117 protein-coding genes (1 of these 117 cut by a window edge) are annotated in these 111,217 nt (G+C 56.4%); 42 read left to right on the top strand and 75 right to left on the bottom strand.

Annotation, left to right across the window (positions count from 1 at the left end; translation table 11 throughout):
- The 8 genes from ACR0IU_RS10475 to ACR0IU_RS10440 all read right to left on the bottom strand — a co-directional run.
- On the bottom strand, positions 1-2,187 hold the 5' portion of the coding sequence (locus ACR0IU_RS10475) for a GcvT family protein (protein WP_480716203.1). It extends 267 nt beyond the left edge of the window; the window shows 2,187 of its 2,454 coding nt (coding positions 1-2,187); it begins with the start codon at positions 2,185-2,187; its stop codon lies off the left edge, out of view.
- Positions 2,188-2,276: 89 nt separating this feature from the next.
- On the bottom strand, positions 2,277-3,257 hold the full coding sequence (locus tag ACR0IU_RS10470; protein WP_480716202.1) for a GlxA family transcriptional regulator: 981 nt from the start codon (positions 3,255-3,257) through the stop codon (positions 2,277-2,279).
- Positions 3,258-3,266: 9 nt separating this feature from the next.
- Positions 3,267-4,160: a homocysteine S-methyltransferase family protein gene (locus ACR0IU_RS10465; protein ID WP_480716201.1), complete on the bottom strand. Its 894-nt coding sequence runs from the start codon at positions 4,158-4,160 to the stop codon at positions 3,267-3,269.
- Positions 4,161-4,172: 12 nt separating this feature from the next.
- Positions 4,173-5,219, bottom strand: coding sequence for an alcohol dehydrogenase family protein (locus ACR0IU_RS10460; protein WP_480716200.1), 1,047 nt, complete (start codon positions 5,217-5,219; stop codon positions 4,173-4,175).
- 24 nt (positions 5,220-5,243) lie between these two features.
- Entirely contained in the window at positions 5,244-7,691 is a 2,448-nt protein-coding gene (locus ACR0IU_RS10455; protein ID WP_480716199.1) for a GcvT family protein, read from the bottom strand.
- Positions 7,692-7,706: 15 nt separating this feature from the next.
- Entirely contained in the window at positions 7,707-8,087 is a 381-nt protein-coding gene (locus ACR0IU_RS10450; protein ID WP_480716198.1) for a GFA family protein, read from the bottom strand.
- Positions 8,088-8,091: 4 nt separating this feature from the next.
- Positions 8,092-8,715, bottom strand: a complete 624-nt coding sequence (locus tag ACR0IU_RS10445; protein ID WP_170545202.1) for a LysE family translocator — start codon at positions 8,713-8,715, stop codon at positions 8,092-8,094.
- Entirely contained in the window at positions 8,715-9,284 is a 570-nt protein-coding gene (locus ACR0IU_RS10440; protein ID WP_010440848.1) for a helix-turn-helix domain-containing protein, read from the bottom strand. The genes ACR0IU_RS10445 and ACR0IU_RS10440 overlap by 1 nt, the downstream gene beginning before the upstream one ends.
- Before the next feature lie 117 nt (positions 9,285-9,401).
- Here ACR0IU_RS10440 and ACR0IU_RS10435 point away from each other — a divergent pair, with 117 nt between their 5' ends.
- Positions 9,402-9,686, top strand: coding sequence for a DUF1294 domain-containing protein (locus ACR0IU_RS10435; RefSeq protein ID WP_480716197.1), 285 nt, complete (start codon positions 9,402-9,404; stop codon positions 9,684-9,686).
- An 11-nt stretch (positions 9,687-9,697) separates the two neighbouring features.
- On the opposite strand, the gene ACR0IU_RS10430 is transcribed toward ACR0IU_RS10435, so the two are convergent.
- A complete protein-coding gene (locus ACR0IU_RS10430) occupies positions 9,698-10,150 on the bottom strand; it encodes a GAF domain-containing protein (protein WP_480716196.1) in 453 nt (150 codons plus the stop codon).
- Positions 10,151-10,225: 75 nt separating this feature from the next.
- Positions 10,226-11,398, bottom strand: a complete 1,173-nt coding sequence (locus ACR0IU_RS10425; protein ID WP_170545206.1) for a thiolase family protein — start codon at positions 11,396-11,398, stop codon at positions 10,226-10,228.
- Between the two features lie 102 nt (positions 11,399-11,500).
- Between ACR0IU_RS10425 and ACR0IU_RS10420 the strand changes: the two genes are divergently transcribed.
- The 3 genes from ACR0IU_RS10420 to ACR0IU_RS10410 all read left to right on the top strand — a co-directional run bounded on the left by ACR0IU_RS10420 (position 11,501) and on the right by ACR0IU_RS10410 (position 14,100).
- Positions 11,501-11,839 carry an STAS domain-containing protein gene (locus tag ACR0IU_RS10420; RefSeq protein ID WP_170771531.1) on the top strand — a complete coding sequence of 113 codons (339 nt, stop codon included), beginning with the start codon at positions 11,501-11,503 and terminating at the stop codon, positions 11,837-11,839.
- Positions 11,840-11,861: 22 nt separating this feature from the next.
- The gene (locus ACR0IU_RS10415) at positions 11,862-12,311 is read left to right on the top strand and encodes an ATP-binding protein (protein ID WP_480716195.1); all 450 of its coding nucleotides are present in this window, start codon (positions 11,862-11,864) and stop codon (positions 12,309-12,311) included.
- Between the two features lie 211 nt (positions 12,312-12,522).
- Positions 12,523-14,100, top strand: coding sequence for a gamma-glutamyltransferase family protein (locus ACR0IU_RS10410; protein ID WP_480716194.1), 1,578 nt, complete (start codon positions 12,523-12,525; stop codon positions 14,098-14,100).
- Between the two features lie 24 nt (positions 14,101-14,124).
- On the opposite strand, the gene hspQ is transcribed toward ACR0IU_RS10410, so the two are convergent.
- Positions 14,125-14,451, bottom strand: a complete 327-nt coding sequence (hspQ, locus tag ACR0IU_RS10405) for a heat shock protein HspQ (RefSeq protein ID WP_010440833.1) — start codon at positions 14,449-14,451, stop codon at positions 14,125-14,127.
- Positions 14,452-14,531: 80 nt separating this feature from the next.
- Between hspQ and ACR0IU_RS10400 the strand changes: the two genes are divergently transcribed.
- Together ACR0IU_RS10400 and ACR0IU_RS10395 are read left to right on the top strand one after the other, a co-directional pair.
- Positions 14,532-15,413 (top strand): AEC family transporter, encoded by an 882-nt coding sequence (locus ACR0IU_RS10400; RefSeq protein WP_480716193.1) that lies wholly within the window; start codon positions 14,532-14,534, stop codon positions 15,411-15,413.
- A 60-nt stretch (positions 15,414-15,473) separates the two neighbouring features.
- Positions 15,474-16,055 carry a transglycosylase SLT domain-containing protein gene (locus ACR0IU_RS10395; protein ID WP_010440829.1) on the top strand — a complete coding sequence of 194 codons (582 nt, stop codon included), beginning with the start codon at positions 15,474-15,476 and terminating at the stop codon, positions 16,053-16,055.
- 10 nt (positions 16,056-16,065) lie between these two features.
- Here ACR0IU_RS10395 and ACR0IU_RS10390 read toward each other — a convergent pair whose 3' ends face one another.
- The 4 genes from ACR0IU_RS10390 to ACR0IU_RS10375 all read right to left on the bottom strand — a co-directional run bounded on the left by ACR0IU_RS10390 (position 16,066) and on the right by ACR0IU_RS10375 (position 22,226).
- Positions 16,066-16,662 (bottom strand): LolA family protein, encoded by a 597-nt coding sequence (locus ACR0IU_RS10390; protein ID WP_480716192.1) that lies wholly within the window; start codon positions 16,660-16,662, stop codon positions 16,066-16,068.
- Between the two features lie 39 nt (positions 16,663-16,701).
- Positions 16,702-19,593 (bottom strand): DNA translocase FtsK, encoded by a 2,892-nt coding sequence (locus tag ACR0IU_RS10385; RefSeq protein WP_480716191.1) that lies wholly within the window; start codon positions 19,591-19,593, stop codon positions 16,702-16,704.
- 14 nt (positions 19,594-19,607) lie between these two features.
- A complete protein-coding gene (locus ACR0IU_RS10380) occupies positions 19,608-20,789 on the bottom strand; it encodes an aminotransferase class I/II-fold pyridoxal phosphate-dependent enzyme (RefSeq protein WP_480716345.1) in 1,182 nt (393 codons plus the stop codon).
- A gap of 108 nt (positions 20,790-20,897) precedes the next feature.
- Positions 20,898-22,226, bottom strand: coding sequence for an amidase (locus tag ACR0IU_RS10375; RefSeq protein ID WP_480716190.1), 1,329 nt, complete (start codon positions 22,224-22,226; stop codon positions 20,898-20,900).
- 52 nt (positions 22,227-22,278) lie between these two features.
- Here ACR0IU_RS10375 and ACR0IU_RS10370 point away from each other — a divergent pair, with 52 nt between their 5' ends.
- The gene (locus ACR0IU_RS10370; RefSeq protein ID WP_480716189.1) at positions 22,279-23,541 is read left to right on the top strand and encodes an FAD-dependent monooxygenase; all 1,263 of its coding nucleotides are present in this window, start codon (positions 22,279-22,281) and stop codon (positions 23,539-23,541) included.
- On the opposite strand, the gene ACR0IU_RS10365 is transcribed toward ACR0IU_RS10370, so the two are convergent.
- The 6 genes from ACR0IU_RS10365 to ACR0IU_RS10340 all read right to left on the bottom strand — a co-directional run bounded on the left by ACR0IU_RS10365 (position 23,538) and on the right by ACR0IU_RS10340 (position 27,639).
- A complete protein-coding gene (locus ACR0IU_RS10365; protein WP_010440817.1) occupies positions 23,538-23,723 on the bottom strand; it encodes a Trm112 family protein in 186 nt (61 codons plus the stop codon). The two genes, ACR0IU_RS10370 and ACR0IU_RS10365, sit on opposite strands and share 4 nt — an antisense overlap.
- Complete coding sequence (locus tag ACR0IU_RS10360) at positions 23,720-24,361, bottom strand: LON peptidase substrate-binding domain-containing protein (RefSeq protein ID WP_480716188.1); 642 nt, start codon at positions 24,359-24,361, stop codon at positions 23,720-23,722. Before ACR0IU_RS10360 ends, ACR0IU_RS10365 begins: the two co-directional genes overlap by 4 nt.
- A gap of 27 nt (positions 24,362-24,388) precedes the next feature.
- The gene (locus ACR0IU_RS10355; RefSeq protein WP_480456600.1) at positions 24,389-25,306 is read right to left on the bottom strand and encodes a tetratricopeptide repeat protein; all 918 of its coding nucleotides are present in this window, start codon (positions 25,304-25,306) and stop codon (positions 24,389-24,391) included.
- Positions 25,307-25,393: 87 nt separating this feature from the next.
- The gene (locus ACR0IU_RS10350) at positions 25,394-26,182 is read right to left on the bottom strand and encodes an exodeoxyribonuclease III (protein ID WP_480716187.1); all 789 of its coding nucleotides are present in this window, start codon (positions 26,180-26,182) and stop codon (positions 25,394-25,396) included.
- Positions 26,183-26,296: 114 nt separating this feature from the next.
- Positions 26,297-26,764: a GNAT family N-acetyltransferase gene (locus ACR0IU_RS10345; RefSeq protein WP_480716186.1), complete on the bottom strand. Its 468-nt coding sequence runs from the start codon at positions 26,762-26,764 to the stop codon at positions 26,297-26,299.
- Between the two features lie 188 nt (positions 26,765-26,952).
- Positions 26,953-27,639, bottom strand: a complete 687-nt coding sequence (locus ACR0IU_RS10340) for a response regulator transcription factor (RefSeq protein ID WP_008756096.1) — start codon at positions 27,637-27,639, stop codon at positions 26,953-26,955.
- A gap of 161 nt (positions 27,640-27,800) precedes the next feature.
- Here ACR0IU_RS10340 and ribA point away from each other — a divergent pair, with 161 nt between their 5' ends.
- Together ribA and ACR0IU_RS10330 are read left to right on the top strand one after the other, a co-directional pair.
- A complete protein-coding gene (ribA, locus tag ACR0IU_RS10335) occupies positions 27,801-28,895 on the top strand; it encodes a GTP cyclohydrolase II (protein ID WP_260023277.1) in 1,095 nt (364 codons plus the stop codon).
- The gene (locus ACR0IU_RS10330; RefSeq protein WP_480716185.1) at positions 28,892-29,392 is read left to right on the top strand and encodes a L,D-transpeptidase family protein; all 501 of its coding nucleotides are present in this window, start codon (positions 28,892-28,894) and stop codon (positions 29,390-29,392) included. Before ribA ends, ACR0IU_RS10330 begins: the two co-directional genes overlap by 4 nt.
- Here the strand turns inward: ACR0IU_RS10330 and ACR0IU_RS10325 are convergent.
- The gene (locus ACR0IU_RS10325) at positions 29,376-30,035 is read right to left on the bottom strand and encodes a YggS family pyridoxal phosphate-dependent enzyme (RefSeq protein WP_480716184.1); all 660 of its coding nucleotides are present in this window, start codon (positions 30,033-30,035) and stop codon (positions 29,376-29,378) included. The genes ACR0IU_RS10330 and ACR0IU_RS10325 overlap by 17 nt on opposite strands.
- Before the next feature lie 102 nt (positions 30,036-30,137).
- Positions 30,138-31,145, bottom strand: a complete 1,008-nt coding sequence (locus ACR0IU_RS10320; protein ID WP_010440800.1) for a porin — start codon at positions 31,143-31,145, stop codon at positions 30,138-30,140.
- Between the two features lie 282 nt (positions 31,146-31,427).
- Here ACR0IU_RS10320 and ACR0IU_RS10315 point away from each other — a divergent pair, with 282 nt between their 5' ends.
- From ACR0IU_RS10315 to holA, 4 genes are all read left to right on the top strand, one after another.
- Entirely contained in the window at positions 31,428-31,916 is a 489-nt protein-coding gene (locus ACR0IU_RS10315) for a DUF3576 domain-containing protein (protein WP_010440798.1), read from the top strand.
- A 72-nt stretch (positions 31,917-31,988) separates the two neighbouring features.
- Positions 31,989-34,541: a leucine--tRNA ligase gene (leuS, locus tag ACR0IU_RS10310; RefSeq protein ID WP_480716183.1), complete on the top strand. Its 2,553-nt coding sequence runs from the start codon at positions 31,989-31,991 to the stop codon at positions 34,539-34,541.
- Positions 34,528-35,019: an LPS assembly lipoprotein LptE gene (gene lptE / locus ACR0IU_RS10305; protein ID WP_170545248.1), complete on the top strand. Its 492-nt coding sequence runs from the start codon at positions 34,528-34,530 to the stop codon at positions 35,017-35,019. The genes leuS and lptE overlap by 14 nt, the downstream gene beginning before the upstream one ends.
- Positions 35,016-36,044 (top strand): DNA polymerase III subunit delta, encoded by a 1,029-nt coding sequence (gene holA / locus ACR0IU_RS10300; RefSeq protein WP_170476285.1) that lies wholly within the window; start codon positions 35,016-35,018, stop codon positions 36,042-36,044. The genes lptE and holA overlap by 4 nt, the downstream gene beginning before the upstream one ends.
- Before the next feature lie 3 nt (positions 36,045-36,047).
- On the opposite strand, the gene ACR0IU_RS10295 is transcribed toward holA, so the two are convergent.
- Complete coding sequence (locus tag ACR0IU_RS10295; protein WP_480716182.1) at positions 36,048-37,226, bottom strand: TIGR03862 family flavoprotein; 1,179 nt, start codon at positions 37,224-37,226, stop codon at positions 36,048-36,050.
- A 44-nt stretch (positions 37,227-37,270) separates the two neighbouring features.
- Here ACR0IU_RS10295 and ACR0IU_RS10290 point away from each other — a divergent pair, with 44 nt between their 5' ends.
- Positions 37,271-37,567 (top strand): HNH endonuclease, encoded by a 297-nt coding sequence (locus ACR0IU_RS10290; protein WP_480608397.1) that lies wholly within the window; start codon positions 37,271-37,273, stop codon positions 37,565-37,567.
- Here ACR0IU_RS10290 and ACR0IU_RS10285 read toward each other — a convergent pair.
- Genes ACR0IU_RS10285 through ACR0IU_RS10275 form a run of 3 tightly spaced genes read right to left on the bottom strand, consistent with a single transcriptional unit; the run spans position 37,564 to position 39,655 of the window.
- The gene (locus ACR0IU_RS10285; protein WP_480716181.1) at positions 37,564-38,304 is read right to left on the bottom strand and encodes a VOC family protein; all 741 of its coding nucleotides are present in this window, start codon (positions 38,302-38,304) and stop codon (positions 37,564-37,566) included. The genes ACR0IU_RS10290 and ACR0IU_RS10285 overlap by 4 nt on opposite strands.
- Positions 38,301-38,909, bottom strand: a complete 609-nt coding sequence (locus ACR0IU_RS10280; protein ID WP_170545257.1) for an enoyl-CoA hydratase/isomerase family protein — start codon at positions 38,907-38,909, stop codon at positions 38,301-38,303. The genes ACR0IU_RS10285 and ACR0IU_RS10280 overlap by 4 nt, the downstream gene beginning before the upstream one ends.
- Positions 38,906-39,655 carry an SDR family oxidoreductase gene (locus ACR0IU_RS10275; protein ID WP_480716180.1) on the bottom strand — a complete coding sequence of 250 codons (750 nt, stop codon included), beginning with the start codon at positions 39,653-39,655 and terminating at the stop codon, positions 38,906-38,908. Before ACR0IU_RS10275 ends, ACR0IU_RS10280 begins: the two co-directional genes overlap by 4 nt.
- A gap of 132 nt (positions 39,656-39,787) precedes the next feature.
- Here ACR0IU_RS10275 and ACR0IU_RS10270 point away from each other — a divergent pair, with 132 nt between their 5' ends.
- From ACR0IU_RS10270 to lpxK, 5 genes are all read left to right on the top strand, one after another.
- A complete protein-coding gene (locus ACR0IU_RS10270; RefSeq protein WP_480716179.1) occupies positions 39,788-41,311 on the top strand; it encodes a DUF2125 domain-containing protein in 1,524 nt (507 codons plus the stop codon).
- 125 nt (positions 41,312-41,436) lie between these two features.
- Positions 41,437-42,783 carry a TldD/PmbA family protein gene (locus tag ACR0IU_RS10265; protein WP_480716178.1) on the top strand — a complete coding sequence of 449 codons (1,347 nt, stop codon included), beginning with the start codon at positions 41,437-41,439 and terminating at the stop codon, positions 42,781-42,783.
- Entirely contained in the window at positions 42,770-43,570 is an 801-nt protein-coding gene (locus tag ACR0IU_RS10260) for an inositol monophosphatase family protein (protein WP_010440776.1), read from the top strand. The genes ACR0IU_RS10265 and ACR0IU_RS10260 overlap by 14 nt, the downstream gene beginning before the upstream one ends.
- Positions 43,567-44,802: a 3-deoxy-D-manno-octulosonic acid transferase gene (locus tag ACR0IU_RS10255; protein ID WP_480716177.1), complete on the top strand. Its 1,236-nt coding sequence runs from the start codon at positions 43,567-43,569 to the stop codon at positions 44,800-44,802. Before ACR0IU_RS10260 ends, ACR0IU_RS10255 begins: the two co-directional genes overlap by 4 nt.
- Positions 44,789-45,787, top strand: coding sequence for a tetraacyldisaccharide 4'-kinase (gene lpxK, locus ACR0IU_RS10250; protein WP_480716176.1), 999 nt, complete (start codon positions 44,789-44,791; stop codon positions 45,785-45,787). The genes ACR0IU_RS10255 and lpxK overlap by 14 nt, the downstream gene beginning before the upstream one ends.
- Before the next feature lie 38 nt (positions 45,788-45,825).
- On the opposite strand, the gene ACR0IU_RS10245 is transcribed toward lpxK, so the two are convergent.
- Together ACR0IU_RS10245 and ACR0IU_RS10240 are read right to left on the bottom strand one after the other, a co-directional pair.
- Positions 45,826-46,491 carry a DsbA family protein gene (locus ACR0IU_RS10245; RefSeq protein WP_319545439.1) on the bottom strand — a complete coding sequence of 222 codons (666 nt, stop codon included), beginning with the start codon at positions 46,489-46,491 and terminating at the stop codon, positions 45,826-45,828.
- Positions 46,492-46,505: 14 nt separating this feature from the next.
- Positions 46,506-47,012 carry a DUF721 domain-containing protein gene (locus ACR0IU_RS10240; RefSeq protein ID WP_480716175.1) on the bottom strand — a complete coding sequence of 169 codons (507 nt, stop codon included), beginning with the start codon at positions 47,010-47,012 and terminating at the stop codon, positions 46,506-46,508.
- 150 nt (positions 47,013-47,162) lie between these two features.
- Here ACR0IU_RS10240 and ACR0IU_RS10235 point away from each other — a divergent pair, with 150 nt between their 5' ends.
- Together ACR0IU_RS10235 and ACR0IU_RS10230 are read left to right on the top strand one after the other, a co-directional pair.
- On the top strand, positions 47,163-48,149 hold the full coding sequence (locus ACR0IU_RS10235) for an A/G-specific adenine glycosylase (protein WP_480716344.1): 987 nt from the start codon (positions 47,163-47,165) through the stop codon (positions 48,147-48,149).
- Positions 48,150-48,208: 59 nt separating this feature from the next.
- On the top strand, positions 48,209-49,345 hold the full coding sequence (locus tag ACR0IU_RS10230) for an alkane 1-monooxygenase (RefSeq protein ID WP_480716174.1): 1,137 nt from the start codon (positions 48,209-48,211) through the stop codon (positions 49,343-49,345).
- A 78-nt stretch (positions 49,346-49,423) separates the two neighbouring features.
- Here ACR0IU_RS10230 and ACR0IU_RS10225 read toward each other — a convergent pair whose 3' ends face one another.
- The 4 genes from ACR0IU_RS10225 to ACR0IU_RS10210 all read right to left on the bottom strand — a co-directional run bounded on the left by ACR0IU_RS10225 (position 49,424) and on the right by ACR0IU_RS10210 (position 53,368).
- On the bottom strand, positions 49,424-50,812 hold the full coding sequence (locus ACR0IU_RS10225; protein WP_480716173.1) for an adenylate/guanylate cyclase domain-containing protein: 1,389 nt from the start codon (positions 50,810-50,812) through the stop codon (positions 49,424-49,426).
- Between the two features lie 139 nt (positions 50,813-50,951).
- Entirely contained in the window at positions 50,952-52,055 is a 1,104-nt protein-coding gene (locus tag ACR0IU_RS10220) for a site-specific DNA-methyltransferase (protein WP_170476318.1), read from the bottom strand.
- A 105-nt stretch (positions 52,056-52,160) separates the two neighbouring features.
- Complete coding sequence (locus ACR0IU_RS10215; protein WP_480716343.1) at positions 52,161-52,778, bottom strand: ribonuclease HII; 618 nt, start codon at positions 52,776-52,778, stop codon at positions 52,161-52,163.
- A 110-nt stretch (positions 52,779-52,888) separates the two neighbouring features.
- Entirely contained in the window at positions 52,889-53,368 is a 480-nt protein-coding gene (locus ACR0IU_RS10210) for a hypothetical protein (RefSeq protein ID WP_480716172.1), read from the bottom strand.
- A 176-nt stretch (positions 53,369-53,544) separates the two neighbouring features.
- Between ACR0IU_RS10210 and ACR0IU_RS10205 the strand changes: the two genes are divergently transcribed.
- The 3 genes from ACR0IU_RS10205 to ACR0IU_RS10195 all read left to right on the top strand — a co-directional run bounded on the left by ACR0IU_RS10205 (position 53,545) and on the right by ACR0IU_RS10195 (position 56,155).
- On the top strand, positions 53,545-53,832 hold the full coding sequence (locus ACR0IU_RS10205; RefSeq protein ID WP_170476327.1) for a hypothetical protein: 288 nt from the start codon (positions 53,545-53,547) through the stop codon (positions 53,830-53,832).
- Positions 53,804-54,505: a winged helix-turn-helix domain-containing protein gene (locus tag ACR0IU_RS10200; protein WP_480716171.1), complete on the top strand. Its 702-nt coding sequence runs from the start codon at positions 53,804-53,806 to the stop codon at positions 54,503-54,505. Before ACR0IU_RS10205 ends, ACR0IU_RS10200 begins: the two co-directional genes overlap by 29 nt.
- A 90-nt stretch (positions 54,506-54,595) precedes the next feature.
- On the top strand, positions 54,596-56,155 hold the full coding sequence (locus ACR0IU_RS10195) for a DUF427 domain-containing protein (RefSeq protein ID WP_480716170.1): 1,560 nt from the start codon (positions 54,596-54,598) through the stop codon (positions 56,153-56,155).
- A 152-nt stretch (positions 56,156-56,307) separates the two neighbouring features.
- On the opposite strand, the gene ACR0IU_RS10190 is transcribed toward ACR0IU_RS10195, so the two are convergent.
- From ACR0IU_RS10190 to ACR0IU_RS10165, 6 genes are all read right to left on the bottom strand, one after another.
- On the bottom strand, positions 56,308-57,105 hold the full coding sequence (locus ACR0IU_RS10190) for a DUF1217 domain-containing protein (protein WP_480716169.1): 798 nt from the start codon (positions 57,103-57,105) through the stop codon (positions 56,308-56,310).
- Entirely contained in the window at positions 57,102-57,503 is a 402-nt protein-coding gene (flbT, locus tag ACR0IU_RS10185; protein ID WP_170780864.1) for a flagellar biosynthesis repressor FlbT, read from the bottom strand. Before flbT ends, ACR0IU_RS10190 begins: the two co-directional genes overlap by 4 nt.
- Positions 57,503-57,877 (bottom strand): flagellar biosynthesis regulator FlaF, encoded by a 375-nt coding sequence (gene flaF / locus ACR0IU_RS10180; protein ID WP_170780865.1) that lies wholly within the window; start codon positions 57,875-57,877, stop codon positions 57,503-57,505. Before flaF ends, flbT begins: the two co-directional genes overlap by 1 nt.
- A 75-nt stretch (positions 57,878-57,952) precedes the next feature.
- Complete coding sequence (locus ACR0IU_RS10175) at positions 57,953-59,200, bottom strand: flagellin (RefSeq protein ID WP_170545302.1); 1,248 nt, start codon at positions 59,198-59,200, stop codon at positions 57,953-57,955.
- A 210-nt stretch (positions 59,201-59,410) separates the two neighbouring features.
- Complete coding sequence (locus ACR0IU_RS10170) at positions 59,411-59,758, bottom strand: flagellar biosynthesis protein FlgN (protein ID WP_480716168.1); 348 nt, start codon at positions 59,756-59,758, stop codon at positions 59,411-59,413.
- Positions 59,751-60,023 carry a rod-binding protein gene (locus tag ACR0IU_RS10165; RefSeq protein WP_480716167.1) on the bottom strand — a complete coding sequence of 91 codons (273 nt, stop codon included), beginning with the start codon at positions 60,021-60,023 and terminating at the stop codon, positions 59,751-59,753. The genes ACR0IU_RS10170 and ACR0IU_RS10165 overlap by 8 nt, the downstream gene beginning before the upstream one ends.
- Positions 60,024-60,136: 113 nt before the next feature.
- On the opposite strand from ACR0IU_RS10165, the gene ACR0IU_RS10160 reads away from it, so the two are divergent.
- The 3 genes from ACR0IU_RS10160 to ACR0IU_RS10150 all read left to right on the top strand — a co-directional run bounded on the left by ACR0IU_RS10160 (position 60,137) and on the right by ACR0IU_RS10150 (position 62,947).
- Complete coding sequence (locus ACR0IU_RS10160) at positions 60,137-61,357, top strand: flagellar hook-length control protein FliK (protein WP_480716166.1); 1,221 nt, start codon at positions 60,137-60,139, stop codon at positions 61,355-61,357.
- A 3-nt stretch (positions 61,358-61,360) separates the two neighbouring features.
- Complete coding sequence (locus ACR0IU_RS10155) at positions 61,361-62,026, top strand: flagellar hook capping FlgD N-terminal domain-containing protein (protein WP_480716165.1); 666 nt, start codon at positions 61,361-61,363, stop codon at positions 62,024-62,026.
- Positions 62,027-62,173: 147 nt separating this feature from the next.
- Positions 62,174-62,947: a phosphotransferase gene (locus tag ACR0IU_RS10150; protein WP_480716164.1), complete on the top strand. Its 774-nt coding sequence runs from the start codon at positions 62,174-62,176 to the stop codon at positions 62,945-62,947.
- Here the strand turns inward: ACR0IU_RS10150 and ACR0IU_RS10145 are convergent.
- From ACR0IU_RS10145 to ACR0IU_RS10125, 5 genes are all read right to left on the bottom strand, one after another.
- Complete coding sequence (locus tag ACR0IU_RS10145; RefSeq protein ID WP_480716163.1) at positions 62,942-64,243, bottom strand: NAD(P)/FAD-dependent oxidoreductase; 1,302 nt, start codon at positions 64,241-64,243, stop codon at positions 62,942-62,944. The two genes, ACR0IU_RS10150 and ACR0IU_RS10145, sit on opposite strands and share 6 nt — an antisense overlap.
- Positions 64,240-65,058, bottom strand: a complete 819-nt coding sequence (locus ACR0IU_RS10140) for an ABC transporter permease (RefSeq protein ID WP_480716162.1) — start codon at positions 65,056-65,058, stop codon at positions 64,240-64,242. The genes ACR0IU_RS10145 and ACR0IU_RS10140 overlap by 4 nt, the downstream gene beginning before the upstream one ends.
- Positions 65,055-65,945, bottom strand: a complete 891-nt coding sequence (locus ACR0IU_RS10135; RefSeq protein ID WP_170780873.1) for an ABC transporter permease subunit — start codon at positions 65,943-65,945, stop codon at positions 65,055-65,057. The genes ACR0IU_RS10140 and ACR0IU_RS10135 overlap by 4 nt, the downstream gene beginning before the upstream one ends.
- Complete coding sequence (locus ACR0IU_RS10130) at positions 65,945-67,072, bottom strand: ABC transporter ATP-binding protein (protein ID WP_170476362.1); 1,128 nt, start codon at positions 67,070-67,072, stop codon at positions 65,945-65,947. Before ACR0IU_RS10130 ends, ACR0IU_RS10135 begins: the two co-directional genes overlap by 1 nt.
- Positions 67,073-67,142: 70 nt before the next feature.
- Positions 67,143-68,228: a polyamine ABC transporter substrate-binding protein gene (locus ACR0IU_RS10125; protein WP_010440724.1), complete on the bottom strand. Its 1,086-nt coding sequence runs from the start codon at positions 68,226-68,228 to the stop codon at positions 67,143-67,145.
- Between the two features lie 140 nt (positions 68,229-68,368).
- On the opposite strand from ACR0IU_RS10125, the gene ACR0IU_RS10120 reads away from it, so the two are divergent.
- Entirely contained in the window at positions 68,369-69,052 is a 684-nt protein-coding gene (locus ACR0IU_RS10120) for a GntR family transcriptional regulator (protein ID WP_260023307.1), read from the top strand.
- 75 nt (positions 69,053-69,127) lie between these two features.
- Positions 69,128-70,525: an aspartate aminotransferase family protein gene (locus ACR0IU_RS10115; RefSeq protein ID WP_480716161.1), complete on the top strand. Its 1,398-nt coding sequence runs from the start codon at positions 69,128-69,130 to the stop codon at positions 70,523-70,525.
- Positions 70,526-70,564: 39 nt separating this feature from the next.
- Here ACR0IU_RS10115 and ACR0IU_RS10110 read toward each other — a convergent pair whose 3' ends face one another.
- Both ACR0IU_RS10110 and ACR0IU_RS10105 read right to left on the bottom strand, forming a co-directional pair.
- Positions 70,565-71,881, bottom strand: coding sequence for a lytic murein transglycosylase (locus ACR0IU_RS10110; protein WP_480716160.1), 1,317 nt, complete (start codon positions 71,879-71,881; stop codon positions 70,565-70,567).
- 70 nt (positions 71,882-71,951) lie between these two features.
- The gene (locus ACR0IU_RS10105; RefSeq protein WP_480716159.1) at positions 71,952-72,659 is read right to left on the bottom strand and encodes a helix-turn-helix transcriptional regulator; all 708 of its coding nucleotides are present in this window, start codon (positions 72,657-72,659) and stop codon (positions 71,952-71,954) included.
- An 82-nt stretch (positions 72,660-72,741) separates the two neighbouring features.
- Here ACR0IU_RS10105 and ACR0IU_RS10100 point away from each other — a divergent pair, with 82 nt between their 5' ends.
- Positions 72,742-73,440 (top strand): glutathione S-transferase family protein, encoded by a 699-nt coding sequence (locus ACR0IU_RS10100; protein ID WP_480716158.1) that lies wholly within the window; start codon positions 72,742-72,744, stop codon positions 73,438-73,440.
- Entirely contained in the window at positions 73,437-73,823 is a 387-nt protein-coding gene (locus ACR0IU_RS10095) for a DUF1801 domain-containing protein (RefSeq protein ID WP_480716157.1), read from the top strand. Before ACR0IU_RS10100 ends, ACR0IU_RS10095 begins: the two co-directional genes overlap by 4 nt.
- Here the strand turns inward: ACR0IU_RS10095 and rnr are convergent.
- Genes rnr through dapE form a run of 3 tightly spaced genes read right to left on the bottom strand, consistent with a single transcriptional unit; the run spans position 73,814 to position 77,848 of the window.
- The gene (gene rnr, locus ACR0IU_RS10090; RefSeq protein WP_480716156.1) at positions 73,814-76,072 is read right to left on the bottom strand and encodes a ribonuclease R; all 2,259 of its coding nucleotides are present in this window, start codon (positions 76,070-76,072) and stop codon (positions 73,814-73,816) included. The two genes, ACR0IU_RS10095 and rnr, sit on opposite strands and share 10 nt — an antisense overlap.
- A 57-nt stretch (positions 76,073-76,129) precedes the next feature.
- Positions 76,130-76,705, bottom strand: a complete 576-nt coding sequence (locus ACR0IU_RS10085; RefSeq protein ID WP_480716155.1) for a TIGR04282 family arsenosugar biosynthesis glycosyltransferase — start codon at positions 76,703-76,705, stop codon at positions 76,130-76,132.
- Positions 76,706-76,708: 3 nt separating this feature from the next.
- Positions 76,709-77,848 (bottom strand): succinyl-diaminopimelate desuccinylase, encoded by a 1,140-nt coding sequence (dapE, locus tag ACR0IU_RS10080; RefSeq protein ID WP_480716154.1) that lies wholly within the window; start codon positions 77,846-77,848, stop codon positions 76,709-76,711.
- 207 nt (positions 77,849-78,055) lie between these two features.
- Between dapE and ACR0IU_RS10075 the strand changes: the two genes are divergently transcribed.
- Positions 78,056-79,114 carry a transporter substrate-binding domain-containing protein gene (locus ACR0IU_RS10075; RefSeq protein WP_319545465.1) on the top strand — a complete coding sequence of 353 codons (1,059 nt, stop codon included), beginning with the start codon at positions 78,056-78,058 and terminating at the stop codon, positions 79,112-79,114.
- On the opposite strand, the gene ACR0IU_RS10070 is transcribed toward ACR0IU_RS10075, so the two are convergent.
- From ACR0IU_RS10070 to ACR0IU_RS10060, 3 genes are read right to left on the bottom strand one after another with little or no spacing between them, the layout of a single operon-like run.
- Entirely contained in the window at positions 79,111-79,455 is a 345-nt protein-coding gene (locus tag ACR0IU_RS10070) for a hypothetical protein (protein ID WP_010440705.1), read from the bottom strand. The two genes, ACR0IU_RS10075 and ACR0IU_RS10070, sit on opposite strands and share 4 nt — an antisense overlap.
- A gap of 37 nt (positions 79,456-79,492) precedes the next feature.
- Entirely contained in the window at positions 79,493-80,086 is a 594-nt protein-coding gene (locus ACR0IU_RS10065) for a TetR/AcrR family transcriptional regulator (RefSeq protein ID WP_480716153.1), read from the bottom strand.
- A gap of 11 nt (positions 80,087-80,097) precedes the next feature.
- Positions 80,098-80,370: a hypothetical protein gene (locus tag ACR0IU_RS10060; RefSeq protein WP_480716152.1), complete on the bottom strand. Its 273-nt coding sequence runs from the start codon at positions 80,368-80,370 to the stop codon at positions 80,098-80,100.
- Positions 80,371-80,474: 104 nt separating this feature from the next.
- Between ACR0IU_RS10060 and ACR0IU_RS10055 the strand changes: the two genes are divergently transcribed.
- Positions 80,475-81,665, top strand: coding sequence for an aromatic ring-hydroxylating oxygenase subunit alpha (locus tag ACR0IU_RS10055; protein ID WP_480716151.1), 1,191 nt, complete (start codon positions 80,475-80,477; stop codon positions 81,663-81,665).
- Positions 81,666-81,716: 51 nt separating this feature from the next.
- Here ACR0IU_RS10055 and dapD read toward each other — a convergent pair whose 3' ends face one another.
- The 5 genes from dapD to ACR0IU_RS10030 form a co-directional block, all read right to left on the bottom strand.
- The gene (gene dapD / locus ACR0IU_RS10050; RefSeq protein WP_480716150.1) at positions 81,717-82,544 is read right to left on the bottom strand and encodes a 2,3,4,5-tetrahydropyridine-2,6-dicarboxylate N-succinyltransferase; all 828 of its coding nucleotides are present in this window, start codon (positions 82,542-82,544) and stop codon (positions 81,717-81,719) included.
- A 91-nt stretch (positions 82,545-82,635) separates the two neighbouring features.
- Positions 82,636-83,601 carry a biotin synthase BioB gene (gene bioB, locus ACR0IU_RS10045; protein ID WP_480716149.1) on the bottom strand — a complete coding sequence of 322 codons (966 nt, stop codon included), beginning with the start codon at positions 83,599-83,601 and terminating at the stop codon, positions 82,636-82,638.
- Complete coding sequence (locus tag ACR0IU_RS10040; RefSeq protein WP_319545469.1) at positions 83,594-84,181, bottom strand: biotin transporter BioY; 588 nt, start codon at positions 84,179-84,181, stop codon at positions 83,594-83,596. The genes bioB and ACR0IU_RS10040 overlap by 8 nt, the downstream gene beginning before the upstream one ends.
- A 117-nt stretch (positions 84,182-84,298) precedes the next feature.
- Positions 84,299-84,898: a GntR family transcriptional regulator gene (locus ACR0IU_RS10035; protein ID WP_010440692.1), complete on the bottom strand. Its 600-nt coding sequence runs from the start codon at positions 84,896-84,898 to the stop codon at positions 84,299-84,301.
- 44 nt (positions 84,899-84,942) lie between these two features.
- Complete coding sequence (locus tag ACR0IU_RS10030) at positions 84,943-85,854, bottom strand: threonine/serine dehydratase (RefSeq protein ID WP_480716148.1); 912 nt, start codon at positions 85,852-85,854, stop codon at positions 84,943-84,945.
- A 78-nt stretch (positions 85,855-85,932) separates the two neighbouring features.
- On the opposite strand from ACR0IU_RS10030, the gene ACR0IU_RS10025 reads away from it, so the two are divergent.
- Both ACR0IU_RS10025 and ACR0IU_RS10020 read left to right on the top strand, forming a co-directional pair.
- The gene (locus ACR0IU_RS10025) at positions 85,933-86,775 is read left to right on the top strand and encodes an LOG family protein (protein ID WP_480716147.1); all 843 of its coding nucleotides are present in this window, start codon (positions 85,933-85,935) and stop codon (positions 86,773-86,775) included.
- Positions 86,776-86,778: 3 nt separating this feature from the next.
- Entirely contained in the window at positions 86,779-87,879 is a 1,101-nt protein-coding gene (locus ACR0IU_RS10020) for a cystathionine gamma-lyase (protein WP_480716146.1), read from the top strand.
- Here ACR0IU_RS10020 and ACR0IU_RS10015 read toward each other — a convergent pair.
- On the bottom strand, positions 87,874-88,263 hold the full coding sequence (locus ACR0IU_RS10015) for a hypothetical protein (protein WP_010440684.1): 390 nt from the start codon (positions 88,261-88,263) through the stop codon (positions 87,874-87,876). The two genes, ACR0IU_RS10020 and ACR0IU_RS10015, sit on opposite strands and share 6 nt — an antisense overlap.
- Before the next feature lie 161 nt (positions 88,264-88,424).
- On the opposite strand from ACR0IU_RS10015, the gene ACR0IU_RS10010 reads away from it, so the two are divergent.
- The 3 genes from ACR0IU_RS10010 to ACR0IU_RS10000 all read left to right on the top strand — a co-directional run bounded on the left by ACR0IU_RS10010 (position 88,425) and on the right by ACR0IU_RS10000 (position 91,399).
- Positions 88,425-89,342 (top strand): DnaJ C-terminal domain-containing protein, encoded by a 918-nt coding sequence (locus ACR0IU_RS10010; protein ID WP_480716145.1) that lies wholly within the window; start codon positions 88,425-88,427, stop codon positions 89,340-89,342.
- A complete protein-coding gene (locus ACR0IU_RS10005; protein ID WP_010440680.1) occupies positions 89,339-89,683 on the top strand; it encodes a hypothetical protein in 345 nt (114 codons plus the stop codon). Before ACR0IU_RS10010 ends, ACR0IU_RS10005 begins: the two co-directional genes overlap by 4 nt.
- 63 nt (positions 89,684-89,746) lie before the next feature.
- On the top strand, positions 89,747-91,399 hold the full coding sequence (locus ACR0IU_RS10000; protein ID WP_480716144.1) for a U32 family peptidase: 1,653 nt from the start codon (positions 89,747-89,749) through the stop codon (positions 91,397-91,399).
- 3 nt (positions 91,400-91,402) lie between these two features.
- Here the strand turns inward: ACR0IU_RS10000 and ACR0IU_RS09995 are convergent, their stop codons facing one another.
- From ACR0IU_RS09995 to ACR0IU_RS09975, 5 genes are all read right to left on the bottom strand, one after another.
- Entirely contained in the window at positions 91,403-92,026 is a 624-nt protein-coding gene (locus tag ACR0IU_RS09995; protein ID WP_480716143.1) for a cytochrome P460 family protein, read from the bottom strand.
- 225 nt (positions 92,027-92,251) lie between these two features.
- Entirely contained in the window at positions 92,252-93,439 is a 1,188-nt protein-coding gene (rlmN, locus tag ACR0IU_RS09990) for a dual-specificity RNA methyltransferase RlmN (protein WP_480608476.1), read from the bottom strand.
- A 77-nt stretch (positions 93,440-93,516) separates the two neighbouring features.
- Positions 93,517-93,894, bottom strand: a complete 378-nt coding sequence (locus ACR0IU_RS09985; protein ID WP_480716142.1) for a lysozyme inhibitor LprI family protein — start codon at positions 93,892-93,894, stop codon at positions 93,517-93,519.
- 100 nt (positions 93,895-93,994) lie between these two features.
- Positions 93,995-94,165: a hypothetical protein gene (locus tag ACR0IU_RS09980; RefSeq protein WP_170545394.1), complete on the bottom strand. Its 171-nt coding sequence runs from the start codon at positions 94,163-94,165 to the stop codon at positions 93,995-93,997.
- Positions 94,166-94,341: 176 nt separating this feature from the next.
- Complete coding sequence (locus tag ACR0IU_RS09975) at positions 94,342-94,875, bottom strand: invasion associated locus B family protein (RefSeq protein ID WP_010440673.1); 534 nt, start codon at positions 94,873-94,875, stop codon at positions 94,342-94,344.
- A 179-nt stretch (positions 94,876-95,054) separates the two neighbouring features.
- Between ACR0IU_RS09975 and ACR0IU_RS09970 the strand changes: the two genes are divergently transcribed.
- The gene (locus ACR0IU_RS09970) at positions 95,055-96,053 is read left to right on the top strand and encodes an asparaginase (protein WP_480716141.1); all 999 of its coding nucleotides are present in this window, start codon (positions 95,055-95,057) and stop codon (positions 96,051-96,053) included.
- A 3-nt stretch (positions 96,054-96,056) separates the two neighbouring features.
- Here the strand turns inward: ACR0IU_RS09970 and ACR0IU_RS09965 are convergent, their stop codons facing one another.
- The 8 genes from ACR0IU_RS09965 to hutI form a co-directional block, all read right to left on the bottom strand.
- Positions 96,057-96,377 carry a YciI family protein gene (locus tag ACR0IU_RS09965; RefSeq protein ID WP_170590088.1) on the bottom strand — a complete coding sequence of 107 codons (321 nt, stop codon included), beginning with the start codon at positions 96,375-96,377 and terminating at the stop codon, positions 96,057-96,059.
- 22 nt (positions 96,378-96,399) lie between these two features.
- Positions 96,400-96,828 carry an SRPBCC family protein gene (locus ACR0IU_RS09960; protein WP_480716140.1) on the bottom strand — a complete coding sequence of 143 codons (429 nt, stop codon included), beginning with the start codon at positions 96,826-96,828 and terminating at the stop codon, positions 96,400-96,402.
- Positions 96,816-97,145, bottom strand: coding sequence for an ArsR/SmtB family transcription factor (locus ACR0IU_RS09955; RefSeq protein WP_480456543.1), 330 nt, complete (start codon positions 97,143-97,145; stop codon positions 96,816-96,818). Before ACR0IU_RS09955 ends, ACR0IU_RS09960 begins: the two co-directional genes overlap by 13 nt.
- 39 nt (positions 97,146-97,184) lie before the next feature.
- Complete coding sequence (serB, locus tag ACR0IU_RS09950) at positions 97,185-98,063, bottom strand: phosphoserine phosphatase SerB (RefSeq protein WP_480716139.1); 879 nt, start codon at positions 98,061-98,063, stop codon at positions 97,185-97,187.
- Positions 98,064-98,131: 68 nt separating this feature from the next.
- Positions 98,132-99,814, bottom strand: a complete 1,683-nt coding sequence (hutU, locus tag ACR0IU_RS09945; RefSeq protein WP_170780896.1) for a urocanate hydratase — start codon at positions 99,812-99,814, stop codon at positions 98,132-98,134.
- A gap of 2 nt (positions 99,815-99,816) precedes the next feature.
- Positions 99,817-100,608: an N-formylglutamate deformylase gene (hutG, locus tag ACR0IU_RS09940; protein WP_480716138.1), complete on the bottom strand. Its 792-nt coding sequence runs from the start codon at positions 100,606-100,608 to the stop codon at positions 99,817-99,819.
- Positions 100,608-102,143 (bottom strand): histidine ammonia-lyase, encoded by a 1,536-nt coding sequence (hutH, locus tag ACR0IU_RS09935; RefSeq protein WP_480716137.1) that lies wholly within the window; start codon positions 102,141-102,143, stop codon positions 100,608-100,610. The genes hutG and hutH overlap by 1 nt, the downstream gene beginning before the upstream one ends.
- On the bottom strand, positions 102,140-103,345 hold the full coding sequence (hutI, locus tag ACR0IU_RS09930; RefSeq protein ID WP_480716136.1) for an imidazolonepropionase: 1,206 nt from the start codon (positions 103,343-103,345) through the stop codon (positions 102,140-102,142). The genes hutH and hutI overlap by 4 nt, the downstream gene beginning before the upstream one ends.
- Before the next feature lie 81 nt (positions 103,346-103,426).
- Here hutI and ACR0IU_RS09925 point away from each other — a divergent pair, with 81 nt between their 5' ends.
- From ACR0IU_RS09925 to ACR0IU_RS09915, 3 genes are all read left to right on the top strand, one after another.
- Positions 103,427-104,782 (top strand): formimidoylglutamate deiminase, encoded by a 1,356-nt coding sequence (locus ACR0IU_RS09925; RefSeq protein ID WP_480716135.1) that lies wholly within the window; start codon positions 103,427-103,429, stop codon positions 104,780-104,782.
- 3 nt (positions 104,783-104,785) lie between these two features.
- The gene (locus ACR0IU_RS09920) at positions 104,786-105,490 is read left to right on the top strand and encodes a GntR family transcriptional regulator (protein WP_170780901.1); all 705 of its coding nucleotides are present in this window, start codon (positions 104,786-104,788) and stop codon (positions 105,488-105,490) included.
- A 67-nt stretch (positions 105,491-105,557) separates the two neighbouring features.
- Entirely contained in the window at positions 105,558-107,075 is a 1,518-nt protein-coding gene (locus ACR0IU_RS09915; RefSeq protein WP_480716134.1) for a malonate--CoA ligase, read from the top strand.
- Between the two features lie 3 nt (positions 107,076-107,078).
- Here ACR0IU_RS09915 and ACR0IU_RS09910 read toward each other — a convergent pair whose 3' ends face one another.
- From ACR0IU_RS09910 to ACR0IU_RS09895, 4 genes are all read right to left on the bottom strand, one after another.
- On the bottom strand, positions 107,079-107,807 hold the full coding sequence (locus tag ACR0IU_RS09910; RefSeq protein ID WP_480716133.1) for a metallophosphoesterase family protein: 729 nt from the start codon (positions 107,805-107,807) through the stop codon (positions 107,079-107,081).
- Between the two features lie 124 nt (positions 107,808-107,931).
- Positions 107,932-109,527, bottom strand: a complete 1,596-nt coding sequence (gene serA / locus ACR0IU_RS09905) for a phosphoglycerate dehydrogenase (RefSeq protein ID WP_480716132.1) — start codon at positions 109,525-109,527, stop codon at positions 107,932-107,934.
- A 57-nt stretch (positions 109,528-109,584) separates the two neighbouring features.
- A complete protein-coding gene (locus ACR0IU_RS09900; protein WP_480716131.1) occupies positions 109,585-110,739 on the bottom strand; it encodes a phosphoserine transaminase in 1,155 nt (384 codons plus the stop codon).
- Between the two features lie 198 nt (positions 110,740-110,937).
- Positions 110,938-111,217, bottom strand: a 280-nt coding sequence (locus tag ACR0IU_RS09895; protein ID WP_480716130.1) for a hypothetical protein, incomplete at its 5' end; no start/stop codon positions are given.

The raw sequence follows: 111,217 nt of genomic DNA, 5'->3' as shown, positions 1-111,217 counted from the left end.
GACCAAACGGTTTTGAGGCCCGCATTCTTTGCGGGCTATAACCGCCTCACGCCCAATGAAATCACCGCCCTTATCCACTTTGACGGCAAAGCCCAATCCTGCATCGACCACGTGATCTTCACAGGTGATGTCATGGCCAAAATGGCGGAAGCCCTTCTCGATACGGCAGCTGTCCATCATGTGCATACCACAAAGCTTCAGGCCCATATCCCGGCCGGCGTCATGCAGTGTTTCGAACACGTGAGCCGCCATGTCGGATGAAATATAGATCTCCCACCCAAGCTCGCCCACATATGTCACGCGGTGGGCACGGGCGAGGCCCATACCGATCTCAATCTCCTGCGCGGTGCCAAAGGGGTTGGTCGCGTTCGAGAAATCCGCTGGTGAAACCTTTTCCAGAAGTGCGCGGGCATTTGGCCCCATGACAGCCAGAACGCCTTCGCCTGAGGTAACGTCCGTGACGACGACATTGAAATTGCCGGCATGGCGTATCATCCAGGTCTGATCCGCCAGACGGGTCGCCGCTGGGGTGACGACCAGATAGGCGGTCTCGGTCAGGCGCGTGACGGTCACGTCAGCTTCGATGCCACCAGCACGGTTCAGGAACTGGGTATAGACGATCTTACCATTGGGCACCGAATAATCGCCGCCACCAATATAGTTCATGAATTTCTCGGCATCCGGCCCTTCGACACGGATTTTACCGAAGGACGACATGTCGTACATGCCTACATTTTCGCGCACTGCACGGTGTTCTGCGGCCGCGTTTTCAAACCAGTTCTGGCGCTTCCAACTATATTGGTATTCACGTTCCTGTCCGTCATTGGCAAACCAGTTGGCGCGCTCCCACCCGGCAATTTCGCCCATGACCGCACCCTGTTCCAGCAGATGATGGTGAAATGGTGTCCGACGGACGCCCCGTGCGGTAGCCTTTTGGCGGTAGGGGTAATGGTCAGCGTAAAGCAGGCCAAGCGTTTCTTTCGAACGCTCAAAGAGGTATTGTTTATTGCCCTGAAAGGGCTGCATGCGGCTGATGTCCACATCGCCCAGATCAAATGGCTTTTCACCCGAATCCATCCATTCGGCCAGTGCCATGCCAGCCCCGCCCGCCGACTGAATACCGATTGAGTTGAACCCGGCCGCGACCCAGACATTGTCCATCTCGGGTGCGAGGCCCAGATGATAGGCGTCGTCCGGTGTAAAGGATTCAGGACCATTGAAGAAGGTGTGAATCCCGGCCTCGGCCAGCATTGGCATCCGATTGCAGGCTGCTTCAAGGATGGGTTCGAAATGGTCGAAATCTTCAGGCAATTGGTCAAATTCGAAACTGTCAGGGATGCCGTTCATTGCCCAGGGCTTGGCATTCGGCTCAAACGCGCCCAGCAGGATTTTCCCTGCATCCTCTTTGTAGTAGGCGCATTCGTCTGGCACGCGCAGCACGGGCAATTGGGTCAGACCGTCGATCCCCTCGGTGACGATATAGAAATGCTCGCAAGCGTGAAGCGGTACGTTCACACCTGCCATCTTGCCAACCTCGTGGCCCCACATCCCTGCGCAGTTCACCACCATGTCGCACTCGATATGGCCCGAAGCGCTGCCATCATCTGCGACCCAATCAACGCCCGTCACCTGACGGCCTTGCTTGACGATGTCGGTGACTTTCACACGTTCCTTGACGATACCACCGCGCTGACGCGCGCCTTTGGCCAAAGCCAGAGCGATATTTGCCGGATCACCTTGCCCGTCCAATGGCAGGTAAACTGCCCCTTTAACCCCTTCCAGGTTCAGATGGGGATACAGCTCTTGCACACGGTCATTGCCGATCTCTTCAACCTCCACCCCGAAAGCGCGGGCCATAGCGGCCTGACGATAGATCTCTTCCTTACGCTCGTCGGTCAAAGCGACCGTGATCGATCCGCAGCGCTTGAACCCAGTGGCAACACCGGTCTCTTCTTCAAGCGCGCCGTATAGTTCCTGGCTGTACTTGGCCAGTTTGGTCATGTTCGCCGTCGCGCGCAGCTGCGCGATCAGTCCCGCCGCGTGCCATGTCGTACCGCTGGTCAGTTGCTTGCGCTCCAACAGAACGACATCGCCCCAACCTTTCTTGGTCAGATGATACGCAACCGAACATCCAATGACGCCGCCGCCGATGATGACCACTCGGGCCTTGGTGGGAAGATCAACCATCCTGACGTCTCCGCTGATTCAGGTTTTCTGCAAAATGCCACGAAGGATCGACAATAAAAGCATCAAAAGCGTCAGCTTAAATACAAAAATCACCGATATTCCGGGCGTCTTTTCTGGCGTCTCAGAACAAACGGCGTGATGCCGAAAAAACTTTTGTAGACGGATGAAAATCCGTTTGGAAAACCGCAAACCAGCCCGATTTCCCGCACGCTCATCGTCGTATTCAGAAGCAGGTTGTTAGCTTTGGCCAGTCGCATTTCCCGGTAGAACCCGTTCGGCGTAGTTCCGAAAATTGCTTTGAATTTTCGCTCAAGAGAGCGGTTCGATACGTGCAGCATGTCAACGATCTGTTTGATCGGCAGAGGTTCCTCGATGTTTGCCTGCATCAGCTTGATACACTGGTCCAGTTTCTCATCACCAGTGACCGTTGTCCGGGTGCCGGAAAAAGGTTGCATGGATGAAAAGTCACGGATGTTTTCATGCAGCATGATGTCGGCAACAGTCATCTTGGCCGCACCCGAGATATGCCGCCCGATCACCGCCAGCGCGATATCTGTGGTTGCCTCCATGCCAGCGCAAGTGACAACCGAACCTTGCTCAGTGGCGATAGATAGCTTGGCCTCAAACCGAGCACCACGTTCGCGCAGGAAAGAGGCATTTTCCCAATGGGTTGCCATATGATCAGCGCTATTTTCGTCGATGTACCGGCTTGCAGCTTCAGCCAACAAAAATACCTGGGCGCCCCGAAACGTATAATCGCGCACGACACGTCCCAGAGAAAGTTCGGGCTGATCCGGGTCTGAGTTTCCGATCACAAACAGATAATTCGCATTCGGTTGCGCCGGAACTGTGTCGGTCGATACTGTCGCTCCGCTGCTGCTTTCCACCGGCCCTCCTTGACGCGATCGATAAGTGAACGTGAACGGCGGGTGGGCACACACACGGTTCGCCAAGCGCAAAACCTCAACCAGCGAGGCCAGTTCGAGCAATACGAAACCCGACGCAACCAGAATGTCAAAATGGTACTGGACGCGATCCCGCTGTTGGTCAGATTTGGTCCGGACAGGCATCGAGGTCCCTCAGACGATTTTGTGTCCGGCCGCACGTAAATTCTCGGCGAGGGTTTTGATGTGTTCCGGCCCGACTTCGCAGCAACCACCAACTATCGTAGCGCCCTGCGCCACCCAACCCATCGCGTGCCGTGCATAGGCATCAGGGTCCAGGTCATGGCGGGTCTCCAAGGCATCAACGGTTGGGGCATCTTCCAGAAAGCCTTCTTTGATGCCTGTAAAGCCGTTGGCATAGGCCCCGTACGGGCGATCCAACATTGCGATGACATCCAAAGCCGCCGGAATCGCTTCGGGGCGTGAACAGTTGATCAGCACCGCCTCGGGTGCATAGCGCGTAACAAGAGGGGCAATGTCCGCCAGTGGTTCACCTGAACGCAGGCGGGTTCCGTCCTCGTCCATAACCGACAGGGCAAGCCAGACGGGTTTCCCACAGTTCTCGATTCCACGCAGCGCACCTTCGGCTTCCTGCACCGAGCATACTGTTTCGATCAGAAAAAAATCGACCCGGTCCGACATCATTGCAGCCAGCTCGGCGAATTTCGCGGCGGCATCTGCGGGGTCGGGGTTCAGATCGGGCCGATAGCTGGCCAATAACGGGCCAAGCGCGCCTGCGATTCGCCCGCTGGTGCCACAGCGCGCCAGTTCGGCCTGTGACAAGGCAGCGTCAATGAGATTGGGCATCTGATCTTCGATCCCCTCACGAACCAAACGTGAGCGGTGTATTGCGTAGGTGTTTGTCGTAGCGATCGTTGCACCGCTGCGGAAATAGGCGGCGTGAACCTCCGCCACAAGTTCGGGTTTGTCGATCATCACGCGTGTTGACCAAAGTGGCGTCGGCTTGTCACCGCTCAACTTCACCAACTCCTGCCCGATCGAACCATCCAAAAGCGTAATATCAGCCATTTATTCCCTCTTTCACGGCACCAGAACCAGCTTTCCGGGCAAAGTCTTGGACAGGAAATCCTCTTGCGCCTGAACAATGTCGCGCAACGAATAGGTCTTTGAGACCAAGGGCTTGATCTGACCTGCATTCATCAATGCAACAAGGCGGTCAAAAACGTCCGGTGGCTGATAGGTGCACCCATGGATCGTGATGTCGCGCAGATAGATATCCCGCAAATCCGCGCTGACAATGGGACCTGCGATCGCGCCAGCTACGGCATAGTGGCCGCCGGGTTTCAACGCAAGTATCAGATCTGGCCAAGCCGGACCTCCGACCACATCTATAACGACATCGAACATGTCTTCCGGCAAAGCCGCGTCGCGTTCAAAAGTCCCGATTGCGCCCTGTGACTTGACCACCTCAGATTTGGCGGCATTGCTAACGCCCCAGACCGTCGCCCCGCGCAGCGCTGCAAGCTGGACGGCGGCAAGGCCCACACCGCCCGACGCCCCTGTGATCAGCACTTTTTGACCTGCGATGACACCGGCACGAGTCAGCAGGCCTTCGGCCGTTCCAAAAGCACAGGGAATCGCGGCAATTTCAACGTCAGACAAAGGCGATTCAGTCACGTCGTACAGGTCATCACTTTCCATCAGACAATACTGAGAAAAGGCCCCGTCAATTTCTGAACCAAGCACGATAAAACCCTGTGGTCGGCCAGGAACCGGGCGCGGTAAATTGATCGGGCAAGTCACCCGCTGACCAGGCTTGAACGCCGCACCCGATCCAACCGCTTCGACAATTCCACAAAGATCGCCACCCTGGATCCGGGGAAAGTGCAGCGCACCTCCCCAACCGCCTGCTTCGACCTGCTGATCGACCGCATCCGTTGCACCCGTGACGTCCGAGGAATACCAGCCGATCCGCGTATTAATGTCAGTGTTGTTCACCCCGGCAGCGGCAACGCGGACCAGGACCTGCCCCGGATCAGGGTTTGGAACTGGGATATCGTCCCGCCATTCCAACACCTCGGGTCCACCGTGGCCATTCAGATATACGCCTTGCATCTGCCGGGTCATTTGCGTTCCTTTCTATATAGGTCGTCAGGCCCTCAACCGTTCATTCGAAGGATCCCAAAGCGGTTGGTCTTCCTGCACAACAGCACGGCATTTTTGACCGTAGATTTCAACCTCCAGCTCAGTTCCTGGCACGGCCTGATCTGCACGCACCATGCCCAGCGCGACGGAAGCACCAATGCGGTACCCCCACGCACCTGAGGTCGTTTCACCCACGATCTCATCGCCGCTCCAGATGCAGGACATGTAAGGCGCATCGACCTCGCCTGCGTCCACGATCAGAGTGACAAAGGATTTCTTGACGCCTTGCTGCTTTTCGTTCTGAATGGCCGCTTTGCCAACAAAATCCTGCGGCTTGTCGAGTTTGACAAAACGACCCAAACCACCTTCAAGCAAAGAGTAATCCGTGCTTAGGTCGCCCTTCCACGCGCGATAACCTTTCTCGATCCGCAAAGAGTTCAGCGCATACATGCCAAAGGGTTTGGCCCCGGCAGCCAGCACGGCTTCGTAGATGGCTGGCATCGCATCGTTTTCAGCGTGGATTTCCCAGCCCAACTCGCCTGCGAAAGAGACGCGGATCAGGAAGGCCTCCTGCCCGGCAACTTTGGCAAACTGATGGGTCAGCCAGCCTTGCTGCAGATCCGCATCCGTGATGCCGGACAACACATTCCGCGACATTGGCCCCGATACGATCAGCGTATCGCGCTCGGTAGTGGTTTCGCGAACAGTCACACCTTCGGGCACCGAATTCCGGATCAAATCCCCATCATGCCACTGCGCCGTCGCGGCGGTGATCAGGACGAAGTTGTTCTCAGCCAGACGGATACAGGACAATTCGGTCAGGATGCGCCCTCTTTCATCCGAGACATAGATCAGGTTCATGCGCCCGGCTTTGGGTATACCTCCGGTGCAGAAGCCACGCAGCCAGTCATCCGCGCCATCCCCTTGTATCCAAAACCGTGAGAACCCGGGCAGATCCAGCACGCCGCAGTGATCGCGCACGGCTTCGCATTCTTCTTTGACCCGCTTTTCCCATGGGCCTGAACGTCCCCAAGTATGAGTAGCCTCCAGAGAGGTGTCGTCGCCGGGTTGCGCGAACCAGTTGGCGCGTTCCCAGCCGTTATAGGCCCCCATGACGCCGCCCAGTTCCTTGACCTTGGCGTGCACGGGTGAAACCTTCTTGTCGCGCGCAGCGGGCCATTCGTGATGAGGGAAGTGCATGGCGTATTCGTTGCCATAGACTTCCATGCCTTTCTGGTTGCAGTAATCCTGATCGGTGTAGTCGGTGTAACGACGTGGATCGACGGCCCACATGTCCCATTCGGTGTGACCATCGACGATCCATTCGGCCAGCACCTTGCCAGCGCCGCCACCTTGGGCGATGCCAAAGGTGAAGGTATGAGCCTCGAACGCGTTTGTCACACCCGGCATCGGGCCGATCAGCGGCAAGCCATCCGGCGCATAGGGGATCGGGCCATTGATGACACGACCAACGCCCGAAGTGGCCATCAGCGGCACCCGCTCCATCGCATCTGTGACGATATCTTCGATGCGGTCCAGATCGTCGTTCCACAATTGGAAGCTGAAATCCTCGGGCATCGGATCATCCTCGGTCATCCAGTGACCCTTACAGTTGGGTTCGTAAGGTCCGAGGTTAAAGCCGTTCTTTTCCTGCCGCAGATAGTAGGAAATATCCACATCGCGCAGCAGCGGCAGCTTGCCGCCACTTTCTTTCGACCACGCCTCAATCTCGGGGATTTCGTCGGTCAACAGGTACTGGTGGCTCATTACCATTGCCGGGACGGTGCGGCCGCCAAAGGGTTTGAACCATTCCCCTACGCGCTGGGCATAGTAACCGGCAGCGTTCACCACATAGTCACAGACAATGTCACCTTTTTCGGTGTGCACGGTCCAAGTTCCGTCATCATGCTGGGTCACGCCGGTGGCGGGGCAGAAGCGGATGATCTTCTGCCCCATATCGCGTGCGCCTTTGGCCAGCGCCTGGGTCAGCTGTGCCGGATCGATGTCGCCATCGGTCGGGTCATAGAGCACGCCTTCAAGATCATGAGTCTCAAGGAAGGGATAGCGTTCCTTGGCCTCCTCCGGCGTCCACATCTCCATCGGGATACCCTGATAGCGGCCCATGGACATGGCGCGCTCGAATTCCTGCATCCGTTCCTTGCTGTGCGCCAGTCGGATCGACCCAGAAACGTGGTAGTTCATCGGATAGTCGACCTCGTCCGCAAGGCGCGAATACAGCTCGGTCGAGTAGCGCTGCATGTTCATGATCGCCCACGAAGTGGAAAACGTCGGCACGTTGCCTGCAGCGTGCCATGTAGAGCCTGCGGTCAGTTCATTCTTTTCCAGCAGCACACAATCCGTCCAGCCCTTCTTGGCCAGATGATACAGCGATGAGCAGCCGACAACGCCACCGCCGATGATGACCACTCGGGCCTTGGTTGGAAAATCACTCATGTGTTTGGTTCCCTATTAGTGAGCCCGCTGGGGCAGGTCGTCTTTGATGTCATAGTAATCGCCCTTGTCCGCCACGAAGATGTGCTGGGCGAGTTTCAACCCGGTCGGCTCATCCAAAGAGCCCACGGAAATTGCGATCGTGTCCTCGTAATTGTGCTGCCAGAAGAGGAACGAGCCACAAGCGCGGCAGAAACCGCGCTTGGCAATGTCAGAGGCGCGATACCAGCCCAGCGTTTCGCTGGCGGTAAAGCTGAGATTGTCCTGATGCGTGACGGTCGAGGCCCACAAATGCCCCGACTGTTTGCGGCACTGCCCGCAATGGCAGGCATTTGGTGGCGTGAGGTCTCCGTCAACAGCAAAAGCGACCGCGCCGCAAAGGCAGGAACCGGTATGCATGTCTTTATCCCCTCGCTGTCGGCGTAGAGCTGGCCCCCAGCAAAACGCCATAGATGATGAAACAGGTCGCCATCACGCGGCGTACCCAGATATTGAACACCGCCCCCAGTGCGGCCTTGCCCATCAGTGCCCCCAGCAAGGTGAACCCGGTATAGCTGAGTGTCGTGATGACCAGTGCCGTCGGCATGATCACAGCCATCTGCTGCCAGATGGGTACATCCGGCTGCACAAACTGCGAAAACGCCGCAAGGTATCCGGCGATGCTTTTGGGGTTGATCGTGGCGACGGCCAACGCGTGAAAGTAAACATGCCGCGCCGGACGCTCAGAAGCTGGAGCAGGCTTCGCAGCGTTCATCCAACCGCGAACGCCCATCCAGATCAGAAACCCGGCCCCGATCAACTTGGCGATAAAGAACCCCATTGGCGATGCGGCAATCAACGCAGTAATCCCCACTGCCGAGAGGATCAGGAACGCGCTTGCCTGTGTCAGAATGGCGAGTACGCCCAGCATAGCTTTGGTTAATGGCAGGCTCATACCATTTGAGATGCAGTTGACCGCATTCGGCCCCGGAGTGGTCACAAACACCACCCAGAACAGAGCGAATATGGTCCAGGCTTCAAAACTCATCAGTACACCGGAGGCGCTATGACCCAGATGGCCACCGCGGGTTCGTCAAAGGGGTTGGACCATGTGTAGGGTTCGTGCTTGATCCGGAAGCTGTCACCAGGACCAACCTGAAAACTGCGCGTACCAATCGTCAGTTCCAGACGGCCTGACACCATATAGCCGACTTCCTGTGTCGGCCGGTTTGCTGGCGTCTGCATCTGCGAATGCGGCTCGAATGTTGAATGCACCATCTCGAAATCGTCGGTCAGGTCAGGCGAAAGCAATTCTTCAATCAGACCTTCTTCACCCGAGCCCATCGGACGACGTGATCCGGCCCGCACGACATATCCTTGCTCATCCGCTGGGGCTGCAGAATGAGCAAACAGCATCGACATCGGCACGCCTAAACACTCGGCAATCTGTCGTAGATCCGAGATTGAAGGCTCGGACATGTCTCTTTCGACCTGGCTGAGCCAGCCTACGGACCGATCCAATCGATTAGCGATTTCAGTCAGCGTCAACCCGCGCGCCTTACGCAGCGCGCGCAGGTCGGCACCGAGTGTTGCGCTGTGGGGGGCCTGAGAGTTCAATTTGCGCTCCGAGTTAGCGTGAAATTTTTTCTTACTTTTTCACGGTGCCTCGAATCGGTGAAATTTCCAAGCATTTTTTCACTTGGGTCCGCAAAAATAGTTGGCTATGCACGGTCCATGTGGATTGCCGTAATCTATCTTTGGGCCATTAACGCCCTAACCATATTGATCTTTGGTTGGGACAAGTTGCGTGCACGCCGCAGAAAGCGGCGCATTCCTGAGCGGCGCTTGTTGTGGTTGGCAGCTTTGGGCGGCAGTTTCGCCGCGCTATTGGGGCGCTGGATCTTCGGGCACAAGACTCGCAAGCGCGGATTCTCGACGTGGCTTTATGCCATTGCCGCGTGTCAGGTCGGGCTTTGTTACCAGATCATTTCCCGCGATCTCGGGGCATTTTTGCGATAGGACGGAACCCTCTAACGCGCGAAGACATCCGCCAGGATAGCGCCAAGTGCGGTCGCATCATCTTCGGTAAACGCATCGGGCTGGTCGCTATCGATATCGAAAACTGCGATCACTTTTCCATTCGCGTCCCGCACGGGCAGAACCAACTCGGACCTTGTGGATGACGCACAGGCGATATGGCCTGGAAACGCGTCGACATCCGCGACCAGTTGCACCTGTCCCGTTCGGGCAGCCGCACCACAAACGCCGCGCTCAAACGGAATCACAAGGCAGCCGTGCCCACCTTGATAGGGTCCGATTTTCAACACCTCGGGCTCGGTCACGCGATAAAACCCTGTCCAGTCGAAACGGTCGTCAGAGTGATGCACTTCGCATGCCACCGTGGCCATCAGCGCAACCTCGTCGGTTTCACCCTCGGTCAAGGCGGCAATGGTATTGGCGAGTGTTTCGTAGTCGGCTTTCATGTTGATAGACCTTGCATGCGGGAAACTGCGGGCGCTGCCGCCAATTCCCCGGAGTATTTGCAAAAAGTCAAAGCGTCAAACGCGTTCTATTGCTATGGCCGTCCCTTCTCCGCCACCGATGCAGATTGCCGCGACACCGCGCTTGAGGTCCCGTTTTTCCAACGCGTTGAGCAGCGTGACCATGATCCGGGCCCCGGAGGCGCCAATCGGATGACCAAGCGCACATGCGCCGCCATTCACGTTTACGATCTCACGGGACAAGCCCATTTCGTGCATGAAGGCCATGGGCACAACAGCGAAGGCTTCGTTGACTTCCCACAGATCGACATCCTCTTTCTTCCAACCGATACGATCCAACAATTTCTGCGCGGCAGGGACCGGAGCAGTTGTGAACAACCCCGGCGCTTGAGCATGGCTGGCGTGACCAAGGATTCGCGCACGCACGGTCAGGTTCTGCTTTTCCGCCGCCTCAGCCGAAGCAAGCACAAGGGCGGCTGCACCATCCGAGATCGAAGAAGAATTGGCCGCCGTTACCGTTCCATCCTTGCGAAAGGCTGGTTTCAGCGTGGGTATCTTCTCGGGCCGCGCCGACTGTGGTTGCTCATCTGCATCCAGCACGACCTCTCCCTTGCGGGTTTGAATCGAGACCGAGGTAATCTCTTGATCAAAGGCATTATTTTCCTGCGCTGACAGAGCGTTCGAAAGCGATCGCAGAGCATATTCGTCCTGCGCCTCGCGCGTGAACTGGTAGGATTCGGCGCAGTCTTCGGCGAAAGTGCCCATGAGGCGGCCTTTGTCATAGGCGTCCTCAAGCCCGTCCAGAAACATGTGATCAACCACCTGCCCGTGCCCGATCCGTGCCCCGCCGCGCATCTTGGGCAGAAGGTAGGGTGCATTAGTCATGCTCTCCATCCCGCCAGCGACCATTGTCTGAGTATGGCCCAAAGCGATCTGGTCAAACGCAATCATTGCGGCCTTCATGCCGGAGCCACACATTTTGTTAAGCGTTGTGGCGGGCACCTCTTCACCCAACCCTGCCGCAAATCCCGCTTGGCGCGCAGGGGCTTGGCCCTGACCCGCTGGAAGGACGCAGCCCATAAGCACTTCGTCAACGGTCTCAGCCCCTGCACCTTTCAACGCGGAACGGATTGCAGCACCACCCAAATCCGCAGCAGTGACGCCGTCAAACATTCCCTGAAATCCACCCATTGGCGTGCGTGCGGCCCCCGCGATCACAACTTCGTTCATCCGGAATCTCCTTCGTGCTTTCCCGACCATGGATACCGAATGGTAAGAATTACCGTCTAGCGTATTTCTACGATCAAATTGCAATACGAAGGGCGGTTGACCATGGGGCTCAGCAGCGACACGACCGGCGAGACACAAGTAATATCCGTTCACTGCGACCGCATAGATGCCGCAATGGCGATTCAATTCAAAGAAGACATGCGGGCAGAAACACAAACCGGTGCGAAACGAATTGTCCTGGATTTGTCATCGGTAGAATTCATAGACTCCAGTGGCCTGGGGGCCATTGTCGCCTCAATGAAACAACTGGGCGACGGACGACGCCTGGACTTGGCAGAACCGCGCCCGATTGTTCAAAAAGTGTTTCGTCTTACGCGTATGGACACCGTTTTCAGGTTGTTCGCTTCGCTGGATGAAGCGATATGCGCAGAGGCGGATTGACGACCGGCAGGAGTAAATCGCCGTGGGCGCCAATTGCAAACAAGATTGTCTCAATTTGAGCTTTCCTGCAACTCAGGTTCAGGCCTCCGAAGGGATAGCTATTTTAAGTGCTCGACTGACAAAACACGGCTTGCCAGAAAGTAAAGCTGACGATGTTAGAATTGCGCTCACCGAAGCCATAAACAATGTGGTTGAACACGCCTATGCCGAGATCTCCCCGACTGACATTAGAATTGATTGCTCTTTGTGCGCAAAAGAACTGATAGTCCAAATTTTTGACTCCGGCGATCCAATGCCCGGTTTGCGTGTGCCAAGCAGCCAACCGGCATCCGTCGACACAGATTTGGAAAACCTTCCTGAAGGCGGCTTTGGCTGGTACCTGATTCACCGACTTAGCAGCGACATTCAGTATGAGCGCAAAGACGGAGTTAATCTGCTCTACCTTCGCTTCAACTTTGACACGCCACACTGATCGGCACCAAATGGCCACAATAACGCCCAGATCGAACCATTGTCGCGCCGCAAACAAAGATCATAAACAAGGGGTAGCTCAGATAGCTTCCCTCGGCGCCTAGCGTCACAGCCCCCACCCAGTGAACGGCGCCGAGGAACCTCCTTCCTGAAATTGTTGGACAATTTTATCCCAAGCCCTAACCTCGGCCTGATTACGGAAGAGGTACGCTATGCGCGATTTGCACAAGCCCGGACGGTCTGAAGTTCTGGCAACCGAAGGAATGTGTGCCACATCACATCCACTGGCCGCAAAAACAGCTTTGGACATTCTTGAACAAGGTGGCAATGCGATGGATGCCGCCATTGCGGGTGCTGTGCTTTTGGGCATTTGCGAGCCACAGATGACCGGCTTGGGTGGCGATTGTTTTGTTCTGTATAACCGCGCAGGTGAGAACACCGTGCGCGCACTAAACGGCTCAGGTCGTGCCGCAGCGGATGCTGATGCAGGGGCATTGCGTGATCGCGGACTAAACTCCGTCCCTCTGACCAGCCCAGATGCGGTGACTATTCCTGGCGCTGTTGAGGCCTTTTGCCGATTGGCACAATCGGAGGGGCGATTGGGGCTGGAAGCGATTCTGCGACCGGCCATCCACTATGCTGAAATTGGCGTACCAGTTGCGCCGCGCGTAGCGTTTGATTGGCAAAACAGCGCCGCGACCCTGCAAGGTGCCGCACGGGATCACTATCTGAAGGATGGCAAACCCCTGCAAACCGGTCAGATTTTTCGGGCACCGGGCCAGGCAGAGGTACTGCGCCGTGTGGCACGACACGGGCATGACGCGTTTTATAACGGTGAGATTGCCGAAGACATGCTGGCGGTCTTGTCCGAACTTGGAGGCACACACACAGCACAAGATTTCGCAGCGGTTCAGAGTGACGAAGCGTCGACTGTTCGTGGAGATTACGCAGGTGTCGATCTGTACGAACATCCTCCAAACGGTCAGGGCGCCACCGCAATCCTTTTGCTAAACATCCTGAAACATTTTGATTTGGCAGCACTCGACCCATTGGGGGCCGAGCGGTTGCATATTGAGGCCGAGGCCACCAAGTTGGCCTATGACGCCCGCAACCGGTTCATTGCCGACCCCGATCATAGCAGCCGGATGGCGCATTTCCTTGCCCCAGAAACCGCTGCAAGCCTGGCTGCCCTCATAGACCCGAAACACGCTATGCCCGCAGCCGCCCCTCTGACTGAATCCGTGCATAAGGACACCGTCTATATCACGGTTGTAGATCGGGATCGCATGGCGGTTTCGCTGATCTATTCGATCTACCATGGGTTCGGCTCGGGCATTGCTTCCGAGAAGTTCGGAATATTGCTGCAGAACAGGGGGGCCGGGTTTAATCTTGAACCTGGACATCCGAATGAGTTGGCAGGTGGGAAGCGTCCTATGCACACCATCATTCCCGGTCTTTTGCGTGAAAATGGCCGGATAACGATGCCCTTTGGCGTCATGGGTGGTGCCTATCAACCGACCGGCCATGCCCGGCTTGTATCAAACTTGACGGATTTCAAGATGGAGATGCAGCAGGCCATAGACACCCCCCGCGCGTTTGCGGATGGAGGTGTATTAAAAATGGAACGCGGCTATTCTGACCCAATCAAACAACAATTATCCGATATGGGGCACATCATTGAAGTTTTGGAAACACCCCTTGGGGGCGCGCAAGCCATTCGAATCTGTGACACAGGCATCTTGATAGGGGCAAGTGACCCGCGTAAAGACGGCTGCGCTCTTGGATACTAAGCACTTACAATACAGCTACGGAATTCAGTTCAACTGAAAATGTAACGGGTATGATCCGTCCTGAAACGGGCCGAACATATTGGGGATGTCGGGGTGATCAACGGGCTCACCAGATTGGTCTTCGATCAGATTTTGTTCTGAAACATAAGCCACATAGAAGGATTGGTCGTTTTCAGCTAGCAGGTGATAGAACGGCTGATCTTTCAGAGGGCGGCTATCTTCGGGGATGGCCTGATACCATTCTTCTGAATTCGAAAATTCCGGATCGACATCAAAAATTACCCCTCGAAAAGGGTGTCTTTTATGTCGAACCACCTGTCCCAGGCGGTACTTGGCTTGTGTCTTTAACATTGTTTCGGCCCCCAAAGAGGTTACTACCTCTTTTCGGGCGGAAAAGCCAATCATTGAGTGGAAATTCGGGGAAACAGTCTGTGCACCTACTACTGAGAGTGTTCGAAATCGTGGCCCCTGTGTTCCTTTTGGCTGGGATCGGGTTCGCATGGGTTAGGCTTGGATTTGAGTATCGGCTACAGTTTGTAACGCGTCTTGCGGTCACACTTGCGGTGCCCAGTCTGATTTTTGTCGCCCTGATGCAGACCAATATTCCCGGTGGGGATCTGACCCGGTTCACCATTGCGGCAATTGCGGCCCATATCGCGCTGGCAGCAGTGTTTTGGGCCTTTGTGCGATTGACCAGAATGGAGCAACGCACTTATCTGGCACCGCTTATCTTTGGAAATACCGGCAATCTTGGGCTACCGCTTTGCATATTTGCATTTGGTCAGGCAGGATTGGGTTATGCGGTGATCTTTTTGGCAGTGACCGCTCTGTTCTCATTCACCTACGGTATCTATCTGGTTGCCGGGTGCGGAGCATTTGGGAAGGTTCTGCGCGAACCCATGGTTTGGGCCACGTTGCTGGGGGCCTTATTTCTTTGGCGCGGGTGGCAAACACCTCTGTTTCTGACCAACACGCTGGAATTGCTGGGCCAGATGGCAATTCCGATGATGCTGATTACACTTGGCGTAGCGATTGCCCGACTGACAACCCAAAAACTGCAACAGGCGATTTGGCTTTCTTTGCTCAAGCTTTCTGTGTGCTTCGGGCTTGGTTGGGCTTTTGCCGCCGGTTTTGGGTTGGGGCCTGTGGCCTTTGGAGTGTTGGTCCTGCAGATGTGCACACCAGTCGCCGTGACATCATACCTGCTGGCGGAAAGGTTCGAGGCTGATTCCGACGCCGTTGCCGGCATGGTTATGGTCTCGACGATGTTGTCTGTTGCAGCACTACCTCTAATTCTCGCTATTATTCTGTAACGATTGTGATTTCCAAAATGCTCAATCTGCGCTAGAATAAAGAAAAAAGGCACGAGGCACATGAGCAGATTTCTTTTCGTACTCTTCGGGGTGCTGCTTTTGGCATCCTGTGGTGGCGGGTCGAAGCAGCCGCCAAGCAGATTGAATGACGCGTGCAGCATTGCGCGCGAAAAGCCCGACTATATAAAGGCCTTCAAAAGCACCGAGCGCAAATGGGGCGTTCCGGTCCACGTTCAGATGGCAACGATTTACCAGGAAAGTCGGTATAGGCACGACGCACGCACGCCGCACAAATATGTGCTGGGTGTTATTCCGATGGGTCGTCAAAGCAGCGCCTACGGTTATGGCCAGGCGCTTGATGGCACGTGGGAGCAGTATCAGCGTGAAACCGGTAAACGCCGCGCCAAGCGGGATCGTATTCGCGATGCGTCAGATTTCATCGGCTGGTACATGAACAAAAGTTATGAGCGGAACGGCATCCACCCCAGCGACACACGCAACCAGTATCTGGCCTATCATGAAGGTCATACGGGTTACGCGCGCGGCAGCTACAACAGCAAGTCATGGCTGTTGAATGTGGCGAGTGATGTGGATGCCCGCGCAGAGCTGTATCAGGCCCAGTTGGCGAATTGCCGATATTGAACCTGTCGGGTCAGCGATCGCTTGACCCGATTCTGGCCTGGTTAGAAAACACATTTGAATCGAGGGTCCCACCCTCGGTCAGAGGCCCAAGCAGAACGGTCGTCTGACTGCCTGCGTTGTCGTGTATCACCCATTTGCGCAGCTCAACCGGATCGGAAGTAAACATCAGTTCGATCCGGCCGCTTTCAGGGTTCTTGGGGTCCTGAGCCGTGACAATCGTAGCTGTTCCGTCAAAGTCGTGACCCACGACCATGTTGGCTTGTGCAAGATTGACATTGCGCGCCAAGACCAGAGACAGCGGGGTACGTTTCAAAGGGTACTGCTCGGGCGGTTGGTTCGATTTGGGGTCGAATATCTGCACCGTTCCGGCCCGTGCTAAAACCACCGCGTCATTTGGCGGATCATATTCAAACCGCATCTTGCCCGGGCGCTGCAACCACAGCTTTCCGGCGCTCAACGAGCCATCATCATTTACTTGCGTGAAGGTGGTCTGAACCGTTTTCAACTGATTCAGATAGTTAGAGATCTGCGACAGCGGCAGCTTGTCCGCCGCCCATGCGGCAGGTGCGGCCAGTGTCAGAGCAAGGGCAAAAGCAATCTGTTTCATACGCCCCAGATAAGCGTTCTGCCCTTGTTATTAAATATCCTATTGCTCGGGGACGAGGATTTCACGTTTGCCCACGTGATTTGCCCCGGAAACAACGCCTTCGTCTTCCATCTGCTCAACAAGCCGCGCCGCTTTGTTATAGCCAATGGCGAGTTTCCGCTGAATGTACGAGGTTGAACATTTGCGATCCTTGATCACAATCGCCACCGCCTGATCATAAAGGGCGTCTTCTCCGTTGGTGTTACCACCGGTATTCAAGCCCAGAACGGCGTCGATATTGTCAGCCTTTTCCTCGGCCGGGCCATCGACTACGCCGCTCATGTAATCCGGCGGACCGAACTGTTTCAGGTGATTGACGATCTCCTCGACCTCTTCATCTGAGACAAACGGACCGTGGCAACGGGTAATCTTGGCGCCGCCCGCCATATACAACATATCGCCCTGCCCCAGCAGCTGTTCGGCCCCCATCTCGCCCAGAATGGTGCGACTGTCGACCTTCGAAGTTACCTGGAATGAAATCCGTGTCGGGAAGTTCGCTTTGATCGTGCCGGTGATCACATCGACCGAGGGGCGTTGCGTAGCCATGATCAAGTGAATACCTGAGGCACGCGCCATCTGTGCCAGACGTTGGATGCAGGCCTCAATCTCTTTACCTGCGACCATCATCAGGTCGGCCATCTCGTCAACGATGACGACAATATAGGGCATCGCTTCGGGCGCGAATTCCTCGGTCTCGAACATCGGCTCACCGGTTTCATCGTCGAACCCGGTCTGAACCGTACGGCTGAACATCTCTCCCTTGGCCAGCGCGTCCTTCACGCGGCCATTGTAGCCCGCGATGTTGCGAACGCCCATCTTGGACATCTTGCGATAGCGATCCTCCATCTCGCCCACGACCCATTTCAGGGCCACGACGGCCTTTTTCGGGTCGGTCACAACGGGTGAGAGCAGATGCGGGATGCCGTCATAAACGGACAGTTCCAACATCTTGGGGTCGATCATGATCAGGCGGCATTCATCCGGCGTCAGCTTATAGAGCAGCGACAGGATCATCGTGTTGATCGCCACCGACTTACCGGAACCGGTTGTACCAGCAATCAGTAGATGAGGCATCTTTGCGAGGTTCGCTACGACGGACTCACCGCCGATATCCTTACCTAACGCCAGTGGCAGGGCGTGATTGCCATCACCGAAATCACGGCTGGCGAGAATTTCGCGCAGCACCACCATCTCACGGTTTTCATTCGGCAATTCGATCCCGATCACCGAACGCCCCGGCAGAGTCGACACCCGCGCCGACAGGGCCGACATCGAGCGCGCGATATCGTCCGCCAAACCAATCACACGGCTGGCTTTCAGGCCCGGAGCCGGTTCAAGTTCGTACATTGTGACCACGGGGCCGGGGCGGACGCTGACAATCTCGCCCTTGACGCCATAGTCATCCAGCACGTTTTCCAACATCCGAGCATTTTCCTCCAGCGCCTCATCACTCAGGTGATGACGCTGAATGCTGGCCGGGTTTGACAACAAGCCCAGCGGTGGCAGTTCGAAATCGGAATGCCGCTCCTCAAATGAAAGTGTCGGCTGCGCCTCGGCCTGCGCCCTGCGCGAAGGCGGGGGCGCGCGGCGGACCGGTTGAGCCACTACGGGCTTACGCGGTTCAGCCACCGGTATCTTAACCGCCTGCCGTGGTTGCGGCGCCTGTTCAGGGGCATCCTCAAACACTGCCTCGTCTTCATAGTCCGGTTCGGCCACAAAATCAGCCTGAGCCAAATAAGACGCCTCAGAACCAGCAGTCATCGGTGGTTCGGGGGGCAAACCGGCAGATGTCATCGGAGGCTCAGGTGGCAATTCATCTGCCACGCCAGAGTTCAATATCAGCGGATCCGGGCCCCTACCACGCCCTTTGGTCAATGGCAGGCTCGGATCAGGTTCAGGCGTCAACTCCCCTGCTGCGACCTTACGATTGCGTACCGCAGCCGAAATCTTGGACCGAATACGATCCTCGCCGGGCATATCGTAATAGCCTTCGACAGCGACGGTCTCGATCAACTCGGGTTCGGGCATCGGTTCGGGGCGGCGGATCAGCGATGGCATCCGCGCCAGAAGACCTGTCTTAGCTGCGGGCTCCTGAATTTCAGGCTCAGGGTCTTCAAAAACAGGTTCTGCATAGGCCAGATCATCATCAAAATCCGCCTGCACCGCTACTGCGCGTTCTGCTTTACGCTCGGCCCACTGCGCTTTTCGATCGCGCGCGACCTGCGCGGTCGCGGTCGCCCCTCGGCCCAGCGCATTCATCAGCAAGTCATAAGCCATGACCAGCCCCAACAAGAAGGCCCGGAAACCATTGCGCACATCGACTTTGGTAAAACCCAACACGAAAACGCCCAGCGCCAGCATCCCAACCGCCATCGCGAGCGACATCAGCTTGACAAGAAAATGGGAAGAGATCGGCAACAGCGTCAACAAAGCGCCCATCACCGTGTCGCCAAACAGACCGCCCAGCCCATAGCTATGCGTAGCCCGCCACTCAGCCCCCGGCACCAGCGTCGCTGCGTATACGGCCAGAACTGCAATCCAGATCGGAGCAAAAATCAAACGGGCAATGGCGCGATCTTCGCCAAAATGACCCGCAAAGCGCACGCCCCAGGTGACCAATACCAGCGCGACACCCAGGCTGCCCCACCCCACGATCATGAACAACGGTGCTGCGATCGAGGCCCCGATGCGCCCCATCCAATTCTGCACAGGTGCGTCGGTTGAGACCATCCAGTTCGGATCGTCAGGCGTATAGGACCATACCATCGCGGCGGCTGCGAGCCCCAACAAGATCAGAGCAATCCCGATCAGTTCCTTACTGCGCCGTTCGATGGCGGCTTGCGTGGTGCTGTCCAGCAGCGGATCACGGTTACGCGCGTTCAATGATGCCATTTTGCCCTCGTACCTCACGAATAGATGCAGTCGCGGAGCGTGATCAGCCCGCGCTTCATCTCTGTTTTTGGAGCCACCATAGCGACCCTGATAAATTGCTCGCCCGGGTTTTGCCCCGGATCACCTTGGGAAAGATATGCGCCCGGCAGAACCCGAACGCCGGTTTCCTGCCAAAGCTTCAATGCGGTTTCTTCGCCGTTTTCGACCGGCAGCCACAGGAAAAACCCGGCCTCAGGCGGCATGTAACCCTGCACACCTGCAAAGACCTCATCCGCGATGGCGTATTTCTCCTGATAGAGAGCGCGGTTCTCTTGCACATGCACCTCATCGGCCCAGACTTTGGCAGCGGCGGCCTGCAACGGTGCAGGCAAGGGGGCACCTGCATAGCTGCGCAACAGCTTGACCTGTTTTATTGTCTCAGGCCCACCCGCGATAAGCCCGGACCGCAATCCGGCCAGATTTGATCGCTTGGACAGTGAGTTGAACAGAGTAACCCGCTCGGGATCAGCACCCAGCTCCTGTGCAACGGTCAGCGCACCGACCGGAGCGGTGTCGCGGTAGATCTCGGAGTAACACTCATCGGCAAAGATGCGAAAATCGTATTTCTCGGCCAATTGGATCAGTTCAGCCCAATAGTCTCGCGATGCGACCGCCCCCTGAGGGTTCGCGGGTGAACAGATATAGGCGACGGCCGTGCGATTCAGCACCTCTTCGGGCAAACTGGTGTAGTCCGGCAAATGGCTGGTCGCAGCGGTTGCGGACACAAAATAGGGCTGCGCTCCGACCGAGATCGAGGCGACCATATAGACCTGATAAAATGGGTTAGGGCACAGAATGATCGGCTGCTGGCCGTTCTTCTGTTCAGGGCACAGTGCCATCGCGGCATTGTACAACCCCTCGCGGGTGCCGTTCAGAGCCATCACATTGGTATCTGCATCCATCGACACGCCATAGCGGCGGTTGACCCAGTCAGCGATTGCAGCGCGCAATTCGGGCGAGCCCTCGTTTGGCGGATAGCCTTGAAATCCGGCGGCGTTTTCCATGATCACGTCGGTTACCCAGGGCGGGAAATCGTGCTTGGGCTCGCCAATGGTCATGTGAACGATATCGCCACCCGGTTGATGATGATCCAACAGGGCGCGCAGACGCGGGAATGCATATTCCGGTAGGTTCGAAAACCGCTCGGGGTAATTCATCATACTGCCTCAATATCGGGGTCATTTTGCGCCCCGTTTCTTGGCAGATTACAGATCGACCCGGGTCTCGTCCAGACAAAGAGGTTCCGAATCAGGGGATTGTGGCATTCAGGTCAAAGCACCTTCGGCGGCTGATCCGAGCCGTAACAGGGCCTCTTCCGACCCCGGATAGCCCAGCATCATCAGCCCGCAACCGGGTGTTCCCGTGGGCAATGTCAGCGCCGCAAGTCCCATCAGATTTCCAATCCTTGTGTTTCGGAGGGCAAGAAGATTCTCGGTGACATAGTAGTCATGGTCATTCATCAGCCGGTCCAGATTAGGCGGCAAGATCGGTGCGGTCGGCGCAAGCACCGCGTCAAACCCGGCGGTCGCCGCGTCCCAGGCCTGACGGCAGGCAGTCAGCATTGACCAGGCAGCCACGTAATCCGGGCCGGTATATGCTTTGCCCATGCGGAACCGTTCCAGGATTTCGGGATACATCGCTTCAGGGTTCGCTTCGATAACGTCGCGCCACAGACCGTAGGCTTCGGTCGTATAAAGCACACCTGACAGTCCCATCGCATCGTTCAACTCAGGCACTTCAAGCGGAACAATCTCGGCCCCGGCCTCTTTCAGACGCACTAGCGCCTCATAATAGGCCTTGGCAGGCGCCTCGCGCAGATCATCTTTGGCCACGTTCTGCAAATCAGCAAAGCGGCGACCTTTCAAAGAGGCCCCGCGCAGATCAGCCGGGGCTGTGCCCTCCAGCGTAGCCAGCATATGAGCGGCATCCTCAACAGACCTTGTCAAAGGCCCAACCGTATCGAATTTCAGGCAAAGCGGTACGACGCCTTCGAGGCTAACGCGCCCCGCCGTGGTTTTGAGCCCCACAAGATCGTTCCATGCAGAAGGAATGCGCACCGATCCGCCTGTGTCTGATCCGATACCGCCAGCTGCAAGACCCCATGCTACCGAGGCCCCTGCCCCTGAGGATGAACCTCCGGGTACGGCCTCTTCGTCATTCACACACGGAGGTGTGGCCGTCACAGGGTTGAGGCCCAAACCCGAGAACGCCAATTCGCTCATGTGGGTTTTACCCAGACAGACCGTGCCCATAACGGTCGCGTTCCGTACCACCTGCGCATCAGATTCGGGCACGCGGCCCTTTAGCAAGGCCGAACCTGCCTCGGTTCCGACGCCTGCCGTGTCAAACAGGTCTTTCCAGCTGATTGGAACCCCATCCAGCAATGATCGACGCAGGCCAAGTTTGACGCGCTCTTGCGCTGCTTGTGCCTCGGCGCGGGCGCGGTCGTGGGTAACACAGGCGTAAATGCGATCGCGATGTGGATGGGCGTCAATCGCGCTCAGATATGTTTCGGTCAGTTCAACCGGATCGATCTGCCCCATTCCGATACCACGGCCCAAATCACATGCCGTCATGGTCAGCCAGTCTTGCATCCGGTCACCTCCCGAGTAATTCCGTGTCCGGACGGTAGCGACAGGACCGCACATGGACAATCCCGAATGGGCACGCATATTGCAGCACATGGAACACAGATCCGACATCCTGATTGTTGGCGGCGGCCTGAATGGCCCTGCTCTTGCGCTGGCGCTGGCTCAGACCGGGCATTCGGTCACCGTAATTGATGCTCTGGCAGAGAAGGTACGCAAGAACGCGGCCTTTGATGGGCGTGCTTACGCACTGGCGCTGGCCTCACAACGTCTTCTGGACGCAATCGGCGTTTGGGAGAAGGTCGAAGACCACGCCCAGCCCATGCTCGAAATCAAGGTCACCGATGGCCATGCCGGTGCAGGACCCTCGGCATTTTTCATGCATTTCGATCATGCTGAGATCGAAGAAGGTCCAATGGGCTATATGGTCGAAGACCGTCACCTTCGGCGTGCCTTTCTGGAAGCCATGGCCGAACATGCCGGGATCACCGAAATCAGCGGCAAAACTGTTATATCTCAGGACATCACAGCACTCGGAGCGACGCTGACGCTAGACGATGGTTCGACTCTGTCTGGCAATCTTTTGGTCGGTTGTGATGGTCGTCGCAGCGGGACTGCAATGCGCGCTGGAATAAAGCGCACGGGATGGGACTATGGCCAGACCGCTTTGGTTTGCGCCATAGAACACGAACTGCCCCATCACGGAATTGCCCATCAATTCTTCATGCCCCCCGGCCCGCTGGCGATTCTGCCTCTGACCGGCAACCGTAGTTCCATCGTGTGGAGCGAACGCAGTGAGACGGCCAAACAGATCAATGCCCTGCCCGAGGCAGACTACCTGCAGATCCTGCGCCCGCGCTTTGGTGATTTCCTTGGGGACATCCACCTGCAAGGCGACCGGTTCACGTATCCGCTGAACCTGACAATTGCCAACTCCTTCATAGCAGATCGGCTGGCCTTGGTTGGAGACGCCGCCCACGGCATGCACCCCATTGCTGGGCAAGGCCTGAACGCGGGACTGCGCGATGTGGGGGCCTTGGCCGAGGTCCTGACTCTTGCTGGACGACGTGGCGAAGATATCGGATCAACGCTGGTACTGGAGCGCTATCAGGAGTGGCGTCGGTTCGACACCGCCTCGCTCGCAATGGCGACGGATGTGTTCAACAAGCTGTTTTCAAACGACAACCCTCTGCTCCGCATGGGCCGGGATATCGGTATGGGCATTGTCGGATCTCTGCCCGGACTGCGCCGGGGCTTTGTGCGCGAGGCAGCAGGGCTGACCGGCGATCTGCCGAAACTGCTGCAAGGGCGCCAGATTTAGTCAAGTTCGCGCGCCTCATCCACAAGCATCACCGGGATACCGTTGCGGATCGGGAAGGCCAGCCCGGCGGCTTTGGACACGAGTTCCTGCCGCTCGGCATCATAGTGCAGCGTTGTGTGGGTCTGCGGACAAATCAACGCCTCAAGCATATGGCGATCAAATGCGTGTTCGGGTGTGCTCATTGCAGATGTTCCTCATTCGATCCGCCACGCATGGCGAACTCAATCAATGTCACCAAGGTCTCGCGCCGGGTACGCAGGCAGGGGGCTTCAAGCAGGGCCTGCTTCTCCTCAGGGTCGAATTCGAGCATCATCGACAGCGAATTGACCAAAAGCTCGTCGTCTGCGTCTTTCATCGTGTCCCAATCGGTCGACAACTGGCGCGATGAGAAAAAACGTTCCAGTAGTTTTAGGAACCTGTCTCGATCAAAACCGTCATCCACTTCGGCCTTGCCCAGATCACGGTCGAACCCATCCCAAGACACCGAGGCGCGCCGATATGGGGTGAAACTGTCCAATTCTGATTTGACCCTAAAACGCGATATTCCAGTCAGAGTGATCAGATAGCGACCATCTTCAGTCTCGGAAAACTGTGTGATGCGGCCAGCGCAACCGATTTGATGCAGCTTGGTCTCGTCCCCCTGACAGGTGTTCGGCTGCACCATCCCGATCAGCCGCTCGGACGTTTTCAAAGCGTCATCCAGCATCTGGAGATAGCGCGGCTCAAAAATGTGCAGCGGTAGGCGCGAGCGCGGCAACAGCAGCGCTCCGGGCAGAGGAAACACAGACACCGTTTCCGGCAGATCAGCGGGGTGCATCATGTAGACGAGTGTAGCCCTGATCGGAATTTAGGCAAATATCATCGAGCTGAGCTTGCGCCGTCCGTTCAACACGATTGGATCATTGGGCTTGAGCGCATCGAAGATCGTGAAGAGCTGAGCCTTGGCCGCGCCCTCATTCCATTCGCGATCACGGCGGAATAGTTCGAGCAATTGAGCGACCGCCTCTTCAACATCACCGTTGGCATGCAAGGCCTGCGCAAGATCAAATCGGGCTTGATGGTTGTCAGGTTCAGCCTCAACCGCCGCAGTCAATTCACCAACCGGCCCAGCATCCGCCGCCTGTTTGGCCAGTTCGAGCTGCGCATGGGCTGCTTCAACCTCGGGCGAAGTTGAAATCTCGGCCGGGGCACCGTTGAGGATGGCTTCAGCCTGATCCAAATCACCCAGCGCGATATGCGCCCGTACTAGCCCGCCATAAGCTGCAGCGTGGTTGGCATCCTCGCCCAGAATAGCCGCAAAGGTTTGCGCTGCGTCAACGGCCGCCCCTTCAGTCAACATTTCTTCTGCGGCCTGAACCGCATCGTCCAGTTGATTACCGGGGCTCTCGCCACCTGCGGCTTCGATCACGCGATCAATAAATGCCTTGATCTCAGACCCCGGCAAGGCGCCTTGAAATCCGTCAATTGGTTGCCCCTTATGAAAGGCATAGACGGTCGGAATCGACTGCACACGCAACTGGCCCGCGATCATCTGAGCCTCATCCACGTTGATCTTGACCATCTTGACCGCGCCCTTGGCTGCGGTCACCGCCTCTTCCAGTGCCGGGCCTAGCGTTTTGCAAGGACCGCACCATGGAGCCCAGAAATCGACGATGATCGGCATCTCTTGCGAGGCTTCGACCACATCGGCCATGAAAGTGGCCTCGGTCCCATCCTTGATCAGATCAGTGGTATCAGGGCCGGCTGCGCCGTTCAAAAGATCCATGGTATTTACTCTCAGGTTCGTATTTGCGCTCTATATGCAGCCCCGCAGTTCAGAAACCAAGGGCTGAGTCGAGCGTTTTTACATCAATCAGACGTCGAATGTCGCAAAAACCGGCGCATGATCGCTTGGTTTCTCCCATCCACGCGCATCGCGCAAAACTCGGCTGGAATGGCCAGCGTTCGAGATATCAGGCGTGGCCCAGACATGATCCAGCCTGCGCCCCTTATCTGCCGCGTCCCAATCCCGCGCCCGGTAGGACCACCAGCTATAAAGCTGCCCTTCGGGGATATCCTGCCGGGTAATATCGACCCAGCCACCCGCATCCTGCGTCTCGGCCAGCGCTTCAACTTCGATCGGCGTATGCGAAACCACCTTGAGCAGTTGTTTGTGCGACCAGACATCATCTTCGCGCGGGGCAATATTTAAATCGCCAACCAGTATGGACTTTTCCGGCTTCTCGGCATGGAACCAGTCCCGCATATCGGTCAGGTAGTCCAGTTTCTGACCAAACTTCTCATTCATCTTGCGATCCGGGACATCACCTCCGGCAGGAATATAGAAATTGTGGATGGTCACACCATTTTCCAGCCGACCCGCGATATGGCGTGCATGACCCAATCCCGCGAAATCCTTGTCGCCCACTTCCTCGAGCGGCAGCCGGGACAGGATGGCGACACCGTTGTAGCCTTTCTGCCCCCGCGCGATCATATGCGTGTAGCCTAGCTCGGCGAAGCCCTCGGTCGGAATCTTGTCGACCGGCGACTTGCATTCCTGCAGGCATAGGACATCCGGCGCCTCTTCCTGCAGCAATTTCAGCACGATAGGCTCACGCAGGCGGACCGAGTTGATGTTCCATGTGGCAAGGGTAAAGGGCATATCGGAAAGTTCCTTTGTCTCGATCTGCGCAGGTTAGCGCGCGACTGTAAGCGGCGCCATGGGAAAAGACCGACAAATCAGATCCCATTGTGCGAAACAGCATGTATCGGGCTCCTAGCCCGTTTTAATACGATACTTTCTGAACTTCGCACCCTCATACTCGATTTCACCGATATAGTGGGCACCCAACCGTGCCAAAGCCCCCAATTTTCGACGCGATAGAGGCAGTAAAAACGTCACGAACGGGATGCGCGGGTCCGCAATAGCAAATTCAATTGCCTGTCGCGTGATCCGCGAGCCTAATCCAAAATATTCAGGCCTCAGAACCAAACCATAGTCCCACTCGTCGCCTTCTTTTTGGAACCCACCCCAACCTATGTATGTATCGCCATGCAATATTGCCCAATGCCCAAGCCCGTCACGCACCCAGTACTCTTCCTTGACCTGAACAAATTGGACGACGGCTACGTTGTCCCATCCGCTTGTTAACAGAGGTAAATGTTCAGCCAAGCGAGGATCAGACATGTGCGAAAGAATATCTTGCGGATCAACCTCGGGTAGGCGTGTAAAGGTCAGTTTCATCTCAATCTCTGATCCTGACGACATAGTAGAATTCAGGCGATCAATTGGCTGAGCGTTAAAAAAAGCCGGGCCATGGGGCCCGGCAGTCCAACAGGGAGGTGCATGTCATAACCCGGACATGCGCGGGTTGGGAGTAATCTAAAGATACCTACAGGGTATCACTTTGATCCAAGTCAATCCACCATTAGTCAAGCAACAAGGCGATATCCGCCCGATTCTGTGACCAAAAGGCGCGCATTTGACGGGTCGGGTTCGATCTTCTGACGTAGACGGTAGATGTGTGTTTCCAATGTGTGCGTCGTAACACCGGCGTTATAACCCCACACTTCGTGCAGCAGGACATCGCGCGCGACAACGCCATCGGTCGACCGATAGAGAAACTTGAGAATGTTTGTCTCTTTCTCAGTCAGACGGATCTTGCGATCATCTTCGGTCATCAGCATCTTCATCGCTGGCTTGAAGGTGTAGGGGCCAAGAACAAATACTGCATCCTCGGATTGTTCGTGTTGACGCAGTTGGGCCCGAATGCGTGCCAAAAGAACCGGGAATTTGAAAGGCTTGCTGACATAGTCGTTTGCACCTGCATCCAGGCCAAGGATCGTATCGGCATCACTGTCGTGCCCGGTCAGCATCAGTACAGGGCTTTTGACACCTTGCTTGCGCATCAGGCGGCACAGCTCGCGGCCATCGGTATCGGGCAGGCCGACATCTAGAATAACCAGATCATAAATCGCTTCGCGTGCACGCTCCATTGCGGACTGACCATCTGATGCTTCGAACACATCAAAATCTTCGGTCATCACGAGTTGCTCGCTGAGCGCTTCGCGCAAATCTTCGTCATCATCCACCAGCAGGATTTTCTTGAGCTGAGCCATGTCCGGTCCTCCTAAGCCTTTTCCATCACTTGCGTACGGAGATTGCAATCAGCAAGATATACTGCAGTCGCCTCACGGCCTCGTGTCTGTCGCATAGGAATTGTTTCACATTTCCCATTGATCAGGGTAGGAGAAAGACAAATCGTTATAGGGTAACATACATGAGTCTCGTCCCCAACATAACTGAACTGCTGGCGCGGGCGCGGGCCGACCTGCGAATGGGTGTTCCTGTCGTTCTAACGGATGAACTGGGATTCGGTGTTCTTGCGTTCGCTACGGAAACGCTGAGCCCGCAGAGACTGGCAGACTTGCGTACCCTTGGTGGAGAACCGGTTGTGGCCATTACAATGCGGCGCGCCGAAACACTAAAAGCGCGCGCGTATGACGGCGATCTGGCCCGGGTCATGATCCCGGCGGATGCCGAGCTAAGCTGGGTCCAGGCAGTCGCAGACCCCTCGGACGATCTGAACGCGCCCATGAAAGGGCCGTTGATGACCCAGCGGCAGGGCAGCGCAAATTTGCACCGGATCGCGATTGCGTTGGCCAAATCGGCCCAACTGCTACCCGCGACTGTGGTCGTCCCCATCGATGAAAGCCATGAGTTTGCAGCAACGCACGGGCTGACCCGTATCGATCATGCGCGCGCGGCACCACATCTGACCGATCGAAGCGCGTTGCATCCTGTCGTCGCCGCGCGCCTTCCGATGGAAGTTTCAGAGGCTGGTCGCCTGCACGTATTCCGCCCCGAAGACGGCGGAGAGGAACATTACGCCGTTGAGATCGGACGCCCGGACCGAGACAAACCCGTCCTCGCTCGGCTGCATTCAGCCTGTTTTACCGGTGATCTTATGGGCAGCCTGAAATGCGACTGCGGTCCGCAATTGCGCGGTGCTTTAACTCAGATGGGCGCCGAAGGTGCGGGGGTACTGCTCTATCTGAATCAGGAAGGGCGCGGCATTGGCCTCGCCAACAAGATGCGCGCCTATTTCTTACAAGATCAGGGCTTTGATACGGTCGAAGCCAATCATCGATTGGGATTCGAAGATGACGAGCGGGATTTTCGACTGGGGTCTGACATCCTAAAGTCTCTGGGTTTCAGTTCAGTACGTCTGCTGACCAACAACCCCGCTAAGATCGCAATGATGGAGCGAACCGGAATCGCCGTCACCGAACGCGTTCCTCTGAAGGTGGGCGAAACCGATTTCAACCGCTCATATCTTGCAACCAAAGCGGCGAAATCGGGTCATTTACTGTGACACCACGTGATCTGGTTCTAGCACCTCGGGGCATACGGTTTCTGGGGCGCATGTTCCCCTGTGCGATAGGCAGGGGATCTTTGAGTCGAACCAAACGGGAAGGTGATGGGGCTACACCTGTGGGCGCACATCATATTGTCGGGATGCTCTACCGCGCTGACCGAATGTCGCGGCCCGCTTCTTGGGCGCGCCCTATCGGACCAAACGATTTATGGTCAGATGACGTAGAAGACACCGCCTATAATCATCTGGTTCATGCGCCTCACAGCTACAGCCACGAAAAACTGCGTCGTCCCGATCCGTTGTACGATCTGATACTTATAACCGACTGGAATTACCCTGACTCGATACCCGGTCAAGGTTCGGCCATATTCCTGCATCAGTGGCGACGACCGCGCTATCCCACAGAAGGCTGCATCGCCTTCCGGCGCGACCATCTACGATGGATCGCGCGGCAGATTGCACCCGGTAATCGGCTGATCATTCCTGAGACTTAACGCGCGCACCAAAGATGGCTGCTCCGACGCGAACGTGAGTCGCGCCCAAGGCAATTGCGGATTCGAAATCGCTGCTCATCCCCATCGATAACCCGTCCAACCCGTTCCTTTCGGCTATTTTTGCCAAAAGCGCGAAGTGCAGCGCGGGTTCTTCATCGACCGGAGGGATGCACATCAATCCACGAAGGGGCAGGTCAAGGCCTCGGCATTCAGCGATAAAAGTATCCGCATCAAGTGGAAGTACGCCTGCCTTCTGATCCTCTTCTCCCGTATTGACCTGAATGAACAGATCCGGGCACTTGCCCATATCTTGCGCCAATCTCGCCAGTGTTTTCGCAAGCTTGGGCCGGTCGACCGAATGGATCGCATCGCAAAGCTCTATAGCCTGCCGTGCCTTGTTGGTCTGCAGCGGTCCGATCAAATGCAAATCGACATCTGGATAACTTTCCCGGAACGCGGGCCATTTGCCCGCTGCCTCCTGAACCCGGTTCTCTCCAAAACACCGATGGCCCTGTTGCAAAACGGCTTCGACCCGATCGTTGGGTTGAACCTTGGAAACCGCGATCAACTTTACAGACCCAGTGGCGCGCCCGGATGCGGATTCCGCTTTTGCGATACGGTCGGTGATATCTTGCAGCGACATGGGGCCTCTCATTTTGCGTTTGCTGCAGCAAAACATCATGTCGACGAAAAAGAAAAGGGCAGGTCCGAAGACCTGCCCTTAAACCTTGCGGTTCAAATCAACTTAGAAGTTGAAGTTGACACCGAAGTCTGCGCGAACGCGGCTGTCGCCGTCACCAGCTTTGGTGTTGCCCAGACCACCTTTCAGCGACACACCGCCACCCAGGTCATGGATGAAGCCGATGCCGTACTGCTGGGTGTCGTCGTCTGCGCTACCGTCACCGTAAGCAGCGGTCAGAGTGGTTGCCGCGCCCAGGTTATAGGCCAGCGAGAAACCATACGCGGTGCCGTTCAGGTTATCTGCTGCAACGTCATCGTCAGCTACAAACAGGGTACCGTTGAAGTCGCCGAAGTCAGCGCCCAGGGTCAGTACGGTCAGAGTGTCTTTCTCACCACCGAACGGACGGTCGGTCTGACCATAGGCCAGAGCGGCTGTGACGTTGCCGAAGGTGTAAGTTGCACTGATATCCCAGCGGTCGCCGCTGTCGGTGTCTGCACCTGCAGTTGCAGTTTCAGCAAAAGTGGCTTGGTCATACGACGCACCGAAGGCGAAGTCGCCAACTGCGTACTGGAAGAACACAGCGTTCGAACCTGCACCGGTCGACGAGAATGCCAGGAAGCTGTAGTCAACAGCGGCATACTGACCGATGAAGAATTCCAGGCCAGGCTCGTTACCGTAGTAGTTTGCCAGGTTGTCGAAGGCACCCGATACGTTGCCCGCGTCAACACGCAGACCACCGTAGATTGCCGAGAAGCGCGCGCCGCTCAGCTGAGCTGTACCTGCTTCGCCGTTGCCGGCGTTTTCGTCAGCTTGCAGACGAACACGAGCCGAGAACTCAACACCACCGTCGGTTTCTGCGGTGCCGTCGATGTTCAGACGGAAACGCGAGATCAGGATTGTGTTGTCGGTGTCAACGCCAGAAGCGGTGCCGCCATCAATCGAATCAACGGTGCCGGTACGGTCTTCCAGGTAACCAATACCAAAGCGGCCATAACCGCTGAATTTAACGTCGGCCGCTGCAACACTTGCGGTTGCGATCAGAGCGGTCGATGCGAAGAGAACTTTTTTCATCTTGTTTCCCTCGGTTTCAAAGATATTTCTACTCGACACATGCAAAGCACGCGTCTCAGCACGGACATCGTTTCGCTTTTTTTACCCCGGTTGCGCAAGCTTGGCATAAACGCTCTGCCGTCATTCAGATCGAATTGGTGCAAGGATGCCACAGTCGATTTTCCGCCAGGTCCTGCGGGCAACTCACGCCCATATGTAAAGAATAGGCTTGTTGCAGCACCACTCCTTGTCTAGGAGTGACATTCAAACAGTACAAAACAAGTAAAACAGGACCTTCCAACGATGCGCCTGATAACGATTCTGGGTTTGATCATGGTGACGGCGACTGTCTCTGCCTGTAGTCGCGGGCGACTGCCACCAGGGGACGCCAGCGTTTTGACCGTTGATGGCAGCTCGTCAGAAGAGCGTGAGCTGAATGATCCGAATCGTACGACGATATGGGACATCTTCGGCCCGGACACATCCGAGCAGGTAACGCAGGTAAACCGCTATCTTTGGGCCGCGTCCCTGGACGTGCTGAATTTCCTGCCCATTGAAGAGGTTGATCCGTTTACAGGTGTGATCGTTACCGGTTACGGAAGGCCGCCCGGCGGCGGGCGGTCGTATCGCGCAACGGTACATATTAGTGATCCAGCGCTCGAGGCGCGCTCACTTTCTGTTGCGCTTCAGACCAGTGGCGGTTCCCCGGTCAGTGCGGCAACCTCTCGCGCGGTTGAGGATGCAATCCTATCCCGGGCCCGTCAGCTACGGATTGCTGACAACAAGTTCTAGCAACCCGCAAGAAATCACAATAATACAACGCCGGGTTCATGCCCGGCGTTTTCATTCACGAAGGACCGCACCATGTCGCGCTACTCGGCCAACGAAATCGAAGCAAAATGGCAAGAGGCCTGGGACAAGGCCGGAATCTTCACCGCCAACCACAAGGCGGACAAGCCGAAATACTACGTGCTTGAAATGTTCCCCTATCCCTCAGGCCGCATTCATATGGGGCATGTGCGCAACTATACGATGGGCGACGTGATCGCGCGGCATAAACTGGCGACCGGACATAACGTGCTACATCCGATGGGCTGGGATGCCTTCGGAATGCCAGCCGAAAATGCAGCGATGGCAATCGGTGGCCACCCTAAAGACTGGACCTACGGCAACATCGCCGACATGCGCGGACAGATGAAACCGCTGGGCCTGTCGATCGATTGGTCCCGTGAATTTGCCACCTGTGATCCGGAATACTACGGCCAACAGCAAGCGCTGTTCCTAGATATGCTTGAGGCCGGTCTTGTCTACCGCAAGAACGCCGTAGTGAACTGGGACCCGGTCGACATGACCGTTTTGGCCAATGAACAGGTGGAAAACGGCCGTGGCTGGCGTTCGGGCGCCTTAGTGGAGCGTCGGGAACTGACTCAGTGGTTCTTCAAGATCTCGGATTATTCCGAGGAGCTACTCGACGCGCTGGACACGCTGGATAACTGGCCCGCCAAGGTGCGCCTGATGCAAGAAAACTGGATAGGCAAGTCGCGCGGCCTTCAGTTTGGGTTCGAACGAACCGATGGCAAAGAGCCTATCACCGTCTATACGACTCGTCCCGACACGCTGCTGGGGGCATCTTTTGTTGGCATCTCGCCTGATCACCCGATCGCCAAGCAGCTTGAGGCCGAGAACCCCGAAGTTGCTGAATTTGTTGCCGAATGCCGCAAGGGTGGCACGACCGAAGAAGCCATCGAAACGGCCGAAAAGCTGGGTTACGACACCGGCATCCGCGTCAAGCACCCTTTGGACCCGAACTGGGAGCTGCCGGTTTGGATCGCCAACTTCATCCTCATGGACTATGGCACCGGAGCAATCTTCGCCTGCCCGGCCCATGACCAGCGCGATCTGGATTTCTGCCGCAAATACGACCTGCCGGTGATCGACACGTTCTTCGCACTGGACAGTGACACACCGGTCGACAAAATCGCCTTTGTGCCGCCTAAGACCGAAAAGGTCCGCTGGGTGAAACATTTTGCCGGTCTGACCGAGGCGACCGGTGATGAGGCGATTAACGCGACGGTCGATTTCGCCGAAAAAGCAGGATGGGGTGAAGGCGTCACTAAGTACCGCCTGCGCGACTGGGGTCTGAGCCGTCAGCGGTATTGGGGTTGTCCGATTCCCGTTGTCCATTGCGACAAATGCGGCACCGTGCCCGAGAAGAAAGAGAATCTGCCAATTCAGCTACCCTATGACGGTGGCAACGGCGAACCAATCGACTTTTCGATCCCGGGCAACCCGCTGGACCGTCACCCCAACTGGCGTGACACCCCTTGCCCGTCCTGCGGCGCACCGGCCAAGCGCGAAACCGACACGATGGACACGTTCGTCGATTCGTCGTGGTATTTCGCCCGTTTCACTGCGCCGCGCGCGGAATCGCCTACCGATCTTGCCGAAGCCGAGTATTGGATGAATGTCGACCAGTATATCGGTGGGATCGAACACGCGATTCTGCACCTGCTCTATTCCCGTTTCTTCGCCCGGGCGATGAACATCACTGGCCACCTGCCGAAAAAAGCCATCGAGCCCTTCAATGCGTTGTTCACGCAAGGCATGGTCACGCACGAGATCTACCAGACGCGCGATGCTAAGGGCCGACCGGTCTATCACCTGCCCGAGGATGTGACCGACGGCAAATTGGCCGACGGCACCGAGGTCGAGATCATCCCCTCGGCCAAAATGTCGAAATCCAAGAAAAACGTGGTTGATCCGGTAAGCATCATCTCGGCCTTCGGTGCCGATACCGCGCGTTGGTTCGTGCTGTCCGATTCGCCACCCGAACGCGACGTGGAATGGACCGCGTCCGGCGCTGAAGCCGCGTTCAAGCACCTGAGCCGGGTGCACCGGATCGCATCGGAAATCGTCGGGTCGGACGTGGCCGCCAATGCCGAGGACGAAGCGCTACTGCGCGAGATGCACAAAGCCATTCACGATGTGTCAGGCGGCGTCGAATCCTTCGGCTTCAACGCCTCGATCGCCAAGCTTTATGCCTTCACCAACACGCTGGCGAAATCAAAGGCGGGCACCGCAGCCAAGCGCGAGGCCGCAAAAACGCTGGCACAGCTTATGTCGCCCATGACCCCTCACCTGTCAGAAGAGCTTTGGCAGATGCTGGACGGCGAAGGTTTGGTCGCAACAGCACCGTGGCCTGTGGCCAATGAGGCGATGCTGGTCGATGACACCATCACCCTGCCCATTCAGATCAACGGCAAACGCCGTGCAGAAATCAGCGTTCCGAAAGACATGGACAAGGCAGAGGTTGAAAAAATCGCGCTCAGCACCGAAGCTGTGCAAAAGGCGCTGGATGGCGCTGCTCCGAAAAAAGTGATCGTTGTTCCGGGCCGAATCGTAAATGTCGTCGTTTGATCGCAGAACCTTGCTGTTGATGCCGCTAGCGCTTGCCGCTTGCGGGTTCGAGCCGGTCTATGCACCCGGTGGATCAGGCTCGGCTCTGGATGGCAAGGTCGAGGTATCAGCACCGAATACGGTCGAAAGTTTTCTGCTGGTACAGAATCTTGAGCGTAAATTGGGCCGAAGCGCGACCTCCGGCAATGAATACAAACTAGATGTCGTGGTTTCGACGGTCACCCGCCGAGCCTCAATCACGACAGCAAATGAAACCAATCGCTACACGATTGATGGCAATGCCAGATACGAGTTGAAGTCCGACGCGACCGGGCAGGTCCTTGCCTCTGGACGGGTCACAGATTTCGTCGGTTATTCTGCCGCTGGCTCGACCGTCTCAACATTGGCTGATGAACGCGACGCGACCGAGAGATTGATGGTGATCCTGGCCGATCAGATAGTAAATCGTCTATATGCCACACCGGGCCTGTCCGCATGAAGCTGAGCCCGCGCGAGGCTGAGGGATATTTTGCCAAGCCGGATGAGGGCAAAGCGGGTCTGCTGATCTACGGCGCGGACGCCATGCGGGTTGCCCTGAAACGCCAACAGGTACTGGCCGCCCTGCTTGGACCCGGCGCGGAAGAAGAAATGCGCCTGACCCGAATCCCTGGAAGCGAGCTGCGCAGCGACCCGGCCTTGTTGCTGGACGCAGTAAAGGCGGTCGGGTTTTTTCCCGGACCACGCGCGGTATTTGTCGAAGACACGACAGATATGGCAGCGCCCGCGATTCTCGCCGCTTTGGAAGACTGGGATCATGGCGACGCTCAAATCGTTGTAACCGCTGGTCAGCTCAAACCCAGCTCAAAAATCCGCAAAGCGTTTGAGGCGAACCCGGCAGCGTACGCTGTTGGTATCTATGATGATCCACCCTCTCGGGCCGAGGTGGAACGAATTCTAGCGCAAGCCGGATTACAGAATATTCCGCGTGATTCGATGTCGGCCCTCAGCGAGCTCGCCATGGCGCTTAGCCCCGGCGATTTCACGCAAACTGTAGAGAAACTGTCACTTTACAAGCGTGGCGACACAAGCGAACTGATCATAGAAGATATCGAGGCATGCGCGCCAAGGTCGACTGAGGCCGCGCTGGATGATGTGTTGAACGTTGTCGCCGAAGGCCGTGCACAAGAGATCGGGCCATTGATCCGGCGGTTGCAGGCGCAGGGCACCAATGCGGTAACTTTGTGTATCGGTGCCACGCGACATTTCCGGACTCTTTATGCCTGTGCGTCAGATCCAGGCGGGGCGGCACAGGGAATCGGCAAATTGCGCCCTCCGGTCTATGGCAAACGGCGCGATCGGATCTTACGGCAAGCCCAGGGTTGGGGGGCACAGAAATTGCAGACCGCATTAACGGTTCTGACCGATACTGATCTGTCCTTGCGCTCGGCTGGCCAAACCGCACCAGCAATGGCGCTGGTGGAGAGGGCCATGATCCGCTTGGCAATGCTGGCCAGATCCGGCTGAAGCCTATCGGTTCAACCATTCAACAGCCGACTGCCCAGCCCATCGACCCGTCGCCAGACAGCCGGTCAGAAGATAACCGCCAGTTGGCGCTTCCCAATCCAGCATCTCGCCTGCACAGAAGACGCCAGGCAAGGCGGTCAGCATTAGGCCTTCATTCACCGAATGACGCTCAATACCACCTGCAGTCGAGATCGCTTCATCCATCGGGCGCAGGCCAGAATGGTGTAAAGGCAGGTTCTTCAGGGTCTCAACCCAATGCGAAGGTGCCAAATCGCTGCCTTTGGTCATTTCATGAAACAAAGCGACCTTCTGCGAAGACAGGCGCAAACCATTCTTCAGCCAATGCGACAGAGTCGCCTTGGGTTTCTTCGCACTCAATCGCTCATGCAGCGCATCTTTCGAAACATCCGGAACCAGATCCACAAAAAGCGGCAAGCCATTCCGAAGTGCCGGCGTCAGAGAATACAGGCCCCCACCTTCCAAACCCTTTGCAGAAATCGTCGCCTCACCTCGGCTTTGAAATTGACCTGCCCACCATCTCACCGACTTTAGGGCCGCACCAAAATGAGGCTGCATATACGGGCTCCAATCGACTGAAAGAGCCGCATTTGCGGGTGCGAACGGGGCCACGTTGACACCTTGTTCTACAAGCCAAGGTGCCCATGCCCCATCCGATCCAAGCCGCGCCCAACTGGCGCCGCCGAGTGCTAATATAGTCGCGTCTGGGGTGCAAAACTGCGCCCCAATGGGCGTTTCAAACACCAAAGCACCATTTTGCCAACCTTTCCAGCGCCATCGGGTTTTGATCTCGACACCAGCCCGATCAAGTCGGGTCAACCACGCCCGCAATAAGGGCGATGCCTTCATCGCTTTGGGAAATACACGGCCAGTTGAACCTGTGAAAAGTTCTTGCCCCAGACCACCGGCCCAAGACATGACCGCCTGCGCGTCAAACGCTTGGATCATCGGATGCAGCCAGTTCGCAGCTTCCCCATATGCGGAAATAAGAGTCTCAAAGGATTCGTCTTTGGTCAGGTTCAGCCCAGACTTTCCTGCCATCAAAAATTTGCGCGCCACCGAAGGTTTCGCTTCGGCCACAAGAACCTCATGCCCTGCAGCAGCAAGTTGCTCGGCAGCAATCAATCCCGCTGGTCCTGCTCCGATGACAACGGTTTGCGCCATTGTGTCCCTCTTGCCCAATGCACGCTTCGGCGCAAAGTTAGGTCATGGCAAATTCTGATCCGATCTGCCCGCTCTGTAACCGCCCGATCCCTGAAGGGGGTGGTAGCCTGCACCATCTGATCCCAAAGCTCAAAGGAGGCAAGGGCGGGCCAACCGTTTTATTGCATCAGATCTGTCACAAAGAAGTACATGCAACACTCACCGAGGCCGAATTGGCGCGCGACTACAACACGGTCGATTCGCTGCGCACGCACCCAAGGCTGGAAAAGTTTCTGGATTGGGTGCGTAAACGCCCACCGGGATTTCGGTCAAAGGTGCCCGGCAAACGGCGCGGTCGTTAACCACCCGGAAGCCATGGATCACCGAACGCATCCTCTTGTGGATCTGCCAAACCTTCGACCTCGATCCCAAGATAATCCGGCACCGGCGCAAACCGGGCACTTGGGATATGTTGGAACTCCAACGTCGTGTATGGGCGCTTCCACAACCATTCGCGATTCTCGACCGCCCAGAGATCGGGGTTAGGAGGCACGTCGGCTGTAAACGCATAGAAATGCAGATCAAAGCCGTAAGGTTCGACATCTTGCATAGATAGCAAAGTCATTCCCTGAGATCGGCAAAACGCATCTTCAGCGGCGATGTCACCAGTCCGCAAAGTGATCTGACCAATGTGGGCCTCGGCAAATGGGGTGTCCGGGCCGGCGGCTTCGTCGGGTCGGTTACCCTCGAAATCATGCTGCAGCAGCTCGATGACAAACCCCTCGGGATCACTCAGATGGCACATGTAGCCAATGTCCAAAAACTGTCCCGGCGCGCTGACCGCGATACCCTTCTGGCGCAGTATATCTGCCGCAAGATCAACATTCGGCAGCGTGATCCCGATCTTCCAATAGCGCTGACCACGGTCGTGGTGATAGCCGCCGCCACCCGGCATCAGTAAAAGATCGGCATCCAGGCCGGGGTATCCCACGCGGCGATTGGCACCTTCGGCCTGAACCGACATACCAAGCGCATCACGATAGAACGCAGCCAACCCATCCGGATCTGCCACTCGCAAGCGCAGTGCAGCCATTCTCATGGGCACAATCCGGCGATACCAGCTGCAATCGCTGGGTCAGCAGACAGACTGTCTGCTACCAACTCCCGCGCGGTGGGCATCAGTAGATCGGCCTCGACAACCCGATCAACCAACCCAAAGTTGTACGCTTCTTCGGCCGAGATCTTTTGCCCGGCCATCAAGATCATTTTAGTTCTGGATGGGCCAATCAAAGCGGCCATCCGTTTCGGATCAGAGGGTTGCGGCAAAAAACCCAGCTTCATGACTGGATAGAAAAACTTGGCTGACGGAACTGCGATACGCAGATCACAGGCCAGAACCATACCGTTGGCCCCACCCGCCAGCGTGCCATTGAGCGCCGCCACCGTCAGGCAGGGCAACGCAGCAATCGCACCCGAAAGTCGTTCCCACAGATCTGAGGTTGCAAGTCCCGCCCGCGCTTCCTCGAGATCTGCACCTGCGCTGAAAACCCGGCCTACGCCGGTCAGGATCAACGCGCGGGCCTCAGTTGCGGTCTCTGCGATGTGGACCAATTCACCCAGCATCGCTGAAGTCAGTGCATTGGCCTTTTCCGGGTTGTTCAACGTGACCGTCCACAACCCGTCTTCTTGGGTCAGATCAATCACGTCAGACCAACTCGTTTGCGAATTTCTTCATTGCGCAGCGATATCTCGGTCCCCAAAAACTCATCCGCATCCGCCGAACACATCCACATCAACGCTCGCGCAGGCCAATCTGCCGGGATATGATCGTCCCAATCCAGTTGGCTGACCGGATTGATACCACTGGCCTTGATCACCCGCTGCATATCAGTGGCCACGGTCCCCGGCGACAAGCCCATGGCGCGGATGCCATGATGCGCCTCTTCCAAATGCACGCATTCCGTTAACATCTTGGCACCAGCTTTGGAGGCGCAATAGTGGCTCCAGGCTTCCACCGGATTAGACGCCGCGCCGGACGAGACGGTCAAAACCGCGCCCCCGCCTGACGCCCGCATGATGGGCAAAGCCGCGCGCATTCCATAGAAGATACCTTTTAGATTGATATCGATCGCATGGCTCCAAGCCTGTGTATCCGCGTTCGACAGATGAAAAATCGGATCGATCACACCCGCGTTCCCGATCAGCACGTCCAGCGCACCAAACTGATCAATGCAGTCGGCAACTGTCTGTTCTACCTGCGCAAAATCGCTGACATCGCAAGCCAATGCGATCACATTTTCACCCAGCGCCGCAGCCAACGCTTCGATCTGATCACGGCTGCGCGCGACCAGAGCCACATTGGCCCCGGCTGCGGCAAAAACGCGCCCGGCTTCTGCGCCGATGCCTCGACTAGCCCCAGTGATCAGTACAGTTTTCCCTTGCATATGCATCGCTTAAATCCCTGCATTTGAAATTGTCTTAACTCGTAACCCGCAAATGGGGAATTGGTCCACCCCTTCCCCCTTGACGCTGATCGCTACAGGCACGACGATGCCGTCAAATTGATCAAGAAGGGTTCTCTTATGACTGTTTTCCTTCGCCGCAGCTGCGGTGCAGCTTTGGCATATGCTGTTGCCACAAACGGCGCATTTGCAGATGTAACAGCCGATGATGTCTGGTCCGACTGGCAGGCCTATCTGGGCGGCATGGGCTATGACGTAACCGGTGAGCAAAGCGTATCGGGCAGCGTCACAACCATCTCGAACATGACGATGGCGATGGCGATTCCGGATACCGAAGGCACATTTGATATGGTCGTCCCCGAGATGACGCTGACCGAGAATGGCGACGGCACGGTCAATATCGGGTTCCCTGCCAGCTTTCCAATGACAATTTCGGGTGAGGCTGAGGGGGAGACATTCTCGGCCGATCTGGTCTATTCTCATGACGCTCTGGAAATGGTCGTCTCGGGTACTCCCGAAAATATGACTTACGACTATACGGCGAACAGTCTGACTCTGACGCTGGACGCGATGGAATTCGACGGTGAGACTGCGCCGGATGACATGTTGGCCCTGAATGTCCAGATGAACGATATTGCTGGCGCTTCCCAGATGGAAATCAACGAGAAGCGCAATATAGAGCAGCAACTTACCGCTAGCAGTCTGTCCTATGACGTCGCCTTTAATGAGCCCGATAGCGAAGATACGGGCCGGATCAGCGGCAAGCTTGATGAACTGAAGTTTGACGGCGATACAATCATCCCACCCGGCATGGATGTCGCAAGTATTGAAGACATCTATAAGGCCGGGTTCGCCGCGTCAGGGACCTTTACCTATGCCTCGGGTAGCACCGAAATGGCGGGTACATCCGAGGGCGAACCGTTCTCGCTGAGCAGCAGTTCCGAAGGTGGCAGATTTACCGGCAGCATCGATGCCCAGAGGCTTGTTTACGATCTTGCGCAGAACGGCACGAAACTGGCGGTCACAACGGCCGACCTGCCGTTCCCAATCGAAATGGCAATGGCCAATGCCGGGCTGAAATTTGAGTTCCCCGTTCAGGCGTCGGAAGAGATCCAGCCCTTCGGGTTTGGCATGAACCTGACCGATTTCACCATGTCCGACATTTTGTGGAGCATGTTTGACCCTGCAGGCGCGCTGCCCCGTGATCCGGCAACCATTGCGTTGGATACGACCGGCACCGCCAAGGTTCTGGTTGATTTCATGGACCCCGAAGCAGTGGAAGAGCTTGAGACATCCGATGTGGTTCCGGGCGAGTTGCATTCAATGAAGATCAACGAACTGCTTGTGTCGCTGGTCGGGGCAGAGTTGACCGGGAACGGAGACTTCACGTTCGACAATTCCAACACCGAAGAGTTTGATGGTCTACCCGCCCCGTCGGGCGTCGCCAATCTGAAACTTGTTGGGGCAAATGCTCTGCTCGACAAGCTGATCGGCATGGGCTTTGTCTCGGAAAACGATGCGCTGGGTGCCCGTATGATGATGGGTCTGATGGCTGTTCCAGGCGAAGAACCCGACACCTTGAATTCGAAAATTGAGTTCACCGAGGACGGACAGATTCTGGCCAACGGTCAGCGTATCAAGTGATCAACATATGGGGAAAGGCCGCAATCGTGGCCTTTCCCGCCTGAGGCACATTACGCTATTGTGCTGCAGGCCTTGCGGGACGAACGATCCGAGGCTAGGTCCAGTATAACCAGACCGGAGGCCTCATGACCCGAACACCTCAGAACATCAGCGATGAACTGCTGGACGCAGCCCGCAGGGCTGGTGCCGAAGCAGCCGATGCCATTGTTATTGATGGATCATCCGTTTCTGTCGAGGTGCGTGGTGGTGCGTTGGAACATGCCGAACGCTCGGAAGCGACCGATCTGGGGCTGCGGGTTTTTCTGGGCAAGCGTCAGGCGATTGTTTCGAGTTCAGACAGCCGTCCCGAGACCCTCAAAGCGATGGCCGAAAGGGCTGTTGCCATGGCCCGGGAAGCCCCGGAGGATCCGTTTACCGGTTTGGCTGAACCCGACCAGTTGATCACCGACTGGGACATGGATGCACTGGAACTTTTTGACACGGCCCCTGAACCCAGCGCCGAAACTCTGATGCAGGACGCGTTGGCTGCCGAAGCAGCGGCGTTGGAAGTGGCGGGCGTATCGCAGGTTTCTGACGCGGCGTCGGCTTATGGCACTCACCGGGTCCATCTTGCTGCGACAAACGGCTTTTCGGGTGGCTACATGCGCAGCAGCCGTTCAACCTCATGCGTTGCCATATCCGGTGAGGGCACGGGGATGGAACGTGACTATGACGGTGACAGCCGTACCTTTCAGTCAGATCTGCGCAGTCCGGCCGAGATCGGCCGAACAGCAGGTGAGCGCGCGGTTCAGATCGTCGGTGCGCGCAAACCGCAGACCGGCAGTTTCCCTGTCGTCTTCGACGAGCGTATTTCTTCGTCCCTGATCGGCCATCTGCTGGCGGCCAGCAATGGCGCCGCTATTGCACGCGGAGCCTCTTGGCTGAAGGAAAGCCTAGGGCAGCAGGTTCTGCCGTCACACCTGTCGCTGATCGAAGACCCACATCGCCCGCGCATCTCCGGCTCGCGCCCATTTGACGCCGAAGGCCTGGCAACACACAGGCGAGCTATCGTTGAGGATGGCGTGCTGACTGGATGGACGCTGGATTTGTCCAGCGCGCGCAAACTGGAAATGAGCTCTACCGGGAACGCCGCGCGCGGCGTATCCGGGCCACCCTCACCCAGCAACTGGAACCTTAGCCTGACGCCGGGCGACAAAACACGTGCTGATTTATTGCGCGATATGGGGACAGGGCTTTTGGTTACGTCGATGATTGGCTCGACCATCAACCCCAATACCGGCGACTATTCCCGCGGGGCCTCGGGTTTTTGGGTCGAAAACGGTGAGATCACGCACCCTGTCAACGAATGCACCATCGCGGGCAATCTGCGCGACATGTTAATGCGCATCATTCCTGCAAACGATGCGCGCGTTTACTTGTCGCGCGTTGTACCCTCGCTGCTGATCGAAGGGATGACCCTTGCCGGCAACTGACCTGTCCCTGCTGATCGACGCCGCACTTGAAGCCGGAAATATCGCCACGCGCTATTCTGGCCCTCAGGCCCAGCGCTGGGACAAACCCGAAGGCGCAGGACCGGTTACCGAAGCAGATTTGGCCGTCAATGCAATGCTCGAGCGTGAACTGCAGGCTGCCCGCCCAGACTATGGCTGGCTCAGCGAAGAAACCGAGGATTCACCTGATCGCCTGACCCGTAATCGGGTCTTTGTCATTGACCCCATCGATGGCACCCGCAGTTTTGCCGAAGGATCACGCACCTGGGCGCATTCGCTGGCCGTGACTGAGCAGGGGGAAGTAACGGCAGCGGTCATTTATCTGCCAATGCGTGATCTGCTTTATGCCGCCGCGAAAGAGCAAGGCGCAACGCTGAATGGCAGACCCATATACGTTTCTGGGCGGGTGCAGCTGTCCGAAGCTGAGATTCTGGCCGCAAAACCTAATCTTGATCCGCGCCATTGGCTATCTGAGGCTGTCCCGGAATTTCGCCGAGTGTACCGGCCGTCACTCGCTTATCGGATGGCATTGGTTGCACAAGGACGGTTCGACGGAATGCTGACCCTGCGCCCCAGTTGGGAATGGGATATCGCCGCCGGTGATCTTATCCTGCGTGAGGCGGGTGGACGCTGTACAGATCGGTTGGGGCATCCTTTACGGTTCAATAATGCTCACCCTCGCCTGAATGGCGTTGTAGCGGCGGGCTCAGAGGTACATGAAAATCTTCGTTCCAGATTGGACCCGCGCGGGATCGGCATCTCTGCATGAGTAAACCACGATCTCTCAGCCTGGCGGCCTATCGGGTCCTTTCTTGGGGTGTTCCCAAGAACACCAGTTTTGCAGGTATAGCGCGTCCCGAGGGAGAAGTTTTATGGGTGCATGTCAGCACACCATACCGGCTGCGCGCCGTTGATGATTTCTGTCGCCGCTTGATGTCCGCGCGACCGGGTTTGTCGCTGCTTCTAACAGCGCCTCCCGACGCCGATTTCGGAGAATGGGAAGAGTGCAGCTGCCAAATTCTAAAGCTCCCGGCCGAACACACCGGTGCTGCACGAGCTTTCCTGGACCATTGGCGCCCCGATATGGGACTTTGGTTCGGCGGTGGATTAATGCCAAACATCATTACCCGTGCGCAGGAGCGGTCAATCCCGCTTGTACTGCTTGAGGCATTGGTTGAAGTGAAGACGGCACGAGGTGGGCGTTGGCTCCCGGATATTACCCGTTATACGCTGGATTGCTTTACGACCATCCTCACCACAAATGATGAAACAGCACGCCAAATCCGGAGGTTGGGGGTCAACTCGGCAAAAATTTCGGTCGAACCTCCTCTTCATATCAGCCCCAACCCAACCCCTTGGCCCGAGGATGAATTGATCGAGACCAACCACATTCTGGCCGGTCGGCCAGTTTGGCTGGCCGCATGGGTTCAGGCCAAGGAGTTTATTTCGGTACTCAGTGCACATCGCCAGGCACTACGATTATTACCGCGTCTTGCTATGGTTCTGCACGTGGCCGATGCATCCGAGGCCGCGCCATTGTACAAACGTCTAGAGGCGATGGACCTGCGATGCGCTAATTGGGACGAAGGTCATGCCATTGAGGATACAACGCAAGTCATCGTGTCGTCAGAACCCGAAGATCTGGGCCTTTGGCATCGTGTTTCAGCCGTGACATTCATGGGCAGTTCGTTAGAACGCAACGCAGGTGGTCAAGACCCGTTGATTGCAATCGCGTTGGGATCGGCGGTGATTAATGGCCCGCATGTCGGCAATTACCAGGTCCTTTATGATAGGTTGAACCAAGCCAACGCCGCCATAACCATAAAATCAGCGACCGAGTTGGGTGATGGCGTAGTCGAGTTGCTGGCCCCGGACCGCACCGCAGACATGGCATTGGCCGGTTGGCAGATTGTAACCGAAGGCGCACCACAGGCGGATCAACTGATCGACATGGTGCAAGACACGCTGGACCGGCGGAGGGCCCACCATGCGCGCCCCTGATTTCTGGAATTCGGCCCCCGATCAGTTGAACTTGCGGGCCAGATTACTTGCACCACTCGGCCGCATCTACGCGTACGCGACAGCACGCCGCGTGGCGAGCGGGCAGAGCCTCTCACCCGGGGTACCGGTAATCTGCGTCGGCAACCTGAACGCGGGCGGCACCGGCAAAACGCCAACCGTAATATGGGTACTGGATTGTCTGAGGGGCATCTGGCACCAACCTCATGTTGTCACCCGCGGACATGGCGGATCTCTAGAAGGCCCAGTGCAGGTTGACCCACGGAAACACACTGCGGCGCAGGTGGGCGACGAACCCCTTTTGTTGGCCGCATTCGCCGAAGTCTGGGTTGCCAAGGATCGTGCCGCCGGCGCACAGGCTGCCGCAGCTGCGGGCGCGACCGTAATTGTACTGGATGACGGATTTCAAAATCCCTCGGTCAACAAAGACTTTTCGATCATCGTGGTGGATGCCGCGCGGGGATTTGGCAACGGGCTGTGCCTTCCTGCCGGACCCTTGCGAGAACCTGTGGAAGCGGGGTTGAAGCGAGCTGATCTTGTTTTGACCCTTGGCGATTCCGAGGCGCAATCGATTTTCGCTGAAATATGGAGCCACGCGCTTTCGGTGCCCCACGCCACGGGTGAGATGCGACCGCTGCAAACCGGGATGGACTGGAGCGATACCTCTGTTCTGGCATTTGCGGGCATCGGATACCCCGAAAAGTTTTTTGAAACTCTGCGGCAACTAGGTGCAAAACTGCTGCGCGCCGAAGCTTTGGACGATCACCAACCGCTGACAACCGCCCTTATGAGCCGCTTGGAGAAGGACTCTAAAGCGTTGAGCGCCCAATTGGTTACAACCGAGAAGGACGCCGTGCGCTTACCTGCGGCGTTCCGAAGTAAGGTCCTAACACTTCCGGTCCGGCTACACATCAATCAGGATGAAATGGTCAAAGCGATGTTAACCAAAGTCGCGCCCTCACCCTGAACGAATGGCCAGCCCGATACAGGCTGGCCCAACAGGGATTAGCTGCCCAGCTCGTCTTCGATCAACTTCTTGAAGTCGTCATAAGACTGGTTATCAACCTTCTTGCCATTCACGATGAAAGAGGGTGTCGCCTGAATTCCATCACGTTCAGCGTTCTCTTGGTACCAGGCTACCAACGTCTGCGCGCGGGTGCCGTCCTGCAAGCAGGCTTCAAGTTGATCATTGTCGATACCTGCTAGACGACCAATCTTGCGCAGCTCCTCAACGATTTCGGTGGGACCTCCGGCGCGAGTCCATTCGGACTGACCTTCATACAGCAGATCGGTAATGCCAAAGAACTTCTCGGGGCCCGCACACCGCGCCACCATCGATGCCCAAAGGCCATAGCGGTCGAAATACACCTCGCGGTAGGTGAACTTGACCTTGCCCGTGTCGATGAAGTCCTTCTTGAGCTGCTTATACGCGCCCTGATGGAAATTCGCGCAGTGCGGACAAGTGTATGATGCATATTCGATGATCTCGACTGGCGCGTCTTCCGCCCCCTGCACCATCTCAACGATGGTTGACGTGTCCAGATCCGCCTCTTGCGCCTCGGCGGTACCGACAAGCGGGTTAGAAGGGATCGTATTACTCGACGTTGTCAGCCAATAGCCGCCAGCGGCTACGGCGACAGCCGCACATATTACGGTTGCAATCCGGCTCATTCCTCAGCCCTTTCTTAGCGTTTCTGTCTGGATAAAACGTTGCGGCCCAAACGTTCAAGGGCTGCACGCAAATCTTCATCATGAACTGCGCGCGACACATTGTCGGCCTCAGCTGCAACTTCTGGTGAAACAACCGGTTTTGTCTGTTTCGGTTTATGATCGAAACTCGCCTGCCCCTCGGCAAACCCGGTCGGTGCGGTCTGGGTGATACGTATCCGATTGATCGCGTTGTAGCCATAGACGGCATTCACCTTGTCACGGAGCTGCTCTTTCTGCATCTCCAGCATTGGCGCCTGTGGCCCGGTTGTCAGCACCGTCAGAGTCGCCCCAAATCCGCCCTTGGCGTATCCTACATTCACCGGCCGGGCGATCGACGCGATGTCCTGGCCCACAATCTCGGCCCAATGAGTCAAAAGGCGCGAGACGGCAAAACCCCGGCTTTCCCCGGCCTGCCTGATCCGGTCATTCAGCAAAGTGGCGGTGCGCTTGAACCCGCGGGTCGAAGAACGTCTGCGTTGCATCTGGTTTCCAACTCTTGCGCGGCTATTGTAATAAGCTGCGACCTGTGCGCCAGTGAAACCCGACAGGGAGTTACATAAAACTTGCGTGACTGCACCGAAATCGACCTGAGCAAGACGCTGTTGGACTGGTACGACCGCCACGCGCGGGAAATGCCGTGGCGGATTGGCCCGGTGGATCGCGCCGCCGGTGTCATGCCTGATCCCTATCGGGTCTGGCTTTCCGAAGTTATGCTACAGCAGACCACCGTAGCCGCTGTGCGCGACTATTTCATCAGATTCACCACCCGTTGGCCCACTGTCAAAGCCTTGGCACAGGCCCAAGACGATCAGGTCATGGGCGAGTGGGCTGGCCTTGGCTATTACGCCCGCGCGCGCAACTTATTGAAATGCGCGCGCGTTGTCGCTGCTGAGTATGATGGTCAATTCCCCGAGATATACGACGCATTACTGAAACTGCCGGGAGTTGGGCCCTACACCGCTGCTGCTATTGCAGCGATTGCATTTGATCAATCCGAGACTGTTTTGGACGGCAACGTCGAACGAGTCATGGCGCGGTTATATGACATTCACGATCCCCTGCCTGGTTCAAAACCCCTATTGAAAGAAAAGGCCGCGTCACTGACACCACCTCTGCGGCCCGGGGATCATGCTCAGGCGGTTATGGATTTGGGCGCGACGATCTGCACCCCTAAATCTCCAGCTTGCGGGATTTGTCCACTCTATGCGCCCTGTCTGGCGCGGGCTGCGGGTACGCAGACAGAATTACCGCAAAAAACACCCAAAAAACCGAAACCAACACGGTTGGGTCATATCTATATTGCCCAACGCAGTGATGGTGCTCTGCTATTGGAACGCCGCCCCGACAAAGGCCTGCTGGGCGGCATGTTGGGCTGGCCCGGCTCGGACTGGTCCGACGCGCCTGTAGAAAATCCTCCGTTCCCGGCGCGTTGGCAAGAAATACCGGGCGAAGTGCGGCACACTTTCACCCATTTTCACCTGATCCTGCGTATCTGGACGACCAAACTGCCCGATGGGTTTACTCCGGATGATTTTGTGATCATGGACAAACACCAGTTCAAACCCAGCGACTTACCCACCGTTATGCGCAAGGGGTTCGATCTCTGGCGCGGCCAATAGACCGCTGTGCAAAACACAAAGAGCGGTCTACTGTTCGGGCAACGTTTTGGAGCCCCAAGATGATTGCATCTGACACCCTCTCTCGCTGGCAATCTGCCGTTCCATTTTGGGTCTCATACCTGCTGGTCCCACTCATTTGGATAACTTCTTTTGCTGGTGGTTGGTGGGTCTTGCTTGTGCCTCTTTCAACTTGGTGGGCCTTCGCTGTGCTGGATCAACTGACGGGGCTTAACTTGGAAAATGCCGACCCGGATGCGCCAGATGAAGAGCTGGACTGGTATATTTGGCTGACCAAAGCATGGGCTCCGGTGCAGTTCCTCACGCTTTACGGACTGATCTGGTACACGACCCGCGCAACTGGTCTAACCACAATCGAAAAAATTGGCGTATTCTTCGGTATGGGCGTTATTTCAGGCACGATCGGAATCAATTACAGCCACGAGTTGATGCACCAGAAAGGCAAGCTGGAACGATGGCTGGGTGATATCCTGCTGTCGATGGTGCTTTATTCCCATTTCCGGTCCGAGCATCTGCTGGTCCATCACCGCTATGTTGGCACCCCACGCGACCCTGTGACCGCACGCTACAATGAAGGCTTCCACCGCTTCTATCCGCGCGTCCTGCGCCAAAGTCTGAAATCGGCGTTTCACGCGGAAGCGAACAAACTGGCCCGCAAAGACCGCCCCTGGACAGCTTCCACGAACCCCTTCTGGCGGTATTGGGCCTTGCAATCGACCATGCTGCTTCTGGCGTACCTGCTCGGAGGATGGGCCGGGCTAGGCTTGTTCCTGCTGCAGGCAGGTACCGCGATCTGGCAGCTAGAATTGGTCAACTATGTCGAACATTACGGCCTGACGCGCAAATATCTTGGCGACGGGAAGTACGAACACGTCCACCCGCGCCACTCGTGGAATGCGTCGCATAAAGCGTCGAACTGGCTACTTATCAACCTGCAACGCCATTCGGATCACCACTACAAACCAAGCCGCAGGTTCCCTTTGCTGCAACACCATTCTCAGGACGCCGCCCCGCAACTGCCGTATGGGTATCCGGTCATGACAATTGCTGCGATGATCCCACCATTGTGGCGACGCATCATGAACCCCAAGGTCCGAGCGTGGCGACGTCAATACTATCCCGAGATCGCCGACTGGCAGCCCTATAACAAGGCGCAGAACCCTCTGCCTCGCACCTAACCGCAGCACGCGCCAGCGTGCTGCCCGGCCCAACAGGAAGGATCGCATCCTTGATGCGGTTCTGACAGGCGGGAGCCCCTATTTTTGGAGAACCCAAAAATCCATCGGGGCGGCGACACCGCGCACCGTCTGATCCGGCCGCTGTTCAAATCCTGCCATCAAGTCTTCTGAGTTCGGTGTTTCTTGCAACGCTTGGGTGCGCAATGCATCGCTGATAATTATGCGGGCAGCGCATTCGCGCGTCATGGCCTCAAGCTTTGCAGCAACATTTACCGCATCGCCTATCACGGCGAACTCCAGCCGGTTCGCTCCGATATCACCCAGGACAACTGAGCCATAGTGAACCCCTACTCCGATCTGAATCTCTGCCTCGCCGGCGCGTTTGCGATCAATATTCCAGCGGTCGATCATATCGACCATCGACCGGGCACAAGCCAATGCATTGCTAGCATCCAATTCACCCGGCAGCGGTGTGCCAAACGTAGCCATCAATCCGTCTCCAAGATACTTGTCTAGCGTTCCATGATGGCGAAACACCTCTGTTTCCATCCGCGCATGGAACCCGCGCAAGACCTCGATAACCTCATATGGATCGCGCCCCGCAGAAAATTTGGTGAACCCAACGATGTCGATGAAAAGAACCGCAATGTCTTCTTTGCGGACCTGCTTCAAAGGCTCATCGTTCTGGCTGAGCTCATCAACCACATTCGGAGAGAAATAGCGCGACAAGTTCGCGCGCTCACGTTCAAGCCCGGCATTCGACATCAACAAGCGATTGAGGCGCCGCATCGAAACACCAAGCGTCACTGCAACCATGACAAAAACAATCACCTGCTGAATACGAAGCGTCGGCATGAAACTGTTGGGATCCATGAATTCTGCGACGTCTGGATAACCTGCCAAGGCCTCGGATACGCGCTCGCTGATCCCTGGTATCGGCGTGGAGACCCACCATGCGATCACCCAACCAGCTGTCCACATGAACGCCGTCCAAGTTCCAATCGCGATGACGGTACGCCAGGAATAGGCAAGAGTCCCTGCAGCTAGAATGATGAAGAAATACTGGAAGTTGTCGAACCGATACTGCATTGCCAGCGGCCGCACGTCGTCGCTGAACGGGTTAGGAACGATCATACCCAATGTCATGATCAGCAAATCAATGAAGATCAAAAATAGCTCTGTTCGGGATTGACCAACGCGCCCCGCACGTCGGATCAGCCAACCATTGGCGCAGATCAGCAACAGAATGAAATGGTACCAGAGAACCTCCCAGTGAGGATTCAAGTAAATCAGCAATAGCGCTGTAAAGGCCATTGCGATCCAACGCGCCCGAACGGCAAGCTCCAAACCCTCACGCTTATTTCGTTCCAGCGCGGCTTCGGTGTACTTGTTGTCTAGGTCATAATTGTCCGGCTGCGTGAAGAACAGTCTGCTCAGACGAGATTGACTGGCGGTTGTCTCGGTCATTGCATCGGTCTCCCATATGCGCTGTCAGGGGCTACCCTATGCAATCATCCTATAGAGGAAAACAAAAGACCCCGCCAAAACGGCGGGGCAAGGCTTAGTGCCTTGTGTCAGGCCACAGGCACCGGCGGTATTGAGTAAATCAGCTATGCATCTCTGATCGGATCTGCTGACGCAGCACATCAATTGGCACAGTCTTGCCATCGCGTTTGAAGCACCAGTAAGTCCAGCCATTGCAGGACGGCGCGTTTTCAAGATGCGCCCCCACTTGATGGATCGAGCCCTTGACGTTGTCGCCTACCAACGTCCCATCCGCGCGTACCTTGGCCTTGTGGCGCTGGTTCATGGAATAAAGCTCCTCACCCGGTCGCAGCATGCCGCGTTCGACCAATTGGCCAAATGGCACGCGTGGCTCGGCGCGTTTGCTGGCGCTGACTTCCAGCGCCTCGCGGTCGAATTTACGGACCTTGGCGATGCGCTTTTCAGCCACCTTGCGATAGCTTTCTTCGCGTTCGATACCGATGAACTCTCGCCCCAGCATTTTCGCGACAGCACCCGTGGTGCCAGTACCAAAGAAGGGGTCGAGCACAACGTCACCCGGATTGGTCGAGCCAATCAAAACACGATGCAGCAGTGATTCTGGCTTCTGTGTCGGGTGCGCCTTGTCGCCATTTTCATCCTTCAAGCGCTCGTGCCCAGTGCAGATCGGCAGCACCCAATCGCTGCGCATCTGTACGCCTTCATTCAGCGCTTTCAGCGCTTCGTAGTTAAACGTGTATTTCGCACCCTCACGTTTGGAGGCCCAGATCATCGTCTCATGCGCATTGGTGAAGCGCTTGCCGCGGAAATTCGGCATCGGGTTCGATTTTCGCCAAACCACATCATTCAGAATCCAATAGCCCGCATCCTGCAGGGCGGAACCCACGCGGAAAATGTTGTGATAAGACCCAATCACCCAGATCGCACCATTGGGTTTCAGCAAACGATGCGCCGCTTTTAGCCATTCACGCGTGAACTGGTCGTAGGCGCCAAAGCTTGAGAATTGATCCCAGTGATCATCGACCGCATCGACTTGAGAGTTATCGGGCCGGTGCAACTGGCCTTTCAACTGCAGATTATACGGGGGGTCCGCAAAAATCAGGTCAACCGACGCCTCGGGCAGACTGTTCATCGCCTCGATGCAGTCCCCGGATAGAATCGTGTTTAAAGGGAGCGCAGTTGCGCCCTTCGTCTTGATTGTGGTCATATCACTGCCTCAGTTCCACGGCGCTTTTGCGCTCATTTGGTTGAGACAAGGATGAGTCAAAGATGATTCGCCGTCAATTTCTTTTTTGAATCAGCGACTTACGATTTACTCTTGATACAAGATATTGTGGACCGGTTTGAACGAACGTCTATGGTGTGGGGTCACCCCGAGATTTCGCAGCGCCTCGCGGTGCTGTTTTGTCGGATATCCGGCATTTGCCTCCCACCCGTAGCCGGGATGCTGTTGCGCCAAATCCACCATCAACTGATCGCGCCAGGTTTTCGCGATGATTGACGCCGCCGCAATCGACACCGACCGTGCGTCGCCCTTCACCACCGCCTGCGAGGGCAGTTTCATCCCGCGCGGGATCAGGTTTCCATCGATCAGCAGAAAATCCGGTGCAGGGTCGAGCGCCGCGACCGCACGCACCATCGCCAGATGTGAGGCGCGCAGAATGTTGTGCTCATCTATCTCGGCGACTGTGGCTTCGGCCACCGCGACCTCTGCCCGATTGCGCAATGTCTCATCCAAACCAACGCGACGTTTGGCCGTCAGTTTTTTGGAATCGTTCAGCCCGTCAGGAATATCCTGCGGATTCAATACCACCGCTGCCGCAACAACCGGCCCGGCCAATGGACCACGCCCAACCTCATCCACCCCGGCAATTCGGGTGTATCCGCGCGGCAGCAAAGCCCGTTCGAGTTCGAAATCAGGTGTCGTCATACCATTGGCAAACCGCGTTTCCTTGCCGGGCGCAAGAAAAAAGAAGAGGGCAGCTTGCGCCACCCTCTCCCGCGTGGCGCTTCTGTGGCGCCACTCCTGCTCGAAACCAGTTACTGGTAAACGACGCGGTATCCTCTCTGGCGCAGGCAGGCGGGTTCGTATGCCCGTTTTACCCTTTTACCATTCCAGAAACCAACCTTGCATTGGTGTGGCAGGCTGTCGGCATGTTTATAGTGCTTCTTAAGGCAGTTCGGCCCAAGCAAGGGACGATTGCTCGAATAGGCATTGAACGTGCGCAGGCAGCGCTGCGGCAGATCATAACGGGCCACCCGCTTTGGCAACGGGCGTACAGCATGTTTTTTCTTGGCCTTCTTCGCCTTGGCTTCAGCCTTCTTATGACGCTTGCGGCGTTCTGCCTCTTCGTCGCGCTTTTTCTCTTGATGATAGTGGTTGACCGCAGCACCTATGATCGCGATTGCAGCCAATCCGCCGAGAATATCTCGGGTATCCACCGCGCGTGCCTGTGACGCTGAGATCCCGGTGATGGCGACGGCGGTTGCGATGATCAGAGCAATGAACTTCCGGTGCATGATACGTGTCCTTTCGGATAATGGGGCAGGCCTGTTAACGACCGCAAAACTGATGACCCGACATTGCGACCTCCCCCTTCAGACAAGCAATAACGGCAATCTGTTATCCAATATCAGCACCTCAAAACCCCTGAGGTTATTGAATATCCGCCCAACCCATGCGCAGGATGCAGCCCATGAAACAGATCCTATCTTCTCTGGCTCTGACGGCCCTGATATCGGTTGGGTCGCAGGCCGTCGCGGCAGATTGCTTTGCCGACTACAAAGCCAAGCAGGACAATCCCTTGCGCCTGCACTATGGCGTCATGCAGGTCTCAAGCTGCGATAAGGGCTCGGCCCGGAACGAAGTCGCAAAGCGGCTGAAATCAAACGGCTGGACCCTGCTGAACGTGATGACCGTTTTTGAGGCGAATGGATTGGATCAAAGGAAGGCCAATGCCGGAAAATTCTATCTCCGTTACTGAAGCACGCCGCTCGGGGGTTCGGCTGGTTGGTCTGGGGATAGCGGCAATCGTCGCGATCCTGGTGACTGCAGCGGTTTTCCTGTTCTGGACGCTACCGGATGCGAACGCTTTCAACGCGCGCGTCGAGCGGTTGTTTGTCGAGTCTGACCTTACCTCACAATCCGAAATCCGCCTGCTGGAAATACTGGCCCAATCCGGCACAGCATTCGCCGATACGCTGTCCAGCTATAGGATGGTGATTTTTGTCCTGTTGGTATTTGCAACCGCGATGCTGATCACTGCGTTGGTATTTCTGGTTATGCTGGTATTGCTGAATCGCCGCATGGCTCAGATTGAACGGACCGGGATTCAGGTGACCTCGCTGCTAATCAGCCGGGAGGAAAACACGGTCTACCTCAACAACATGGATTTCAGGCTGACTCCCGCAGCAATGGAAACCCTCTCGGTACTAGCCGAATCCCGGCTGGATGACGAAGTTCTGTCCGGTGCGCAGATCGAAGCCATGATTTCAGGGCGGAACGTGGTCGATTGCGAAGAAGCCGCCGGGGCCACCCGTATCAAACGCCTAAGGGACGCACTCGGCAATCAGATGGTCAGTGAATTGCTGGTGAAAAACATCGCAAAAAAAGGCTACATGTTGTCGATCGAAAAAGACGTTATTCAGATGGTCTGACTGCTTCACCGCGGTAAAATCTGTGTACACATCTTGGAATCGTCACCCTGAAGGCCCATCATATAAGAGCTTGGCCAGGGGAGGTTGCAGATGAACGTCCATGCCACACCAAATGTCAAAGGCTATGGTATTTCGGTTGAACCGTTAAAAGGGCGGATTGCGATCTACCGTGGTGATATCCTGCTCGCTGAAAGCCATAACGCCAAGGTCATGTATGAAACGCGGCTGCCCCCTGCAGTTTACATCCCGCGTGAAGATCTGTGCGTGGAACTCAGCCCCGAGACTGAGTTGCAAACATTCTGCCCCTTCAAGGGCACCGCAACCTATCACGACATCAGCCTGCCGGAAGAGCACTTGAGAAATTCGATCTGGGCCTATGAAGATGCCTTTCCCGAAAGCGCAGCCATTCAAGGACATATCGGCTTTATGCCCAACACGGCGACGCGAATCGACCTTGGAGAAAACCAACTTCGGCAACCCGATGACGGCAATATCAGCGGGCCTTTGATCGACTGGTTGATGCGCGGAGCGTCGGATATCGAAACACCCGATGCTTTCACCAAAGCACTGGCCGAGAAAATGCTGGAACACGGCATCGCTATACAGCGCCTTAGCATCCTGGTCTGGTCGCTGCACCCGTTGATCGCAGGCAAACACTACATCTGGGAAAAGGACACGGCCGAGATTTCGACACACACCCCGACCTACGAGATCCACGATCATCCTGCCTTTACCAACAGCCCACTGCGCCACGTCTCAAATGGCCTGGGCGGCGTGCGTCAACGCCTGAACAACGACAATCCCCATAACAGTTTTCCGATCATCGAAGATCTGCGGGCGAAAGGGGCAACAGACTATGTTGCCATGCCACTACCCTTTTCAGATGGGCGAATAAACGTCCTGACCCTGACCAGTGATCACCCAGATGGATTCACAACAGAAAACCTTGGCCTGGTTTTTGAGTGCTCTTCCGTAATCGCGCGCTTCTACGAGGTCTTCATGCAGCGCGAAAACGCCCAGGTTTTGCTTGAAACCTATGTTGGCAAACGATCGGGTGCTCGGGTTTTGGGCGGTGAAATTCGCCGAGGTGATGGCGATGATATCGATGCGGCCATCATGTTCTGTGATCTGCGCAACTCAACCTCGCTCGAAGAGACGTTGGGCCGCGATGAATACATTGATTTGCTGAACGCGTTCTTCGAAACAGTATCAGGGATCGTGCACGATCATGATGGAGAAGTGTTGAAATTCATCGGCGACGCGGTACTGGCTGTTTTCCCGGCGGGTGACGACGCCGCTAAAGCCCGGACCAACGCGCAGCTCTCCGCGATTGAGATCGTCGAGAAACTGGCTGAGCTGCGCAACGGCGAAAAAGACTATCATTGCGATTGCTCAATTGGCGTCGCCTATGGTCGTGTTACTTACGGCAATGTAGGCTCACAAGAGCGGCTGGATTTCACAGTGATCGGACAAGCGGCGAATATCGCCGCCAGACTAGGGGAATATGGCAAAACAGCCGGTCACAGAATCGTTGTATCACACGATATCGAGCCCGCCTGCAAACAGGCCATCCCGTTAGGAGAGATCAAGCTGCATAACGTTTCGCAACCGATTAGTTCTTTTGCACTGCAAGCTTCTGCAGATATCTAACCGGATACTTAAATTGTTAGCGGATACGACGCGTCGAAAGATCTGAACACCTAGTTGCTGAAGCCTGGTCTTTAACACACTCGAATTCACGCTTCAGAGCTTTAGCGATTTCTGACCCAGATCGAACTCCGTCCGAGATCCGGAATTTAGTATCAAAACCCGCCACCCAGCAGGATCAAAGCCGTCTGTGCAGGTGAAGTTACACTCTGGATTTGCGCGATCTGGCTGCGGGTCAGATAGGTATCTGTCATTTTTTCGATGGCTTCTATGTCCTTAAATTGCGCCAGATCCGAGGATCCGGTGGCGCGATGCAACCGATCCTTAAAGACTTCAAGTTGTTTGTCTAAATCCAGCTGTGCAAATGATCTGGGCAGGCCTAATGCCGTTTCCATCATATTGCGCAACGGTGGCAATCCCATAATGTCGAACCATTTTCTGTTCTCACTTCCACCTTGTTGAGCTATCTCGCTCAAGGCGTGCTGCGTGAATAATGCGATGCGCATCGTTTCATCAGATTCACCAACCGATATTTCGAACCGAGCGGTCAGATTATCTTCGGCGATCTTCTCCATCGCGCTGACCAAACTCGTCTTGGGAATCTCACCCGGCCCCAATCCAAAAGCTTTTGCAAAGTCACGATATCGGTTGTCAGCCAACCTGTTCGCCAGCGCGTCCTCCGCCTGAGTACCGTCCGACAGGATCTTTTGAATGAAAAACCGATTGTTCAGATCATCTTCGAGGCCAAAAGCGCCCAAGGCGATCTGTAGCAAGCGACGATCAGCAACCAGATCTTCAGCCGAGCGAACATTTCCTATGTTTTTCAGAAAATACGCTGTCTCACGCTCATTAATCGACGAGTTCGAAAAACTTTGCAGTTGCGCGTCATACGTCCGCTGAAGAAATCGCCAGCCCACAATTCCACCGTTGGGTACGACCGGTTGAAAGGTCATTGCTCATACGCCATCAACCGCTCTTCTCGTGGCAATAGAGAGCGCAACGCTTTTAGGCACTTATAGTATTGCTCAGCCACCAACGCTTCTGTGGCATCAGCCAACACCCGGCGGCTATCGGTATCTGTAAAGACCTGGCTCAACTCCTCTACGCGTCGCAGCAACTGCTGACGCGCCTGATCGGGTTCTGTGTCACCAGACAGCACAAGCTGTGCCGCATAGCAGACACGACGCACTGGGGTGTTTACCTCTTCAGGGTGAATTGCATCGCGCAGACGCAGAACATTGGCTTGCGGTGTCATGATGGAAAATCTGCTGCGGCGGTCACCATTTTCGATGACGACACCGTTGATCAGAACCCGCTCTTTTGGGGCAAGCTTTAGCACCAGACCGCCCATCAATTCCCCCTCATTTGACGCAGTCCTCGCAAGACTGCCATGTTGATTTCAAGCAGCGGCTCTACTGTCGCTTTGTTTCCCAACACCCTGCTGCTGTGTTGTTCCGTGAATTCAGCGAGATAAAATATTCGAGCCCGCAGATTGGTCGGCAGTGCGTTATCGGCATCCGCAACATCGGTCGCCAACACGATCCATAACCGGCGGTTTTCATGCAATGCCTGGACGAAGGCACTAAAATCCGTTTCCCTGCGCGCTGCCGCAGACTTTAGGCGATGTGTGATTTTTGAAATCGCCTCATATTCCGTATCCTGGGGCGTTCGCGTCGGTGCTGCAGATTGCGCATAAGCGCGTTGGGCGAGCGTTTGCGGAGTCACTTGAAATCCTTCCGATTGTCCATCAGCGGGCAGTTAAGGCCGGGGCACGGCGCGCGCCCCGGCTAAGTTCCTGAATTAGCGGAACAGCGACAGGATGGACTGCGGAGCCTGGTTCGCAATCGAAAGAGATTGCGTCGCCAGTTGTTGTTGCACCTGCAGAGCCTGCAACCGCGCCGACGTCTCTTCCATGTCGGCGTCGACCAATGAGCCAATACCGGATTTGAACGAGTCCGCCAGGTTCGAGATGAACTCTTTCTGGGTTTCAATCCGGCCCTGCGACGAACCAAATGCGGCCGATGCATCAATCGCGGTGTTGATCAGTGTCTCGATGGTTCCTAATGCTGCCGCGGCACCTGCATCGGTCGATACGTCAATCGACGACAACGCACCTAAACCGCCTGCTCCGGCATTGGTGAATTGCGCCGAAACGGTCACATCGCGATCTGCGTCAGCACCCGCTGTTGCAGTCCCGGTAACGAATGAGAGCGTACCCGCCGCGCTGGAGTCATAGTCGATAGCCACACCGGTAATACCCAAGGCATCAATCTGGTTCTTCAACCCAACTGCGACAATCGCATCAGTATAAGCTGAGTCGTAGGTGCCCGACGGGTCCAGATCTCCAGCTTGAACCGTATAGGAAGCAACTTTGTCACCGATGGTAATCGACACCTGGTCACCAGCAGCAAAGTTGTCAGTCGAGCTGTCGATAACGATATCACCCGAGCCGCCGGACTTATCCATTGTGAACCCGGCCGCATCATTGTCGGTGGTTACGTTATCCGACCCCGCCAGAACCCCCTTCGACGCATAGCCGCCGGTCGACAAATCCTGGCTCGCGACCGAAATTGATGATGCATTTACGTTTCCGGCGCTATCACGGTCCAGCGACGCAAGAATGGATGCTGTACCTGCCGACCCATCGACTAGGTTTAGACCATTGAATTGCGCCGCGCCTACGACCGATGCGATCTGGTCCCGCAATGCCGTCACATCGTCATTGATCTTGCCGCGGTCGACGTTGTCTTCCTGTGCCGCGACAATCTTGCCTTTCATCTGGTTTAGCAGATCTGTAACCGTTTCCGAAGCGTTCCGTGCAACTGCCACTGTGGATTCACCTAGCGCAAGGCTGTCCTTGATTGCGTTGAAACCCTTAACGTCCGATTCCATCACTTTGGAAATAGCCCAGACGGCAGAGTTGTCCTTGGCCGTCGCCACATCTTTACCGGTCGAAATCGCGTTCTGCGTCATCGCCAGGTTCTTGTTTACGGATTTGAGAGTTTGCAGCGCAACCATTGCGCCATTGTTCGTCAGAATGCTGGACATATTTGTCATCCTCTTTGCGTTCGGGCGCCTTCGACGCCCATGTTGGACCCACCGAACCGGCGGGCGTTCCGTCGTTCTGACCTTTGCGTCGCGCCTTGTGGCCTTCGCGCCACCTGCTGTTCCAGGTGCAATCCCAACTTTGACCCTGATCCCCTAACGGAGTGCTAAGACGAACAAATCCAAAGCTTTGGATTTGAATAAAACCCAGCCTTATGCCCGCTTCTCCAGCTTTGCCTGCAAGCGCACCGAATACCCATTCCGCTGACCCGCCGCGTCATAAGTACTGAACTCCTGACGCACGCGACGCAGTTCCGACATGCGTTCAGCGACGGCGCGGATGCCGTCGGCTGCACTGGTCAACAGTGCCTGATTACGCACGACTTTCATCTGAACACGAACAAAGTCGTCGCTATTAATGACTTTCAGTCCGTTGAGAGCATCAATCAGGTCTTCTTTTTCGAGTGCCAATCGGTTCAGGTCGTCAAGATCGCCGCCTATCAATGCCTTACGCTCCTGATCCAGAAGATCTTCCAAAGCCTTTATCGGATTTTCACCCATCGGCCTTCTCCATCATTGCATTAAAGATAACCTCTGACAGGCCAATTCCACCGGCGCGGGCCATCTGCTGGGCCTGCTGCTGAATTAGAAACGAAGAAAACTGATCTTCACCTGCGCCTCCTCCGAACGATTGCCGCGCCCGCCCAAGGCCCGCGGATTTCAACATCTCGGCGAGAAAGGTCGCCTCAAGCTCGATTGAGGCAGCTCTAAGCTTATCTGAAGCTTGAGCGGTCGGTGTCGTTGCTGCAATCGCCGATATCGACATTGAATTCTCCGTAAATTGCTTCGAACTTTCATGATCAAAGAGGAAAGCAGTTAAAATAATTGTAACCTCCTGAGGTCAGAGTCCGGGTCAGGCAAACACAGCCGGAGCAAGAAATGTCCAACCCGCTGACCGTTTTGACGGCCTCAACCACAACAGGAAGCAAATCCGATGCCCAGCACGGGGGGGCGCGAGAGAACAAGGGAGCTCAGGCCTTTGAGGACGTCATGAACGAAGAGGCCGAGTTGAACGATCCTGAGAGCTTGCCAACAATTTCAAAACAGAAAGTCGCAGTAGAAGAACAGCCGGATGTCGAAATCAACGACTCTGTTAGAACTACTGAGAAACCACTATCCCAAAACGGTGATGAGGAGTTGCCAAATCCCGAGGCTGCGTTTCCGCAACTGTTGACGCTTGCGGACAGCGAATTGCAAGCGCCAAGACAGTCGGAAATAGCAGTACCCTCGCCCGCTGTAGATCCGGTGTCTAATCAGAACATATCCACTTCACCAACCGATCAGACAAATAGGTCGACAACAATAAGTTCGACCACCCCTGCAGCGTCCGAAATCTCGCCTGCGCCGGAACAAATATCCGATAAAGTTAAAAAACAGGTGCTCACACGCACGCTAGGTCGGTCCGGGATCAGCCCGGATTCGAATGCACGCCCAATTCAGTCGCGAAATTCGGCCGAAGTCGGCATCCGCCCGGATTTAGACACACCGATCACGTGGGTATTTAAAGTAGTCTCGCAGCAGCAAACAGCTAGCGCCACAAATGCGCTGATATCGGCCCAAGCCACAAATATAGCTCCTGTGGACACAATCCGCGAACCTGCAACAGACCACGAGATTCTCGATACTCCGACACTAAAGGAAGCCACATCTGTGCCCACGCAGCGGGAAACCATGGGCATAACACCATTTATACCCCATCGCGCCGAATATGCCCGCGCCATTGCGGGCCAACTGGCAGCCGTCATCTCAGCAAGGCCTGGCGCTCAGGGCGTAGACATCGCCCTCAACCCCGAGGAACTGGGCCGCGTCTCGATCACATTAACCAACCGTGAAGATGGGTTGCATCTGATGATCATGACGGAACGGCCAGAAACGCATGATTTGATGCGGCGGCACATTGCGCTGTTATCCGCTGAATTCGAGAAACTTGGATACCAAGGTATGTCACTTGATCTGGGCCTGTCCGGTAACACAGCCGAGCAAGAAAAAGACCCCGAGGCGCAGCAGTTCTCTGACACATCGGAAGTCGCTGTTGATGAGACTCATAGTGCACCAACAATTCAATCCGGCCCGCGTGGTGGCCTTGATGTGAGGCTTTAAGCGATGATCACCCCGTCGAGTTCAACCGCAAATCCAATCGCCACCTCAGAGGTACCCAGCAACGCGCAACGTTCTGCTTTGACGTCGGATTTCGAGACATTCCTGCGCATGCTGACGGTACAGGCACGAAACCAGGATCCGCTGGAACCATTGGACTCATCAGAATATGCCTCGCAGCTCGCGCAGTTTTCGATGGTCGAGCAACAGGTCAAGGCAAATGAACTTTTATCTGGTCTGGCTTTGACGTTGGGATCGGTCAATCTGAACCAGCTTGCCAGTTGGGTTGGGATGGATGTTCAAGTTGCCGCACCATTTCAGTTTGAAAATCAGCCCGTTACGCTCTTTGCCAGTGCAGCTCCTGATGCAACCAGAGCTGAACTGATCATCCGCAACACGCAGGGCGACGTGGTCGACCGAATTACCGTACCCGTCAATGAAACCGAATTCGAATGGCACGGTGTTGACAGTACCGGCACCGCGTTTCTGGCAGGGAGTTACTCTGCGTCTCTCGCAAGCTATAAGGGAGACAAATTGCTGGCCGAAACCCCCACCGCAGCTTTCGGCCGCGTTGTTGAGGCCAAGGTTGGTGACGGCGCGGTCATGTTGAAACTTGAAAGCGGAGCAGAAGTATCTGCGGATGAGGTTACTCATATACGAACAGGTGCTTGATCTGTTGGGCGGCGCAGGTCAAAGCTTGGCAAAATCGACTCGCTGCTCAATCTGGTAATTTCCCTGTCTGACCAAATCCCACCTCCGCCAAAGCTGGTTGCCCAGCTGCATTCTCAAGGGCTAATAGACGTTCAAGCCCAATTTCAGGTGCTGTACGGTGGGCGTACAAATCAGGTCTGGAAGGTACTGTCGGATCACAGCGACGCGGTCCTCAAGCTATATCGCGCACCGTTTCAGAACCCGCTGTTTCGCAACGACGCTAAGCTTGAGGCGAACTGCTTGCGCGCACTCAACAGCACCGGCTTCGTGCCCAATCTTCGGGCAACCGGGTCTTTCGAGAAGGCGAGCTGGGTTTACTACGATCATGCACCAGGCAATCCATGGCGCGAAGGCGTCGAAAACGTCGCGGTTCTGCTGAGGCGACTACACAGTCTATCGATAAATCTGGACCTCCCCGCTGGCTGCAATGGCAGCGAGGATCTGAGATGCCAGGCTGAGCAAATCTTGCGCAGTTGCCAGAACGCTGAGACTCAGCAGCTGATCGCGTTGAAGCCGCGGGGGCAAATACCACCTCTTGCCGAGCGATGTCTGATCCATGGTGACCCGGTGGCGGGCAACATTCTGCAATCATCTGCCGGGCTGACACTCATCGACTGGCAATGCCCGGCCTTGGGTGACCCATGTGAAGACTTAGCGATATTTTTATCGCCCGCGATGCAACAGCTTTATCGCGGTGCACCTCTGTCGGAGGCGGAGGTAGCGAGCTTTCTAACCGCCTACGATCGGCACCAAGTTACTGCGCGATACTTATCTCTGCGCTCTTGGTATGGCTGGCGAATGGCGGCCTATTGTCTGTGGCGGGTCGAAAACGGATCACCCGAATATGTTCGGGCCTTTGAATTGGAAATTCGCGCCTTATAGATCCGCAAGACCAAGCAATGCATAGGCTGGCGGCATCAAGGCACGACGCCATCTACCCAATGGAAAACGGGCTGGCGGTTGCTTGATCGGCAAAGGAAGCTCACTTGGTTGCCCGAGGACCATCCGGGCGAGGGCTCGGCCACAATATGTCCCCATGGCAACGCCGTTGCCGTGATATGCAAAGCCCGCAAACAACCCGGCTTGATCCGGAACCGGACCCGCAAAGGGCACGAGGGCGCGGGACAGGCAGACCATACCGGACCAGATATGCGTAACGTCAATCGAGGCCCACGCAGGAAATAAGCGTCTGAAATCCTGCAACGCCTTTTGCCGAATGCGCGTTTCGGCACGGGGTGACGACATCAATCCCCCACGCATTCCGAACAAAAACCGCCTATCGGGCATCAACCGGAAATAATGCAGCAGGTTGCGCGTGTCATATGCGATCTGATCCGAAGTCCAGCCTTGAGCCTGTAATTCGTCTTGGGACAGAACGCGTGTGACAAAAGCCGTCGATTGCGTCGGCATATAGCGCGCAGCCATCCATTGGGGTAAATCCTCGCTGGAATACCCATTTGTGCAGGTTAGCACGTTCGAAGCCCGAACATGACCGGTGGGGGTATGCAGATCAAAGCCTTGCGCGATTTTGCATATCTTCTGAACCGGGCTGTGTTGGTACAACTTTGCACCCTCAGTCTGCGCTGCGTTGGCCAAACCAAAAAGGTACTTACGAGGGTTCAAACCAAAACCTATAGGCGTTGTGTATCCGCCAAAAAACGCGCCTCCCAACCCTAAATCTGCCAGTTCATGCTGCTCATGCAGCTGGCCTTCTGAGGCGACGCTTTGACGTAGTCGTGCCATCGCTCGCTTGGAATGGGCCAGTTGAGTTTCACCCCGCGAGTGCCTGTCCGCATCGATTTCATGACGCGCCAGAAGATCGGCAACCAACGACACTGCGTCTTTTTCAGCCTGAAAATATGCTGCTGCCTCAATTGCACCGTAACGACGTCTGAGAGTTGCTTCACTAAGCTTCGAACCACCCAGACAGCAGAACCCTCCGTTTCGCCCTGACGCGCCCCAGCCCGGAGAGTTCGCCTCGAACACAGCAACCGATACGCCCTCTTTCGCTAAATGCAGCGCTGCAGATAGGCCCGTGAACCCGCCGCCGATTATGGCAACATCGACCTTCAGCTCTCCTTGGTGCTTAGGCCAATCAGGTGCCTCAATCGTCTCGTCCCACCAGCATCCTGAAAGAGGGGCCGCACTATAAGCGAAATCCGAAAAGATTCGCTTCATTCGGTGCGCGCCGCGGCTTGTTCATCCTGCTTTTGCCGCATCATCGCGCGTTTGGTCACCAATGATGCGGTGATGACACCCAACGTTACCACAGCGATCATAAGCGTCGACAACGCGTTGATTTCTGGACTGACACCCAGACGCACAGCCGAGAATATCTTGATGGGAAGTGTCGTGGCGGATGGTCCAGAGGTGAAGGACGCAATGACCAGATCATCAAGCGACAAGGTAAACGCCAACAACCAGCCGGAAACAACGGCGGGCGCAATGATCGGCAACGTCACTAGACGAAAAGCCTGCGCCGGCGAACACCCCAAATCCAGCGCGGCCTCTTCCAGCGACCGATCAAATGTAACAAGGCGGGAAGAGACGACAACCGAAACGAAGCACATGGAAAATGTCGTATGAGCCAGAACGATGGTCAGGATCCCCCGATCCAACCCGATCCCGATGAACAACAGCAGCAGAGACAGGCCCGTTATCACCTCTGGCATCACCAGAGGGGCGTAGATCATCCCCGAAAATAGCGTTCGTCCAAAAAACCGCCCGCCACGCACCAAAACATATGCCGCTGCCGTGCCAAGGATCGTCGCCAAAGTCGATGAGAACACAGCGACCCGCAGTGTAACCCATGCCGCGTCAAGGAACGCCTCGTTCTGAACCAGCTCTCCGTACCATTTGGTCGAAAGCCCGGCCCAGACGGTGACAAGCTTGCTTTCGTTGAAGCTAAAAATGATCAGGATGATCATCGGGATATACAGGAACGCGAACCCCAATGTCAGCGACACCGTGTTGAACCAGCTGAGTCTGCTCATTGTTCAGCCTCCGTCTGCTTTTGCTGGTTGCGCTGGAACAGTACGATCGGAATCACAAGGATCAGTAGCAAAACCACGGCCACCGCACTGGCAACCGGCCAGTCGCGGTTCGAGAAGAACTCTTCCCAAAGAACCTTACCGATCATCAGAGTTCCGGAACCACCCAGAAGCGACGGGATCACGAACTCACCAATCACCGGGATCATCACAAGAAAACAACCCGCGATGATACCCGGGCGTGACAGAGGGATTGTGATCAACCAGAAAGCCTGCATGCGCGAACACCCAAGGTCTTCGGCGGCCTCGATCAGCGACCCGTCCATACGTTCTAGAGACGAGTAAATCGGCAGAATCATGAAGGGCAAATAAGTGTAGACGATGCCAATATAGACCGCTGTATTGGTGTTAAGAATGGTCAGCGGGGTTGAGATAATGCCCGTCCACAGCAGCAGTTGGTTCAGATAGCCCTCATTGCTGAGGATGCCCATCCAGGCGTAGACCCGGATTAGGAATGACGTCCAGAAGGGCAAGATAACTAGCATCATGAATGTGGGCCGCCACTCTTCAGGCGCGCGCGCCATCGCGTAGGCGATCGGGTAGCCGACAATCAGCGTGAGAATTGTTGAAATCAGGGCGATTTTGACGCTGGAAAGGTAAGCTTTCCAGTATAGATCATCCTCGGTCAGCCAAACGAAGTTCTCAAGATCAAGCTGGCTGAAGAAGTTCTTAATGCCTGTCCAGCCCTCAGAGAAATCCAATGTCGGCGTGTAAGGTGGAATGGCCAGCGCGGTGTCCGAAAATGAGATTTTCAGAACGATAAAGAACGGAACCAGAAACAGCGCCAGAAGCCAGACATAGGGAATGGCGATCAGAACAGCGCGACGCATCAGTTTTCCAACAAGACCGCGGCAGTCGCTGTCCAAGACAGCCAGACCGGATCTTCCCAAGTAAACGAGCGGCGCGAGATACGACGGGTATTCGCCGTTTGTGCCTTGATGATCGTGCCGTTTGGCAGCTCAACATGATAGGTCGACAGGTTGCCCAGATAAGCGATGTCATGCACCTTGCCCTGGATCGCATTGATCGCATCTGTGGGGCGCTCGGCTGAAATGGCGACTTTCTCGGGACGGATCGCCAGATGGCAGCCCTGCCCATTGGACAACGCGGTCGCGGATGACGCCGTGAGTGGTGGCTGACCCTCGGCCCAATCGATCTGATAGCTTTCATCCCCTTGTGTCGTGGCACGCCCTTCGATGATGTTCACGTCGCCGATAAAATCAGCGACATAGACGGAATTCGGTGTCTCATAGATGCGATCGGGTGTCGCCACTTGCATCAACTTGCCCTGATCCATGACAGCCACTCGGCTGGCAACGGTCATCGCCTCTTCTTGGTCGTGAGTCACGATGACAAAGGTCGTGCCGGTCTTTTCCTGAATGTCCATCAACTCGAATTGGGTATCTTGACGCAGCTTCTTATCCAGCGCCCCCAAGGGTTCGTCGAGTAAAAGCAGTTTTGGCGCTTTGGCCAATGACCGGGCCAGCGCCACGCGTTGGCGTTGACCGCCCGAGATCTGATGCGGCTTACGGCGCGCAAACTGCTCGAGCCGGGTCAGGCGCAGCATCTCTTCAACTCGTTCTTCCAGATCGCGCTTGGGCATGTTGTCCCGACGCAGACCAAAAGCGATATTGTCCCAGATGCTCAGATGAGGGAACAGGGCGTAAGACTGAAACATCATGTTCACCGCCCGCTTATTGGGCGGGATCGGATCGATATCCTGACCCCCAAGAAGGATATGGCCATCGGTCGGAGTTTCAAAACCGGCCAGCATCCGCATCATCGTGGTCTTTCCGCAGCCCGACGGCCCAAGCAGAGCAAAGAACTCACGCTCATAGATATCCAGCGAAAGGTTATCGATCGCGGTGAATGCGCCAAATCGTTTGGTGACGTTCTGGAACTGGATCAAGGGTTTCGCCTGCGGGTCGTCCCACGGCGCAAAGACTTCAGTGTTCAAAGTGGCCCCCGGTAATCGGTCAGGATAAATATCGCGCAAGGCAGTTTGTCTGCCTTGCGCATCAATCAGATCAGGTGCCTGATTTCACCTTGGTCCAGAGACGAGTCACCACCCGCTGGGTTTTTGCCGGATAAGGCGTGGTGATATAGAGATTCTGCATCGTCGTATCATCCGGATAGATCGCCGGATCTCCGATTACGTCCTCTTCCAGGAACTCTTGCGAAGCCTTGTTACCGTTGGCGTAGTAAACATAGTTCGACGCGGCAGCCATGTTGTTGGCATCCAGAATAAAGTCCAGAAACTTGTGTGCGCCTTCTGGATTTGGTGCATCAACAGGTATCGCCATCTGGTCAAACCACATCAGCGAGCCTTCCGCGAATGGATGGTATTCGATGACCACACCATTTTCTGCCTCATCGGCACGATCCCGAGCTTGCAGAATGTCCCCTGACCAACCGACGGCCACACAGATATCACCGTTGGCAAGCGCATTGATGTATTCCGAGCTGTGGAACTTCTGCACATATGGACGCACGCCGGTCAGAACCTCTTCGGTCTTCGCAATGACGTCCGTGTCATGGCTATCCGGGTCCTCGCCGATATATTGCAGCACCATCGGAATGATCTCGGCGGGTGCATCCAGGAAATGGACACCGCACGAGGCCAGCTTTTCCATGTTTTCAGGCTTCAGCACCAGATCCATGCTGTTGAGCGCAACATCGTCGCCCAGAACTTCTTTGACCTTGTCAACATTCAAGCCGATGCCGGTGGTTCCCCACATGTAGTTGATCGAATAAGCGTTGTTGGGGTCATACCCTGCGGTGCGCTCCTGAATCACATCCCACAGGTTTCCTGCATTCGATAGTTTGGCTGCGTCGAGTTCCTGGAACGCGCCAGCTTGAATCTGGCGTTGCAAAAACGTTCCCGAAGGCACAACCACATCATAACCTGACCCACCGGCCAGCATTTTGGTTTCCAGAACCTCATTACTATCAAACACGTCATAGATCAGGGTCAGGCCTGTCTCTTCTTCGAATTTGCTCAGCAACTCCTCGTCAATATAGTCGGACCAGTTATAGACGCGCACTTCTTCGGCAAAAGCGGCCGAAGTCCCCAATGCGACGATCGCTGTCATCCCCAGCGTTTTTAGTTTCATAGTCTTCTCCCTGCGATTATGCGGCTATTTTCACTTTTTTTTGGATTTGATCAAGTTTTGCGTTTTGCAGTAGTTTCACCTATGGTCGGAACAGGTGTAAATTCAGACAAGATAGAAACGCGCGGATTGAGGTAAACCATTTGGATTTGATCAAAAATAAGGCGAGCACGCAGCCGGATGATGAAGAAAAACGCCCTGCGCATGAACAGGTCTATCGCACTCTGAAATCGCAGATCCTGTTTGGTGATCTTGTGCCAGGACAGCCGGTAACGATTCAGGGTCTGACTGATTCGTTGGGCGTAGGCATGACCCCGGTGCGCGAGGCGATACGACGCCTAATTTCTGACGGCGCCCTGATCTTTCAAGGCAACCGACGGGTCAGCGTACCCTTATTATCTGCCAATGATATCGAGCAGATGATTTTTGCAAGAATATCAATAGAAACAGAGCTTTCAAGGCGTACCACCAGGAACATTTCGTCGACCGAAATTGACCATCTGGAGAAGCTGGATCAACGGCTCGACCTCATGATTGCAGATGGGGATGTTGGCGGATATCTGCGATTGAACCACGCCTTTCATCAAGCCCTGTATTCGCATGCCGATGCCCCGATTCTGGTCGACCTGGCCGAACGTCTGTGGTTGAGATTCGGCCCTTCACTGCGGATTGTTTGCGGTCGATTCGGCACCCAAAGCCTACCCGATAGACATAAGGATATTATCGTCGCACTGCGCAATAAGGATGCGGAGAAGGCTGCTTTGGCAACGGCACAGGACATTGAGCAAGGTATGGGAATGATGGGCGATGCCCTGCCCGGCACCTAGAATGCAGCGATTCGATTGACAGTATAAAATTTGATCATATTCTGTCCTGCAATCACGCTTGCAGGAGAATCGCCGATGTCCACTATCACCAATCACATGCCCACCGCCGAATTGCAGGCGCTGGATGCGGCGCATCACATTCACCCGTTCTCGGCAAATGGATCGCTGGGGGAGGAAGGCGCACGTGTAATCACCCGCGCCAACGGCGTATATCTGACCGACAGCGAAGGTGAAGAGATTCTGGATGCCATGGCCGGGCTCTGGTGCGTCAATATCGGCTATGGCCGCGATGAACTGGCCGACGCCGCTGCCCGTCAAATGCGCGAACTGCCGTATTACAACACGTTCTTCAAAACGACTCACATCCCGGCCATCGCACTGGCCGCCAAGCTTGCTGAACTTGCACCCGGAGATCTGAACAACGTGTTCTTCGCCGCTGGCGGGTCCGAGGCGAATGACACCAATATCCGTCTGGTTCGCACCTATTGGGCTGAGAAAGGTCAGCCGGGCAAGAATATCATCATCAGCCGCAAGAATGCCTATCACGGTTCTTCGGTCGGATCCGCATCGCTGGGTGGTATGGCCGGGATGCATGCGCAAGGCGGCATCCCGATTCCAAATATTCATCACATTAACCAACCAAACTGGTGGGCCGAAGGTGGTGACCTCGCCCCTGAAGAGTTTGGCCTCGCCCGCGCGCGCGAATTGGAAGAGGCCATTCTAGAGTTTGGTGAAAACCGAGTCGCAGCCTTCATCGCCGAGCCAGTGCAGGGTGCAGGTGGCGTTATCGTTGCGCCAGACACTTACTGGCCGGAAATCCAACGTATTTGCGACAAATACGATATCCTGTTGATCGCAGATGAGGTGATTTGCGGGTTTGGTCGGACCGGGAATTGGTTCGGGTCACAAACTGTCGGCATCAGACCACACATCATGACCATCGCCAAAGGACTCAGCTCGGGCTACGCGCCTATCGGTGGGTCTATCGTAAATGATGAAATCGCTGAAGTTATCGGCAACACCGAATTCAACCACGGTTATACATATTCCGGCCATCCCGTTGCTGCTGCGGTTGCGCTGGAAAACCTGCGCATTCTGGAAGAAGAAGGAATTGTGGATCATGTCCGCGATGTCGCGGCCCCCTATCTGAAGAAGAAATGGGAGGCACTGGTTGATCACCCATTGGTCGGCGAAGCCAAGATCGTTGGAATGATGGCGTCAATCGCGCTGACACCGGATAAATCAAGCCGCGCCAAATTTGCGTCTGAACCCGGCACGATTGGGTATATCTGTCGCGACCGCTGCTTTGCGAACAACCTGATCATGCGCCACGTGGGCGACCGGATGATCATCTCGCCACCCCTGATCCTGACGCCTGAGGACATCGATGAGATGTTTGTGCGTATTAACAAATCGCTGGACGAAGCATTGGAAGAAATCAACAACAGGGGATTGATGAAATCCGCGTCCTAGTCACGATCAAAGGGCGGCCCATTTGGTCCGCCCTTACTTTCAACGCATCCGCTCCAGCAGACTGAGCGACGGGTACCCGTCCGGAACCAGCCCTTGAGCGACCTGGAACGCTCGAACCGCATTGATCGTATTCGGACCGGTGCGACCATCAATCCCTTGAGTGTCAAACCCAGCCTGCGTCAACCGACGCTGCAACTCTTTCTTTTCGGTAAAACTCAGCACGCGATCTCCACGTGGCCATTCGGCTTGAAACGGAGCACCGCCTGCAAGCCGGTCAGACAGATGCCCGATCCCGATCACATAAGCATCGGCACCATTGTATGCCTCGATCACCTTGAAATTATCGAAGATCATCAGAGCAACACCACGGCCACCCGCTGGCAACAAAATTGCAGCTTTTCCATAGTCGGGCACCACCTGGCCTGTGTGCGCCAGAACTCCTCGGGCCGCCCATTCTGACGGCATCAGTGTAACGTCTCGTCTTGCATCTGCATAATCAAAGCCGGATGGTAACTTGACCTCTACCCCCCATGGTTGGCCTTTGGTCCATCCATGCTTTGCCAGATAGGCGGCGGCTGACGCCAGAGCATCAGTTGGATCATCCGACCAGATATCGCGCCGCCCATCGCCATCGAAATCTACTGCGTGATCCAGAAATGAGGTCGGCATGAACTGCGTGTGCCCCATCGCTCCGGCCCAACTGCCGACCATATTCGCAGCATCCACGTCCCCGGACTGCAGGATCTGAAGGGCCGCGATAAGCTGGGATTCAAAGAAACTCGCCCGCCGTGCATCAAAGGCCAGTGTCGCGAGCGATCTGATAGTTTGCTTGCCACCCCGATAGGTTCCGAACGAGGTTTCGAGCCCCCAAATAGCGGTGACAACCTCTTTTTCAACGCCATATTGCGCCTCTATCCGCGTCAGAGTTTCCCGATGCCGGTCCAAGCCCGCGCGTCCATTCGAAATCCGCGTTTTTGAAACTGCCGAATCCAGGTACTCCCAGATCGGTTTTGAAAACTCAGCCTGATTGCGATCTCGTTTGATGATGTCGCTGTCATAGGTCACCCCGGCCAATGCTCGGTCCAGCGTCCGGGCCGAGATTCCTTGAGCGCGGGCCCGCTCGCGAAACGCTCCAAGCCAAGCCTGAAAGCGCGCGTTCCATTCGGCAGATACGCGATAATGTTCGACCTCAGGACGCAATACTGGCCTTACCGAAACCATCACGTCTGCCGAAGCCAGTTGAATATTGTCGACCAATGGTCGGGCCAGAGGCCGTATTGATTTATCTGTTGTATCCGCCTGCACGATGGATGCCCATAATGCGGCGGTCATGACGCCACCTACGCACTTACGCATTCCGATTTTTCCTGATTACTGCTCAGGTTCAATGATAGCGCACAATCGGTATTTTTCAAAATGTAGAAAATTAGCTTTCCTGTTCCTGTGCCTCGCGTTCAGCACGAATACGGGCAATCGCCTCTCGCAGTAACGACACGCGCTTGGGGCGGAAACTTTCGTCGGACACGTCCATGTCTTGCATACGGTCCAGCCGGAAAACGCGAAAATCCTCGCGCAAGTGACACCAGCTGAGCAGAACGCTGGCGCGATCCATGTAGACGATACTCAGTGGATTGACCCGACGCAGGGTTCCCACGCCCTTGGCATCGGTATAGGCAAACTCAACCGCGCGTTCGTCCCATGCTGCTTGGCGCAGGACTGCAACATCAATTGTTGGCACCGCTGGTCTGTCAAACCGCGTGGCAGTCAGAACAGCATGACTTAGTCGGTGGGATTGGCGCTGCGGCAACCGGCCCTGCAGCTTTCGCAAGGCCTCGCTTGCCGCATCAGACAGCGCCGGATCGCCAATCAACTGCACCTCTCGTAGACCTAATACCAACGCTTCAAGCTCGTCATTGGTAAAACCCAGAGGTGGCAAAGTTGCATCTTCGATCAGGGTAAACCCAAACCCGGCCTCGCCGTCTATTACGGCCCCCAGAGCACGCAAAGCATCGATGTCCCGATGTATTGTACGCGGTGAAACGCCCAAATCCTGTGCCAGCTGGACCGACGTTCTGGGTGATGGGCCAGAACGCAGGGCTTGCATTAACTGAAACAGGCGAGCGGTACGAGACATACTGCACACTAACCTAAACCTAATGTCGGAAACTGTCATTAGTCAGGCGTATCCCTCGGACATCCCAATTATGGAGCTGATGATGCTGACCCTTCTTACTTTCCCCTCTGCGTTCGGCCTGTTCAGTGCCAGCCCGTTCTGTGTAAAAACCGCCCTGATGCTTCAACGGGCAGGACAGCGCTGGCGGCGGTCCGACCTTTTGGATCCCCGCAAGATGCCGCATCAGAAACTGCCGGTTCTGCGCACACCCGAGCGCCTGATCCCCGACAGCGACTTGATCCGCGAGTGGCTCGAGTCTCAGGGTGCAGATTTCGATGCCGGTTTGAATGGCCTGCAAAAAGCCCAATCCCGTACCCTAATCCGCATGGCCGAGGAACATCTTTACTTCCATGTCGTCCAGGATCGTTGGGCCAATGATGAGGTCTGGCCAATCCTGCGCGATACGTTCTTCACAGTCATTCCAGCACTGATCCGCAAGCCGGTCTCGAACTCGATCCGTAAATCTGTTGTCAAAGGGTTGGCCTTTCAGGGTGTTTCCCGATTCTCACCCGCAGAACGACAGGACCGGCTAGAGCGCGATCTTGAGGCGATCTCAACCTACCTTTGGCAATCGCCATACCTGATGGGTGAGGAACCAACCTCGGCGGACATGAGTGTCGGTCCAATGCTGGCCGCGATGCGCGCGACACCGTCCGACACCCCCCTGACCCGCCGGATCAAACAGGATAAACTGCTCAACAGCTATATCGATCGAATGGAACAGGCGATCCCATTGTCATGACACCCTTTGAGGATGCAAAAGTCGCCGCAGCTTACGGGGCGATGCCAGAAGAAACTCGCGCAGGAGCACTTATGCTGCGCGAGTTGATTTTCGAAACTGCGGCCTCGCTAGCGCAGGCTCAGCCGCTGGAAGAGGCGTTGCGGTGGGGGCAGCCAGCCTATTTGGCACCCAAGGGATCAACGATCCGACTGGGCGGACACAAAGCCGCTCGGTTTGCGTTGTTCGTGCACTGCCAGAGCAGACTGATGGGGGATTTTACTTCTGCTTTTCCCAATGAGGATCACATCGATGGCAATCGCGCCATCCTATTCGATGCGCCCGATCAGATCGACCCCACACGCCACGGCTGGCTGATTGCGCGCGCGTTAACCTATCATCTCTGACGGCGTTTGCGTTCGACCTTGCGCTTGATTTTGTCCTTCTTGCGCTTGGTGCTGACCGCCTTGCGCCGCGACCCGCGTTTGGTTGGACCGCGTCCTCGTGGCAGGGCTTGATCATCGATAGAGAGCAGTTCCAATTCCAATCCGCCGGTTACAGGCGTTGCCTCGGTCAGCCGCACGGTGACACGCTGACCAATGGCAATAATCAGGCCGGTATCCGAACCCATCAGCGTCCCGGCTTCACGGTCAAAATGAAAGAACTCACGCCCTAGCGAGCGCACGGGCACCAGACCGTCCGCTCCGGTCTCGTCCATCTTCACGAAGGCCCCGAAACGCGCGATGCCGCTGATACGGCCGGTGAACTCATTGCCGACCCGCTCGCTGAGATAGGCCGCCAGATAGCGATCAGTCGTATCGCGCTCGGCCATCATGGATCGGCGCTCGGTATCCGAGATATGGGTGGCCGTTTCCTCCAGCCGCGCGATTTCCTCCTCGGTCAATCCATCCTTGCCCCAGCCATGGGCCGTGATCAGCGCGCGGTGCACGATCAGGTCCGCATAGCGGCGGATTGGTGAGGTGAAATGTGCATAGTTCCGCAAAGCCAGTCCAAAATGTCCAAAGTTTTCAGGGTTGTAATAGGCCTGTGCCATCGACCGTAAAGTGGTTAGGTTGATCAGCTCGGCATCTTCGGTACCCGCGGCAGCATTCAGCAGCGCGTTCAGGTGGCGGGTCTGCAACACCTGCCCTTTGGCCAGATTCAAACCTGCTGCTTGCGCCGTCTCTCTCAGGCTTTCCAGCTTCTCAGGTGCGGGCTCTTCGTGGACGCGGAACAACAGCGGGCGGCGTTTGGAGATCAGGGTCTCGGCGGCGGCGACATTGGCGAGGATCATGAACTCCTCAATCAACTTATGCGCATCCAGCCGGTCACGGAACGCGACGCTGGTCACCTCGCCTGCGTCGCTCAGAACGATCTTACGTTCAGGCAAGTCCAGTTCCAACGGCTGGCGCTCCGCCCGCGCTTTTTTCAATGCGGCATAGGCGGCATAGAGCGGTTTCAGAACGGTTTCCAGCAACGGCCCGGTGCGGTCGTTCGGGTTGCCATCGATCGCTTCCTGCACCTCGGTATAGTTCAGCGAGGCGGCAGAGCGCATCAGGCCGCGCACGAACCGGTGGCCGATCTTACTACCCTCAGCATCAATCTGCATCCGAACCGCGATACAAGCGCGCGGGACGCCTTCGTGCAGGGAACACAGATCGCCGGATAGGCGATCCGGCAGCATCGGCACCACGCGGTCCGGGAAATAGCTGGAGTTGCCCCGCTTGCGCGCCTCGCGATCCAGCGCCGTACCGGATGTCACATAGGCGGCCACATCGGCGATGGCGACCCAGATCACATGGCCACCTTTATTCTTCGGGTCATCGTCTGCGTGCGCATAACAGGCATCGTCATGGTCCCGTGCATCCGCAGGATCGATCGTCAGCAAGGGCATATCCCGCAGGTCTTCGCGCCCTTTCAGGCCAACAGGTTTGGCCTTGTCGGCCTCTTCAATCACCTTGTCCGGGAAATCGTCGGGAATGCCATGTTGGTGGATGGCGATCAATGAGACAGCCTTGGGCGCGGTCGGATCGCCAAGCCGTTCAACAATGCGCGCCCGTGGCAGGCCCATGCGGTTCTTGGGTCCGGCTTGCTCGGCCTCAACCAGCTCACCGTCCTTGGCGCCCAGAACGGCCCCGTCCGCGACCAGCCATTCGGTGGAACCAGCCTTGTCGATAGGTACGATCCGGCCACCCTCGGCCCCTTTGCGGAAAATGCCAACGACCTTGCGCGGGTTGGTGCCGATACGGCGGATCAGACGTGCCTCGTAATTGTGGTCTTCCTCGTGCACAACGGTCAGACGGGCCAGAATGCGGTCACCCTCGCCCAATGCCGGATCGCTGGCGCGGGTGATGAGCAGAATAATGGGCTCGACCCCCTCACCGTGCCATTCCAACGGCCGAGCAAACAGGTCGCCATCCGCGTTCGGAGCCTTCACCTGCAATACGCTGACCGGCGGCAGGCGATCCGGATCGCGATAGCTGCGCTTGCGCTTTTCCAGATGGCCTTCGGCCTCAAGTTCCTTCAGGATGCGCTTCAGGTCGATCCGATCTGCGCCCTTGATGCCAAAGGCCTTGGCGATATCACGTTTCGAGGTCAGGGTAGGGTTCGCCGAGATCCAATCGAGGACCTCTTGCTTGGTCGGAATGCGTGTCATGAGTTTGGCCTAGCACGGGCATGCGACCGCGTCATGACCAAAAAGCGGCCTGTCGGGTCAGCCGTGCAGATCGGCCACGGTATCCACATCGCGCAGGTGATCCAGCAACGTCACTCGACGTCCATTTACCGAAGCCAGCGTGTCGGCCAAAGCGTTCTCAGTCGACCAGCGCACGTTGTTGAACATCCCTGACGGCAACGCGCTATAACGCTGCGCACCGACCAACCAATAGCCCCCGTCAGGGGCTGGCCCGAACACGATTTCAGCCCGGCCCAATGCGCCGAAGGCCCGCGCAATGTGTCCGCGTGTAATCCCCGGAATATCTGCACCGATCAAACATACTGGCCCATCGGGGGCACCGCGCAGCATCCGCCCCATACGATCACCGAGATCTCCGCGCCCTTGCGGCTTACGCGGCAGATCGACGGGCCAGACACGGCTGTTCATCCCCTCCCGATCCGGAGAAACCGCCAGAACAATCTGCCAGCGCGGATCGCGCAGGCGTCGGACAAGTGACCGCGTTTGATGTCGGAACCACCACGCCGCCCCGACCATGCCGATATCGCGCCCCAACCGGGTTTTTACCCGCCCCGGACGCGGCTCTTTCACCATGATGACCAGCGTTTTTTGCATAGATCAGGCGAAATAGTCCGTCAGAATACGCTTATATATCGCTTTGAGCTGGTGGATCTGCTCCACTTCGACGCATTCATCAACCTGATGCATCGTGCGCCCGACCAGCCCGAACTCAACTACTGGGCAATGGTTCTTGATGAACCGGGCATCCGAAGTACCGCCAGTGGTTGAAAGCTCGGGGCAGATATTGGTTTCTGCCTCAACGGCGCGCGCTACCAGATCCGAGAGCGGACCCGGAGGAGTCAGAAAGCTCTCACCTGAGATTTTGATCCTGGTTTCGATTTTAACTCCAAACGCCTTGGCAACTGATTCAGCCTCGGATTTCAACCAGTCGCTCAGGCTGGCGCCCGAGTGCAGGTCATTGAACCGAATGTTCACTGTTCCAGAGCATTGCGCCGGGATGACGTTCGTCGCTGGATTGCCCGTATCGATCGTCACCACGGCCAATGTTGAGGCATCAAAATGGTCAGTCCCCTGATCCAGCTCGCGACTGGCCAGCCGATCCATCAACCGCGCCATTGCTGGCAATGGGTTTTTCGCCCGGTGCGGATAAGCAGAATGCCCCTGCACCCCGGTCGCGGTAAACCAAGCTGACATCGAGCCGCGCCGACCGATCTTCATCATTTCACCCATCTTATTCGGACAGGTTGGTTCCCCTACTAGACAGACCGACATCCGCTCATCCGTCGCATCCATGTGATCCAGCAGGGCGACAGTGCCATCGACCGCATCACCCTCTTCATCACCTGTTATTGTCAGAATCACCGCACCATCCGGAGGCGTATTGCGCACAAAATCAATGGCTGCTGCGGCAAAGGCCGCCATACCCGATTTCATGTCCGTTGCACCACGGCCATACATTACTCCATCACGAATTTCTGCTCCGAATGGGGGCGCAGTCCAAGCGGCCTCATCACCCACCGGAACAACATCTGTGTGGCCGTTGAAGCCAAAGCTGCGAGCATGCCCTTTCTTCCCCCAACGCGCAAATAGGTTGCTGACACCTCCGCGATCCACACGGGTGCATTCAAAACCTGCATCTGCGAGTTCACGTTGCAGTAAAACCAGCGCGCCGCCCTCTTCGGGTGTGACCGAAGGGCAACGGATCAGATTTGCGGTCAGCTCAACTGGATCGGTCATAACGGGCCTCTTGTTCTGATGGATGCCGGCGTTCGTGCACAGATTCAACGAATTGCCCGGCTTGCCAACCCCGAATAGTCAGATTTCCAAACCAAAATCCAAAGACTTCGATTTTAGCACCCCAACAAAACATGAGCCTTGACCCTGCGGCTGCCTTGCCGCGCTGCCCCGAACTAGGTTAGAGGGCCGCGAAACAGGTGATTCCAAATGAAGCGCGTCTTCTTCGCATTGATCTGCCTGACTTTCGCGACTCTCGCGCAGCAAAGCCAGGCTCAGACCCTCACGGTTACAACTGTGACCCGCCCTCCGTTCTCGTTTATCGAGGACGGGGTCCAGACCGGTTTCTCGATGGACCTGCTGGCAGCATTGTCTGAATCGCTGGGCTGGGAGTATTCGATCAACCGTGTCGAGAGCTTTGGTGAAATGCTGGGGGCCGTTCAGGACGGGTCAGCCGATCTGGCGATTGCGAATATTTCGATCACCGCCATGCGTGAAACCCGCATGGATTTTACGCAGCCCATCTTTGAAGCCGGGCTACAGATCATGGTTCCGTCGGAGGCAGCGCGCCAACCGTCTTTACTGCACGCCCTGTTGTCGCGCGAGCTGTTCATCGCCATTGGTCTGGCCTTTGCCATTCTTCTGGGCGGCGGCATGCTGATGTGGAGTTTCGAGAAACGCGCGCAGCCCTATTTTGACCGGAAACTGAATGAGGCTTGGTTCCCTTCCTTCTGGTGGGCGCTCAACCTCGTGGTCAATGGCGGGTTTGAAGAGCGGATGCCCCGCACGCCGTTTGGGCGCATTCTGGGGGTTGTGCTGGTGGTTTCCTCGCTGTTCATCGTATCGGTGTTTACGGCCCGGATCACATCGGTGATGACTGTAGATGCGATCACCGGCAGCGTGAATTCGGTTAATGACCTCTATGGCAAGCAAGTCGGAACCATCTCTGATTCAACAGCAGCCAACTTTCTGAACCGCCGCGAGATCGAGTTCACGGGCTATGCCGACCTTCAGGACATGCTGGCTGCGTTCAAAGACAAGGATCTGGATGCAGTCGTATTCGATGCGCCCATTCTGTCCTATTACGCCAGTCATGAGGGTCGAAGAACGGCAAGTATGACCGGCGGGATTTTCCTACGCGAAAATTATGGCATCGCCTTCCCAACCGGTTCGCCTTTGGTTGAAGACGTCAACCAGGCGCTTCTCTCTCTTCGCGAAGACGGTACCTATGATGAAATCTACCGCAAATGGTTCGGAGCGCGGAACTAAGCCGGGCTCTCGTCTCCAAAGAATGGCGTCATCTGTGCAACTATGACGGCGTTTTCGTCCAGCGCCCGCTGCATCAATGCCCGCTCATCCGGATCGATATCGTGCCCCTGCGCTTCACGCTCGGCAAGCGTGCCGTAACCGGTGACATCCAGAGGAGCGGTATCGGCCTGTTTTAGAATCGCCACCGTTTCACGCACGGCTTCTGCCTCATCCACACCGCTGGCAAAACACATCAGCGCGGCTCCGGTTGCGTCTTTTGGCAAACCATCTCCATCCTTCCGGCCAATCTGAACCAGAAGAGTATAGACTTGCTGACGCGAAGGTTTCTTTTGCTTTTGCATGAGGCTCGCAATACGCCGACCCAGAGTGTGGGTCAACTCAGGTCCGACCGCTCTGGCAGGCCGCTTCCAGCAAAACCAATGCGGCTGCGCGCTGCCTGTCGCGCCACCCTTCCTTTGGAACCAAGGGCATTACCGCATCTGTATTGAAGTAAATCGCTGTGATCCCTGCAGCCGCGACATCCACAAGATTCGGATCAGCGCTTGTATTCTCAGCGCGGATCTCAGCAGCGATACGGTCTTCAAACTCGTATACGAAGCGCAACAGGGGTTGGCGAATTTCTTTGTGCCGCTCCGAGGCCGCAACCAAAGCCGCAAAAACGGCGGCGCTTTCAGAAGAATAATCAACGCGTCCAAACAACGCTTCGATCAAAGCATCAATGCGCCCTGTTGCTGGCAACATATCGAAGAAGGTTTTTGTCCGCGTAGCAAAATCACTCAGAACATGGTCCAGCAGGCGCTGGATCATTTCTTCGCGATTGCCAAGGTAGTGACGAAGCAGAGGCCGCGCGATCCCCGCTTCTTCGGAGATACGGGCGAGTGTAGAGCCATCCAATCCATACCGCGCGACACATCTGGTAAATGCGCTCAGTATTTCCTGCGTACGAACGTTTTTCAAACTGGTTCTGGGCATGAGCTATTCGTTCAGGCGGTCTGAGTGGGGAAAATGTCCGTCAGGATGTAAAGCACTCCGAAGCCGAACCACATCGCCGTTAGCACCCAGAATAAAACCGGGTTCTCTCCGCGCTCAATAGCTTCAACAAGAAAGGCCTGCCCCGATCGAATTGCCAGAACGCCCCAGTACACAAAAACCACGCCCCAGATCGCATATACCCCCGCCAGTGTTGATGCCAACAGCACCAGCACAGCCGCGATAGTCATCCATTTGTGATGCCTTAGGCTGTTTCCAGGTTTCATCTGCCCGCCTTATCCCTCGGTCGAAATCTTGAAATTGGATACTGGACAAATCGCATTATTGTCAATAATGACAATTATCATTTTTGACAATCTAAGGAAGTGACATGCAAGCCCCGGCATCGCTACCCGACAAACCGAAAAACCGACTACCGCGAGAAGCCTATGTTTCAGAGGATTGGTTTCAGGTTGAACAAGCACAAATCTTCAGCCGCTGCTGGACCTTTGCCGGTGTGACAATGGATTTTCCTGAAACCGGAGATTTTCGCACGATCAAAGCCGGAGCAAATTCCGTAATTGTCATCAAAGGCGCCGATGGTGAGTTACGCGGGTTTCACAATCTTTGCCGCCATCGAGGTACAGAACTTCTGGAAGGATGCGGCAATGCAGGCAAAACCATTGTCTGCCCCTATCACAACTGGGTCTACAATCTGGACGGTGCTTTGCGCGGAGTTCCTGCCCAGCGTGAGTGCTTTCCTGATCTCGACAAGAAATCCAATGCGCTTTTTGGGGCGGCTGTGGGCGTATTTCGCAATCTTGTTTTCGTTAATCCTGACTCGGATGCGGATTTTGACAAATGGCTGAGCGGGCTAGATCAGGTTCCTTGGCCGCACGATCTGACCTCGACCGAGCTGCAGGAAAATCCCGACAACGTGGTTTATGAAATCGACTGCAATTGGAAGGTCTTCTTCGAGAACGCAATTGATGGCTATCATCTCGCCTATCTGCACAAAGACACGCTGGGAGGGCCGACCCATGACAAAAACCTGTGGGAGGTGTTTGGTCAAAATATGATTTGGTGGTCGACCGAGCGCGAAGGTGTGAAACACAGGATTCCGCAATTCGTTGAAAACTCTGCCAAAGGTTCAGGTTTGAAAACCGTCAAAAATGCTGAAACTCCGGGGTATGGCGGGGTCTACATGCTGTTCCCAACAACGATCCTGACGCCCAATCCCTGGGGATTCTCGATTTCAACGATGGAGCCCATAAGCGCAAACAGGATGCGATTAAGGGTGCGGAACTGGTCTCCTAAGGGCTGGTTTACTTACACGCACCGCGCGGCTGACATTCCCGGGTACGATGCCGAAACAGGGCTGATAAAATCCTCGCACTGGACCAAACACCCGCTGGAAACGGGCGATTTCCAAACCGAAGATGTCTGGGTTTGCGAAAAGATGCAAAAATCCATGCAGTCTCCGCGCTTCGAAGTGGGCGCCCTCGCCATAGGCGCTGGCGGCGAGGCCGCAATAGATTTCTTTCAACAGACAGTGCTAGGGTTGATGCCCAAGCAAGAATAGATTTGGCCGCAGCATCTATTCTGCGGCCAAATCTTAAATAACAGCTCAGGATCAGTCGCGCAGCAGATCGTTGATCCCGGTTTTCGAGCGCGTCTTTTCATCAGCGCGTTTCACGATGACCGCGCAATACAGGCTGACGTTGTTCTTGGACGGCATCGAGCCTGCAACAACCACCGAATAGGGCGGAACCTCGCCATACATAACCTCACCGGTTTCGCGATCGACAATCTTGGTCGACTTGCCAATGAATACGCCCATGCCCAAAACCGAGCCTTCGCGGACAATACAGCCTTCAACAACCTCGGAACGGGCACCGATAAAGCAGTTATCTTCGATGATGGTGGGACCAGCCTGCATTGGCTCCAGCACTCCGCCGATGCCAACACCGCCCGACAGGTGCACATTCTTACCGATCTGTGCGCAAGAACCGACCGTTGCCCAGGTATCGACCATGGTGCCTTCGTCCACATAAGCACCCAGGTTCACAAATGACGGCATCAACACCGCACCGGGTGCAACATAGGCTGACTTGCGCACGACGCAGTTGGGCACTGCCCGGAAACCTGCAGCGCGCCACTGGTTCTCATCCCAACCGGCGAACTTGCTGTCGACCTTGTCCCACCAGCCACCGGCTTGCGGGCCGCCATTTTGGATCTCCATATCCTTGATACGGAACCCCAGAAGAACGGCCTTCTTAGCCCACTGGTTTACGTGCCAGTTGCCATCTGCCTGCTTTTCGGCAACGCGCAATGAACCGCTGTCCAACGCATTCAGAGTATCCTCGATGGCCTCACGCTGCTCGCCCGTCGTGGCCGGTGTGATCGTATCACGCATGTCCCAGGCGGCTTCGATGGCGGCTTCCAGTTGCGCGTTTGACATAGGCGTCTCCCTAGAGAATCTGTTCACGTTGATGTGGCCTATACGCAAGGTGAAACCATGGCGCAATGCGACGCAAGCAACCCTACATGCGTCAATCTTCTGCTATTGCGCCAAGAACTGCAAACATGTCCCTGTCATTTTGCGTTCCTGCATTGGGTGCGGTCAGCAAAACATCTCCGTAGAAAACCGAGTTTGCGCCGGCGAGAAAACACAATGCCTGCTCTGCGGTCGAAAAGTCAGACCGGCCCGCCGACAAGCGTACGCGGGTTGCTGGCATGGTGATACGTGCGGTCGCAACCATGCGCACCAGGTCGAAGATGCTCACCTTCTCTCGTTGCTCCAGCGGAGTGCCCTTAATCGGGATCAGAGCATTGATTGGAACGCTTTCGGGATGTGGGTCAAAACTCGCTAGAACCTGCAATAGTGAAGCACGATCCCGCAGACTTTCACCCATGCCGATGATACCTCCACAACACAGATCGATACCTTCGTCACGGCAATAGCTGAGTGTTTCCAACCGATCCTGATAGGTGCGCGTCCCGATGATCTCACCATAGAATTCCGGCGAGGTGTCAAGGTTGTGATTGTAGGCGGTTAGTCCCGCGTCGGCGAGCCGTTGGGCCTGATGCGGCTTCAACATACCCAGTGTCACGCAAGCTTCCATCCCCAAATTGCGAACGCCCCGAACCATTTCCAGAACATTGTCGAATTCTTCCCCATCCCGCACTTGGCGCCACGCGGCACCCATGCAGAACCGCTCGGCCCCGGCATCCCTGGCCCGTTTAGCTAGCGAGACCACATGCCCGGGGTCCATCAGTTTTTCCTTGGTCAGTTCAACCTCGCGGTGATGCGCGGATTGAGGGCAATAGGCACAGTCTTCCGGGCAGCTGCCGGTTTTGATCGATAGCAGGCTGGCCTTCTGAATGTCTTCCGGGTCATGATACGTCCGATGGATGGTATTTGCACGGCCAACCAGATCCAGCAACGGGAGGCGCAGTAGCGCCTCCACCTCATCCACGGTCCAGTTGCTGCGGATGTCCTGTCCTGTATCAAGCATCCGCTTGCGACCCGCGGATTTTCTGCATCAAACCCGTTGGCAGGCCAATCACGATAACGGCCGCCAACGCGATCTTTACGAGATCACCTACGATAAACGGGCTGAAACCGTAAACCAGCACTTTGTCCGCAGGTACAAACTGGGCCAGCCACCCCAGACCCAGAGCGTATATCGCTACAAGTCCAGCTAACATGGCCGGGACCAAAAACAGCTTGCGCAGATTATCCGCCACCCATCCGACGATGGCCGAGGCAAAAACGAAGCCCAGCAGATAGCCACCAGTGCCGCCCATCATATAGGCCAGTCCGATGCCTTTTTCGGGTGTCCCGGCAAAAACCGGCAGACCGACGGCTCCAGCCACCATGTAGCCAATCACAGTTGCGGATCCGAGGCGCATCCCGAAAGCTGCAGAAATCGCCATGACGGCAGCGACCTGCAGGGTCATCGGCACCGGCCAAAATGGCACTTGGACTTTTGCGCTGGCTGTCAGCAGAAGGATGCCCATCACGACACGGATGATCTGTCCCGCCGGGCTGAGCGCACCGGTAGTCGGCAAGGCGGATCGCAGCATGGTTTTCATTGTACTTCCTTTTATAGATAATTATTTACCAGTTGACTCATGATCATCATTTTTATCTATTAAAAATCAAGTGAAATCTTCAGCGGTGAAAAATAGCACTTAACTGCCTGAAAGAATTCAATTTGCGCGGCGAATATGGCGCACCAGAATCGATGTCGCCGCTGACACATCTTTGCTTTTTAACGCCTGAATTATGGCCGCGTGATCCGTATCGATCCGCTGCATCCATTTTGGTCGCCAGTGCGCGAACAGATGCCGCGCGCTGGCAATATGCAGATCATCAATCGCATGCAACAGGCGAGGTAGGCCGCATGGCGTCAGGATAGCTCGGTGAAAGATTCTGTTCCGCGCTTCCCATTGCGGCATACTGTCAGCCTCATCGCAGTCTTTTCGCGCCCGATCAGCTACTTTCAGTGCGGTTGGGGTCATGTTTTGCGCTGAATGCTGCAATGCCAGAGATTCAAGCGCGACACGCATTTCGATCACCTCACGCACTTCGGCGGGGTCCAAGGCAGTGACACGCATGCCCTTTCGCGGCTCGCTTTTGGCCAATCCATGTGCCTCAAGCCGCAGCAGCGCTTCGCGCACCGGCACATGGCTGGTTTCAAAGTCGCGCGCGATATGGTCCTGACGCAACTTCTCACCGGCGGCAAGGTCTCCAGTTATGATCTTCTGGCTCAGCGCTTGATATATCGTGTCGGCAATGGTCGCAGTCATAAATTATAGATAAAATTCACAACGTGTTTCCACAAGCAGTTAATTCAATCAGCCAGGGGGTCCGGCGCAATATTCCCACCGCAAATAAGAACCGCAACCCGCTCATCTGGTTCGGGCTGATATGCACCTGAGATCAGCGCAGCCATGGCTGCCGCCCCAGCTGGCTCCACCAAAATTCGATGAGCTTGCCACAATGTCTGCTGGGCCTGCGCTATCGCCTCATCGGGAACCAAAACCGAAGTCATCCCCTGTGCCAGACCGAAGCAGATATCGCCAATTCGACGTGCGCCTAACGCATTCGCTGCAATGCCTGAGACCGAAACATCAACCGGCTCACCTTCAGCCAAGGCAGCATTCAGCGCGCAGGAGGTTTCCGGCTCGACAGCCACAACCTTGCGCGCACCCTGAAACCAAGCCAGCGCCCCAGCAATCAGGCCGCCGCCACCGACAGCAACCAGAACTGTATCTGCCTGCAAACCCTGCGCGTCCCATTCAGCAAAACACGTCCCTTGCCCGGCAACAGTTGCGGGCGCGTCATAGGCGTGGATTTGCATTGCACCAGATTCAACCTCATGTGCCTGAGCCATGGTCAAAGCGTTGGCATATTCCCCCGGAACCACGCTCAGATCGGCTCCGATCCGTTCGATCAGGGAAATCTTCGACGGTCCTGCAAGCTCGGGCACAAAAATCTTCGCCGGATGACCTAACGCATGTGCTGCATAGGCCGCAGCCGCTCCATGGTTGCCACCAGATGCCGCCACCACGCCCGCCGAAGGAACATCCATGCTGAGCAAAGTGTTGAACGCGCCGCGCGCTTTGAAGCTGCCGGTGTGTTGCATATGCTCCAGCTTCAACTCGACCGGATAGCCCAGCGCATTGCTCTGCATCACAGGTGTGATTTGTGCATGTCCGGCAATGCGATCCCGCGCTGCCAATATTTCACTTTTCCAATCCATTCTTGTCTTTCCGTGACTGGCACTCTTCCCGCGAACCCTATAGCTGTTTTGGAAACACGCAAGCAGGGAACCCCGTTTATGAGAGAAGATCGCCTCAGCCCCTTTCGCGACGCACAGACCGACCGCTCGACCGCAAGCGAAGTGCCGGACACGCCGCAGACGCGGTCATCGGCCTATCGACTTGCCTTCGCTGATGATGATTTCCTGTGCCGGGATGAGCTGCGCCCCGTTCGCCTGCAACTGGAGTTGCTCAAGCCCGAGATGATCATGACCGAGCGTGAAATCACCTCGACCATCGTCATGTTTGGCGGTGCACGTATCCCGGAACCAGCCCAGAAACACACGGCGCGAACCGCGACCTTGGCCGGTCTGTCAAAGTACTACGATGAGGCGCGCGAGTTTGCGCGGCTGATGACCGAGAAGTCAAATCGGACAGGCTGCCGTGAGAATGTGATCGTCACCGGCGGCGGACCCGGCGTAATGGAGGCAGGTAATCGTGGCGCGCGGGATGCAGGGGGGTGTTCCATCGGCCTGAACATCGTGCTGCCGCACGAACAGGCCCCGAACCTGTATGTAACGCCTGATCTCAGCTTCAATTTCCACTATTTTGCTATCCGCAAGATGCATTTTTTGATGCGAGCGCGCGCCATCACTATTTTCCCGGGCGGGTTCGGCACTTTGGACGAGTTGTTCGAATCCTTGACCCTAATCCAGACAGGACGGATGGAGCGCGTTCCCTTCCTGCTGTTCGGGCGTGAGTTCTGGGAGAAAGTCATCAACTGGGAAGCGCTGGCGGACGCGGGCACCATCTCGGACGAAGATCTGGACCTGTTCCGCTTTGTCGACACCGCGCAAGAGGCGGTCGAGATTATCGAGAACTGGGAGCCCGCTCCCCCGCGTGACCAAATTCCGGGACGCTGAACTATGACTAGACCCAAGACCGGCGAGATGCTCCACCTGCGCGGAAACGCGTTGGACAAGGGCGAGCCTGTGGCCCTGCCATTGACCCAAAGCAGCATGTTTCATTTGCCGGGTGATCCAGACGGTCACGCCAGTTATGGCCGGGTCGACAACCCGACTTGGGTTCACCTGGAGCACGTCCTGTCGCATCTCGAAAACGCACCCTGCCTCAGCTTTCCTTCTGGCATGGGGGCGATTTCGGCGGCGTTGTTTGCCACGGTCAAAGCAGGGTCTCGTTTGCTGATCCCATCCGACGGATACTATGTGACCCGGCTTCTGGCCGACCGGTTCCTGTCGAATCTAGGCGTTTCAATCGTCGAACGCCCAACTACTGCCTTTGCCGAAGGTGGCTTTGATGGAATTGATGTCGTGTTCTTGGAAAGCCCATCGAACCCCGGTCTGGATATGCTTGATCTGCCAGCAATCGCCAGGCCCGTGCGCGAGGCTGGTGGCATCACGATTGCCGACAACACAACCATGACACCATTGGGCCAACGCCCACTGGACCTTGGCGTCGATGTGGTGGTGAGTTCGGATACGAAGGCGATGGGCGGGCATTCGGACCTGCTGATGGGCCATGTCGCCAGCCGCGATGCGCAAATCATGGAACGGGTAGAGGAATGGCGCCGCGTTTCAGGTGCGATACCGGGGCCGCACGAGGCGTGGTTGTTGCACCGTGGCCTTGAAACGCTGGATGTGCGGTTTGATCGCATGTGTAGCTCGGCGCAAGTTCTGGCCGAACGGTTGGCATCGCACCCGGCCGTGAAACACGTTCGCTATCCCGGCCTGCCCGGTGATCCATCGCACGCATTGGCGGCTGCCCAAACCGCTCGGTTCGGTTTTCTGCTGACAATCACGCTGGAGTCTGAGGCCAAAGCCGAACAGTTCATCAACGCCTGCCCCCTGCTGCGCCCTGCCACATCCTTCGGCGGTGTCCACAGCTCAGCCGAGCGGCGTGCCCGCTGGGGCGATGCGGTCGACCCTGCCTTTATCCGCTTGTCTGTCGGGTGCGAGCCGGTAGAAGAACTGTGGCGGGCGATCGAGGCCAGCCTGAACGCGTTATGATTTCTTCTTAGGTTCACGCAGCTCGGTGAACACGTAGATTGGCAGCACGATGCTGGCGATCAACGCGCCCAGCCATACCAGCAAAGTCGCTGCCAGTAAGTTGGAAATACCTCCAACTGTTAGCCCCGCTGTTATCAGATCGGTCACCAGCAAGCCCACAAATGTGACAATCAGTGCGATCCCACCTTTCAGCGCCGGGGCCTTCTTCTCGCCCAGCTTCAGGATCAACGGTTCGGCTACGACTTGAACCAGCGTAAAGACAATCACTACAACGATGAACGAGATCGGCTTGATTGCAAAGCCCGCCAGCAGCAGCGAAGCAAGCAACAACCCGATGGCATTCCCGACTAGTAACGCGAGAGCGGATTTTATTCTGCGCGACATAAGGTGATCTCCGGCAATCAACACTTCGAAACATGCAGATATTAGCAGGACAACCAGAATTTGCGAGGTAATTCGACCCCGAAGGATTTTTGACCTGTTGAAATCACATGATAAAATACCTTCATCAAGGCCAGACCATACCTACATCGACGAGAGGCAATATGAGCGACGATCCCTATACCGTTCTTGGTGTCGCCAAAGACGCCAGCGATGCCGAAATCAAGAAAGCCTACCGGAAGATCGCGAAGGAGTGTCACCCGGACCTTAAGCCGGGTGATGCGGAAGCCGAAGCCAAGTTCAAAGCCGCCGCCGCCGCTTATGACCTGTTGAAAGATCCCGAAACACGCAAACGCTATGACAATGGCGAAATTGATGCGTCCGGTCAGGAACGTCCACAGCAGCAATATTATCGGGACTATGCCGAAGCTGCAGGCAACCCCTATCGCGGGTATTCGACTGAGCAAGACGACATGTCCGACATCTTCGCCGAGTTCATGCGCGGGCGGGGTGGTTATGGCCAACGAACACAAGAGTTCCACGCGCCAGGGCACAACCTGAATTACTCACTGCAGATCAGTTTTCTGGATGCCGTATTCGGCGCCAGCCAAAAGCTGACCCTACCGGATGGGAACCGGATTGAAGTGAAGATACCGGCGGGCATCACGACCGGTCAAACCATCCGCCTGCGTGGCAAGGGGGCACCGGGATATGGTGAAGGCCCTCCCGGGGATGCGCTGGTCACCATCTCGGTTGCGGATCATCCGGTGTTTGACCGTCAGGGCGATGACATCCATATTACGTTGCCCATCACCATTGACGAGGCGGTATTGGGCGGCAAGGTCCAAGCGCCCACCATCGACGGGGGCGTCAATGTCAGTGTCCCTGCAGGGACCAGCAGCGGCAAAACCCTGCGCCTGCGTGGCAAAGGGGTCAAGAAGCGCGGCTCGTCCGATAGGGGTGATCAGTTCATCGAACTGACCGTCGCAATGCCGGACAAGGTAGACGATGATTTGAAGCAATTCATGGAGACATGGCGCGAAACCCACGGCTATGATCCGCGCAAAGGAATGCCGTCATGAGCCGCACATTGACCGAAGCCGAACTGATCGAAACCATCGCCCGCCTGACTTCGGATCGCCTAACCGAATATCTGGCGGCTGAGATCGTGATCCCCGAGCAATCGGAGCAAGGGCTGCGATATCAGCGCATTGACGTTGCCCGACTGGAACTGGCATGCGAGCTGCATGACCAGTACGATATGGAGGCCGACGCACTGTCGATGATGATCTCGCTGATCGACCAGATGCATGGGCTGCGCGCCGAATTGCGCGAGGTGCTGAACGCGGTCGAGGCCCAACCGGAACCTGTTCGAAAACAACTGATCGAGGTCATCGGCACAGCGCGGTTCAGTCGCAGGTAACGGGGTTTTGGGCACAGGGGTATTGGCGTAGAAGACGCCCTTGATCCTTAGCCCGGTATCCCTATGACCCAGTCCAGATCCGAATTGCTGATGCCTGCGGGCAATCTACGCAAGTTAAAACTCGCCATCCTGTATGGCGCGGATGCGGTCTATCTGGGCACACCGGATATGTCGCTGCGGACTAAATCCGAGTTCTCGCTGGAAGAGGTGATCGAGGGGGTCGAGTTCTGCCATAGCCACGGCCGGCGCGCGTACCTGACGCTGAACTTGTTCTCGCACAATAAGGACATCCCGAAGCTCGATGAATACATCGACACCGTCCGCAAGGTGAAACCCGATGGGTTGATCATCGCTGATCCCGGCGTGTTCCAATACGTCCGCGAACGGGCACCGGAACTGCCGCTGCATATCTCGACGCAAGCCAATATCTGTTCGTGGCTGTCGGTGAAGTTCTGGCAGGATCAAGGGGCTGAGCTTGTGGTACTGGCCCGCGAAGTCTCCTACCCCGAACTGGTCGAGATTCGCGAGAATTGCCCCGACATCAAGCTAGAGGCATTCGTCCATGGCGCGATGTGCATGACCTATTCGGGCCGCTGCCTGCTATCGAATTTCATGGCCGAACGCGGAGCGAACCAAGGCAACTGCGCCAATTCCTGCCGCTGGAATTATGGTCTGAAGCTGCGCCTCAAAGATGGCACGCATCAGGAGCTACGCATTACCGACGAAAACGCCGACCTGTTCGAGTTCTTGTTGGAAGAAGGATGCCGCCCCGGCGATTTAATGCCCATCGAAGAGGATGACCGGGGGTCCTACATCCTCAATTCGCGCGATCTGTGCATCATGCCGAAACTGGATGAATACCTGAAGATCGGCGTCGACAGCCTGAAGGTCGAAGGGCGCGGCAAGTCGGAATACTATGCTGCCATCGTCGCGCGCGCCTATCGTATGGCCATCGACGATTATCACGCCGACCCCGAGAACTGGGACCCGAAACCTTACTTGCGTGAACTCGAAACCGTCGGGAACCGAGGCTACACGCTTGCCTTCCACGTAGGCCGACTGACAAACTACGCACATGATTACGAGCACACCGCGTCTATCGCGCAGTGGGAATATGCGGGAATCGTCACTGAAGTGACCGAGGATGCCTTTCTAGTCGAGGTGAAAAACAAGCTGGAACCTGGGGATGTGTTAGACTTCGTCTCTCCGATTTCACGCGATACCGTGTTGTTACGGGTTTATAACTTCGAACGCGCCCAAGATGGCGCGAGACTAGACGTGGTGCATGGAAGCACCAAGACAATCATCCGCGTACCATTCACTCTGTTCGATCACGAGGATATCGAAGATTTACGCGCGCGTTTCCCAGTCTACTCGGTTCTGCGCAAGGAACGCGCCCTGACCGACGAACACTGGAGCCGCATTCGGTTCGACAAGCTGGTGCAAGGGCTGGAAACCTCGGGTCGTGACAACGCCAAAGCTTATGCGCGCCGCCGCGATGAACTGATTGAGAAGATCGGAGAAGACGGCAACGAACGCCGCTTCAAAACCAATCGCATCGGAACCGAAGGGTGTTGCGGCAAAGGCTGCAACGGCTGTTTGATCTTCTGGCAGGCTGAGAAATACGCGCGTGCACGCGAGGTTCTGTCCAAACGCAAGCAGGGTGAGCAACTTAGCCGCCGTGAGGCCACCGAACTGACCTTACCAGCAAGCTGAAGTTCAGTTCTCGACGCGATACTCTTCTGGCACGTAAAACGTATAATCCCTGTCAGCAACTGCCTCGTGGCAGACATGGCAGTAATCGACCTCGGACGCGCGAAAGCCCATCGTGTCGCCAAACAGCGAACCATCCGGCATCACCATGATGTATCGCCAATCTGCTGTCTCAGGGTTGGTACCCGCCGGTAGTTTTTCCATCACGAACAAGGCACCCGGATGCACGTTACCCTCATCGGTGACGGTCATGCTGTCTTTGGCCAGAACCGAGCCCACAGGCAAAACCTCACCTTCCTGCAAGGTTCCGTAATTATGCGCCATGCGATTGGCGTAGCTGTTGACATAGCGCTGCCCATGGGTGGCCGAGATATAGGGCGCATCGTTGAACAGCGGCCAGGCTTGATAGTTCAAAAGCACGTCCAACTGGGCTGCGGCATAGCCTCGTTCCATGCGCCGGGACAGAGATTTGTAATGAGCCTGAGCATCTTCCTTGGACAGATCAGCCGGGTTTTCAATGGCCAGATGAGCATCCTGATCGTTGTTCTGTGCATTTCCCGCAACAGACATAAGCCCCAATACCGCAATAAACAGCACGATCTTAACGATCGGCAGGTGTCTTGTAATCATTCTATGGCCTCCCTGACTGATCAGTTCGCCGAAATGCCGCATTAAGTTCGAAAAATGATAGCGGCCTTAAATAGTGTTGCCAGCACCGCCCCAGCAACTTCACCACTTTGTGTTTGCTAGTGACCCCCCAACCAGAGCAGATGCCCCTTAAACATAGCAAATTCTGAATGCCAAAACAGCATTCAATTTATTAAGTTTATCGTAGTGGCGGACAATCTGCGGAATCTAACGGTTCAGGCCAGCCTCGGCCTCAATCTGCTTGCGCGATTTTCGGGCGCGTTCGGTGGCCGATTTCAACTGCCCGCAGGCAGCCATGATATCCTCACCGCGCGTTTTGCGGATGGGTGAGGCATAACCCGCTTGATAAATGATATTGGCAAAGGCTCGGATGCGATTGTTCGAGCTACGCTTGTAAGGCGCGCCGGGCCATTCGTTGAACGGAATCAAGTTGATTTTGGCCGGAATCTTATGGCGCTTGATGTGCTCGATCAGTCGATGCGCGTCCTCATCGCTGTCGTTCACGCCATCCAGCATCACGTATTCAAACGTAATTCGCTCGGAGTTCGAGGCATTGGGGTAGCTGGCCAGTGCCTGCAGCAGCTCTTCGATGTTCCAGCGCTTGTTGATTGGCACTAGTACGTCGCGGGTTTCATCGGTTGTGGCGTGGAACGAGATCGCCAATAGGCAGCCAATTTCCTTGGCCGTACGTTCAATTTCAGGCACCACACCCGAAGTCGACAGGGTAATACGTCGGCGCGACAGGGAAATCCCTTCGGGGTCCATGGCGATCTTCATCGCGTCACGGACATTTTCAAAGTTATAGAGCGGCTCGCCCATACCCATCAGCACGATATTCGACAACAGCCGTGTCTCGTCCTTGGGGGCACCGGGTGTCGGCCATTCCTCAAGATCGTCCCGCGCCATCATGACCTGCCCGACGATCTCTGCCGCGGTCAGATTGCGCACCAGTTTCTGTGTACCCGTATGACAGAATGAGCAGGTCAGCGTGCAACCGACCTGAGACGAGATGCACAGCGTACCGCGATCTTCTTCGGGGATGTAGACGACCTCTACTTCGTGCCCTCCCGCGATGCGACACAGGTATTTGCGTGTGCCGTCCTCGGACACCTGACGGGTCACGACTTCGGGGATTTCGATCACGAAATTCTCGGCAAGTTGTGCCCGATAAGCTTTGGCCAGATTGGTCATCTCACCAAAATCGCGCACGCCCCATTGATAAATCCACTGCCAGATTTGGCCGGTGCGCATCTTAGCCTGCTTTTCCGGTGTACCATGCTCAATCAGCACATCGCGCAATTGATCACGGGTGAGGCCAACAAGGTTCACCTTCCCCTCGGGTAATTTGCGGGGGATGGTCATGACATCTTGAGTGATCGGCGCTTTGGGCGACATGTGGCTATCTCAATGGATTCTGGCTTGGGATGCGCCTCTATATAGGAACGCGCACAAAGATCAAAAGAAATCGTGCATCAAATCGCATAGCGCAGCAATTCGTCAACACGTGCCCGCCCAAGATCAACGCGGCACGCAGTTATGGCAATGCCGGTGCCTGATCCACCACCAAACGACGCACCCACCGCTTCGCACTGTGCATCGCGATAAGCTGTCCACGCGTTTTGCGATGCCTCCAGCGCGGGCGTGGCGACAGCGCGGCCGGTGACGTCATCCAGTTCTTTTGCAGCGCCAAGTGCCAAGGAATAGCTGGAGTCTATCGCGGCATTCACGCGCGTTTCCATGTCCGAAACACAAGACCCAATCTCAACCTGCGATCCGGCGTCGATACACTCCAGTGTTGGGTCCGCAACTGCGGACATGGGAAACAGCAGAAAAACAATAGCCCATCGCATACCTCGATCCTCCTGACAGAGACACCTGTCTATCACAGATCAAAACCCACGCCCAATCAAGTTGGACCGCCAAGGCAGAAACCTGAGCGGTCCAATTTTGTCAGTTTACTGCAGGTGGGATGTAGCAATCTTCTGCATCCAAAGTTTTTACGGGATCCTCCGGTCCACATTGCTCACCCGTAATTGGATAAGTTTCCGCTTCCTTCTCGCATCCTGCAAGGATCACCGCAGACGCCACCAAAAGCGCGGACAGATATTTGTTTGGATTCATTACCAACTCCTCAAATTGATCTAAACTGATTAGTTCAGAAATTTGTGAAGTCGGCTTTGACAAGGATCAAAAACACATTCCGACGTTGAGTAAATTTCCAATAAATCCAAAAGATCTACCCATACGTAGAAAACCCCGCCGGATAGCGGGGCTTCAAGGTCCTATCTGTATGCACATCAGTTCGTGCAGCGCTTTTCAGCGTCTTCGATCGCGGCCGTGAAACCCAGCAATGAGAACGTATCTTTGGTCTGTGTTCCACGTTCCGAACGGGCAGTCAGCACGGCTTCGCTTCCGCGCTTCATAGCCGTGACGATCTTGGCATCGTCCGAGGCGGTTGCAGGCCACGCCCATTCGCCATCCGTGAACAGTTCGAATTCGCTGCCATCGACAAGTAGATTGACAGTCGATCCAGAGGCAAACGGATAGCCGCCGGTAAAGGTCACTTGCCCTTTGACCTCAGCATTTGGGCGGTAGAACACAAACAGCAGGATATCGCTGCGCCGCACAGAAACGACGCGGCCACCGCGTGTGTTCACTGTTTCCTTGGGCGCGGAAACGCTCCAGCATTCGGTGGGGTCTTCTTCGACAAACACGCTCCAATCGGTCTTTGCCGCGACGCGGTTCGTACTGGTCGCCTGCTGAGCAATTGCCGTTGTCGCCATTCCTGCCATACACAGGCCCGCGATCACGCGAACGAGCTTTAGTCCCATCTGTCCAGCCTCCTAGCCCGACCTAATACCTCATACCCATCGGACATGCGTGCGAACCCTGCCGGTTCGTCTGTTCAGTTGCGTATTCCGATGATTGTCGACATACACACACTAACGCAGGTTTCGCCACAGGCGAAAGGGCGATTGGCAGATTTTTGCGCATGATTTATGGGGTGGACATGACACAAGCCGTACCGATGACAGAACTCTGGCGCGGATCGCTATTAGAGAGCCTGCATCTGGGTCACGCAGTGATCTGTGACGATAGTGGTCAGATCGTGCGCAGTTGGGGGGATCCGAACGCGATAATCTATCCCCGTTCCTCGGCTAAAATGATCCAGGCCCTGCCGTTGATCACCTCGGGTGCGGCGGCGAAATACGGTTTGAACAGCGAACATCTGGCACTGGCCTGTGCCTCGCATAACGGGGCGCATATCCATACCGATCGCGTGTCCGCATGGCTCGATCACCTCGGCCTGTCCGAGCCCGATCTGCGCTGCGGCCCGCAGGAACCCGCTGACATGGCAGCCCGAGACGGACTCATCCTGGCGGACGATACGCCCTGCCAGATACACAACAATTGCTCAGGCAAGCATTGCGGTTTCCTGACTTTGGCGCAGCATATGGGGGCTGGGCCTGAATATCTTGAAATCGATCACCCGGTTCAGCAGGCCTGCCTGTCTGCCATCGAAGAGACCACAAGTGAGACGAGCCCGACCTTTGGGATCGATGGCTGTTCAGCCCCGAATTTTGCGACGTCCCTGGTCGGACTTGCGCGATCAATGGCGTGGTTTGCGTCAGCCGCTGACCGGTCAGACCGCTCCAGCGAAGCAGCATCGCAGCTTACGGCGGCGATGGTGAAGCACCCCGAACTTATCGCCGGAGAAACCCGCGCCTGTACCGAATTAATGCGCGCGATGAATGGACGCGTGGCAATCAAAACAGGGGCCGAAGCCGTCTTTGTCGCCATCATTCCCGAGAAGAGAATGGGTGTAGCGCTGAAAATCACGGATGGCACGACCCGCGCCAGCGAATGCGCCATCGCGGCCATTCTGGTAAGCTTGGGCGTGCTGGCGGCCGATCACCCGGCCACCCGCAAATTCATGAACGCCACGCAATACAGCCGTCGCGGGCTGGAATGTGGTGTGATCAAGCCAGCGCCGGACTTCCCCGGCTAAGACTTACATCTCGATCTCGTGCACCTCGGCCACTTCGACTGAGCCTGAGCCGTTCACCACCATCGGGCAGCCCTTGGCCATCGCGGTTGCGGCTTCGATGCTATCAGCCTTTACAACCGTAAACCCCGAGGCCGGATTGGCGCCGCCATTGTCTTCGACCCCGCCACTGCTGACCGTATAGGATTGACCCACAGGATTTCCGGGAATCTCAAGCGAACCGCCAATGTCCTGAAACCAGGCACCCCAAGCGGCCATGGTCGCCTCGACCTCAGCGGGATCGGTTGGGGTGTGGCCCCCGTGATAAACAAACAAATATTGGGGCATATCGCTCCTCCCTGATGAAAACCTATGTGCAAAGGGCTTCGAGCTTGCGCAGCGAAGACGTCCAGCCTTCGTTGTGGTTCGTGGCCGACTCGGCATCGACAAGCTCGCGATGATCGACCACCAGCCGTGATCCGCTGTCGGTTGCGGAAACCGAAAAGGTCACATGGCTTTCGGCACCGCGCTGATCCTGATCGTCGTGCCATGCCCATGTAAATCCAACCGATTTTGGCCGATCGATATGAGTGACGTGCCCCGAAACCTTGAATTGCTGGCCCTCGCCATTCTGCATCACCGAATACCACGGACCAATGCGAGAAAAATCGAGATCATGTTCCGGCACATGCAAACCCTCGGGGCCCCACCATTGCAGCAGTTTTGCGCCGTCGCTGACCCATGCGAACAGGTCCTCGGGACTGACGGGAAAATCTCGTTCCAGTTTCAGCTCGGCCATGAGTTTTCCCTTTCAATAAGCTCGCCCAAACGGTCGAGACTGCTTTCCCAGAAATGTCGTTTCGAAATCGTCCACTCGGCAATTGCACGTAGACCCTCGGGCTGCACCGAATACATCCGCTGCGTGCCGCGCACCCGTTGTTGCACTAGCCCGGCCTCGCGCAGGACCTTCAGGTGACGCGAGATCGCAGCCCCTGACATGCCCTTGCCTTCAATCAGGTCGCCGACGGGCAGCTCGCCTTCGTCCATCAGTTGCTCGACAATCGAGAACCGAGTGGCATCAGACAAGGCGGAGAATGCGGTCAGAAGCGTGTTCATGGCTTTATTTAACACATACGTTAAATTAAAGGAAGCCCTTTAGAGGCCTTGAAACTCTGACCTGCTGTAGCCCTGCAGATACAACAACGCCGTCAGATCACCGTGATTGATGCGCACGTCGCATTCGGCAGCGACCGAAGGCTTGGCGTGCAACGCGACACCCGTCCCCGCCCGGCCCAACATGCCAAGATCATTGGCCCCGTCACCAACAGCGATTGCATCACTTTCTGAAATGCCAAGGCTGGCCGTGATCTGCTCCAATGCCTCGATTTTGGCCTGTCGCCCCAGAATGGGCCGTTTTACGTCGCCGGTAAGCTTGCCATCCTCTGCCAGCAATGTATTCGCCCGGTTCTCATCAAACCCAAGCGCTTCGGCTACCTTGGCCGTAAAGGCTGTGAACCCACCCGACACCAGCGCTGCATAGGCCCCATTCGCGCGCATCGTGGCCAGCAACGCCTTACCTCCGGGCATCAGCGTGATCCGTTCGTCAAGAACCTTGCCGATCACACCTTCATCCAGCCCCTTCAACAGGCCGACGCGCTCGGTCAGCGCACCTTCGAAATCCAGTTCGCCGTTCATCGCGCGCGCAGTGATGTCCTTGACCCGATCGCCCACACCGGCCTCGTCAGCCAATTCATCAATACATTCCTGCTGTATTATGGTGCTGTCCATATCGGCCAACAGCATCTTTTTCCGGCGGGCTTCGGCCTTCTGCACGACCAGATCGACGCCAATCTGCTGCAAGTCGGCCCATACGTCCCAGCGATTGTCGGGAATATCTGGCAAGGAAAACTCGGCCGCCTCATCCGGGCTCAGCCAGTTCGCATCACCACCGCCCCAAGCGTTCCGCAAGGACTCGACCAGCGTTGCCTCCAGCGAAGGGGTCGCCGGGTTGGTCAGCAGAGTGGCTACGTACATGTCAGGCCTCCGATTTGCGCACCTGCGAGATATCGCAGGTGCAGCATTTTCACCAGAGGCAGTTTGGTCTAACCCAGAATACCGGGCAGCCGCAGCCCATGCTCGCGGGCGCAGTCCTTTGCGATCTCGTACCCCGCATCCGCGTGACGCCAGACCCCCGAGGCGGGATCGTTCCACAGAACCCGCTCCAAGCGCCGTGCGGCATCTTCGGTGCCATCTGCACAGATCACCACACCCGCGTGCTGGCTGAAGCCCATGCCAACGCCGCCGCCGTGATGCAGCGAAACCCATGTCGCGCCACTTGCCGTATTGATCAGAGCGTTCAACAGAGGCCAGTCCGACACAGCGTCCGAGCCATCCAGCATTGCCTCGGTCTCGCGGTTCGGGCTGGCGACCGAGCCCGAATCCAGATGGTCTCGCCCAATAACAACCGGTGCTTTCAGCTCGCCATTGGCGACCATTTCGTTGAACGCCAACCCAGCGCGATGGCGATCCCCAAGACCGATCCAGCAAATACGTGCGGGCAGACCCTGAAACGCGATGCGTTCTTGCGCCATGTCCAGCCAGCGATGCAGGTGCTCGTTCTCGGGGAACAATTCCTTCATCTTGGCGTCGGTCTTGTAGATATCCTCGGGGTCACCCGACAATGCACACCAGCGGAACGGGCCGATGCCCTTGCAGAACAGCGGCCGGATATAGGCGGGCACAAAGCCGGGGAAGGCAAAGGCATTCTCCAAGCCTTCATCCTGCGCCACCTGACGGATGTTGTTGCCGTAATCCAGCGTCGGAACGCCCGCGTTCCAGAAATCGACCATTGCAGCGACATGCTGTTTCATCGAGGCACGGGCGGCTTTTTCAACCGATTTAGGATCAGTTTCACGCTTGTCCTTCCACTGCGCCATGCTCCAGCCGATCGGCAGGTACCCATTGATCGGGTCGTGGGCGCTGGTTTGGTCAGTGACAATATCGGGGCGCATTCCACCCGCCTGCATCCGCGCGTAAATCTCAGGAAACACCTCAGCCGCGTTACCCAATAGTCCCACCGATTTCGCCTCGCCCGCCTTGGTCCAGCGGTCAATCATCTCAAGCGCTTCGTCCAGCGTTTCGGCTTTCTCGTCGAGATATTTGGTTCGCAGGCGGAAATCAATCGAGTCTGGATTGCACTCAACCGCCAGACAACTGGCCCCGGCAAACACCGCTGCAAGAGGCTGCGCGCCACCCATGCCGCCCAGACCACCGGTTAGAATCCACTTGCCGGTCAGGTCACCGCCATAGTGCTGACGGCCGGCCTCGGCAAAAGTCTCATAGGTGCCCTGAACGATACCCTGCGTGCCGATATAGATCCACGACCCAGCCGTCATCTGGCCGTACATCATCAAGCCCTTCTTATCGAGCTCGTTAAAATGATCCCAATTGGCCCAGTGCGGCACGATGTTCGAGTTGGCGATCAAAACGCGCGGCGCATCCTTGTGGGTGCGGATGATCGCCACCGGTTTGCCCGACTGGACGATCAGGGTTTCATCCTCTTCGAGATCCTTCAGCCCTGCGACGATCCGGTCGAAATCGTTCCATGTCCGCGCCGCGCGACCGATGCCTCCATAAACCACCAGCTCATGCGGGTTTTCGGCCACGTCCGGATGCAGGTTGTTCATCATCATCCGCAATGGTGCTTCGGTCACCCAGCTTTTTGCGTTCAACTCGGGGCCGGTCGGCGGATAGATATCGCGGGTATTCTTGCGAGGATCGGTCATGGTTAATGCTCCAATGCGGTGTCTTGGATGGCGTCGAGAATATCCACCAGCCAGCGGCGCAGACGGTTGGCTTTCTTCTCGTCAAACGCCCACGGAGGGGTCTCGGTGGACAGATAGGTGGATTGCGCCAGCTCCATCTGGATTGCGTGTTGGCCTTCATTCGGTCGGCCATAGTGGCGGGTCGTCCAGCCTCCTCGGAATCGCCCATTCAGTACGGTGCTGTAGGGGGAGGAGTGCGAAAATTCGTAAGCCGCGGACTCAATGTCGGGGGCACAGGTCACACCGCCATCGGTGCCGATGTTCATATCCGGCAGGGTGCCTTCGAACAGAAACGGGATCTTGCTGCGGATCGAATGGCAGTCAAACAGGATCGCAACCCCGTGTTTTGCACGCACCCTTTCAAGCTCTTGCCCAAGCGCGTTGTGGTAGGGCGCGTGGTAGGCGATGCGTCGCGCTTCAATCTCATCGGCTGAGGGCTCCTGCCCCTCTGCCCAGATCGTCTGACCGTCAAAATCGGTCAATGGCACCAATGTTGTCGTGTTCTGCCCCGGATATAATGATGCGCCCGCAGGATCTCGGTTGGCGTCGATCACATAACGGTGGATATGGGATTGCACGACCGTCGCATTGGCCACCAACCCATCGTAGAGCTTATTGATGTGCCAATCCGTATCCGCCAAAATTTGCCCGTTCGCATTCAGTCGCGCGGCGATGTCGTCGGGTACAAACGTGCCGCCATGCGGCTGCCCCAGAACGATAGGCCCATCGCCACGCTGAACGCTGAAAACCTGCATCACGACAGCTCCGGCATAGTCAGAGCAGCCGCCTGTAGAATAGCGCCGCCTTCGACCAGCGACTTCGCGGTTTCTAATTCTGGCGCCAGATAGCGATCATCGCCTAGCGACGGAATATCCTCGCGCAAACGCCCAATCACGCTGGTCAGCGCTTTGCTGGTCGCCAAAGGCGCGCGGAATTCGATGCCTTGTGCGGCGCACAGCAGTTCGATCCCCAATATATAGTTCAGATTATCCACCATCCGGCTCAGCCGCCGCGCCCCGTGGGCAGCCATCGAGACGTGGTCTTCCTGGTTGGCCGATGTCGGCGTGCTGTCTGTCACGCAAGGGTTGGCCAGGTGCTTGTTTTCGCTCATCAGAGCGGCCGTAGTGACCTCGGCGATCATCAGGCCCGAGTTCAGCCCTGGCTCTGGCGTCAGGAACGGGGGCAGATCAAAGCTGAGCGCAGGATCGACCATCAGCGCGATCCGACGTTGCGCGATTGCTCCAATTTCAGACAGGGCCAGCGCGATCATATCGGCGGCAAAACCCACCGGCTCAGCGTGGAAGTTTCCGCCCGAGACAATGGCGTCCGGATCGGTCAAAACCAGCGGATTGTCGGTGGCCGCGTTGGCCTCGATCACCAGTGTTGCGGCAGCTTGCCGGATTACGTCCATCGCCGCGCCCGTCACCTGTGGCTGGCAACGAATGCAGTATGGGTCCTGAACGCGAGTATCCCCATCGCGATGGCTTTCGCGGATTTCAGAGCCGTCCAAAGTGGCCCGCATTGCCGCCGCCGCCTCGATCTGGCCGCGATGGCCGCGCAGCGCGTGAATTTCGGGTTGCAGAGGGGCGGTGGAGCCCATGATCGCATCCGTTGAGGCCGCCGAAATCACCAACGCGTTTTGCGCCGAACGCCAGCCCTCGAACAAACCGGCCAGCGCAAAGGCGGTCGAAAATTGCGTCCCGTTGATGAACGCGAGACCTTCCTTTGGGCCAAGTTGAATCGCCTCTAAGCCAACTGTTTTCAAGGCCGCCGCACCCGGCATAACGGAGCCATTTACCTCAGCCTCGCCCTCGCCAATCACAACTGCGGTCATATGGGCAAGCGGCGCAAGATCTCCTGATGCGCCGACCGAACCCTGCGCCGGGATCACAGGTGTCACACCGCGGGCCAGCATTTGTTGCAACAATTCGACAAGCTCCCAGCGAACCCCCGACGCTCCGCGCCCGAAGGACAGCAGCTTGAGCGACATCATCAGCCGCGCCAGACGACGCGGCACCGCAGGGCCCACCCCGCAACAATGGCTGAGGATCAGGTTGCGCTGCAGGGTCGAGGTGTCCTTGGCCGCAATCTTATGGCTCGCCAGCTTACCGAAGCCGGTATTCACGCCATAGACGGGCTCAGTCCCTTCGGCGGCTTGCGCTATACGAGCCGCAGCGGCGTCTACCTTGGGTCGGCAGGCATCATCCAACGAGATCGCGGCCTCGGTCCAATAAATCTCGGCCAATTGATCCAGCGACACCTGGCCCGGAGTGAGCGGTAGGGGAGTCATTCCTCACCTCCAAAAATACGTTTGTGCAGCGGGTTGAAACCGATGCGATAGGACAGTTCGGCCGGATGGGAGATGTCCCAAACAGCGAGATCAGCACGCAAACCGGGTGCGATCATGCCCGTATCATCCAGACCCAAAGCGCGGGCCGCGACGCGGGTGACACCTGCCAGGGCTTCCTCGGGTGTCATGCGAAACAAGGTGCAACCCATGTTCATCGTCAAAAGCAGAGAGGTCAGCGGTGATGACCCCGGATTGCAATCGGTCGCCAGCGCCATTGGCACATTCTGCTGGCGCAACATCTCAACTGGCGGCATCTGCGTCTCGCGCAGCGTGTAGAATGCGCCGGGCAGAAGGACCGCAACCGTTCCGGCGGTGGCCATGGCGGCAACGCCGTCTGCGTCCAGATATTCGATATGATCAGCGGACAGCGCCCCGTAGGCTGCCGCCAGCTTTGCCCCGCCGAGGTTAGACAACTGCTCAGCATGCAGCTTCACCGGCAAGTCAAGCTCTTGCGCGACAACAAAAACCCGTTCGATCTGTGCGGGGTCAAAGGCAATGCCTTCGCAGAACCCATCCACGGCGTCCACCAGTCCTTCGGCATGGGCCGCGCGTAGAGTCGGAATACAAACCTCATCGATATAGGCATCGTCGCGGCCCGCATATTCCGGCGGAGTGGCATGTGCGCCCAGAAAGCTGGTCTTAACCCGAACGGGCCGCTCCTGCGCAATCCGGCGCGCGGCACGCAGCATGCGCAGTTCAGATCCGGCATCGAGCCCATAGCCGGATTTCACTTCGATGCAGGACACACATTCGGCCAACAGCGCATCCACGCGCGGAAGAGCACCTGCAAGCAGTTCATCTTCCGAGGCAGCTCGCGTCCCGTTTACGGTCGACAGGATGCCCCCGCCCGCGCGCGCGATTTCCTCGTAGGTCGCTCCGTTTAGGCGCATCTCGAACTCTACCGCGCGGTTACCGCCGAATACTACATGGGTGTGGGCATCAATCAGCCCGGGCGTGATCAGTCGGTCACCGTAATCAACACGCTGCCATTTAGCATAAGCTGCTGGAACTTCAGATTGACTGCCCACCCAGACGATCTGTGATCCTTCGACGGCTATCGCGCCATCCTCAATCATCCCATAGGGCTGGTCGCCCCCCATAGTGGCCACCTGTTTACAGCAAAGAACGGTTTTTTTTGTCATGGCGATTCTTTTGGGCTCCCCCTGCGCTTGATTTTTTCGTATACGGGTAAATACATAAAGTCTACACAAAATGGAATTGCGATGACGGTTCATGCCAAAACGGCCCTGTTAGGCTCTGACTGGGTTAGCGATCTTCGGGTTGAAATCGAACACGGCCGGATCACGAAGCTGGAACGCGGGAAAGACGCCCATCCAAGCGACACCCGTGTCGATGTCCTGCTTCCCGCTTTGGCCAACCTGCACAGCCACGCCTTTCAGCGCGCCATGGCCGGTATGACCGAAACCCGCGCTGCCGGGCGCGAAAGCTTTTGGACCTGGCGCACCCTGATGTACCGCTTTCTGGATCGCCTCACCCCAGAGCACATCGAAGCCATCGCTGCACTGGTTTTCATGGAAATGCAGGAGGCCGGGTATGCCTCGGTCGGGGAATTTCACTATGTCCACCACCAACCCGGCGGTGCGCCCTATACGCAGCTTTCCGAGCTGAGCCAGAGCATCTTTTCGGCAGCAAGCCAAACCGGGATTGGCCTGACGCATCTGCCGGTGCTCTACACCTATGGCGGCGTCAAACAAGAGCCGTTGGCAGGTGGTCAGTTACGCTTCAGCAATGATGTGGATCGGTTTTTGCAGCTTACTGAAGAATGCCAACCGCTTCTGCCCCACGCAGATAGTCAGATTGGCATCGCGCCGCATTCTTTGCGCGCGACCTCACCGGATGACCTTCAGCAGGTGCTCAAGGCAACTCCTAACGGCCCGGTGCATATCCATATCTCGGAACAAGAGAAGGAGGTCGCGGATGTCGAGGCCGCTCTGGGTCAGCGTCCGGTGGATTGGTTGTTGAACAACGCAGACGTGAACGAGCGCTGGTGCCTGATCCACGCCACCCACATGACCGACGATGAAACCCGCGCCCTCGCCCAATCCGGAGCGGTCGCCGGTCTCTGCCCGATCACTGAGGCCAATCTGGGCGATGGCATCTTCAACGGTGCCGTCTATATCGAAGCCGGAGGTGCCTTTGGTGTCGGATCAGACTCGAATGTACGCATTTCACTGCCCGAGGAGTTGCGGACGCTGGAATATTCCCAAAGGTTGCGTGACAAAGCGCGCACGGTTTTGGTGCGCGGCGAAGGATCGGTTGGTCAGGCTCTTTATACCGGGGCCGCACGAGGTGGAGCGCAAGCCCTTGGGCGCGCGGCTGGAAATTTAGCTGTGGGTCACCTTGCCGATCTGGTTGCCATCGATCGCAGCCACCCAGCTCTGTGCAGTCTGCGCGATGATCAACTGCTTGACGGGCTCTGCTTCGCGGCGCCAGACGGAACTGTGACCGATTTGTGGTCTGCCGGGCGACATCAAGTGTGCGGCGGGCGGCACATCGCCCGCGATGCGATCCTGGCCAATTATCGCGCGGCGATGAGTGACCTGCTGGTGGACCTTTGAATCATGACCCAGACAAGCGATACCACCAGCTACAAAGACATTAAGCAAACCGTCCTGCAACGCATCCGATCCGGCGAATGGCAACCGGATGCCCTGCTTCCCAATGAGCAAGAGCTTGCGGTGGAATTTTCGTGCACCCGCACCACAGTCAACCGTGCGCTGCGGGAACTGGCGGATGAAGGGTTTCTGGAAAGGCGTCGAAAGGCGGGCACCCGGGTTCTCAGCGCTCCGCAGCGTCAGGCACGATTCACCATTCCACTGGTCCGTGATGAGATTGAAGCGGCGGGCGGCACCTATCGCTATGCGCTGGTATCGCATGAAACACAGACTGCTCCCGATTGGCTGACGGCTCGTCTGGCCCTGCGCGTGGATCAGCGAGTCATGCATGTGCGATGCATGCATTTTTCCACCAACACACCCTTTCAGTTCGAGGACCGCTGGATCGTGATCGACAGCGTACCGCAAGTGGAACAGGCCGATTTCTCAAGCATCGGACCGAATGATTGGCTGGTGCAAACCGTCCCTTTCACAAATGTCGAGCTGACATTTCTAGCCAGCCGCGCTGACACCACATTGGCCGGGTTTTTGGATGTGTCCGAAGGAGAGCCCGTCTTTACAGCAGAGCGCATCACCTGGCTGCAAGGTCAGCCGGTGACCTTCGCCAAAATGTACTTTGCAGCGGGCTACCGGATGACCACCGAATTCTGATTTTCCGGGCTTTACCCCCTGCCATTTACGAGACAGAGTTCCAGCGTCGGATGGAAAGGAAACCGGGATGGGCAACCCGCTTTATGATCGTTTGTTTGGCATTCATGCGGGCAAGGACACGCCGTTTCTGCATCTCGCCGATGGTCAGACACTGACCCATGCCGCGTTTCTGGACACGGCAGCCCGTTTGGCCAATGCGCTGACCGGACTGGAACTGGAACCGGGCGACCGTGTCGCAGTGCAGGTGGAAAAATCCGCCGAAGCACTGGCACTTTATGCCGCCTGCGCGCAAGCCGGGCTGATCTTTCTTCCGCTGAACACCGGCTACACGACGCAAGAGCTGAGCTATTTCATCGAAAACAGCGGCGCATCTCTGGTGGTCTGCGACGCGACCAACGAGGCTGGGCTTGCTGATATTGCACAAAAGAACAACGCCCGGTTAGAGACGCTGAACGCGGACGGTTCGGGCAGCCTGACACGGCGTGCGTTGGGGATGCTTCCTGCCTTTGAACCGGTCCGCCGGACCGAGGACGATCTGGCCGCTTTCCTCTATACTTCGGGCACGACGGGACGCTCGAAAGGGGCGATGCTGACGCAAGCCAATCTGCTATCGAACGCAGAGACTCTGGTAAACGAGTGGCGGTTTACCAACAGCGACGCGCTGCTCCACGCACTTCCAATTTTTCACACCCATGGGCTGTTTGTTGCGACCAATGTCATGCTCGCCTCGGGTGGATCGATGATCTTTCTGCCGAAATTCGATCTGGACGACATGGTGCGCCTGATGCCGCAGGCGACAACGATGATGGGCGTGCCTACCTTCTACACCCGGCTGCTAAGCGACGACCGGTTCACACGTCAGCTGACCCAAGATATGCGGCTGTTTATTTCAGGCTCTGCCCCCTTGCTGGCAGAAACACATGTCCAATTCGAAGACCGAACGGGCCATCGCATTCTGGAACGCTATGGCATGACCGAAACCAATATGAACACGTCAAACCCCTATGACGGCGAGCGTCGCGCAGGAACCGTTGGATTCCCCCTGCCAGATGTCGAATTGAAGGTCACGGACCCTGACACGAGAGAAACACTGCCGGATGGCGAAATCGGTATCATCGAAGTACGCGGCCCGAACGTGTTTCAGGGCTATTGGCAAATGCCCGAAAAGACGGCCGCAGAACTGCGCGAAGACGGGTTCTTCATCACGGGTGATCTGGGGCGGATCGATGAAGATGGCTATGTCCATATCGTCGGGCGCGGGAAAGACCTGATCATCTCGGGCGGGTACAACATTTACCCTAAAGAGATCGAGCTGCTGCTGGATGAACAACCCGGCGTGCTGGAAAGCGCGGTGATCGGCGTACCCCACCCGGATTTTGGAGAAACCCCGGTTGGCATTCTGGTTCCGACCCCCGGTCAGACGCCAGATATCGAAGCGATCATGGATACGATACAGGGTGCTTTGGCCCGTTTTAAACACCCCCGCCAACTGATCCTGCTTAACGAACTGCCGCGCAATACAATGGGCAAGGTGCAAAAAAACATCCTGCGTGACCGCTGCAAAGACCTGTTCACACAGTCCTGATCGTCAGGGCAAAAGCGCAACGCGGCCCTTGTCCGTCAGCAACCAGCAATCCCGACCTTCAAACACCGCAACGCCTACCGGGCGGCCATACCCCGCACCGCTATCCAGATTGATGCGATTACCATAATGCGTCGCCTGATCCACAGGCGTATGTCCATGGACGACAAGCTTCGGATGCGGGCCACGGTGATTGTGAAAGCTCTGCCTGATCCACACCAGATCATTTTCCTGTTGTTCGCTCAGCGGTATTCCGGGCCGGATACCTGCGTGAACAAACGCAATCTCTGGCGTCTGATGCATGGCCACGAGCCCCCGCAGAAACATCCGATGCGCCACAGGAACCGCGCCCCGTGCAATGGCATGTAGATCCTCTAAGCGCGTCTGCTGATCGAAGAACACGTCATAGCTTTGAAGTGTTTCGACACCACCCAACCGCTCGTGCAGCCAATGATACCCCACCAACATATGCGGATCATGACGTGGCACATCCTCCAAAAACCACGAAAACATCCGGTCATGATTGCCCAGCAGAGTGACCCAACGCCTGCCTGCATCACGTCCCGCGATCAAACGGTCGATGACGCCCCTGCTGTCTGGGCCTCGATCGACGTAATCACCCAAAAACACGATTTCGGCGTCCTGACCACCATCGCGCTCGATCAGCGACAATGCGCGGTCAAACTCGTCCACACGCCCGTGCAAATCACCGATTGCGTAGATCGGGTTGGTCATCTGGTTCCCCTCGGGCATCTGCGATTGCTGCACTTCTGACGCAAATACGACTCTTTGAAAAGGCGATGCCCGCGCTTTGCATAAGCCCGGGCATCAATCTGTTTCAGAAATTCAACAGCGACACTCAGGCCACCTCAAACTCCAGTGGCTTGATCTGGGTAAACAGACCGGTTTCCGCCAGCTGCGCGCGCGCTTCAGCCGGAACTGGTTCGTCGACGTATAACAGCGCGATCGCTTCGCCTCCCGCCTCAGCGCGACCAAGGGTAAAGTTCGCAATGTTCACACCATGCGTGCCCATAGTTTGCCCCAATGCACCGATGATACCCGGCACATCCTCGTTGGTGGTATAAAGCATGTGGGCGCCAACCTCGGCATCGATATTGATGCCTTTGATCTGAATAAAGCGCGGCTTGCCGTCACTGAACACGGTTCCCCCGATCGAACGTTCGCGTTTCCCGGTCACGACGGTCACCTTGATATAGCCTTCAAAGGCTCCGGACTTATCCTGATTGGTGGTCGAGATTTGGATCCCCCGCTCTTTGGCCACGACCGGAGCAGAAACCATATTCACCTCGGGGTTGAATTTCTTCATGATACCAGCGACCACCGAACAGTTCAGAGCCGCCAGGTTCATCTCGGCCGCAACACCATCATAAAGGATGTTGATCGCCTTGATCGGTTCGTCCGTCATCTGACCAATGAAACTGCCCAAATGGCCAGCCAACTTGATCCACGGCCCCATGACCTTGGCCTCTTCTGCCGTAACGCTTGGCATGTTCAGCGCGTTTTCTACCGCGCCGGTCAGCAGGTAGTTCGAAATCTGCTCGGCCACCTGCAACGCCACGTTCTCCTGCGCTTCGGTCGTTGCCGCGCCAAGGTGAGGTGTGCACACAACATTGGGCAGATTGAACAGCGCGTTCTCTTTGGCAGGCTCCTCGCTGAACACATCAAAAGCCGCCCCAGCGACATGTCCCGACTGCAACGCCTCCGCCAGCGCGTCTTCGTCGACCAAACCGCCGCGCGCGCAATTGACAATGCGCACACCGGGTTTGGTTTTGGCAAGGTTCTCGCGACTCAGAATGTTACGAGTCTGGTCGGTCAGCGGCACGTGCAGAGTAATAAAGTCAGCACGTGACAGCAGCTCGTCCAGCTCGACCTTTTCTACGCCCATCTTGGCGGCTTTCTCTTCGCCCAGATAGGGATCATAGGCGACAACCTTCATCTTTAGCCCCAGCGCACGCTCGCAAACGATGCCGCCGATATTACCCGCGCCGATCACGCCGAGTGTTTTGTTGGTCAGTTCGATCCCCATGAACTTGGATTTTTCCCACTTGCCAGCATGGGTCGAGGTGCTGGCCTCGGGAATTTGCCGTGCAACCGCAAACATCATCGCAATGGCATGTTCGGCGGTGGTGATCATGTTTCCAAACGGCGTGTTCATCACGATCACACCTTTTTTCGACGCCGCATCCTTGTCGATATTATCGGTGCCGATCCCAGCACGGCCAATGACCTTCAGCTTGTCGGCTTTATCAAGAATGGTGGGCGTGACTTTGGTGGCCGAACGGATGGCGAGGCCGTCATACTGACCGATCAACTCGGCCAATTTGTCTTTGTCCTTACCCAGATCGGGCATGAAATCCACATCAATGCCGCGATCACGGAAGATCTGCACAGCGGTTTCGCTGAGCTTGTCAGATACGAGTACTTTGGGGGCCATATCTTTGGTCCTTGAATTGTATGGAAGCGCCGGGCCTTGGGTGGCCCGGCAATAACATCAGGCAGCTTCAGTCTGCGCCGCGATTTCGGTCTCGAAGGCCCATGCGAGCCATGGCAACATCGCCTCAATGTCCGAGGTCTCGACCGTGCCACCGCACCAGATGCGCAAACCCGCAGGGGCATCGCGATAGGCACCGATATCCAGTGCGATGTTTTCGGCTTCGAGCCGTTTGGCCACGGCCTTGGCAAAAGCCGAACCATCCTGAATACGCGCGTCGGTGAACTTTAGACAAACTGAAGTGTTCGAACGTGTCGCTACGTCCTCGGCCAAATTGCCGATCCAGTCGTTTTGATCGCAGAACGCATGCACCGCACCCGCATTGGAATCCGCGCGGGCGATCAGGCCTTGCAAGCCGCCAACCGAGCGCGCCCAGTCCAAAGCGAACAGATAGTCTTCGACCGCCAGCATCGAGGGCGTGTTGATCGTTGCTCCGGTGAAAATCCCCTCGATCAACTTGCCCCCTTTTGTCAGACGGAAGATCTTCGGCAATGGCCATGCCGGGGTATAGTTTTCAAGCCGCTCAACGGCGCGAGGCGACAGGATTAGCATCCCATGCGCAGCCTCTCCACCCAGCACTTTCTGCCAACTGAAAGTGGTCACATCAAGCTTGTCCCAAGGCAGATCCATCGCAAAGGCCGCCGACGTCGCGTCACAGATCGTAAGACCCTGACGATCATTAGCAATCCAGTCGCCATTCGGAACCCGCACACCCGAGGTGGTACCATTCCAAGTAAACACTACATCATTGGCGAAATCGACGGACGCGAGATCGACGATTTGCCCGTAATCGGCAGTTTTCACATCCGCGTCGATTTTCAGCTGCTTGACCACATCGGTCACCCAACCCGCGCCAAAGCTTTCCCAGGCCAGCATCTCGACCTTGCGCTCACCCAGAAGCGACCACAGCGCCATCTCAACCGCGCCAGTGTCAGACGCAGGAACGATACCGATGCGATAATCCGCTGGAATACCCAGAATCTCGCGCGTGCCTTCAATGGCCGCCTTCAGCTTGTCCTTACCAACAGCAGCACGATGCGAACGGCTCAAGGCCGCATCCGCCAGTTTGGTCAGATCAAATGTGGGAGGTTTGGCACAAGGGCCCGAAGAAAAACGCGGATTGGCCGGCCGCGTCGCCGGTTGTTCGATTGTCATCTGTATTACCCTTCCAGATACACGCCCCTCGTTGGGGAGGGGTGTCCCACGGATAGGGGTATGGCTCCTTCGCACCTGCAGCAAGCGAAAAAGACCCATCGACCGTTAAAAACGACATCTTAAAGGGTATCAAATCGGGACAGAGGTTTCCGATGAGCGAAAAACCCGCCGGTAGTCCGGCGGGTTTTTGTTTGTGTATTACTCTGCGGCTTCTTCGTATTCTGACATTGGAGGGCATGTGCAGATGAGGTTTCGGTCGCCATATGCGTTGTCGACGCGATTGACGGGGGACCAGTATTTGTCGACGCCCATCGCGCCCGGAGGGAAGCAGGCCTGTTCGCGGGTGTAGGGGCGGTCCCAGTTGCCGACCAGATCGCGCACCGTGTGTGGGGCGTTTTTCAGTGGGTTGTTTTCCGCGTCGATCTTGCCGTCGATGATGTCCTGTGCTTCCGCCCGGATCGACAGCATGGCGTCGCAG

Source organism: Ruegeria sp. CL5 (assembly GCF_056536485.1).
The sequence above is the reverse complement of the archived record's forward strand: the minus strand, read 5'-3'. Positions and strand labels throughout refer to the sequence as shown.

Bases quoted from the DNA above. Each gene is read 5' to 3' on its own strand.
- ACR0IU_RS10470 (WP_480716202.1), bottom strand. From the start codon at position 3,257: ATGCCTGTCCGGACCAAATCTGACCAACAGCGGGATCGCGTCCAGTAC.
- ACR0IU_RS10465 (WP_480716201.1), bottom strand. From the start codon at position 4,160: ATGGCTGATATTACGCTTTTGGATGGTTCGATCGGGCAGGAGTTGGTG.
- ACR0IU_RS10460 (WP_480716200.1), bottom strand. From the start codon at position 5,219: ATGACCCGGCAGATGCAAGGCGTATATCTGAATGGCCACGGTGGACCC.
- ACR0IU_RS10455 (WP_480716199.1), bottom strand. From the start codon at position 7,691: ATGAGTGATTTTCCAACCAAGGCCCGAGTGGTCATCATCGGCGGTGGC.
- ACR0IU_RS10450 (WP_480716198.1), bottom strand. From the start codon at position 8,087: ATGCATACCGGTTCCTGCCTTTGCGGCGCGGTCGCTTTTGCTGTTGAC.
- ACR0IU_RS10445 (WP_170545202.1), bottom strand. From the start codon at position 8,715: ATGAGTTTTGAAGCCTGGACCATATTCGCTCTGTTCTGGGTGGTGTTT.
- ACR0IU_RS10435 (WP_480716197.1), top strand. From the start codon at position 9,402: ATGTGGATTGCCGTAATCTATCTTTGGGCCATTAACGCCCTAACCATA.
- ACR0IU_RS10430 (WP_480716196.1), bottom strand. From the start codon at position 10,150: ATGAAAGCCGACTACGAAACACTCGCCAATACCATTGCCGCCTTGACC.
- ACR0IU_RS10425 (WP_170545206.1), bottom strand. From the start codon at position 11,398: ATGAACGAAGTTGTGATCGCGGGGGCCGCACGCACGCCAATGGGTGGA.
- ACR0IU_RS10420 (WP_170771531.1), top strand. From the start codon at position 11,501: ATGGGGCTCAGCAGCGACACGACCGGCGAGACACAAGTAATATCCGTT.
- ACR0IU_RS10410 (WP_480716194.1), top strand. From the start codon at position 12,523: ATGCGCGATTTGCACAAGCCCGGACGGTCTGAAGTTCTGGCAACCGAA.
- hspQ (WP_010440833.1), bottom strand. From the start codon at position 14,451: ATGTTAAAGACACAAGCCAAGTACCGCCTGGGACAGGTGGTTCGACAT.
- ACR0IU_RS10395 (WP_010440829.1), top strand. From the start codon at position 15,474: ATGAGCAGATTTCTTTTCGTACTCTTCGGGGTGCTGCTTTTGGCATCC.
- ACR0IU_RS10390 (WP_480716192.1), bottom strand. From the start codon at position 16,662: ATGAAACAGATTGCTTTTGCCCTTGCTCTGACACTGGCCGCACCTGCC.
- ACR0IU_RS10385 (WP_480716191.1), bottom strand. From the start codon at position 19,593: ATGGCATCATTGAACGCGCGTAACCGTGATCCGCTGCTGGACAGCACC.
- ACR0IU_RS10380 (WP_480716345.1), bottom strand. From the start codon at position 20,789: ATGAATTACCCCGAGCGGTTTTCGAACCTACCGGAATATGCATTCCCG.
- ACR0IU_RS10375 (WP_480716190.1), bottom strand. From the start codon at position 22,226: ATGCAAGACTGGCTGACCATGACGGCATGTGATTTGGGCCGTGGTATC.
- ACR0IU_RS10370 (WP_480716189.1), top strand. From the start codon at position 22,279: ATGGACAATCCCGAATGGGCACGCATATTGCAGCACATGGAACACAGA.
- ACR0IU_RS10365 (WP_010440817.1), bottom strand. From the start codon at position 23,723: ATGAGCACACCCGAACACGCATTTGATCGCCATATGCTTGAGGCGTTG.
- ACR0IU_RS10360 (WP_480716188.1), bottom strand. From the start codon at position 24,361: ATGATGCACCCCGCTGATCTGCCGGAAACGGTGTCTGTGTTTCCTCTG.
- ACR0IU_RS10355 (WP_480456600.1), bottom strand. From the start codon at position 25,306: ATGGATCTTTTGAACGGCGCAGCCGGCCCTGATACCACTGATCTGATC.
- ACR0IU_RS10350 (WP_480716187.1), bottom strand. From the start codon at position 26,182: ATGCCCTTTACCCTTGCCACATGGAACATCAACTCGGTCCGCCTGCGT.
- ACR0IU_RS10345 (WP_480716186.1), bottom strand. From the start codon at position 26,764: ATGAAACTGACCTTTACACGCCTACCCGAGGTTGATCCGCAAGATATT.
- ACR0IU_RS10340 (WP_008756096.1), bottom strand. From the start codon at position 27,639: ATGGCTCAGCTCAAGAAAATCCTGCTGGTGGATGATGACGAAGATTTG.
- ribA (WP_260023277.1), top strand. From the start codon at position 27,801: ATGAGTCTCGTCCCCAACATAACTGAACTGCTGGCGCGGGCGCGGGCC.
- ACR0IU_RS10325 (WP_480716184.1), bottom strand. From the start codon at position 30,035: ATGTCGCTGCAAGATATCACCGACCGTATCGCAAAAGCGGAATCCGCA.
- ACR0IU_RS10320 (WP_010440800.1), bottom strand. From the start codon at position 31,145: ATGAAAAAAGTTCTCTTCGCATCGACCGCTCTGATCGCAACCGCAAGT.
- ACR0IU_RS10315 (WP_010440798.1), top strand. From the start codon at position 31,428: ATGCGCCTGATAACGATTCTGGGTTTGATCATGGTGACGGCGACTGTC.
- leuS (WP_480716183.1), top strand. From the start codon at position 31,989: ATGTCGCGCTACTCGGCCAACGAAATCGAAGCAAAATGGCAAGAGGCC.
- lptE (WP_170545248.1), top strand. From the start codon at position 34,528: ATGTCGTCGTTTGATCGCAGAACCTTGCTGTTGATGCCGCTAGCGCTT.
- holA (WP_170476285.1), top strand. From the start codon at position 35,016: ATGAAGCTGAGCCCGCGCGAGGCTGAGGGATATTTTGCCAAGCCGGAT.
- ACR0IU_RS10295 (WP_480716182.1), bottom strand. From the start codon at position 37,226: ATGGCGCAAACCGTTGTCATCGGAGCAGGACCAGCGGGATTGATTGCT.
- ACR0IU_RS10290 (WP_480608397.1), top strand. From the start codon at position 37,271: ATGGCAAATTCTGATCCGATCTGCCCGCTCTGTAACCGCCCGATCCCT.
- ACR0IU_RS10285 (WP_480716181.1), bottom strand. From the start codon at position 38,304: ATGAGAATGGCTGCACTGCGCTTGCGAGTGGCAGATCCGGATGGGTTG.
- ACR0IU_RS10275 (WP_480716180.1), bottom strand. From the start codon at position 39,655: ATGCATATGCAAGGGAAAACTGTACTGATCACTGGGGCTAGTCGAGGC.
- ACR0IU_RS10270 (WP_480716179.1), top strand. From the start codon at position 39,788: ATGACTGTTTTCCTTCGCCGCAGCTGCGGTGCAGCTTTGGCATATGCT.
- ACR0IU_RS10265 (WP_480716178.1), top strand. From the start codon at position 41,437: ATGACCCGAACACCTCAGAACATCAGCGATGAACTGCTGGACGCAGCC.
- ACR0IU_RS10255 (WP_480716177.1), top strand. From the start codon at position 43,567: ATGAGTAAACCACGATCTCTCAGCCTGGCGGCCTATCGGGTCCTTTCT.
- lpxK (WP_480716176.1), top strand. From the start codon at position 44,789: ATGCGCGCCCCTGATTTCTGGAATTCGGCCCCCGATCAGTTGAACTTG.
- ACR0IU_RS10245 (WP_319545439.1), bottom strand. From the start codon at position 46,491: ATGAGCCGGATTGCAACCGTAATATGTGCGGCTGTCGCCGTAGCCGCT.
- ACR0IU_RS10240 (WP_480716175.1), bottom strand. From the start codon at position 47,012: ATGCAACGCAGACGTTCTTCGACCCGCGGGTTCAAGCGCACCGCCACT.
- ACR0IU_RS10235 (WP_480716344.1), top strand. From the start codon at position 47,163: ATGCCGTGGCGGATTGGCCCGGTGGATCGCGCCGCCGGTGTCATGCCT.
- ACR0IU_RS10230 (WP_480716174.1), top strand. From the start codon at position 48,209: ATGATTGCATCTGACACCCTCTCTCGCTGGCAATCTGCCGTTCCATTT.
- ACR0IU_RS10225 (WP_480716173.1), bottom strand. From the start codon at position 50,812: ATGACCGAGACAACCGCCAGTCAATCTCGTCTGAGCAGACTGTTCTTC.
- ACR0IU_RS10220 (WP_170476318.1), bottom strand. From the start codon at position 52,055: ATGACCACAATCAAGACGAAGGGCGCAACTGCGCTCCCTTTAAACACG.
- ACR0IU_RS10215 (WP_480716343.1), bottom strand. From the start codon at position 52,778: ATGACGACACCTGATTTCGAACTCGAACGGGCTTTGCTGCCGCGCGGA.
- ACR0IU_RS10210 (WP_480716172.1), bottom strand. From the start codon at position 53,368: ATGCACCGGAAGTTCATTGCTCTGATCATCGCAACCGCCGTCGCCATC.
- ACR0IU_RS10205 (WP_170476327.1), top strand. From the start codon at position 53,545: ATGAAACAGATCCTATCTTCTCTGGCTCTGACGGCCCTGATATCGGTT.
- ACR0IU_RS10200 (WP_480716171.1), top strand. From the start codon at position 53,804: ATGCCGGAAAATTCTATCTCCGTTACTGAAGCACGCCGCTCGGGGGTT.
- ACR0IU_RS10195 (WP_480716170.1), top strand. From the start codon at position 54,596: ATGAACGTCCATGCCACACCAAATGTCAAAGGCTATGGTATTTCGGTT.
- ACR0IU_RS10190 (WP_480716169.1), bottom strand. From the start codon at position 57,105: ATGACCTTTCAACCGGTCGTACCCAACGGTGGAATTGTGGGCTGGCGA.
- flbT (WP_170780864.1), bottom strand. From the start codon at position 57,503: ATGGGCGGTCTGGTGCTAAAGCTTGCCCCAAAAGAGCGGGTTCTGATC.
- ACR0IU_RS10175 (WP_170545302.1), bottom strand. From the start codon at position 59,200: ATGTCCAGCATTCTGACGAACAATGGCGCAATGGTTGCGCTGCAAACT.
- ACR0IU_RS10170 (WP_480716168.1), bottom strand. From the start codon at position 59,758: ATGGGTGAAAATCCGATAAAGGCTTTGGAAGATCTTCTGGATCAGGAG.
- ACR0IU_RS10165 (WP_480716167.1), bottom strand. From the start codon at position 60,023: ATGTCGATATCGGCGATTGCAGCAACGACACCGACCGCTCAAGCTTCA.
- ACR0IU_RS10160 (WP_480716166.1), top strand. From the start codon at position 60,137: ATGTCCAACCCGCTGACCGTTTTGACGGCCTCAACCACAACAGGAAGC.
- ACR0IU_RS10155 (WP_480716165.1), top strand. From the start codon at position 61,361: ATGATCACCCCGTCGAGTTCAACCGCAAATCCAATCGCCACCTCAGAG.
- ACR0IU_RS10145 (WP_480716163.1), bottom strand. From the start codon at position 64,243: ATGAAGCGAATCTTTTCGGATTTCGCTTATAGTGCGGCCCCTCTTTCA.
- ACR0IU_RS10140 (WP_480716162.1), bottom strand. From the start codon at position 65,058: ATGAGCAGACTCAGCTGGTTCAACACGGTGTCGCTGACATTGGGGTTC.
- ACR0IU_RS10135 (WP_170780873.1), bottom strand. From the start codon at position 65,945: ATGCGTCGCGCTGTTCTGATCGCCATTCCCTATGTCTGGCTTCTGGCG.
- ACR0IU_RS10125 (WP_010440724.1), bottom strand. From the start codon at position 68,228: ATGAAACTAAAAACGCTGGGGATGACAGCGATCGTCGCATTGGGGACT.
- ACR0IU_RS10115 (WP_480716161.1), top strand. From the start codon at position 69,128: ATGTCCACTATCACCAATCACATGCCCACCGCCGAATTGCAGGCGCTG.
- ACR0IU_RS10110 (WP_480716160.1), bottom strand. From the start codon at position 71,881: ATGCGTAAGTGCGTAGGTGGCGTCATGACCGCCGCATTATGGGCATCC.
- ACR0IU_RS10105 (WP_480716159.1), bottom strand. From the start codon at position 72,659: ATGTCTCGTACCGCTCGCCTGTTTCAGTTAATGCAAGCCCTGCGTTCT.
- ACR0IU_RS10100 (WP_480716158.1), top strand. From the start codon at position 72,742: ATGCTGACCCTTCTTACTTTCCCCTCTGCGTTCGGCCTGTTCAGTGCC.
- ACR0IU_RS10095 (WP_480716157.1), top strand. From the start codon at position 73,437: ATGACACCCTTTGAGGATGCAAAAGTCGCCGCAGCTTACGGGGCGATG.
- rnr (WP_480716156.1), bottom strand. From the start codon at position 76,072: ATGACACGCATTCCGACCAAGCAAGAGGTCCTCGATTGGATCTCGGCG.
- ACR0IU_RS10085 (WP_480716155.1), bottom strand. From the start codon at position 76,705: ATGCAAAAAACGCTGGTCATCATGGTGAAAGAGCCGCGTCCGGGGCGG.
- dapE (WP_480716154.1), bottom strand. From the start codon at position 77,848: ATGACCGATCCAGTTGAGCTGACCGCAAATCTGATCCGTTGCCCTTCG.
- ACR0IU_RS10075 (WP_319545465.1), top strand. From the start codon at position 78,056: ATGAAGCGCGTCTTCTTCGCATTGATCTGCCTGACTTTCGCGACTCTC.
- ACR0IU_RS10070 (WP_010440705.1), bottom strand. From the start codon at position 79,455: ATGCAAAAGCAAAAGAAACCTTCGCGTCAGCAAGTCTATACTCTTCTG.
- ACR0IU_RS10065 (WP_480716153.1), bottom strand. From the start codon at position 80,086: ATGCCCAGAACCAGTTTGAAAAACGTTCGTACGCAGGAAATACTGAGC.
- ACR0IU_RS10060 (WP_480716152.1), bottom strand. From the start codon at position 80,370: ATGAAACCTGGAAACAGCCTAAGGCATCACAAATGGATGACTATCGCG.
- ACR0IU_RS10055 (WP_480716151.1), top strand. From the start codon at position 80,475: ATGCAAGCCCCGGCATCGCTACCCGACAAACCGAAAAACCGACTACCG.
- dapD (WP_480716150.1), bottom strand. From the start codon at position 82,544: ATGTCAAACGCGCAACTGGAAGCCGCCATCGAAGCCGCCTGGGACATG.
- bioB (WP_480716149.1), bottom strand. From the start codon at position 83,601: ATGCTTGATACAGGACAGGACATCCGCAGCAACTGGACCGTGGATGAG.
- ACR0IU_RS10040 (WP_319545469.1), bottom strand. From the start codon at position 84,181: ATGAAAACCATGCTGCGATCCGCCTTGCCGACTACCGGTGCGCTCAGC.
- ACR0IU_RS10035 (WP_010440692.1), bottom strand. From the start codon at position 84,898: ATGACTGCGACCATTGCCGACACGATATATCAAGCGCTGAGCCAGAAG.
- ACR0IU_RS10030 (WP_480716148.1), bottom strand. From the start codon at position 85,854: ATGGATTGGAAAAGTGAAATATTGGCAGCGCGGGATCGCATTGCCGGA.
- ACR0IU_RS10025 (WP_480716147.1), top strand. From the start codon at position 85,933: ATGAGAGAAGATCGCCTCAGCCCCTTTCGCGACGCACAGACCGACCGC.
- ACR0IU_RS10020 (WP_480716146.1), top strand. From the start codon at position 86,779: ATGACTAGACCCAAGACCGGCGAGATGCTCCACCTGCGCGGAAACGCG.
- ACR0IU_RS10015 (WP_010440684.1), bottom strand. From the start codon at position 88,263: ATGTCGCGCAGAATAAAATCCGCTCTCGCGTTACTAGTCGGGAATGCC.
- ACR0IU_RS10010 (WP_480716145.1), top strand. From the start codon at position 88,425: ATGAGCGACGATCCCTATACCGTTCTTGGTGTCGCCAAAGACGCCAGC.
- ACR0IU_RS10005 (WP_010440680.1), top strand. From the start codon at position 89,339: ATGAGCCGCACATTGACCGAAGCCGAACTGATCGAAACCATCGCCCGC.
- ACR0IU_RS10000 (WP_480716144.1), top strand. From the start codon at position 89,747: ATGACCCAGTCCAGATCCGAATTGCTGATGCCTGCGGGCAATCTACGC.
- ACR0IU_RS09995 (WP_480716143.1), bottom strand. From the start codon at position 92,026: ATGATTACAAGACACCTGCCGATCGTTAAGATCGTGCTGTTTATTGCG.
- rlmN (WP_480608476.1), bottom strand. From the start codon at position 93,439: ATGTCGCCCAAAGCGCCGATCACTCAAGATGTCATGACCATCCCCCGC.
- ACR0IU_RS09985 (WP_480716142.1), bottom strand. From the start codon at position 93,894: ATGCGATGGGCTATTGTTTTTCTGCTGTTTCCCATGTCCGCAGTTGCG.
- ACR0IU_RS09980 (WP_170545394.1), bottom strand. From the start codon at position 94,165: ATGAATCCAAACAAATATCTGTCCGCGCTTTTGGTGGCGTCTGCGGTG.
- ACR0IU_RS09975 (WP_010440673.1), bottom strand. From the start codon at position 94,875: ATGGGACTAAAGCTCGTTCGCGTGATCGCGGGCCTGTGTATGGCAGGA.
- ACR0IU_RS09970 (WP_480716141.1), top strand. From the start codon at position 95,055: ATGACACAAGCCGTACCGATGACAGAACTCTGGCGCGGATCGCTATTA.
- ACR0IU_RS09965 (WP_170590088.1), bottom strand. From the start codon at position 96,377: ATGCCCCAATATTTGTTTGTTTATCACGGGGGCCACACCCCAACCGAT.
- ACR0IU_RS09960 (WP_480716140.1), bottom strand. From the start codon at position 96,828: ATGGCCGAGCTGAAACTGGAACGAGATTTTCCCGTCAGTCCCGAGGAC.
- ACR0IU_RS09955 (WP_480456543.1), bottom strand. From the start codon at position 97,145: ATGAACACGCTTCTGACCGCATTCTCCGCCTTGTCTGATGCCACTCGG.
- serB (WP_480716139.1), bottom strand. From the start codon at position 98,063: ATGTACGTAGCCACTCTGCTGACCAACCCGGCGACCCCTTCGCTGGAG.
- hutU (WP_170780896.1), bottom strand. From the start codon at position 99,814: ATGACCGATCCTCGCAAGAATACCCGCGATATCTATCCGCCGACCGGC.
- hutG (WP_480716138.1), bottom strand. From the start codon at position 100,608: ATGCAGGTTTTCAGCGTTCAGCGTGGCGATGGGCCTATCGTTCTGGGG.
- hutH (WP_480716137.1), bottom strand. From the start codon at position 102,143: ATGACTCCCCTACCGCTCACTCCGGGCCAGGTGTCGCTGGATCAATTG.
- hutI (WP_480716136.1), bottom strand. From the start codon at position 103,345: ATGACAAAAAAAACCGTTCTTTGCTGTAAACAGGTGGCCACTATGGGG.
- ACR0IU_RS09925 (WP_480716135.1), top strand. From the start codon at position 103,427: ATGACGGTTCATGCCAAAACGGCCCTGTTAGGCTCTGACTGGGTTAGC.
- ACR0IU_RS09920 (WP_170780901.1), top strand. From the start codon at position 104,786: ATGACCCAGACAAGCGATACCACCAGCTACAAAGACATTAAGCAAACC.
- ACR0IU_RS09915 (WP_480716134.1), top strand. From the start codon at position 105,558: ATGGGCAACCCGCTTTATGATCGTTTGTTTGGCATTCATGCGGGCAAG.
- ACR0IU_RS09910 (WP_480716133.1), bottom strand. From the start codon at position 107,807: ATGACCAACCCGATCTACGCAATCGGTGATTTGCACGGGCGTGTGGAC.
- serA (WP_480716132.1), bottom strand. From the start codon at position 109,527: ATGGCCCCCAAAGTACTCGTATCTGACAAGCTCAGCGAAACCGCTGTG.
- ACR0IU_RS09900 (WP_480716131.1), bottom strand. From the start codon at position 110,739: ATGACAATCGAACAACCGGCGACGCGGCCGGCCAATCCGCGTTTTTCT.